Source organism: Bacillus sp. AFS018417 (assembly GCF_002560985.1).
Taxonomy (GTDB): domain Bacteria; phylum Bacillota; class Bacilli; order Bacillales; family Bacillaceae_G; genus Bacillus_A; species Bacillus_A rhizoplanae.
On the sequence record NZ_NTTM01000030.1, the window covers coordinates 1 to 115,343 of the forward strand.

The 115,343-nt window shown below is 36.6% G+C and carries 121 protein-coding genes, 3 other RNA genes and 3 riboswitches (1 of these 127 running past the window's edge); of the genes, 19 read left to right on the plus strand and 105 right to left on the minus strand.

Annotated elements, in window-relative coordinates; translation table 11 throughout:
- Positions 1-332: 332 nt before the first annotated feature.
- The 3 genes from CN326_RS12445 to CN326_RS12455 are packed head-to-tail and all read left to right on the plus strand — an operon-like array spanning position 333 to position 2,526.
- Complete coding sequence (locus CN326_RS12445) at positions 333-1,205, plus strand: aldose 1-epimerase family protein (RefSeq protein ID WP_098309336.1); 873 nt, start codon at positions 333-335, stop codon at positions 1,203-1,205.
- Between the two features lie 15 nt (positions 1,206-1,220).
- The gene (locus tag CN326_RS12450) at positions 1,221-1,616 is read left to right on the plus strand and encodes a reverse transcriptase-like protein (RefSeq protein ID WP_098309337.1); all 396 of its coding nucleotides are present in this window, start codon (positions 1,221-1,223) and stop codon (positions 1,614-1,616) included.
- A 4-nt stretch (positions 1,617-1,620) separates the two neighbouring features.
- Positions 1,621-2,526, plus strand: a complete 906-nt coding sequence (locus CN326_RS12455; RefSeq protein WP_141525041.1) for a DMT family transporter — start codon at positions 1,621-1,623, stop codon at positions 2,524-2,526.
- Between the two features lie 2 nt (positions 2,527-2,528).
- Here the strand turns inward: CN326_RS12455 and CN326_RS12460 are convergent, their stop codons facing one another.
- Positions 2,529-2,789 (minus strand): DUF6123 family protein, encoded by a 261-nt coding sequence (locus CN326_RS12460; RefSeq protein ID WP_098309339.1) that lies wholly within the window; start codon positions 2,787-2,789, stop codon positions 2,529-2,531.
- 327 nt (positions 2,790-3,116) lie between these two features.
- Here CN326_RS12460 and CN326_RS12465 point away from each other — a divergent pair, with 327 nt between their 5' ends.
- Positions 3,117-3,572: a MarR family winged helix-turn-helix transcriptional regulator gene (locus CN326_RS12465; RefSeq protein ID WP_098309340.1), complete on the plus strand. Its 456-nt coding sequence runs from the start codon at positions 3,117-3,119 to the stop codon at positions 3,570-3,572.
- Positions 3,573-3,753: 181 nt separating this feature from the next.
- Here CN326_RS12465 and CN326_RS12470 read toward each other — a convergent pair whose 3' ends face one another.
- The 6 genes from CN326_RS12470 to CN326_RS12495 form a co-directional block, all read right to left on the minus strand.
- Complete coding sequence (locus CN326_RS12470) at positions 3,754-3,894, minus strand: FbpB family small basic protein (RefSeq protein ID WP_098309341.1); 141 nt, start codon at positions 3,892-3,894, stop codon at positions 3,754-3,756.
- A gap of 417 nt (positions 3,895-4,311) precedes the next feature.
- Positions 4,312-5,178 carry a 5'-3' exonuclease gene (locus CN326_RS12475; RefSeq protein ID WP_098309342.1) on the minus strand — a complete coding sequence of 289 codons (867 nt, stop codon included), beginning with the start codon at positions 5,176-5,178 and terminating at the stop codon, positions 4,312-4,314.
- Positions 5,179-5,296: 118 nt separating this feature from the next.
- The gene (locus CN326_RS12480; protein ID WP_098309343.1) at positions 5,297-6,007 is read right to left on the minus strand and encodes a P-type ATPase actuator domain-containing protein; all 711 of its coding nucleotides are present in this window, start codon (positions 6,005-6,007) and stop codon (positions 5,297-5,299) included.
- Positions 6,008-6,318: 311 nt separating this feature from the next.
- A riboswitch (M-box (ykoK) riboswitch) is annotated at positions 6,319-6,484 on the minus strand.
- Positions 6,485-6,704: 220 nt separating this feature from the next.
- Positions 6,705-7,091 (minus strand): DUF350 domain-containing protein, encoded by a 387-nt coding sequence (locus tag CN326_RS12485; RefSeq protein WP_098309344.1) that lies wholly within the window; start codon positions 7,089-7,091, stop codon positions 6,705-6,707.
- On the minus strand, positions 7,088-8,320 hold the full coding sequence (locus tag CN326_RS12490; protein WP_098309345.1) for a glutathionylspermidine synthase family protein: 1,233 nt from the start codon (positions 8,318-8,320) through the stop codon (positions 7,088-7,090). The genes CN326_RS12485 and CN326_RS12490 overlap by 4 nt, the downstream gene beginning before the upstream one ends.
- Before the next feature lie 3 nt (positions 8,321-8,323).
- Positions 8,324-8,635: a hypothetical protein gene (locus CN326_RS12495; RefSeq protein WP_098309346.1), complete on the minus strand. Its 312-nt coding sequence runs from the start codon at positions 8,633-8,635 to the stop codon at positions 8,324-8,326.
- 82 nt (positions 8,636-8,717) lie between these two features.
- Between CN326_RS12495 and CN326_RS12500 the strand changes: the two genes are divergently transcribed.
- Positions 8,718-9,167: a hypothetical protein gene (locus tag CN326_RS12500; RefSeq protein WP_098309347.1), complete on the plus strand. Its 450-nt coding sequence runs from the start codon at positions 8,718-8,720 to the stop codon at positions 9,165-9,167.
- 208 nt (positions 9,168-9,375) lie between these two features.
- Here the strand turns inward: CN326_RS12500 and ssrS (CN326_RS12505) are convergent.
- From ssrS (CN326_RS12505) to CN326_RS12525, 5 genes are all read right to left on the minus strand, one after another.
- Positions 9,376-9,560, minus strand: a non-coding RNA gene (gene ssrS, locus CN326_RS12505) — 6S RNA.
- Between the two features lie 22 nt (positions 9,561-9,582).
- Positions 9,583-9,767, minus strand: a non-coding RNA gene (ssrS, locus tag CN326_RS12510) — 6S RNA.
- Positions 9,768-9,882: 115 nt separating this feature from the next.
- The gene (locus CN326_RS12515; protein ID WP_098309348.1) at positions 9,883-10,716 is read right to left on the minus strand and encodes a sulfurtransferase; all 834 of its coding nucleotides are present in this window, start codon (positions 10,714-10,716) and stop codon (positions 9,883-9,885) included.
- 2 nt (positions 10,717-10,718) lie between these two features.
- Positions 10,719-10,991, minus strand: coding sequence for a YpbS family protein (locus CN326_RS12520; RefSeq protein ID WP_098309349.1), 273 nt, complete (start codon positions 10,989-10,991; stop codon positions 10,719-10,721).
- Between the two features lie 12 nt (positions 10,992-11,003).
- On the minus strand, positions 11,004-11,465 hold the full coding sequence (locus tag CN326_RS12525) for a GNAT family N-acetyltransferase (protein ID WP_098309350.1): 462 nt from the start codon (positions 11,463-11,465) through the stop codon (positions 11,004-11,006).
- A gap of 72 nt (positions 11,466-11,537) precedes the next feature.
- Between CN326_RS12525 and CN326_RS12530 the strand changes: the two genes are divergently transcribed.
- Complete coding sequence (locus CN326_RS12530; protein ID WP_098309351.1) at positions 11,538-11,792, plus strand: DUF3931 domain-containing protein; 255 nt, start codon at positions 11,538-11,540, stop codon at positions 11,790-11,792.
- A 3-nt stretch (positions 11,793-11,795) separates the two neighbouring features.
- Here the strand turns inward: CN326_RS12530 and CN326_RS12535 are convergent, their stop codons facing one another.
- Positions 11,796-15,446, minus strand: coding sequence for a dynamin family protein (locus tag CN326_RS12535; protein ID WP_098309352.1), 3,651 nt, complete (start codon positions 15,444-15,446; stop codon positions 11,796-11,798).
- A gap of 495 nt (positions 15,447-15,941) precedes the next feature.
- Here CN326_RS12535 and CN326_RS12545 point away from each other — a divergent pair, with 495 nt between their 5' ends.
- Positions 15,942-17,111 carry a DUF418 domain-containing protein gene (locus CN326_RS12545; protein WP_098309354.1) on the plus strand — a complete coding sequence of 390 codons (1,170 nt, stop codon included), beginning with the start codon at positions 15,942-15,944 and terminating at the stop codon, positions 17,109-17,111.
- 14 nt (positions 17,112-17,125) lie between these two features.
- Here the strand turns inward: CN326_RS12545 and pbuX are convergent, their stop codons facing one another.
- Together pbuX and CN326_RS12555 are read right to left on the minus strand one after the other, a co-directional pair.
- Positions 17,126-18,448, minus strand: a complete 1,323-nt coding sequence (pbuX, locus tag CN326_RS12550) for a xanthine permease PbuX (RefSeq protein WP_098309355.1) — start codon at positions 18,446-18,448, stop codon at positions 17,126-17,128.
- A 1-nt stretch (position 18,449) separates the two neighbouring features.
- Entirely contained in the window at positions 18,450-19,043 is a 594-nt protein-coding gene (locus CN326_RS12555; RefSeq protein ID WP_098309356.1) for a xanthine phosphoribosyltransferase, read from the minus strand.
- A 108-nt stretch (positions 19,044-19,151) separates the two neighbouring features.
- Positions 19,152-19,253: riboswitch (purine riboswitch) on the minus strand.
- A gap of 373 nt (positions 19,254-19,626) precedes the next feature.
- Between CN326_RS12555 and CN326_RS12560 the strand changes: the two genes are divergently transcribed.
- Genes CN326_RS12560 through CN326_RS12570 form a run of 3 tightly spaced genes read left to right on the plus strand, consistent with a single transcriptional unit; the run spans position 19,627 to position 21,923 of the window.
- Complete coding sequence (locus CN326_RS12560) at positions 19,627-19,773, plus strand: cytochrome c oxidase subunit 2A (RefSeq protein ID WP_098309357.1); 147 nt, start codon at positions 19,627-19,629, stop codon at positions 19,771-19,773.
- A gap of 30 nt (positions 19,774-19,803) precedes the next feature.
- Positions 19,804-20,277 (plus strand): cytochrome c oxidase subunit II, encoded by a 474-nt coding sequence (locus CN326_RS12565; RefSeq protein ID WP_098309358.1) that lies wholly within the window; start codon positions 19,804-19,806, stop codon positions 20,275-20,277.
- A complete protein-coding gene (locus CN326_RS12570) occupies positions 20,274-21,923 on the plus strand; it encodes a b(o/a)3-type cytochrome-c oxidase subunit 1 (RefSeq protein ID WP_098309359.1) in 1,650 nt (549 codons plus the stop codon). The genes CN326_RS12565 and CN326_RS12570 overlap by 4 nt, the downstream gene beginning before the upstream one ends.
- A 439-nt stretch (positions 21,924-22,362) precedes the next feature.
- On the opposite strand, the gene CN326_RS12575 is transcribed toward CN326_RS12570, so the two are convergent.
- From CN326_RS12575 to CN326_RS12620, 10 genes are all read right to left on the minus strand, one after another.
- On the minus strand, positions 22,363-23,880 hold the full coding sequence (locus tag CN326_RS12575; protein ID WP_098309360.1) for a carboxypeptidase M32: 1,518 nt from the start codon (positions 23,878-23,880) through the stop codon (positions 22,363-22,365).
- 145 nt (positions 23,881-24,025) lie between these two features.
- Entirely contained in the window at positions 24,026-25,150 is a 1,125-nt protein-coding gene (tnpB, locus tag CN326_RS12580; RefSeq protein WP_098309361.1) for an IS200/IS605 family element RNA-guided endonuclease TnpB, read from the minus strand.
- A gap of 326 nt (positions 25,151-25,476) precedes the next feature.
- The gene (locus CN326_RS12585; protein ID WP_098309362.1) at positions 25,477-27,417 is read right to left on the minus strand and encodes an ATP-dependent DNA helicase; all 1,941 of its coding nucleotides are present in this window, start codon (positions 27,415-27,417) and stop codon (positions 25,477-25,479) included.
- 132 nt (positions 27,418-27,549) lie between these two features.
- On the minus strand, positions 27,550-27,735 hold the full coding sequence (locus CN326_RS12590; protein ID WP_098309363.1) for a DUF3921 family protein: 186 nt from the start codon (positions 27,733-27,735) through the stop codon (positions 27,550-27,552).
- A 63-nt stretch (positions 27,736-27,798) separates the two neighbouring features.
- Positions 27,799-28,935: a THUMP domain-containing class I SAM-dependent RNA methyltransferase gene (locus CN326_RS12595; protein ID WP_098309364.1), complete on the minus strand. Its 1,137-nt coding sequence runs from the start codon at positions 28,933-28,935 to the stop codon at positions 27,799-27,801.
- A 211-nt stretch (positions 28,936-29,146) separates the two neighbouring features.
- Positions 29,147-29,535: RNase P RNA component class B (gene rnpB / locus CN326_RS12600), an RNA gene on the minus strand.
- 87 nt (positions 29,536-29,622) lie between these two features.
- Positions 29,623-29,970: a cell division regulator GpsB gene (gene gpsB, locus CN326_RS12605; RefSeq protein WP_098309365.1), complete on the minus strand. Its 348-nt coding sequence runs from the start codon at positions 29,968-29,970 to the stop codon at positions 29,623-29,625.
- 70 nt (positions 29,971-30,040) lie between these two features.
- Positions 30,041-30,595: an SLOG family protein gene (locus CN326_RS12610; RefSeq protein WP_098309366.1), complete on the minus strand. Its 555-nt coding sequence runs from the start codon at positions 30,593-30,595 to the stop codon at positions 30,041-30,043.
- A 61-nt stretch (positions 30,596-30,656) separates the two neighbouring features.
- Positions 30,657-31,109: a CotD family spore coat protein gene (locus tag CN326_RS12615; protein WP_098309367.1), complete on the minus strand. Its 453-nt coding sequence runs from the start codon at positions 31,107-31,109 to the stop codon at positions 30,657-30,659.
- Between the two features lie 446 nt (positions 31,110-31,555).
- A complete protein-coding gene (locus CN326_RS12620; RefSeq protein ID WP_098309368.1) occupies positions 31,556-31,960 on the minus strand; it encodes a YppG family protein in 405 nt (134 codons plus the stop codon).
- A 292-nt stretch (positions 31,961-32,252) separates the two neighbouring features.
- Here CN326_RS12620 and CN326_RS12625 point away from each other — a divergent pair, with 292 nt between their 5' ends.
- On the plus strand, positions 32,253-32,462 hold the full coding sequence (locus CN326_RS12625) for a YppF family protein (protein ID WP_098309369.1): 210 nt from the start codon (positions 32,253-32,255) through the stop codon (positions 32,460-32,462).
- 180 nt (positions 32,463-32,642) lie between these two features.
- Here the strand turns inward: CN326_RS12625 and CN326_RS12635 are convergent, their stop codons facing one another.
- The 3 genes from CN326_RS12635 to CN326_RS12645 all read right to left on the minus strand — a co-directional run bounded on the left by CN326_RS12635 (position 32,643) and on the right by CN326_RS12645 (position 34,780).
- Positions 32,643-32,993, minus strand: a complete 351-nt coding sequence (locus tag CN326_RS12635; protein ID WP_098309371.1) for a YppE family protein — start codon at positions 32,991-32,993, stop codon at positions 32,643-32,645.
- Between the two features lie 13 nt (positions 32,994-33,006).
- Positions 33,007-33,249, minus strand: coding sequence for a hypothetical protein (locus CN326_RS12640; RefSeq protein WP_098309372.1), 243 nt, complete (start codon positions 33,247-33,249; stop codon positions 33,007-33,009).
- A gap of 529 nt (positions 33,250-33,778) precedes the next feature.
- Positions 33,779-34,780 (minus strand): DUF2515 domain-containing protein, encoded by a 1,002-nt coding sequence (locus CN326_RS12645; RefSeq protein WP_098309373.1) that lies wholly within the window; start codon positions 34,778-34,780, stop codon positions 33,779-33,781.
- 105 nt (positions 34,781-34,885) lie between these two features.
- Here CN326_RS12645 and recU point away from each other — a divergent pair, with 105 nt between their 5' ends.
- Entirely contained in the window at positions 34,886-35,488 is a 603-nt protein-coding gene (gene recU / locus CN326_RS12650) for a Holliday junction resolvase RecU (protein WP_098309374.1), read from the plus strand.
- Positions 35,489-35,553: 65 nt separating this feature from the next.
- Positions 35,554-38,169 carry a PBP1A family penicillin-binding protein gene (locus CN326_RS12655; protein ID WP_176524611.1) on the plus strand — a complete coding sequence of 872 codons (2,616 nt, stop codon included), beginning with the start codon at positions 35,554-35,556 and terminating at the stop codon, positions 38,167-38,169.
- 44 nt (positions 38,170-38,213) lie between these two features.
- Here CN326_RS12655 and CN326_RS12660 read toward each other — a convergent pair whose 3' ends face one another.
- From CN326_RS12660 to CN326_RS12745, 17 genes are all read right to left on the minus strand, one after another.
- On the minus strand, positions 38,214-38,729 hold the full coding sequence (locus tag CN326_RS12660; protein ID WP_098309375.1) for a YpoC family protein: 516 nt from the start codon (positions 38,727-38,729) through the stop codon (positions 38,214-38,216).
- The gene (gene nth / locus CN326_RS12665; RefSeq protein WP_098309376.1) at positions 38,726-39,382 is read right to left on the minus strand and encodes an endonuclease III; all 657 of its coding nucleotides are present in this window, start codon (positions 39,380-39,382) and stop codon (positions 38,726-38,728) included. Before nth ends, CN326_RS12660 begins: the two co-directional genes overlap by 4 nt.
- 15 nt (positions 39,383-39,397) lie before the next feature.
- A complete protein-coding gene (dnaD, locus tag CN326_RS12670; protein ID WP_098309377.1) occupies positions 39,398-40,105 on the minus strand; it encodes a DNA replication protein DnaD in 708 nt (235 codons plus the stop codon).
- 144 nt (positions 40,106-40,249) lie between these two features.
- The gene (locus CN326_RS12675) at positions 40,250-41,434 is read right to left on the minus strand and encodes a pyridoxal phosphate-dependent aminotransferase (protein ID WP_098309378.1); all 1,185 of its coding nucleotides are present in this window, start codon (positions 41,432-41,434) and stop codon (positions 40,250-40,252) included.
- 18 nt (positions 41,435-41,452) lie between these two features.
- Complete coding sequence (locus CN326_RS12680) at positions 41,453-41,929, minus strand: cell wall elongation regulator TseB-like domain-containing protein (protein WP_098309379.1); 477 nt, start codon at positions 41,927-41,929, stop codon at positions 41,453-41,455.
- 7 nt (positions 41,930-41,936) lie between these two features.
- Positions 41,937-42,107: a YpmA family protein gene (locus CN326_RS12685; RefSeq protein ID WP_098309380.1), complete on the minus strand. Its 171-nt coding sequence runs from the start codon at positions 42,105-42,107 to the stop codon at positions 41,937-41,939.
- Between the two features lie 363 nt (positions 42,108-42,470).
- Positions 42,471-45,260 carry an ATP-dependent DNA helicase DinG gene (gene dinG, locus CN326_RS12690; protein WP_098309381.1) on the minus strand — a complete coding sequence of 930 codons (2,790 nt, stop codon included), beginning with the start codon at positions 45,258-45,260 and terminating at the stop codon, positions 42,471-42,473.
- A 160-nt stretch (positions 45,261-45,420) separates the two neighbouring features.
- Positions 45,421-45,804, minus strand: coding sequence for an aspartate 1-decarboxylase (panD, locus tag CN326_RS12695; RefSeq protein ID WP_098309382.1), 384 nt, complete (start codon positions 45,802-45,804; stop codon positions 45,421-45,423).
- A 12-nt stretch (positions 45,805-45,816) separates the two neighbouring features.
- Positions 45,817-46,665 (minus strand): pantoate--beta-alanine ligase, encoded by an 849-nt coding sequence (panC, locus tag CN326_RS12700; protein WP_098309383.1) that lies wholly within the window; start codon positions 46,663-46,665, stop codon positions 45,817-45,819.
- Positions 46,665-47,501, minus strand: a complete 837-nt coding sequence (gene panB, locus CN326_RS12705; RefSeq protein ID WP_098309384.1) for a 3-methyl-2-oxobutanoate hydroxymethyltransferase — start codon at positions 47,499-47,501, stop codon at positions 46,665-46,667. The genes panC and panB overlap by 1 nt, the downstream gene beginning before the upstream one ends.
- Positions 47,502-47,900: 399 nt before the next feature.
- Positions 47,901-48,881 carry a biotin--[acetyl-CoA-carboxylase] ligase gene (locus CN326_RS12715; protein ID WP_098309386.1) on the minus strand — a complete coding sequence of 327 codons (981 nt, stop codon included), beginning with the start codon at positions 48,879-48,881 and terminating at the stop codon, positions 47,901-47,903.
- Positions 48,866-50,059 carry a CCA tRNA nucleotidyltransferase gene (locus tag CN326_RS12720; protein WP_098309387.1) on the minus strand — a complete coding sequence of 398 codons (1,194 nt, stop codon included), beginning with the start codon at positions 50,057-50,059 and terminating at the stop codon, positions 48,866-48,868. Before CN326_RS12720 ends, CN326_RS12715 begins: the two co-directional genes overlap by 16 nt.
- The gene (gene bshA / locus CN326_RS12725) at positions 50,046-51,191 is read right to left on the minus strand and encodes an N-acetyl-alpha-D-glucosaminyl L-malate synthase BshA (protein ID WP_098309388.1); all 1,146 of its coding nucleotides are present in this window, start codon (positions 51,189-51,191) and stop codon (positions 50,046-50,048) included. Before bshA ends, CN326_RS12720 begins: the two co-directional genes overlap by 14 nt.
- Positions 51,188-51,892, minus strand: a complete 705-nt coding sequence (gene bshB1 / locus CN326_RS12730) for a bacillithiol biosynthesis deacetylase BshB1 (RefSeq protein ID WP_098309389.1) — start codon at positions 51,890-51,892, stop codon at positions 51,188-51,190. Before bshB1 ends, bshA begins: the two co-directional genes overlap by 4 nt.
- Before the next feature lie 10 nt (positions 51,893-51,902).
- Complete coding sequence (mgsA, locus tag CN326_RS12735) at positions 51,903-52,298, minus strand: methylglyoxal synthase (protein ID WP_098309390.1); 396 nt, start codon at positions 52,296-52,298, stop codon at positions 51,903-51,905.
- 14 nt (positions 52,299-52,312) lie between these two features.
- Positions 52,313-53,113 (minus strand): 4-hydroxy-tetrahydrodipicolinate reductase, encoded by an 801-nt coding sequence (gene dapB, locus CN326_RS12740; RefSeq protein ID WP_098309391.1) that lies wholly within the window; start codon positions 53,111-53,113, stop codon positions 52,313-52,315.
- Positions 53,110-53,454 carry a nucleotide pyrophosphohydrolase gene (locus CN326_RS12745; protein WP_098309392.1) on the minus strand — a complete coding sequence of 115 codons (345 nt, stop codon included), beginning with the start codon at positions 53,452-53,454 and terminating at the stop codon, positions 53,110-53,112. The genes dapB and CN326_RS12745 overlap by 4 nt, the downstream gene beginning before the upstream one ends.
- 270 nt (positions 53,455-53,724) lie before the next feature.
- Here CN326_RS12745 and CN326_RS12750 point away from each other — a divergent pair, with 270 nt between their 5' ends.
- Positions 53,725-54,606, plus strand: coding sequence for a YitT family protein (locus CN326_RS12750; protein WP_098309393.1), 882 nt, complete (start codon positions 53,725-53,727; stop codon positions 54,604-54,606).
- 187 nt (positions 54,607-54,793) lie between these two features.
- Here the strand turns inward: CN326_RS12750 and CN326_RS12755 are convergent, their stop codons facing one another.
- The 30 genes from CN326_RS12755 to CN326_RS12900 form a co-directional block, all read right to left on the minus strand.
- Complete coding sequence (locus CN326_RS12755) at positions 54,794-55,426, minus strand: uracil-DNA glycosylase (RefSeq protein WP_098309394.1); 633 nt, start codon at positions 55,424-55,426, stop codon at positions 54,794-54,796.
- A gap of 170 nt (positions 55,427-55,596) precedes the next feature.
- The gene (locus tag CN326_RS12760; protein ID WP_098309395.1) at positions 55,597-56,280 is read right to left on the minus strand and encodes a zinc metallopeptidase; all 684 of its coding nucleotides are present in this window, start codon (positions 56,278-56,280) and stop codon (positions 55,597-55,599) included.
- 122 nt (positions 56,281-56,402) lie between these two features.
- Positions 56,403-57,185: a sporulation protein YpjB gene (gene ypjB, locus CN326_RS12765; protein ID WP_098309396.1), complete on the minus strand. Its 783-nt coding sequence runs from the start codon at positions 57,183-57,185 to the stop codon at positions 56,403-56,405.
- A 72-nt stretch (positions 57,186-57,257) separates the two neighbouring features.
- Positions 57,258-57,875 carry a lipoprotein heptaprenylglyceryl N-acetyltransferase LhaT gene (gene lhaT, locus CN326_RS12770; RefSeq protein WP_176524615.1) on the minus strand — a complete coding sequence of 206 codons (618 nt, stop codon included), beginning with the start codon at positions 57,873-57,875 and terminating at the stop codon, positions 57,258-57,260.
- 251 nt (positions 57,876-58,126) lie between these two features.
- Positions 58,127-58,894 carry a menaquinol-cytochrome c reductase cytochrome b/c subunit gene (locus CN326_RS12775; protein WP_098309398.1) on the minus strand — a complete coding sequence of 256 codons (768 nt, stop codon included), beginning with the start codon at positions 58,892-58,894 and terminating at the stop codon, positions 58,127-58,129.
- A gap of 47 nt (positions 58,895-58,941) precedes the next feature.
- A complete protein-coding gene (gene qcrB / locus CN326_RS12780) occupies positions 58,942-59,616 on the minus strand; it encodes a menaquinol-cytochrome c reductase cytochrome b subunit (protein ID WP_098309399.1) in 675 nt (224 codons plus the stop codon).
- The gene (gene qcrA, locus CN326_RS12785) at positions 59,617-60,129 is read right to left on the minus strand and encodes a menaquinol-cytochrome c reductase iron-sulfur subunit (RefSeq protein WP_098309400.1); all 513 of its coding nucleotides are present in this window, start codon (positions 60,127-60,129) and stop codon (positions 59,617-59,619) included. It abuts the gene before it with no gap.
- 141 nt (positions 60,130-60,270) lie between these two features.
- Entirely contained in the window at positions 60,271-60,729 is a 459-nt protein-coding gene (locus tag CN326_RS12790) for a YpiF family protein (protein ID WP_098309401.1), read from the minus strand.
- Between the two features lie 599 nt (positions 60,730-61,328).
- On the minus strand, positions 61,329-61,865 hold the full coding sequence (locus tag CN326_RS12795) for a ReoY family proteolytic degradation factor (protein WP_098309402.1): 537 nt from the start codon (positions 61,863-61,865) through the stop codon (positions 61,329-61,331).
- Positions 61,866-61,937: 72 nt separating this feature from the next.
- A complete protein-coding gene (locus tag CN326_RS12800) occupies positions 61,938-63,200 on the minus strand; it encodes a tetratricopeptide repeat protein (protein WP_098309403.1) in 1,263 nt (420 codons plus the stop codon).
- Positions 63,201-63,309: 109 nt separating this feature from the next.
- Positions 63,310-64,593 (minus strand): 3-phosphoshikimate 1-carboxyvinyltransferase, encoded by a 1,284-nt coding sequence (gene aroA / locus CN326_RS12805; protein WP_098309404.1) that lies wholly within the window; start codon positions 64,591-64,593, stop codon positions 63,310-63,312.
- A gap of 210 nt (positions 64,594-64,803) precedes the next feature.
- Positions 64,804-65,916 (minus strand): histidinol-phosphate transaminase, encoded by a 1,113-nt coding sequence (hisC, locus tag CN326_RS12810; RefSeq protein ID WP_098309405.1) that lies wholly within the window; start codon positions 65,914-65,916, stop codon positions 64,804-64,806.
- A 14-nt stretch (positions 65,917-65,930) separates the two neighbouring features.
- The gene (gene aroH, locus CN326_RS12815; protein ID WP_098309406.1) at positions 65,931-66,293 is read right to left on the minus strand and encodes a chorismate mutase; all 363 of its coding nucleotides are present in this window, start codon (positions 66,291-66,293) and stop codon (positions 65,931-65,933) included.
- A complete protein-coding gene (gene aroB, locus CN326_RS12820) occupies positions 66,290-67,381 on the minus strand; it encodes a 3-dehydroquinate synthase (protein ID WP_098309407.1) in 1,092 nt (363 codons plus the stop codon). Before aroB ends, aroH begins: the two co-directional genes overlap by 4 nt.
- Positions 67,381-68,553: a chorismate synthase gene (aroC, locus tag CN326_RS12825; RefSeq protein WP_098309408.1), complete on the minus strand. Its 1,173-nt coding sequence runs from the start codon at positions 68,551-68,553 to the stop codon at positions 67,381-67,383. Before aroC ends, aroB begins: the two co-directional genes overlap by 1 nt.
- A 167-nt stretch (positions 68,554-68,720) precedes the next feature.
- On the minus strand, positions 68,721-69,167 hold the full coding sequence (gene ndk, locus CN326_RS12830; protein ID WP_098309409.1) for a nucleoside-diphosphate kinase: 447 nt from the start codon (positions 69,165-69,167) through the stop codon (positions 68,721-68,723).
- A 122-nt stretch (positions 69,168-69,289) separates the two neighbouring features.
- Complete coding sequence (hepT, locus tag CN326_RS12835) at positions 69,290-70,252, minus strand: heptaprenyl diphosphate synthase component II (RefSeq protein ID WP_098309410.1); 963 nt, start codon at positions 70,250-70,252, stop codon at positions 69,290-69,292.
- 178 nt (positions 70,253-70,430) lie between these two features.
- Positions 70,431-71,138 (minus strand): demethylmenaquinone methyltransferase, encoded by a 708-nt coding sequence (locus CN326_RS12840; RefSeq protein WP_098309411.1) that lies wholly within the window; start codon positions 71,136-71,138, stop codon positions 70,431-70,433.
- A 37-nt stretch (positions 71,139-71,175) separates the two neighbouring features.
- Positions 71,176-71,919, minus strand: a complete 744-nt coding sequence (locus CN326_RS12845) for a heptaprenyl diphosphate synthase component 1 (protein ID WP_098309412.1) — start codon at positions 71,917-71,919, stop codon at positions 71,176-71,178.
- Positions 71,920-72,238: 319 nt separating this feature from the next.
- Positions 72,239-72,808, minus strand: coding sequence for a GTP cyclohydrolase I FolE (gene folE, locus CN326_RS12850; protein WP_098309413.1), 570 nt, complete (start codon positions 72,806-72,808; stop codon positions 72,239-72,241).
- Between the two features lie 122 nt (positions 72,809-72,930).
- Positions 72,931-73,203 carry an HU family DNA-binding protein gene (locus CN326_RS12855; protein WP_001043860.1) on the minus strand — a complete coding sequence of 91 codons (273 nt, stop codon included), beginning with the start codon at positions 73,201-73,203 and terminating at the stop codon, positions 72,931-72,933.
- A gap of 288 nt (positions 73,204-73,491) precedes the next feature.
- Positions 73,492-74,970, minus strand: a complete 1,479-nt coding sequence (gene spoIVA, locus CN326_RS12860) for a stage IV sporulation protein A (RefSeq protein ID WP_098309414.1) — start codon at positions 74,968-74,970, stop codon at positions 73,492-73,494.
- Positions 74,971-75,161: 191 nt separating this feature from the next.
- Positions 75,162-75,872 carry a hypothetical protein gene (locus CN326_RS12865; RefSeq protein WP_098309415.1) on the minus strand — a complete coding sequence of 237 codons (711 nt, stop codon included), beginning with the start codon at positions 75,870-75,872 and terminating at the stop codon, positions 75,162-75,164.
- 21 nt (positions 75,873-75,893) lie between these two features.
- On the minus strand, positions 75,894-76,097 hold the full coding sequence (locus CN326_RS12870; RefSeq protein ID WP_098309416.1) for a DUF2768 domain-containing protein: 204 nt from the start codon (positions 76,095-76,097) through the stop codon (positions 75,894-75,896).
- A 277-nt stretch (positions 76,098-76,374) separates the two neighbouring features.
- Positions 76,375-76,626 carry a stage VI sporulation protein F gene (locus CN326_RS12875; RefSeq protein WP_141525043.1) on the minus strand — a complete coding sequence of 84 codons (252 nt, stop codon included), beginning with the start codon at positions 76,624-76,626 and terminating at the stop codon, positions 76,375-76,377.
- Between the two features lie 117 nt (positions 76,627-76,743).
- Positions 76,744-77,766, minus strand: a complete 1,023-nt coding sequence (locus tag CN326_RS12880) for an NAD(P)H-dependent glycerol-3-phosphate dehydrogenase (RefSeq protein ID WP_098309418.1) — start codon at positions 77,764-77,766, stop codon at positions 76,744-76,746.
- Positions 77,767-77,784: 18 nt separating this feature from the next.
- The gene (gene der / locus CN326_RS12885; RefSeq protein WP_098309419.1) at positions 77,785-79,095 is read right to left on the minus strand and encodes a ribosome biogenesis GTPase Der; all 1,311 of its coding nucleotides are present in this window, start codon (positions 79,093-79,095) and stop codon (positions 77,785-77,787) included.
- 120 nt (positions 79,096-79,215) lie between these two features.
- Positions 79,216-79,404, minus strand: a complete 189-nt coding sequence (locus tag CN326_RS12890; protein ID WP_098309420.1) for a capping complex subunit for YIEGIA — start codon at positions 79,402-79,404, stop codon at positions 79,216-79,218.
- Positions 79,401-80,294, minus strand: a complete 894-nt coding sequence (locus CN326_RS12895; protein ID WP_098309421.1) for a YIEGIA family protein — start codon at positions 80,292-80,294, stop codon at positions 79,401-79,403. The genes CN326_RS12890 and CN326_RS12895 overlap by 4 nt, the downstream gene beginning before the upstream one ends.
- Positions 80,295-80,297: 3 nt before the next feature.
- Positions 80,298-80,897 carry a YphA family membrane protein gene (locus tag CN326_RS12900; RefSeq protein WP_098309422.1) on the minus strand — a complete coding sequence of 200 codons (600 nt, stop codon included), beginning with the start codon at positions 80,895-80,897 and terminating at the stop codon, positions 80,298-80,300.
- A gap of 116 nt (positions 80,898-81,013) precedes the next feature.
- On the opposite strand from CN326_RS12900, the gene CN326_RS12905 reads away from it, so the two are divergent.
- On the plus strand, positions 81,014-81,148 hold the full coding sequence (locus tag CN326_RS12905) for a YpzI family protein (RefSeq protein ID WP_098309423.1): 135 nt from the start codon (positions 81,014-81,016) through the stop codon (positions 81,146-81,148).
- A gap of 388 nt (positions 81,149-81,536) precedes the next feature.
- Here the strand turns inward: CN326_RS12905 and fni are convergent, their stop codons facing one another.
- From fni to CN326_RS24630, 4 genes are all read right to left on the minus strand, one after another.
- Positions 81,537-82,586, minus strand: a complete 1,050-nt coding sequence (gene fni / locus CN326_RS12910; protein ID WP_098309424.1) for a type 2 isopentenyl-diphosphate Delta-isomerase — start codon at positions 82,584-82,586, stop codon at positions 81,537-81,539.
- A 12-nt stretch (positions 82,587-82,598) separates the two neighbouring features.
- Positions 82,599-83,747, minus strand: coding sequence for a 30S ribosomal protein S1 (rpsA, locus tag CN326_RS12915; protein ID WP_098309425.1), 1,149 nt, complete (start codon positions 83,745-83,747; stop codon positions 82,599-82,601).
- Between the two features lie 217 nt (positions 83,748-83,964).
- Entirely contained in the window at positions 83,965-84,642 is a 678-nt protein-coding gene (gene cmk / locus CN326_RS12920) for a (d)CMP kinase (RefSeq protein WP_098309577.1), read from the minus strand.
- A gap of 225 nt (positions 84,643-84,867) precedes the next feature.
- Positions 84,868-85,041, minus strand: a complete 174-nt coding sequence (locus CN326_RS24630; protein WP_098309426.1) for a DUF5359 family protein — start codon at positions 85,039-85,041, stop codon at positions 84,868-84,870.
- 281 nt (positions 85,042-85,322) lie between these two features.
- On the opposite strand from CN326_RS24630, the gene CN326_RS12930 reads away from it, so the two are divergent.
- Positions 85,323-86,294: an asparaginase gene (locus CN326_RS12930; protein WP_098309427.1), complete on the plus strand. Its 972-nt coding sequence runs from the start codon at positions 85,323-85,325 to the stop codon at positions 86,292-86,294.
- 99 nt (positions 86,295-86,393) lie between these two features.
- Here the strand turns inward: CN326_RS12930 and CN326_RS12935 are convergent, their stop codons facing one another.
- The 11 genes from CN326_RS12935 to CN326_RS12985 form a co-directional block, all read right to left on the minus strand.
- A complete protein-coding gene (locus CN326_RS12935; protein ID WP_098309428.1) occupies positions 86,394-87,374 on the minus strand; it encodes a YpdA family putative bacillithiol disulfide reductase in 981 nt (326 codons plus the stop codon).
- Between the two features lie 118 nt (positions 87,375-87,492).
- A complete protein-coding gene (locus tag CN326_RS12940) occupies positions 87,493-88,023 on the minus strand; it encodes a peptidoglycan recognition protein family protein (RefSeq protein WP_098309429.1) in 531 nt (176 codons plus the stop codon).
- Between the two features lie 79 nt (positions 88,024-88,102).
- Complete coding sequence (locus tag CN326_RS12945; protein WP_098309430.1) at positions 88,103-88,336, minus strand: DUF3961 domain-containing protein; 234 nt, start codon at positions 88,334-88,336, stop codon at positions 88,103-88,105.
- 286 nt (positions 88,337-88,622) lie between these two features.
- The gene (gene gudB / locus CN326_RS12950; protein ID WP_098309431.1) at positions 88,623-89,912 is read right to left on the minus strand and encodes an NAD-specific glutamate dehydrogenase; all 1,290 of its coding nucleotides are present in this window, start codon (positions 89,910-89,912) and stop codon (positions 88,623-88,625) included.
- A 243-nt stretch (positions 89,913-90,155) separates the two neighbouring features.
- The gene (locus CN326_RS12955) at positions 90,156-90,761 is read right to left on the minus strand and encodes a genetic competence negative regulator (RefSeq protein ID WP_098309432.1); all 606 of its coding nucleotides are present in this window, start codon (positions 90,759-90,761) and stop codon (positions 90,156-90,158) included.
- A gap of 77 nt (positions 90,762-90,838) precedes the next feature.
- Positions 90,839-91,738, minus strand: coding sequence for a MerR family transcriptional regulator (locus CN326_RS12960; RefSeq protein ID WP_098309433.1), 900 nt, complete (start codon positions 91,736-91,738; stop codon positions 90,839-90,841).
- 27 nt (positions 91,739-91,765) lie between these two features.
- Complete coding sequence (locus CN326_RS12965; protein WP_098309434.1) at positions 91,766-92,542, minus strand: metallophosphoesterase; 777 nt, start codon at positions 92,540-92,542, stop codon at positions 91,766-91,768.
- Between the two features lie 151 nt (positions 92,543-92,693).
- Positions 92,694-93,185, minus strand: a complete 492-nt coding sequence (locus tag CN326_RS12970; RefSeq protein ID WP_098309435.1) for a LysM peptidoglycan-binding domain-containing protein — start codon at positions 93,183-93,185, stop codon at positions 92,694-92,696.
- On the minus strand, positions 93,160-93,774 hold the full coding sequence (locus tag CN326_RS12975; protein ID WP_375337656.1) for a CPBP family intramembrane glutamic endopeptidase: 615 nt from the start codon (positions 93,772-93,774) through the stop codon (positions 93,160-93,162). Before CN326_RS12975 ends, CN326_RS12970 begins: the two co-directional genes overlap by 26 nt.
- Positions 93,771-95,297 (minus strand): RecQ family ATP-dependent DNA helicase, encoded by a 1,527-nt coding sequence (locus CN326_RS12980; RefSeq protein WP_141525045.1) that lies wholly within the window; start codon positions 95,295-95,297, stop codon positions 93,771-93,773. The genes CN326_RS12975 and CN326_RS12980 overlap by 4 nt, the downstream gene beginning before the upstream one ends.
- The gene (locus CN326_RS12985; protein ID WP_098309578.1) at positions 95,287-96,348 is read right to left on the minus strand and encodes a YpbB family protein; all 1,062 of its coding nucleotides are present in this window, start codon (positions 96,346-96,348) and stop codon (positions 95,287-95,289) included. The genes CN326_RS12980 and CN326_RS12985 overlap by 11 nt, the downstream gene beginning before the upstream one ends.
- Positions 96,349-96,581: 233 nt before the next feature.
- Between CN326_RS12985 and CN326_RS12990 the strand changes: the two genes are divergently transcribed.
- Positions 96,582-96,830 (plus strand): ferredoxin, encoded by a 249-nt coding sequence (locus CN326_RS12990; RefSeq protein WP_098309437.1) that lies wholly within the window; start codon positions 96,582-96,584, stop codon positions 96,828-96,830.
- A gap of 303 nt (positions 96,831-97,133) precedes the next feature.
- Here CN326_RS12990 and CN326_RS12995 read toward each other — a convergent pair whose 3' ends face one another.
- Positions 97,134-97,712, minus strand: a complete 579-nt coding sequence (locus tag CN326_RS12995) for an ECF transporter S component (RefSeq protein WP_098309438.1) — start codon at positions 97,710-97,712, stop codon at positions 97,134-97,136.
- Between the two features lie 166 nt (positions 97,713-97,878).
- Positions 97,879-98,015: riboswitch (FMN riboswitch) on the minus strand.
- Between the two features lie 363 nt (positions 98,016-98,378).
- On the opposite strand from CN326_RS12995, the gene CN326_RS13000 reads away from it, so the two are divergent.
- Complete coding sequence (locus tag CN326_RS13000) at positions 98,379-99,062, plus strand: hypothetical protein (RefSeq protein ID WP_098309439.1); 684 nt, start codon at positions 98,379-98,381, stop codon at positions 99,060-99,062.
- A gap of 32 nt (positions 99,063-99,094) precedes the next feature.
- On the opposite strand, the gene CN326_RS13005 is transcribed toward CN326_RS13000, so the two are convergent.
- The 13 genes from CN326_RS13005 to CN326_RS13065 all read right to left on the minus strand — a co-directional run bounded on the left by CN326_RS13005 (position 99,095) and on the right by CN326_RS13065 (position 112,208).
- Entirely contained in the window at positions 99,095-99,709 is a 615-nt protein-coding gene (locus CN326_RS13005) for a peptidoglycan DD-metalloendopeptidase family protein (protein ID WP_098309440.1), read from the minus strand.
- 86 nt (positions 99,710-99,795) lie between these two features.
- Entirely contained in the window at positions 99,796-100,377 is a 582-nt protein-coding gene (locus tag CN326_RS13010; RefSeq protein WP_098309441.1) for a cob(I)yrinic acid a,c-diamide adenosyltransferase, read from the minus strand.
- Between the two features lie 118 nt (positions 100,378-100,495).
- Positions 100,496-102,226: an ATP-binding protein gene (locus CN326_RS13015; RefSeq protein ID WP_301287781.1), complete on the minus strand. Its 1,731-nt coding sequence runs from the start codon at positions 102,224-102,226 to the stop codon at positions 100,496-100,498.
- A 32-nt stretch (positions 102,227-102,258) separates the two neighbouring features.
- Entirely contained in the window at positions 102,259-102,975 is a 717-nt protein-coding gene (gene resD, locus CN326_RS13020) for a DNA-binding response regulator ResD (RefSeq protein WP_098309443.1), read from the minus strand.
- Positions 102,976-103,629: 654 nt separating this feature from the next.
- Positions 103,630-104,787, minus strand: coding sequence for a c-type cytochrome biogenesis protein CcsB (ccsB, locus tag CN326_RS13025; protein WP_098309444.1), 1,158 nt, complete (start codon positions 104,785-104,787; stop codon positions 103,630-103,632).
- Positions 104,788-104,801: 14 nt separating this feature from the next.
- Positions 104,802-106,424, minus strand: a complete 1,623-nt coding sequence (gene resB, locus CN326_RS13030) for a cytochrome c biogenesis protein ResB (protein WP_098309445.1) — start codon at positions 106,422-106,424, stop codon at positions 104,802-104,804.
- Between the two features lie 152 nt (positions 106,425-106,576).
- The gene (gene resA, locus CN326_RS13035) at positions 106,577-107,098 is read right to left on the minus strand and encodes a thiol-disulfide oxidoreductase ResA (protein WP_098309446.1); all 522 of its coding nucleotides are present in this window, start codon (positions 107,096-107,098) and stop codon (positions 106,577-106,579) included.
- A gap of 120 nt (positions 107,099-107,218) precedes the next feature.
- Positions 107,219-107,947, minus strand: a complete 729-nt coding sequence (gene rluB, locus CN326_RS13040) for a 23S rRNA pseudouridine(2605) synthase RluB (RefSeq protein ID WP_098309447.1) — start codon at positions 107,945-107,947, stop codon at positions 107,219-107,221.
- A 290-nt stretch (positions 107,948-108,237) separates the two neighbouring features.
- Positions 108,238-108,768: a spore maturation protein SpmB gene (gene spmB, locus CN326_RS13045; RefSeq protein ID WP_098309448.1), complete on the minus strand. Its 531-nt coding sequence runs from the start codon at positions 108,766-108,768 to the stop codon at positions 108,238-108,240.
- Positions 108,765-109,361 (minus strand): nucleoside recognition domain-containing protein, encoded by a 597-nt coding sequence (locus CN326_RS13050; RefSeq protein ID WP_098309449.1) that lies wholly within the window; start codon positions 109,359-109,361, stop codon positions 108,765-108,767. Before CN326_RS13050 ends, spmB begins: the two co-directional genes overlap by 4 nt.
- Positions 109,354-110,475, minus strand: coding sequence for a D-alanyl-D-alanine carboxypeptidase family protein (locus CN326_RS13055; protein ID WP_098309450.1), 1,122 nt, complete (start codon positions 110,473-110,475; stop codon positions 109,354-109,356). Before CN326_RS13055 ends, CN326_RS13050 begins: the two co-directional genes overlap by 8 nt.
- Before the next feature lie 218 nt (positions 110,476-110,693).
- On the minus strand, positions 110,694-111,608 hold the full coding sequence (locus CN326_RS13060) for a superoxide dismutase (protein ID WP_098309451.1): 915 nt from the start codon (positions 111,606-111,608) through the stop codon (positions 110,694-110,696).
- A 108-nt stretch (positions 111,609-111,716) separates the two neighbouring features.
- Positions 111,717-112,208: a DUF3907 family protein gene (locus CN326_RS13065; RefSeq protein ID WP_098309452.1), complete on the minus strand. Its 492-nt coding sequence runs from the start codon at positions 112,206-112,208 to the stop codon at positions 111,717-111,719.
- Between the two features lie 471 nt (positions 112,209-112,679).
- Between CN326_RS13065 and mprF the strand changes: the two genes are divergently transcribed.
- Positions 112,680-115,256: a bifunctional lysylphosphatidylglycerol flippase/synthetase MprF gene (mprF, locus tag CN326_RS13070; RefSeq protein ID WP_098309453.1), complete on the plus strand. Its 2,577-nt coding sequence runs from the start codon at positions 112,680-112,682 to the stop codon at positions 115,254-115,256.
- Between the two features lie 5 nt (positions 115,257-115,261).
- On the opposite strand, the gene CN326_RS13075 is transcribed toward mprF, so the two are convergent.
- Positions 115,262-115,343, minus strand: partial view of a hypothetical protein gene (locus CN326_RS13075; RefSeq protein WP_098309454.1) — the final stretch only. It continues 689 nt past the right edge of the window; the window shows 82 of its 771 coding nt (coding positions 690-771); its start codon lies off the right edge, out of view; the stop codon is at positions 115,262-115,264.

The following is a 115,343-nucleotide window of genomic DNA, read 5'->3' on the forward strand; positions in this document are numbered from 1 at the left end:
AAACTTTAATCAGTGGGGGTTTTCTTCATCCCCCACTGATTATTAGTTGAACCAATCGGGCTTTTACGGGCAGTTTATCTCCCATCTAACTTCTTTAGAAAAGCGGCAGCGGCTCGTTCAGAATTGCAGGGCGTTGGAGCCCCCGACAGAGAGGCGCTTTTTGCCTCGTCCGAGGGGGCGAAACGACCGGAGATTCTAGCCGCTAGAGCTGGACAATGCTTTCACCGAATTTTGAGGTGGGAGTATTACTGCCCGTTAATGCGGGATAAACTATCCTTTTCTTTTTATAGGACGTATAATAAAAAACATGAAAGATTTAGGAGGGTTTGTTCATGACAGCAACGATTCAAAATGAAAAAATGATCGTTTCTATTTCTGAAAAAGGTGCAGAATTACAAAGCATTCGCTTAAAAGAAGATCGTACAGAATATATGTGGCAAGGGGATTCAAAGTATTGGGGACGACGTGCTCCCATTTTATTCCCAATCGTCGGAAGATTAGTAGATAATACATATTATGTTGATGGAAAATCTTATTCGTTAACACAGCATGGATTTGCTCGCGATCTAACATTTACAATAAAAGAACAAAGTGAATCAAAAATTACATACGTAGTAACGAGTAATGAAGAAACATTACAAAACTATCCGTTTGCATTTGAATTACTCGTTTCTTATGAATTACATGAAACATCTGTATACGTAACATATGAAGTAATCAATCCAAGCACAAAAGAAATGTATTTTTCAATTGGAGGACACCCTGGTTTTAATTGTCCTTTACTATCAAATGAATCTTTCACAGATTACTACTTATCTTTCAGCACTCTAGAGCACTTAGAAACAAGCGTATTAGAAGGACCATTTCTTTCTAAAAATAAACTCATAGTAGCAGAAGAAACAACCGAACTTCCACTTACATACGATTTATTTAAAAACGATGCGCTTATTTTTGAAAACATGAACAAAAACGAAATTGCCATCCGCTCTCACAAACATAATAAATTTATTAAAGTAGCATTTGAAGGATTTCCATTTGTGGGTGTGTGGACACCTGGAGACGGCGCACCGTTTCTATGTATTGAACCTTGGTATGGCATTGCTGATGAAGTAGAGCCCGTAAAAGACTTTACAGAAAAAAAAGGAATTCAAATGTTAAAAGCGAATGAAACATTTACATGCCGCTATAGCATTACAATCGGTTAATCGGAGGTTTTCAATTTGATTGAAGTGTACATTGATGGTGCATCAAAAGGAAACCCTGGTCCTTCTGGCGCTGGGGTTTTTATCAAAGGTATTCAACCGCCTGTGCAGCTTTCTGTTCCACTTGGAGTTATGAGCAATCATGAAGCTGAGTATCACGCATTACTTGCTGCATTAAAATATTGCACCGAACATAATTATAAAATTGTATCGTTTCGAACAGATTCTCAGCTTGTAGAACAAGCTGTTGAAAAACAATATGCGAAGAATCCCTTATATGCACCACTTTTAGAAGAAGCATTGCAAATGACCCAGCAATTTGATCTCTTTTTTATGAAGTGGATTCCAAGCAGTCAAAATAAAGTAGCAGATGAATTAGCGCGAAAAGCAATTTTAAAAAATGAACGGGGGTAGTGTATTGAGAAAAGAGTGGATTGCTCCTCTCGCATTGTTGTTCGTTGCCTTTATTTGGGGAGCTACGTTTGTTGTCGTTCAAAATGCTATGTCATTTGTCGGTCCATTTTCTTTTAATGCTGTACGGTTCTTATTAGCTGGACTTATTTTACTGGTTATTCAGCTCATTTCTATAAAAAAAATACCTATTAAACGCGCAAGGTATAGTAGCTCCGCTGGTATCATAGTCGGATTCTTTTTATTTATTGGTTACTTGTTACAAACATTCGGCTTATTATATACAACTTCTTCTAAAGCAGGATTTTTAACAGGGCTTAGTATTGTCATGGTACCTGTTTTATCGTTTATCTTTTTAAAGCAAAAAGCGAATATATTTATTGTACTCGGAATTACAGTAGCTACAATTGGATTGTTCTTATTAACAGCTGGAGATTCTTTTCAATTGAATATAGGAGACCTGCTTATCTTAGGTTGCGCTGTAGCATTTGCTGCTCACATACTTGTAAATGGATTCTTTTCAAAAAAGGTGTCTCCGCTATTATTAAGTACAACACAAATATTAGCAGTTGGACTCTTCTCTTCTATTTGTGCGTTTTTGTTTGAAGATTGGGAGAAATTATTTTCGCTATCATTATGGACGAATCGCTCATTTTTGTTTGCATTATTGCTAACATCGATATTTGCTACTTCTCTTGCATTCTTTATTCAGACAACAGCACAAAAGTACACGTCACCGACCCGCGTTGCCATTATTTTCGCAATGGAGCCAGTCTTTGCTGCAATCACAGGTGTTCTTGTTGCGAATGAACAATTGTCAGTATCAGCTATCATCGGATGCATTTGCATTTTCTTAGGAATGATCTTTGTGGAACTCCCAAATAAACAAAAAAAAGAAGCGCAGGCTGCATGAAGTTATGTTTGTAACTTCCGCATAAAAGCCACCGCGCTTTTTTTATCGGTAATTTTCTCTTCATTTAATCGTTCTAACAAAGCAATAAAGTAACTACCATCAAACTGTAATTGATGCTTAATCGTCGCTTCAATCGCCACATTCACAATTCTATCAGATGAACCTGTATATCCTTGACCAAACATAATAAATCCTTGTGCTTCCTCTGATAATTTAAATCCTTTTGTATGTAAGAATGAAAGGTAATCTTGAACTGTTTGCATGATGTCCCCACCTAATTTGAAAAATTCTCCACTCTCTATCATACATGTTTTCGAGCGTTATGAGAATGAATTTTCTTTGAAAACTGCTGTAGAATCTCCTGTTTTTCTGAAAAATAAAGTGAAACTTCTATTAGCGGTTTCCCCCACCAATGGTTAGTTGAACCAATCAAGTAGCTATCTTCTTCTAATCCCTCATAACCTTAAGGCGAGGGTATGACCGCCCGCGAATAGCAGGATAAAAAATAAAATTCGTTGATTATTCATTTTATTTAGTTTAATATTGAACTGTTTAAAAACGAACTAAATACATAGGAAGAAGGATTAACGATGGCGAATAACGATTTACATACAACCACAAAAATCATGCAATCATTTTTAGAGATTCAAAAAACAATTGTTTCATTCACCCAACAAAATGCTGCTAGCTTAGGATTGACGGTATCTCAAATGGGGATTTTAAACACTATTTATACAAAACCAGACCTTACTTTAAAAGCAGTAGCAGAAATGCTTTCTTTACCTAAAAGTACAGTAAGTGTAAGTGTAGAGGGACTCTTCCAGCTCGGATTGGTAGAAAGAGCACAATCTCAAGAAGATCGAAGAGAACTCAAATTAAACGTCACTTCTGAAGGAAAAGAAATCGCAAAAAAATCTATCGAAAATTCATCCTCTTATCGTGCAATGATGATTGCATTAGAAAAAATGCCACAAGAAGATATTCAAACTTTGTTACGTATTCATAGTCGTTTACTCACTCATTTACAAGAAATCGACCACAAATAAAGTTTTTTTAACATCCTTTCCAATAATAAGTTAGATAAACAAAGTCCTTTCAGATTATCACTGAAAGGACTTTCGAATTAGCAACACCTTAAGTTGCACTGCTTTCATTTGAATGTATATCCAAGATTTATAGATTAACTCTTTATTATGTGGATTTTCCTGATCAAAAACTTTCCTTTACTCAGTTACTCACCGCTCCATATGATACATGTCGTTTTTCAATTTTTTCTTCAATTTCTCTTATGTTCTCCTTATCATTCAATAATAATTGTTTATTTTCTATTAGTAATTGTTTAAAGGATTTTCTTATTTTTTTTCGCATACTTAATTTCCTCCTTGATTGATATGAAAAGTTTCATTTATATAAAAGATAATTAATTATCTGTATTGTGTAATAATAAAAGATTTGTGTGAAATCCATTTGAATTTTAAATGAAAACTATGTATATTTTTTCATGAGTCAATATGTGTATAGCTTTGCGATTGAAACATAACTCTTCCAACAGTTTGTTTACTACCTTTACAATCAATCTAAAAAAACTAGATATGGTAGAAACCATATCTAGTTGAAATGTTTTAAATATAAATAATAACGCCCAATCAAATGTATAGTTTGATTGGGCGTTATCTATATTCTAAAATAAATCCTTTTCAAGAACCACTTTTTATCCCGCTACTTTTTGGCGGGCTTTCCATCAGTGAGCGATGAAGAAAAACCCTCGCTGATAGAAGTTTCACTTTATAACATATTTACAAACATTTCAGGTCTGCCCCAATTCATTTGCTCACAAACGAATCGTATTTTCTCTATATCAATTGTGTGAAGAGCTTCTTCTAATTCGCAAGAAATTGGCACTTCACAATGAATTTGTGCAAGTTGTAATGACATATGCAAATTGTCTAAGTCATTTTCAATTTTTGTACGCTGTGTTTTCGTTAATAGTGTAATGTTTTCTAAAACAGCTGTAACTGTTCCGTGCTCTTGAATGAGCTTATATGCTGTCTTTTCACCAATGCCCTTTACTCCTGGATAATTGTCACTTGAATCACCCATAAATGCCTTTGCGTGAACAATTTGCCACGGCTGTACACCTTTTTCTTCGATAATTTTTTCAGGCGTGTAATATTCATAGTTTCCAATTCCTTTGCGAAGGAGCATAACTGTAATATTTGTATCAACAAGCTGCAGCAAATCTGTATCACCCGTTAAAATAAACACTTCTGCTTCATTTTGATACGCTTTTGCTAATGTTCCAATACAGTCATCAGCTTCATATCCTTTCATACCAATGACTGGAATAGATAAATGCGCAGTCATTTCTTGCACTAAATCGAATTGTGGAATTAATTCTTCTGGCGGTGCCCCGCGATTCGCCTTATAGTTTGAAAACGCTTCTGTTCGAAAAGTTGTACTCCCCATATCCCAGCACGTTACAATATGAGTCGGCTCAATTGTCCCAGACGCTGTTAATAAATGCTTCATATAACCATGAATCCCGTTTGTCGGAGTACCATCTTGTCTTTTCATAAATTGTCCGTAGACACTTGTTGCATAAAAAGCACGAAATAATAGTGCCATACCATCTACTAATAATACTTTTTTCATAATTCCTCTCCTAATGACAAAAATAAAAACCTCACGTCATGACGCAAGGTTATAAATAATCAATGATGATTGTACTTTTTATTATACAATGATTTACTCCATTTAGCATCTATAAAGATTACTTACAATATTGATGTAATAGTTCTACATACGTATTATTTCCAGTTGAAACAACAACTGCCTTTGCTGTTCCATTAACAATATGGGTGCTTTTGTAGCATAAATTCTCAAGATAAAGTGGATTGTAATCTTTTATGCGTTTTAACGGCATAAATCGCTTTTTTTCGATATGATAACAACTTTCATATTTTTCTACAAGCATTTCTTTTCCTGTTAAAGGAGATTCATTTACTAATAAATCTTTCGCGTAAATAATGCGGGCATCAGCTGGTACAGTATCACCTGCGGAAAGACAAATTACATCACCTGGAACCAATTCTTCTACAGGAATATTCATCATTTCAGAATCTGTATCTACTCCATTTGCTTTATCATTTACTACTCTTAAAACAGCAACTGTTTTTGATGTTGTTGCACTCGTTTGATTCGTTTCCTTTTCAAACAGACTTACTTTTTCAATCAACTTCATCATGATATAAGCCAGCATGATTTTTTTATTTGCATATCGTTCATTTTTCCCATATTGCGCGATACGTTTTTTTGCTTCTTTCACGGAAAGACCATTTCTTGTTGTTTTAAAATAAGCATATACCGATTTCACATCTCGAATCGCAACTTCCACTAACATTTCATTGTTTTTCTGTAAAATTTCTTTCCCTTTGTGAGTTACGTTGTCTATCATTCCATCTCGTTTATTTACATATAACATCGTCCGTCTCCTCCTTGGCGTACGCAGGAAGAAACTTATTGTTTCTCGACTTATCTATTTACAGATATAGGGGGAGGAACAATTCGCTTCCTACCTACATAACGCATTCTTTTTTTGAAATATATGGGTAACGGAACCGAGTCCGAAGCTGACATTGCTCCTCACCTCCTCATAAATTTTTTATTATGTATATTCTTACAAAATATAACCTTACTAAAAAGACCTTTACCCGGAAACGAGTAAAGGTCTGAACATACGCAAATAAGCGAAGTTTAATAAAACTACATTATAGTAGCTTATATTAAAAACAATCGCACCTCTCCCTCGCCGAGCTTTAGCACTGTATAGCATAGGTTCTTCACCAGCTACATTAAGAAAGACCTTAATTCGATCATTCCTGTTGACCCATTGGCGTCTCTCGACATTTTTGGGCAGTAGCATCTCTCTATACAGGAGCCTCACCTAACAGAGACATATTTAATTACATAGAAAATGTTACTCTTATTTAAAATAGATGTCAATACTTTGAATTCAAACTTTTCCTTATTACAATAAGTATTTCCTAGAAAGTGATTTAGGCCAGGAACACTCTTATTCTAATACTAATTGTTTAAGATTTTGTATGCTCTTTTTCTCAAGGTGACAAGCCTGAAGAAGATACACTTCAACATCTCCATGCTTTTCTACAACGTGTTTTTCAATATGTTAAACACCCAGCAATCACGATTCCGATGGAAATTGATAAAAACATAAGGAAAAGTCCGACGGCCTGGTTATCTTCTTCAATGCTTTGATTGATATTAAAACGCGGTGTGCACCATTCGGCTAAATAAAATACAACAATCTGCGCTAAAATCCCAATCGCTCCCCATAAAACCATATCCATAAGTGAAATAGAATGGGCAGCAGTCGAATACAAGACGATGGCAAGACCAAGAAGTCTCCCTCCAAGTGCATAGCTTGCTGCTCTATTCCCTTTAGCCATTAACGAAAATTCCTTCACTTTTGTTGTCAATTCCATAAGAAAAAGACCAATACATAAAAGGCCGAGTGAAACCACTAAATAAAGTAAAAAGTTCATCATTTATAATCCCCCTTTTTTATCCCTACAGGTAAATAATAAGATTCATTCCCCGTAATTTTTCCACCGGCCCGTATACCAATACTACTTGGTTTTCCAGCAATTAAAAACGATCCAAACACATACGACAACTCCTCGTTCCCTTTTTCAGTCTCAAGGGAAACAATCGGAAGCTTTATATACTTTTGAAATACAGGAAGTTCTTTTTTATACGTTTGATATGAATTTTGAATCACAATATTCGTGTCTTTGTCACGAATTATAACCGTGTTACCCTCTCTACCGAACGAAGGTTTTTGAACAAAAGAACTTTTTCCTAAAAATAAATCTGGTTCTAAGTAAGTAGGAAGCATATATTCCTTAATCCATTGTCGTTCCTCATTTGTATAAAAAACGCCTATCTCAGCTAATCCCCAAATCAGGCATTGAATCGATTTCGGCTGAAGTAGAAAGGATGAAACAGGATTTATAATAAAGAGCTTTCCTTCCTTTACAAGTTGCAGTAACTCAATCCCCACAAAATCACCGGTATTAGGATCCCGGTCCTCAACCAAATCTTCAATAGGATATGTTTGACGATACAAAATATCAATAGGCACACCGTCTCTGTCGACCAAAGCATCGTCAGTAATTCTGAGTTCTGACATTGACACCATTTTGTTTTTAACCTGACATAGCTGACTCAAATACGCAGTAGTATTCCAATCTTCTATATGTTCATGATGGGCTGTGAAGACAACGTTTGGCATTTCTATTCCTTTAGCAGCCTCCATTACAGCTTTTGTGATACCAGAAGAAAGAAGACGTTCCTGATTCTCGTTTGGGTCATGATAGTCTAATTCTTTGCATACCTGTCCATTCATTTGAAAGCATTCCATGATAAAAGTAGGGGTATCACTATTAAACTCAAGCATTTTGATACCACCATTCGTCAAAGCAAAATCAAACCGTGAAATAATAGATTCAGGAAACAGAGATTTCATTCTGATAAAAGGCAGACTTGAAGATGGAAAACCAAGTTCAAGAAGCTGAGCATCCGATAAGTTCCGAAGAAGGCTAGCAGTCTCAAAAAATACTTTTCCCATTCGTTCTGTTGCTAATTGCAAATGCCTCATAGTTTGTTCTGTTATTTCAAAAACATGAAAAAGGCTATACTCACTCCCGTATAAGTCAGACCAAAAATGTGGGAACCTTGAATAAAATTGACTTCGTTCCTTTATGTAAAACGACATGACTTAACCTCCGAATCCGCCCTTTGAACCGCTTCCAATTCCTCCTTTAAAATTAGAAGAAGCTTGATAGGACTTAAATTCAGATGAATTTTTGAAAGTTGATTTATTTTGATAATATTTACCACCGTAATAATAATGCCCATGATAACTTGAATGATTGTCATCACATCGCCACACGCCAAGTTCATCATCCCAATCCCAATCGGAACAGCTCTTATCATTTGGTTTTGGAGGGAGATCTTTTGTACAGCCAGCTAAAGTGCCGGTCATTAAAGATGTAAGAACACCTGTTACTAACCATTTGGTTTTTGTCACCTTCCCACACCCCTTTATATATTATATTTTTATTATAAAAGAATTCATGATAAATTAGAAGAAAAAGGAAGAGGGATTACGATTGCGGTTAGAATATCGACTCAATGATGAAGCTAAACAATATCCTGCCTTATGGAACTATGCGAATATTCCTATCTCTGAAACCGTCGCAAGGATGACTTGTGAGTATTTCATTAAAGAAGGAGATACGTATGTCGTAACAGCGACCGCGATGGATCCTGACGGAACTGCAGTATTATATGTCAAAAGAGAAAAATTCTTCGATGATTCTTCAGAAACCACATATTCCCATATAGGTTTTGAGATTAGAGAACTACAAGGAGCAAATTCGATTTTGATAGAAAGTAAAGATGTATGGAATCATGAGGAAATCTTAACGTATCTACATTCAGATATTTTGTACGTTCAAAGGGATGGAATATTGATGGAATTCACCTTAGACTCAAGGGAGATTGATGAAGACCGAAAGTGCTATGTTTATTATGGAGAATTTACAGGTGAATGCAGATAACATTGCACTCCCCCCACCTACCGCTTCGCGCTTGAGGTGGGGGATGAATCGCCAGATATGATAAAGTAAAGCTCTCATCAGTAGGAGTTTCATTTTATTTCTAATATTTTTTATTGTTTCCACACAACGAAACTTAAATGATTTCCAGCGTGCTGACAAAAAGGCTTCTCAAAACAAAAAAACTTACGTATAAAACGTAAGTTTTTTATATAGTCCCACATATGCCGTTCTCTTCTAGATGTCCATAAACCCGCTCTCGCAGGTGGATGCTCTCAAAAATGCTTTCATCTTCCTTCTTAAAAAGATGGCATGATGGCTACATTTAAATATTGAACTTCCGTATTACTCTCATTGGTTTAAGACATACACAAGCTACGTACATCGTAGGCATTTATTATTAATCATAAGGATAAATAGAACCCCCGCACGTGCCGTCCCTCGTAAATGTCCAAAAACCCGCTACTCGCAGGTGGATGTTCTCACAGTTACCGTTCATCTTCCTTCTCAAAGAAAGGCTTGATGTTGGCCTCTAAATATCGAACTTCCGTAAAACTAACATCGGTTTTAGACATAAATAAGTTACGCACACCGCAGGATGTTTTATTTATTTGTCGTTATCTTATCACATTGTTCGCAATGTGTAAAATATATTGTTATTAAAGTATTTCTTGCTTGTGATCCTATTGTAATACAAAACTTTTTGAGGTGCAATAGGCTACTGTTTTTCTTTCGCAATTGGATTTTCAGGATAAGAAATCCAATCACTCCAGCTGCCCGCATATAATTTTACACTTGTAAAACCAGCCATTTTTAACGCTAATACGTTCGGACATGCCGTTACACCTGATCCGCAATACACAATCGTTTCTTTCTTTTTATCAAGATCGATAAAACGCTCTTCTTGTGCGTCCTGTCCCTTAAAAGCACCAAAATCAGTTACGCCGTCTTTCCAAAAATAATTTTGTGCAGTTGGAATGTGACCGGCCACTTTATCAACTGGTTCTTCTAATCCTGCGTATCGCTTTGGTTCTCGCGAATCAATAAGTGTTATATTTGCCTGTTTATTAATTTTCTCTTGTAATTCTTCCATTGTTACGACAATATCATGCTGCAGAGTTGGAACAAACGTCTTAGGTGCAAAAACTGGTATATCATTCGTTACTTCGACCTTTTGCTCCTTCCATTCTGGGAAGCCACCATTTAACACATATACTTTGTCATGTCCAAGGTACGTTAAGAGCCACCAGAGACGAGAGGCCATTGCTCCTCCTTGACTATCATATGCCACAACTGTTGTATGTTCATCAATCCCAGCTTGTGAAAGTTTTTGTACAAACGCTTCTATATTTGGAAGCGGGTGACGTCCGCCATGTTGTGTAACCGGACTTGATAAATCTTTATCTAAATCAAAATAGAGTGCACCTGAAATATGTGCCTCATTATATTGCTCTCTTCCCCAATTCGGATTTGCTAAGTCAAAACGACAATCGATAATACGAACATGCTCATCTTGTATATGTTCATGTAACCATTCGACTGTAACGATCATACTTAACGACCTTCTTTCTCTTGTAAACGTTCTACGTACTCCATCACCATTTCTTCTGTCACAATCTTACGTTGCGGTGCAATACCGTTTTTTGCAAGCCCATTAATTTGTTTTGTTACCATATTAATTACATCAACAGAGAAAGGTTTCCCATTTGATGCAAGTGATACTGCTGCTTCAATTGCTGCTTCACGTTGCGCCTCTAATTGTAGAAATGCTTTCACCACTTCATTTTGTTTACGAGAATGTGCTGTAATTGCTGCATGTACTTCCATGTTCGCTTCCCCCTAGTATAAGTCCATCGTAAGCCGAATCATATCCCGGCATACAATGCCATTTTCTATAATCTCTTCTTCATAATGCTTCGAAAAGTAATCAAAATCAATAGAAAAAATACGAAATCCACATTTTTGATATAAAGCAAGCTGCGAAACGCTCGAATTACCTGTCCCTATTTCAAGCTTCCGCATGCCGTGTTCTTTTGCAGTTGTAATCGCATGCTGTAATAACTGCTTCCCGATGCCCTTACCCTGTTCTTGTTCACAAACTGCAATATTCATAATCTCCATCGTATTAGGGCGTGTTTCCATTAATATGTATGACCCTATCACATGTTCATCACGTTTAGCAACGTAAATCATTCCTCGTTGAAGATATGACTGTAACTGCCTTTCGCTCGGATCAGCAAGTAATAATAATGATATCGGTGCCTTATCTTCAGAAATACGCTCAACAATTAATTGTTCCATAAAAATTCTCTCATCTCCACCTGTTCTAAATACCCCTTGTCTTCCATAAGTAATACAAAGGAGGTCATCACTATGGACAACAATGAAAAGAAGTGCAATATAATCTCCATTGATGAGAAGAAAAAGAAAAATGGCACGTACTCCTATCCAAAGTTAGTGATAGAAGGAAAACCATATGAATTCACTTCCTTCGTCTTATGCGGCGAAACGCCAGATGGAAAACGTCTCGTCTTAACTCATATGGTTTCCTCAGATGAATTTGCAGGATTTGTAAAATCATTAGATGCTGTTCTACAAAAACGCATTGAACGTATCTTTTTCTCTTAATACTTATAGAACTTCTACTTCATGTTTTATTTTCATTAATTGTTTTTCCAATTCTTCTTTTCTCTTTTCGTATGCAGAAACATCAATTGTTTCCAATAACGCAAATAATAAACTTTCATAGTATTGCGCTGCGTCTTGCATCATGACTGTTTTCACAAGTTGCCATCCATGAAGCCATTCTTGTTTATAGTGATTAACAAATAGGTGCTGTTCTTCCATTACGTAATCTGCCACAAATGGTTCTAACGTTTGCTTCATTTCTTCTTGCATCAATGCTTTATCATTTTTTTCAAAGAAGCTTTTCTCACTTTTAAAATGGGATAATGCTTTTTTAAATTGTTTTGCTTCCATATTTGGAAATGGATTTTCATGCATAAGAACGCGATAGTCATATGTTGTATCTGTACGGATGACGAGCTGTTCATTCTTTGTAGCACATTGCACCGTTACTTCTTCTTGCACATGTTTCATCGTTTCATTCATCCATTTTTCAAGACGCAGCGACGTTGCACGCATTTCTTGCAATAAATCATGTTGTAAGAAGGCAATTAACTCCATCATGCACTCTTGTAATTTCTCTTTCACATTCCCTTGTGTTCGTAAAGAAGCTGGATTAATAAATTCTGTAAACACATCATTGTATCGTAAAAATAAGCGCTGTTTTACATAATATAGAAGCTCTTTCACTTCATTTTCCAATGCCATTTCTTCTGTTACAACACTATGCGAAGAGATCATATGAAGCAGTTCTTCACGTTCCGCTTCATATTTTTTTCGTTTTTGTTCTTTTTCTTCATTTCCTTGTGTTGCACTTTCAATCATATTTGTAAGAAGTTTATAACCGTTTTGAAGTGCTCCATTTAAAGAATGAACCGATACAAGCATTAAATCTCTCATGATAAACGAAGTGAACGCTTGTTCAAACGGTGCAAGACCAGAATGTCTTAAAATACCATACGTTTCTTTTGAAATATCTTTTCCTTGTTTTTCTTCTAATGCAAATAAGCTAGAAATCGCAAACAGACGTGGATTCCGAATCCCGTACTGCAACAATTGATCACTAATATACCCTTTTACTGTGTGTAATTCCTCTTCTGACTGTGCTAAATCCGCAGCATTAATTAAGAAGAACATTTTATCAAGTGCAAACGTATCTTTTACACGTCCAAGCTGAATTAAAAATTCTCGATCTGCTCGTGAAAACACGTGATTATAATACGTTACAAATAAAATTGCGTCTGCATTTTTTATATATTGGAATGCTACGTCTGTATGGCGTGCGTTAACAGAGTCTGCTCCTGGCGTATCAACAAGTGCAATGCCTTGTCTCGTTAATTCACAATCATAATAAAGCTCCATATATTCTACAAAGCATGACTTTTCTTCATTGGCCACATAATCAGCAAATTCAGCTAATGTTACGCGAGATTGCTCTCCTAAACGATGCCCTACTTCCGCATACCCATGCTGCACCGCTCGTAAAAAACTAAACGTTGTTTTTTGTCTGCCACTTGGCGCTGGATATTGCAGTACATCATCAATTTGTAAGAGTGCTTCTTCCAAAGATGTAATATCACGGTGAAATAACTTATAAACAGCCTTTAAGTCCTCAAAGAGCGCAGTTTCCGATTTGAACTGTACCACTACCGTACCATGCGGCTTCTCATCTGTTACCGGCAAAATTTGATTAATAGTTGCTGTTGTAGGATTCGGTGATACTGGTAATACTTTTTCTCCTAATAAGGCATTGGCAAAGGACGATTTCCCTGCACTAAATGCTCCAAATAACGCCACTGTAAATTGTTTCGTTTCAATGCGTGTTCTCTTTTCAACAATTTCGTCGTATACGTGCGTCAAAGCCGGAAGCTGTTTTAGAACAAATTCTGTTTCCTTTACATGTTCTAATACGCGCTGAATATTAACATTTCCTGTGCTTGCAACTTGATTTTCCGTATACGTAGATACAGCTTCTTGTTCTTGCAATTGAAATTTAGCATTTGTCACTCGTTGTGTTCGTTGTAAAATATCTTCTATTTCCATCGTTTCAGGCACAGAAACACAATCGTTCCATACATCATGCAAATATGTTTCATACTGATCGTACTGTTCCATATATTGACGTTTCATGTCATTCGCATGTTGCACCGCTTCGTATTGCTTTCGTTCTTTATCAATGCTTAGCAGCTCAGCTTTTCCTCTTTCTTGTAATATCGGTAAAGCTTTCGCAAATATAGATTGTGCCGCATTGTAATATCGTTTCTTTAATTCATTTGCAACATCTGCTGTATAATGTAATAAATAATCTCCTGTAAACCCTGCTCCTTGCTTAATTAGTTCCTCTAAAAGCGACGATTCAAAAGAAATATTCAAATCATATACTGCTTTTCCTAATTCTTCTGTAAATATCTCTTCTTGCTTTGTAAAAGAAACAATATATTCTTTTACATGAAAGTCTAATTGTGCTTCTACCGTCTTTTGCAGGGACTCATAAAACGCTTGTAAACGACGCTGCTTTTCTTGATCAGTTTTTGCTTTTGCAAATAATAAACCAACTTTAAATTTCGTCAATTTTGTTTCTAAGTATTGATTTGCTAAATCACGCATTTCAAATGGCATTAAATATGCATTATCTAATATATTATGCAGTCCTATGATAAATCTATTTTTCACTTCATCTTCTTTTGCATAAAATTCTTTTTCTTTTTCGGCAAGTTCTTCTAAAATCGACGTAACTTCTTCATACGATAATAGCGATGCCAATTCTTCACGAAGCGGCTCCAGCTGTTTCTCATACTGTGTTAACAAATAAGAAAGATGTTCTTGTTGTAAATAAGAAACTTCCTTTTCCATTCCACCTTTTACATAAGAACCGCGTTCTTTCATAATAGAAATAAGCAGATCCTCTAGCTTTTCCAATTCATTGTACGAATGTTGTTGCAATCGTAAAGACGTATAAAATATACCATCAACGTCAACATTCCAATTTGCAAATGACTGCATTACACTTTGCTGATACGCAGAAAAAGACAATTCATGTTCTTTATGCTTATCAATCTGGTTCACAACAAGATAAACCGTTTTATTACGTTGCTTTAATTCTTTGACAAACTGTAAATTCACTTCCGATTGCACATGATTATAATCCATCATATAAAAAATAATGTCGGCAAGATGCAGCGTAGATTCAGTCGCAAGTTGATGTGCATCATCAGTTGAATCAATACCAGGCGTATCAACAAGAACAACGCCTTCTGGGAGCGGTGCATCGCTCCGATAAATATGGATTCCAATCACTTCATCGCCATTTTTACAAAGCTGTTTTAATTCTTCTGCTGTATACATACCGTCATACTCGTATTTCTGTCCTGATTTTAATGTAACAACGACGCGAGCATGTCCTTTTTCTATCTTTACCACATTCGCACTCGTTGGAATCGGACTTGTTGGCAACAATTGATCTTTATATAAATAGTTCATCATTGTTGATTTTCCAGCAGAGAAATGTCCACAAAATGCAATCATAAGCTGCTCTTCTTTATATTTCTGTATAACTTCAAGCAACTTTTCACTATGTTCCATATCACCTTTTTTCTGCCACTCTTCATAAAAACAAACAAGCTTTTGTAAACTGTTTGTTTGCACTGTTTTTGTCATCCCCTCATGCCCCTTTGTTCCAAGATGTATCCACCTATTATATTACTAAATTTTCAGCATCTTCACAGTAAAAAAATAAAAAATCCCTTTCATTCTTTTTGAAAACGAAAGGGATTTCTATGTAATATAGTTCATTATTTAGTTGCTCCTACTCGATTTAACACATGTTTTGTTACAACTGCATATAAAACAACTGTTCCTGCTAAAAATGCATATACCATACAATCACACCTAACTTTCTTGATAATGATTATCAATTTTAAACACATTGTACCATTAGAGAGAATGATTATCAATATATATTTTAAAAATAAAAGCTCCTTTTCAAATAAAGGAGCTTTCATACTGCCTGTTCTAAAGGAGTAGTAGGATTGTTGTGCCCTCTTATTATAACTCACGGGAGAAATGTTAACAGTTAAAAAAATTGGAAATATATATCCCACCACTTTCCATACCGTATATACTAAAAGAAATATACAAAAAAGGAGAGGAAGTATGGCAAAGAGTATTTCACAAAATGAAAGAATTCATTCTATTGATATTATACGAGGGATTGCAATTTTTGGTATTTTCCTTGTAAACTGGCCTGTATTAGCTGGCATTGAATCGAGAGATCTAACAGGTGTTTACGAAGGATTGGATCGTTACATTCGACTGTTTTATGATCTGTTTGTCCAAACAAAATTTTACACAATTTTTTCCTTTTTGTTCGGCCTTGGTTTTTATATTTTTATGAAACGTGCTGAAGAGAAAGCATATCGTCCAAAATTACTATTTATACGTAGACTACTGATATTGTTATTGTTTGGATTTTTACATTATGTTTTGCTTTGGGACGGCGATATTTTACATAATTATGCAATAAGTGGATTTGTACTTCTTTTATTTTATAAAAGGCAACCAAAAACTTTACTAATCTGGTCCCTTATTTTATTAAGTATATGGGAATTTATTATGTTGCTTGCTAGCTCAGCGATGCTAGTCGTTCCGCTTGAAAAACTTGGAGATTTTTCTGCTCCGGTAGTTCCGTTGCTAAATTGGAGCTTGCAAGTGCAAGATCGTTTTACTGCTTTTTACTCTGAAGAAATCGGCTATTCTCTTATGATGCTACCGGAAACAGTTGGTCTCTTTTTACTTGGTCTATACGCCGGCAAAAAAGAAATCTTCCGCCGCGTAAAAGATATTGATACAAAGCTAAAGAAATGGCAAATCATTGCCTTCATCGCTACTTTGCCAACATGGTGGATTATGATTGTCTATTTCAATATGAACGATTCATACATGCCATTTAAAATGATTGGCTTTATTACGTTAAGCGGAAAAACATTATTCATTTTTTACATTCTCACACTTATGCGTCTATTGCAGCATGCAAAATGGCAAAAAATATTTCGTCCCTTCCAATATGTTGGCCGTATGGCATTAACAAATTATATTTCACAAACTATTGTAACTTTATTGGTATTCGGTTTATTATTTCAAGCAAATATCGTATTCCCACTATGGGGCGGCACACTCTTCTGTATCGGCTTCTATATTATTCAAATCTTTGTTAGCCGCTGGTGGCTATCTCGTTATCAGTATGGACCACTTGAATATATTTGGCGTCTTGGTACCTATGGAAAAAACATGCCTATGAAAAAACAAAGCAGTATCTCATCGTGAGATACTGCTTTGTTTTACGCTTTAGAAACAGCGCTTTGCATTGCAACTTGCTCTTCTTTTACCTTCGTTTGTTTTTGCGGAATCATATTAAACACAATATTTAAAAGCACTGCTGAGGCACTTCCTAATACAATTCCGTTATCTGTTAAAATGCGAACGCTCTCTGGAAGCTGCGAGAATAATGTTGGCACAACTGTTACACCAAGACCAATTCCAACAGAACACGCAACAATTAATAAGTTTTCCTGTTTTGCAAAGTTAACAGCGCTTAACATTTTAATACCATATGCCATAACCATTCCGAACATAGCAAGCATTGCACCGCCAAGTACTGGCGTTGGAATAATCGTTGTTAGCGCGGCAATCTTTGGAATAAATCCAAGTACAATAAGCATACCACCGCATGTGTAAATGACAACACGATTGCGCACACCTGTCAGTTGAACAAGACCCACATTTTGTGAATATGTCGTATACGGAAATGCGTTAAAAATACCACCTAACATCATTGCAATTCCTTCTGCACGATATCCTTTTGCCAATTCTTTTTCACCAATTTTTTTGTTACAAATATCCGATAGTGCAAAATAAACTCCTGTTGCTTCGACAATTCCTACACAAGCAACTAGAATCATTGTAATGATAGGTGTTAATTCGAATGTTGGTGTACCGAAGTAAAATGGCTGTACACCATGAAACCAATCAGCTTCCGCTACAGCTTGTAAACTTACCTTCCCCATTAATGCTGCAATTGCTGTACCAAATAATAATCCTAATAAGATAGAAATAGAGCGAATGAAACCATCAAAAAAACGGTACATGATGATGATAAATAACAATACTCCGAATGCTAATGCTAAATTGGGTAAACTACCAAAATCTTTGCTTCCTACACCACCAGCCATGTCATTAATCGCGACTGGAACTAATGTAACTCCAATAACTGTTACAACTGATCCAGTAACAACTGGTGGAAACAGTTTTACAAGCTTTCCAAACACACTAGAAAATAAAACAACAAATAGTCCTGCTGCAATAATAGAACCATACACAGCGGATACTCCATATTGCTTACCAATAGCAATCATCGGTCCAACTGCTGTAAAAGTGCAACCTAACACTACTGGAAGTCCAATACCGAAGAAACGATTCGTTAATGCTTGTAAAATTGTTGCAATGCCGCACATTAATAAGTCAATTGACACTAAATACGTAAGTTCACGCTGATTTAATCCAAGTCCGCCTCCAACAATGAGCGGAACGATAACTGCCCCGGCATACATTGCCAACATATGTTGAATACCGAGAGATGCAACCTTAAGAGGGTGTTGCTTCATCTTACTTCACCTCCGCTGCCGCATGTTCGACAAAACGAACTGTACCATTATCAAGCGATGCGATTTCTGCCAACGATTCTACGCGAACGCCGCTCTCACGTAATTTACTTCCTCCATCTTGAAATGCTTTTTCAATCACGATTCCGATACCCGCCACTGTTGCGCCTGCTTGCTGTACTAAGTTCATTAAACCAAGTGCTGCCTGACCGTTCGCTAAAAAGTCATCAATAATAAGGACGCGGTCGTCTTCATGTATATATTGTTTCGATATAGAGATTTCGTTCGTTTCTTGTTTTGTATAGGAATATACTTTTGCAATATACATATTATCTTGTAACGTTAACGATTTACGTTTTCTTGCAAAAACAACTGTTACACCAAATTCTAATGCAGCCATTACAGCTGGAGCAATTCCTGAAGACTCAATCGTCACGATTTTTGTAATTTTCTCGTCTTTAAAACGCTTTGCAAATTCTTTTCCGATTTCTTGCATAAGCACTGGATCAATTTGATGATTTAAAAATGCATCCACTTTTAACACATCATCTGACAATACTTTTCCTTCTCGCATAATTTTCTCTTGTAATAATTTCATGGTTTGTTCCCCCTCTTATGCAAATAAAAAACTCCAAAAGCAGCCTTCACCCAATACAAGTGAGGGACGTGCTTTTGGAGCTTTGCAAAAAAAGAATGCAACTATAGCAATATATTCGTCCTCACTCATAGTCGAAGCATTTACGGTACTTCGGTAGAAACTTGCAGGCCATATTCCTGCGATTATATGAGTGTTGCTAACTTATTTAATTTAATAAAAGGATTATAACGCACTTTTTTTACTTTGAAAAGCATTTTACGAAAAAACACGTACAAATTTAAAAAATATACAATTTTCGTTCGACTTTTTGAAACCTCTTTCATTTTGAAATCATACCTATTTTTTAAGAACTTCAAAACTACTTAGGTTGCTAGCATTGTGAACGAACCATCTACTTCACATTTTTTTCACAATTCCTCATTACAAAATCTGTAATACATCACGATTTATCAACTTTTCATCATAAGCATAGTTTTAATTGTATCAATGAACACTTTTTGAAAGCACCGCTGACAATGTGGAAATTATCAAAATATTTCGTATGATAAAAATGTAAGATTCACTTTCTCGGGGAGGGAGAAAAATGGGAGAACGTAAACTACAGCCAGTCGAAAACAAACAACAAAAGAAAAGTTCACTAAAAGGAACATTAATTTCTGTTTTTTTGCTCGGCTTCTTTTTAATCTTCACATGGTTTAGTGTATACCAAATTTTTTTAAATCGATTGTAATGTTATTGGTAAACAAAGGGGAGATGGGATATGCACTTGCATAAGTACGAAAAAATTTGGCTCATTTTCGGTATCGGTTCATTATTTGTATTTTTAGCTATAATTGGAGTAAGCGCGTTTTATATGGGAAACCAGCCGCCTAGCTGCTTAACGACAATCGACCCAGAAAAAGTAAATGCGACTGCTCCCTTTGATCATCCTGGTGTAAAACAAGTTGGTAAAGATCATTATCAAGTAACAATTGTCTCACAAGCATTTTCCTTTACACCAAATGTCATTAAGGTACCAAAAGGAGCCAAAGTTGACTTTGTTGTCGCAACGAAAGATGTTGTACATGGCTTTGAAATTGCAGGGACAAATGTGAATATGATGGTTGAGCCCGGCTATGTGAGCACAGCTTCTCAAGTGTTTCAAAAGGCTGGTGAGTATTTAATCGTATGTAATGAATATTGCGGGACAGGCCATCATATGATGAGCGCGAAAGTAGAGGTGACTGACAAATGATACATGTTCAGGATAAAATATACAAAAAAGACGCCAAACTTGCGATGGCTCATATACATGTTGCATTTATCGCTCTATTCTTAGGAGGATTATGTGGGCTACTGCAAGTACTTGTCCGATCTGGAAAATTTAATCTTCCAGCTGGAATTGGTTATTATCAAGTACTAACAACACATGGTGTGTTACTTGGCCTCGTATTAACAACATTTTTTATTATCGGCTTTTTGTTTGCCTGTATGAGCAAAACTGCTGGGACTCTTTCAAAAGGAGTACGAACAACAGGCTGGATTGGTTTTTGGCTTATGACGACTGGAACAACCATCACCGCTATTTTTATACTATTAAATAAAGCTACTGTTCTCTATACATTTTATGCTCCGTTAAAAGCTCACCCTGGATTTTACATCGGTCTTACCCTCGTTGTTGTCGGCAGTTGGTTTAGCGGCCTTGCGATGTTTGCTCATTATCGCACATGGAAAAAGCAAAATAAAGGAAAAGCTGGTCCATTACTTAGCTTCATGGCTGTTATTACAATGCTGCTTTGGCTCGTTGCCACTCTTGGCGTCGCTGCAACAGTACTTGTACAATTTATTCCTTGGAGCTTAGGCATCGTTGATAAAATTGATGTTCTTGTTAGCCGAACATTATTTTGGTACTTCGGTCATCCACTCGTATATTTCTGGCTTCTCCCTGCCTACATGGCATGGTATGTCATTATTCCAAAGATTATTGGCGGAAAAATTTTTAGTGATTCTCTCGCTCGTTTATCATTTATTTTATTCTTATTATTTTCCGTGCCGGTTGGATTTCACCATCAATTAACAGAACCAGGTATTGATCCTGGATGGAAATTTTTACAAGTCACCTTAACGTTCATGGTTATCATCCCATCATTAATGACAGCATTCTCTCTATTTGCATCATTTGAGCAATACGGCCGCTCAAAAGGAGCAACTGGACTATTTGGCTGGCTGCGTATGCTTCCATGGTCGGATGCTAGATTCTTTGCACCGTTCGTTGGAATGCTTATGTTCATTCCAGCCGGAGCAGGAGGACTTGTAAATGCAAGCCATCAATTAAATCAAGTTGTCCATAATACAATCTGGATAACAGGACACTTTCACTTAACATTAGCCACATCTGTTGTACTAACATTTTTCGGCATTGGCTATTGGCTTATCCCCCACTTAACAGGACGTGTTTTGACAAAAGAAATGAATCGCCTTGCGATGATTCAAACTTGTGTATGGGCACTTGGAATGTTCTTCATGTCTGCTGGGATGCACTTTGCTGGACTATTAGGAGCTCCGCGCCGCTCTTCTTTTTCCACATATGGAAATGCACCGCAAGCTATTGAATGGATACCGTATCAGATTGCACAAGCAGTCGGAGGAACAATCTTATTTGTCGGCATTATATTAGCAATCATTATCTTTTTAGATCTTGCTTTCTTTGCACCAAAAGGGCACACTGAATTTCCGGTTGGAGAAGTATCTGATGCGTCTGATCAACCACCAATTGTCTTTGAAAATTGGAAACTATGGCTTGGAATTACAGCACTACTTATTTTATTCGCATATACCATTCCATTTATGGATATGATTCAAAATGCGCCGCCAGGTTCGAAAGGTTTTAAATTCTGGTAATATAGCAAGCAGAGGTGCTTTTTTAGCTCCTCTGCTTTTTAATTCAATAATGGTACACGGTGAAGGAATTCTCATTACTTGCTGCGAATGTACTCTATAATATACGTGTATGGAGGAAGTGCAATGAGAAATAAGTATACAAGTTATTCCAAATTGAAACTTACATATCAATACAAATTTATCGATATCTATAGTAAATAAACTATTTACTATAGATATTATTGATGTGAAAAACGAAAAAATTATACTGATAATCTCTATTGATTTAAGCAAAGATACAATTGAAATAGAGGGAAACCTTGAAGATTTCCCCCCATAGTATCGAGGAAACTATATTTTCTTCAAAATCTACAGCTAACGATTGCACTAAAAATAATATTTCTAATCCCGATCAACTCTAAAAAGAACACGAGCTACAATAAATAGCTCGTGTTCTCTCTTATAATTCGTAAATTCCTTTATATTTTCTTTCCAAATAATCCGCTAAATAGTTCGCATTTAATCCTTCACCCGTTACATCTTGCAAAATTTCTAAAGGCTTTTTCATTTTTCCATATCGGTGAATATTTTTTGTTAACCATTCACGAATTGGTGCAACATTTCCTTCTTCTAATAGTTCATCAAAATTTGGAATATCTTCTAGCATCTTATGCTTGAACTGAGCTGCATACATGTAACCAAGCGCATATGATGGGAAGTATCCGAAATCTCCACCAGCCCAGTGTACATCTTGCAGTACACCTTGTGCGTCATTTTCCGGACGGATTCCTAGATAGTTCTCCATTTTTTCGTTCCAAACAGATGGTAAGTCTTTTACTTCTAATGTTCCATCAAATAATTCTTTTTCAATTTCATAACGAACCATCACATGAAGTGGGTACGTTAATTCATCCGCTTCGATACGAATGAAAGATGGTTTCGATTCATTAATTGCATCGTAAAATTCATCTACAGATAAACTATTAAATTGACCTTCTGTATATTGTTTTAATAGATCATAATTCTTTTTCCAGAACGACTTATTGCGACCAATAAAGTTCTCAAAGAATAAAGATTGTGATTCATGAATACCCATAGATGTGCCATCACAGAGCGGTGTACCTTCTAACTCTTTTGAAATATTTTGCTCATACACTGCATGACCGCATTCATGAACTGTTCCAAATACTGCCATACGGAAATCATTTTCATCATAGCGTGTTGTAATGCGGACATCACCACGATTTAATGTAATTGCAAATGGGTGTACTGTTTCGTCTAAGCGTCCTGCATCAAAATTATAATCCAATTGCTTTAATAGTTGTAAGCTAAATTGTTTTTGCTGCTCTTTGGAAAAATGTTTACTTAAAGCTTCCGTTTGCAACGTTTTATTTGCGTTAGCAATTTCTCCAACAAGCGGAACAATGCGCTCGCGTAATTGTCCAAATACGCGGTCTAATACTTCTACTGTTACACCAGGTTCGTACATATTTAATAATGTATTATACTTGTATGTTTCATAACCCCAATATGTAATAAACTTCTTTTTAAATTCAACAATTTTTTCTAAGTATGGACGAAACATCTCAAAATCAGATTTTTCGCGTGCTTCTTCCCACACACTTTCTGCTTTTGCCTGTATTTTTACAAATTCTTCATATTCATTCTTTGGAATTTTCTTATTTCGATCATATTCTTTTCGGCACTCTTCTACAGTTTTTCTTGTCACATCTGAGAGTTTTCCTTCTGCAATTAACTCTTCTAACCCTATTAAATAGGCCTCCATCTCTTTAGAAGTTGACATATCGAACACTTCTGCCGAAAGCATACCAATTACTTCAGAACGTTGATCTACACCGTTTTTGGGCGCACCTGTGCGTAAATCCCAAAATATAAGGTTCAGCGCTTCCTCATAATTCATCATTTTCTTTATAAAAGCTAGAAACTCTTTTTCAATTTCATATGTAACTGCCGTCATATTCAAGACCCTCCTTTTCCTACTTCACTTTAATTCAACACAAATACGCAAATTCCTCTTATATTTGAACTACCCCCACTTAACACCCTTACGGGTTGTTTGAAGTAGGAGATTCCTACGAACACCAAAGTATCCTTTGGTTATCTTAGTAGGCTAGCCCCGTAGTTCCTACGGTTAGAAGTCTTATGGCTTCGTTTTTAAGATTTTGTCCTGCGTTAATATCTCTATCGTGATGTACACCACAAGAAGGGCAATCCCACTCACGAAGGTTCAGATTTTTAACGTCTTTGTTTTGATAGCCACAACATGAACACAGTTGAGAACTAGCAAATGTTTTAGATACAGTAACTACTTCTTTTCCATACCACTTCGCTTTGTATTCCAACATTGTTCTGAATTGTGACCAAGATACTTCACTAATTGCTTTTGCTAACTTGTGATTTTTTAGCATGTTCGATACTTGCAAATCTTCCATACCAATGATGTCGTGGTTTTTGACAATTTCAGTAGAGATTTTTTGCAAGTAGTCTGCTCTTGCGTTGGTAATTCGTTCGTGAATACGAGCAACTTTGATACGTTGCTTATTCCAATTCGAAGAACCATTCACACGCTTGGAAAGGATACGCTGTGCGTTCGCTAATTTTTCTTCAAGCTTACGAAACCATTTTGGATTAGAGAATACTTCTCCTGTACTCAAAATAGCAAAGTCTTTTAATCCAACATCAACCCCAACAGCAGAACCTGTTTTTTCTAATGGTTGCACTTCTGTTTCAACAAGAATCGAAACAAAGTACTTCCCACTTGGATTGCGTCTAACGGTAGCGTTTAAAATACGTCCTTCTACTTCTCTTGATTTTGTAAAACGAACAAAGCCAAGTTTCGGTAATTTTATTTTGTTGCCTACAATCGCAATATTTCCGTTTGTGTGTTTTGTTGTATAGGCTTGAACCTTATTCTTTTTAGACTTAAAGCGAGGTGCATCATTTTGTTTTTTGAAAAAACGAGTGAACGCATCAGCAAGGCTCTTAAGTGTAGATTGCAAGGAAATGCTATCTACTTCTTTTAGCCATACGAATTCCTTTTTTAGTTGTGTTAGTTCCGCTGAACAAGAATTGTATGTCAATCCTTTTCCGGTTTCTTTGTATGTGTCATTCCAACGTGTCAAAAAGCGATTGAATACGAAGCGAGAACAACCAATCGTCTTAGCAATTAAGATTTCTTGTTCTTTGTTTGGATATATTCGGAATTTGTATGCCTTATTTATTATCATGTGATCCCCCCTTTTAATATACTAATTATACCGTTTTTTGGAGAGGTAATTTCAATAGAAAAGGTATCTGTTGTGCTCCGATTTCCAAAAGGATTATTGGAACGAGTAGACAAATACAAAGAAGAAAAGGGTTTCGGTACTCGTACCAAACTATTTTTCATTTATTACAAGTAGCACTCGAAAAGTCAGATAGTTAACGCGGCTTATGCCACACCCTATCTGAAGCCAATTCATCTCCCACCTACTCACTAGGCTATGCCCTTCACGTTCCTTGAGGTGGGAGTCTTCTTGGCTAAAACGATAAATAAGCTTGGCATACGCCAAGCTTATTGTAACATTTCCCCTTCTACTGGGAGAACTCGTTTAACAGCTTCTACTACTTTCTCATTCTCACCTTCTGATAAGAATAACGAAATATATCCTTTATCTTCGCTCGTACGAATTAAACGCCCAATTCCTTGACGAAGACGTAAAATCATATATGGAACGTCAACATCCCAAAACGGATCATTTACATGCTTGCGCTTCGCTTCAAATACAGGATCATTTGGAGGGAATGGAAGCGACCAAATAATAACGTGAGATAACGAAGAACCTGGAATATCTAAACCTTCCCATAAATGAACTGCACATAATACCGTTTCCTCTTCATTTTGGAAACGAGAAACAAGCTGACTAATCTCTTGATCTCCTTCATATAAAAACGGTACTGACATTTGTTCTTTCCCTACATATTCTTTAAATGCTATTAATTCTTGTTTTGTACGGAATAGAATCAATGTACGTCCATTTGTTTTTTGAATTTCTTCTAATGCGTACTGACATTTTCTTTCCCATTCGTTCGCTTTTGCATATGTCGGTAAATACACTTTCATCTGCTCTTCATATTCAAACGGAGAAGCAACTGAGAATGATAAATAATCTTTTACCCCTAAACTATTTGCAGTAAATGCAAATGAATTGTTTTCTGATAATGTCGCAGATGAGAAGATGTACGGAATTTTTTTGGAGAATACTTTTTCTTGCAGCACTTCTTCTACAGCACGCGGCATAATAACAAGCGTAAAGGCACCATCACCTTCTTCTCCCCACGTAATTACATTTTTCTCATGCATAAACAATCGTAATGAATGCTCTAATACATCTAAATGTTCGTCAACAATATTTAAATCATACGTGTTTACTGTGTACATTTCACTTTCAAAAACAAGCGCATCGCCAACTTCAGAAATTTTTGCATATAAGCGCTTTGCTTCTGTCGTTACTTTTTCTGTTAATTGAATTTCTAGACGATCAGAACCAGCAATTTCTTTCTTACTTTCTTTTAGCGCTTCAAAGAACTGTTCCGTTTGCCAAATAGTTTCTTCTACTAAATGAGCGAACTCTTCGCGAATATCATTTTGCAGTAATCTTGTTAAAAGCTGCTCCATCATTGTTTGTTTTAAACGATACGTAAGTGCTTTTTGCGCTGCATATTCTACAAGATGCCCTTCATCAAAAACAACGCAGCTACTTTCCGGTAACAACGGCATTTGTCCTTCACGTTTACGTGCATCATACGTCCAAATATGGTCCATATAGAAATCTTGCGAACAAATAATTAAATCTGCTGCTTTACGATAATGTTCACGAGATAATGTTTGTCCACAGCGATGACGAGACTCACACGTGAAACAATCCTGGAAATAGTCCCAAGATACTTTAGACCATTCTTCATCGTTTAATAACGGAAATTCTTTTCGATCGCCGTAATGAGTAAAGTTTTGCATTGTTCCATGATCAAATACGAATTGAGGCAATTCATAATATAAATCTTCAATCACTTCCGGAGCTCGTCCACTCATTACATCTTCAAGCTTACGTAAACATAGGTAATTCTCCATTGATTTTGCCAAACGTACATCGACAGATAGTCCTAATGCTTCTGATAATTTAGCAATGTCCCCTTCTTCTTTCACGAGCTGCTCAATCAACGTTTCATCCGCACAAGCAATAATAGCTGGCTTCCCTGTATAACGTGCATAACAAATCGCATAAAGAAGGTATACAATCGTCTTTCCTGTTCCAACACCCGCTTCAGCAAACATTACTTTCTTCTCTTGAAATGCTCGTTCTAATTGGAACGCCATAAAAATTTGCTCATCACGCTCTTCAAATCCCTTTTCTGGTAAAATGTCGTAAAATACGTCTCCAATCCACTCATTTAACTTGTCGAAAAAATTATCTTGTTTCCCCACTTCAAATGGCAGCTTTTGCTTCGTAAACATCGTATTCCTCCAACTACATAATTTCTATATAAAAAGACAGAGCAACCGCTCATAAAAAGAGCAGTTGCTGTTTTCTTGTTGCTTACATAACAAACGAGCGAAAAAAGTTTTCCTAATTGCAGGAAAACTTTTCTACTCTATCAATGATTTTAAATACTGTTTATCAATTAATGTTTCATGTGATAAAGCTGATAAATATTCTTCACGTGCTCTTTGTAATTCATGATCCGCTACGCCGTGAAGGTTTACCTCTTTTTCTAATTCATCATACGTTCGATGAATAGCTTTTTGAATCATAGAAAATTGCAAACCATCCATTAGCGCTTCCTCCTTTAGATTATCGCATAATAGCAAGTATATGCGTTCTAAAGAAGTTTTATACTAATCACGCGGCGGGCGTTTGCCAAAATACTGATAGTAATCAGTGCGAATAAATCCATTAAATAATTTTCGTTTCTTTGATGCATCTTTGCCGTACCATTTCTCAAACTCTGGATGGCTTGTTAATATATATAAAGACCAAGTATCCAGCGGTCGGAATGCTTGTCCCATCTCTGCATACATTTTTTCAACAAGAGGCTTTTCACTTAAACGCTCTCCGTATGGAGGATTCGTCACAACATAACCATATTCCTCTTTTGTTGTAAAATCTTTTACTTGCATTTGCTTAAATGTAATAAGATCACCAAGCCCTACTTCATCAGCATTATCCTGGGCAACTTGTACCATGCGATGATCAATATCTGATCCGATAATTTGAAGAGGTTGATCATAATTTGCTAAGTCTTCCACTTCTTGACGAGCTTCATCCCAATTTTGTTTACCAATCCAACCCCATCCATCAGAAGCAAAATCACGGTTAAAGCCTGGAGCAATATTTTGACCAATTAATGCGGCTTCAAGTGGAATCGTTCCAGAACCGCAAAAAGGATCTACAAACGGGCGATCTGGCTTCCAGTTGGTTAACATAATTAATGAAGCTGCCAATGTTTCTTTTAACGGTGCTTCCCCTTGTCCAACGCGGTATCCACGCTTATGAAGCCCAACACCACTTGCATCAATTGTCAACGTTGCTACATCTTTTAATAGCGCAACTTCGATACGAAATAGCGGGCCATTCTCTTCAAACCATGTTGTGCGTCTATATGTACTTTTTAATTTTTCAACGACTGCTTTTTTTACGATACTTTGACAATCAGGTACACTAAATAGTGTAGATTTAATCGATTTACCGATAACAGGGAATTCTCCATTTTCCGGAATATAATCCCCCCAATTTAGCGCCTTTGTTTTTTCAAATAATTCATCAAATGTTGTTGCCTTAAATTCACCAACTTTAATTTTTACACGATCCGCTGTACGGAGCCATAAATTACTGCGACAAATAGCTTTTTCGTCCGCTTCAAATGTTACTTTCCCATTATCTACCTGGCATTCATAACCGAGATTGCGAACTTCTCTTGCAACAAGTGCTTCAATTCCCATTGCAGCAGTTGCAATTAAAGTAACTTTTCCCATTTCCATTCTCCTCATATATATAATCAAACACTCATTGACAGTAACTGTTCTCTGCTAATCAGTTAAAATCATAACATTTTATTTCACTTCAATTGTATTAAATTTGTAAAACTTTCTTTACCATTTTAACTCACATTCCAAAAATTCATACAAATAAAAAGCCCTCCTCTTACAAAGGAGAGCTGAACAAACTCATGATTGGTTCATAACGTTCTGTAAGCCATGTTCTGTACCTTTGTACTGCAAACGGCCCACGCCTCGTACTCCGGTGGCAATCATCTATCTACAGAGCAATTGCATCTGTCTTTTCCCATCGTTCATTTCCTTAGGAAAAGTTCCCCTACCAATATTTGGGTTTCTCGCTCGTGGGGTTTACCTCGTTCCACTCCCATCATTTCTTCTGGGACTTCGTCACTGTGGCACTTTAAAGGTAGTCAAACCATATCCAATGGACTTAGGTTTTTTCCCTGCCGTTAATCCAGCTTTACGCCAGAATACCCTAGCTTATGACTTCGCTAGGCACGAACACTACGACCATCTCAGGTCGTGCGAGCATGGACTTTCCTCTACAACAAAGCGTTGCAGCGATTACCCAAACGTTATGACATGAATTAGTATAGTGGAAACATAAATATTTTGCAACGTTTTTTGCATGTAAATTGCTACAAGTTTATTTAGATGCTTCCATTATTCGTACAATTTACTTCCAAACACAGCTTTTTCCAAATTCGACAGACGTTTTAAAATATCTGTATTCGTATTATTGTAAACTGGTTGCGGAGTAGGAACAGGAGCTGGAGTTGGCGCTGGCTGAGATTGTACTTGTTGTGCCATTGCTTTTTGTTGCTCCAATTCTTGCTTTAAACGTGAATTTTGTTGCTGTAATTGTTCAATTTCTTTATGGAATGCTTCATAATCCTTAATAATCATGTCTAAAAATTTATCTACTTCTTCTTGTTGATAGCCTCGCATTCCCGTTTTAAACTCTTTTTCTAAAATATCTTTCGCTGTTAACTTAATTTTATCAGAAATCATTTAGGTCACCTCAAGTCTTTACCAAAACTTTCATTAAGTAAATTTTTTCAGAAACAGTCCGTTTTGTCAATCATATATCCTTATTCCACTGTTCTTCTTCTATTATATCTTGTAAATCAGAAAAAAGTATAAAATAACATTGATAATTTTGGGATTCTTCCTTTTTTTTCGCTGCTTCTACGATGTATTTAGGACTTCCTGGTTTCTCTTCATCATACATAGCAAGTAATGCATCACTTTTTTCAATGAAAAATTGATTTTTTAGCCGGAATTGTTCTGGGCTTTCATATTTCCGCTTCGTTATACTATCAACGTGATCTGCTTGTGAGAGAATACATTCATAATACTCCCGATTGTTTTCCTTCCAATTTTCTTCCTGATCTAAAAAAGGGGTAAATACAGCTAATTTCAAATCTGGATATTCCAATTGCAAATCAAATACAACTTCGGCTGTCCATAGTTCTACCCCTAATTGTCCACTAATTATAACCCATTCTAATCCTTCTTCTAACAAAGGAAGCAGCCTTTGTTGTATCGCTTTTTTTATGTAAGAAATTCCAGGATGGTCATTTGAAAAAATCCCTAATTCAAATGGCTTATATCCTGTAACAGCTACAACTTTCATATGAAACGCCCCTTCTCTTTTCAAAAAAAGAACTAGCAATTTGCTAGTTCTAGCATAACACTTACTTTTTAAACATGCCACCAACATTTGGGCTTGGTGGTAACATTGCTGGACTTACACTTGGGCCAACATTTGGGCCTGGCGGTAACATTGCTGGACTTACATTTGGACCAACATTCGGGCCAAGTGGCGATACTTGAGAACCACCTGGGCCAAACCCACCAAATCCACCAACAAACACTGGATCAGCAGGGGATATAACATTTGCAGCAGAGTGTGTTTGTGGGAAATAATGCTGAGATTGCACTACCTGATGATGAACGTGTTTTATATGTGTTGGGTGAATATGAGGGACCACCGTTTTTGAGCATGTGTGTGTTACACAACATTTTGTCGGATGCACAATAGGAGGTGTTGTTGTAATTGGTGCCACAGCTCCCCCAAAAGGTGCCACTGCTCCCCCNNCTCCCCCGAAAGGTGCTGCTCCCCCGAAGCAAGGATGACAATGATACATAGTTTTCTCTCCTCTCACAGTTTGAAAATGAGCTTACACTTTACAATATGAGAAAAGAGTAAAAGCCGTTTGTTACAAATACCTATTTCTATATCGGAAATTTGTCTATAAAAATTGTTTAAAGTTTGTAAAAATAAAAACAATTAATGTAATCATGACAAAAAACAAAAGTAAAATAACCTTGTTCACATTCGTCCTCTCCATACATCATATTTTAACGCTACCGTCATTGTAAAATGGATAGGAGGTCCGAACAACTCTTTTTTATGACATTTCGCATGTAAAATTTGGGTTTTCATTGAGCCACATATATCATCAATACTTTAGAAAATCCTTCTTCAATTCTTTACACATATTGCCCTATATAAAAGATAAAAAAACTACCCTTATAAGCTCGACTCGTTCAACTAACCTTTCATGGGAAAAGCACCCGTGAAAGGTTAGTTTCACTTTATAAAAAAGCCTCCTACCTGTTTGACAATACCAGTAATTTGATTCATTGCATTCATCATTTGACCCGCAGTACCCATCATTTTATTAATGTCATAATTTCCATCGGCTGTTTTAAATTGCGATATTAAACTAGAAAATTGACTTGGCTGTTGCTTTGCATAATTTTGTTTATTCATCATCGGATATGGCGTATGTGGATGAAAAGAAGATTGAATAGGTTGTTTCGGTGGATAAAACATTGGCTGATTCATTGGTTGATTCATTGGTTGATTCATTTGTGGAAGTTGAAAAGGTTGAAAATAATTTGTTTGATTCATATAGTAAGGCATAAAAGGATACATATTATAACGTAAGTATGGATCTTGTTCAATCTGATACATGCTGGACTGTTGAAACATACATTCTCCCTCCTCTAACAGTTTTCTATGTAGTTAGAATATGAAATCATAAAAAAAATGTGTAATCATCCTATAAGTTGAAAATTCCTGCGTTGACTAACTTTTTCATTGGCCATTACTAGTCGATCCCCATTTTTCCAAATCATTACCATGAAAGGTAAAAGACAACCGATAGTTGATAAAGTAATACAAATTATACCTTGCGCAAAATTTAAATTTTCAAAAAAATAAAAAAGTAAGCGTTTGTATGCTACCATTATATAGAAAAGATTCTTATGGGGGAGGAATCAGCATGGTATTAGGGGATTTAAAACAAGATTTTTTTGAAAAAAAGGGATATGAACCTGAGGATTTGAATGAGTTACTTGATTTTGCAAGACATTCTTATCTACAAGGAAAAATTTGCTTATCACAGTATAGAAGTGTAACACGTGAACTAGAAACAATTGGAGCTACAAAACCAGCTTACGAAACAGAAAAGAATATCGTGACAGAAGTATAAAGTGAAACTTCCATCAGTGGGGGTTTTCTTCATCCTCCACTGATGGTTAGTTGAACCAATCGGGCTTTTACGGGCAGTTGTCCCCCCACATATCTTCTTCGTTTCTCTCTGCATCTTGAGGTGGGGTCTTACTGCCCGTAAATAGCGGGATAAAAAATAAGAGGGGATTCTCCCCTCTTATCACTTACATTGTTCTAAAATATTTTGTAATGTATAATGAATCGCCTGATGTGTTTCATAAAAACGCTTCCCATTCATTTTCTGTGCAAAACACTGTAAAGAATTGCTTTGTAAATTTGTACATACTTGTTCAATTTGCTGTACATGTATATATTTAGGCTTTACTTGATACAACCACTCAAGCGCAAGTTGTTTCCATTCTTCTAATCCTTTATCTACTAAAGACACGAATGGCTTTATATCATGATAAAAGTCAAACTCAAGTTCTTCACTTTCTCTTTTTTTTATAATCGTTTCATCGTTATATTCAATTATTTTTTTGGTCACTTCAATCAATGTTACATATTCCACTATTTCCACCTACTTATATACTAACTGCCACTACTTGAAACGCTTGTACCCAACTACCTTTCTCTTCATGCTGCAATAATTTTGCTTCCATATGCTTTATATGCATTTCCATTATCTCTTCTTTATTAACTACAAATTCTCTTTTTTCCTTAAGCGCATGATTAACTCTAAGTGCCATGTTCATTTCAAGCAAATCAAGAGTATTTAACATCTGATCCATTTTTTTCATTACATCCTCTTTCTGAACCATTTTCATCTTTAAAACGCCTCCCTCTTTGCCTTCCGTTTGTCATGTTAATTCGACAGCTCCTTTTCCGCTCCTGCATGCTTGACAAAACTAGTTTTAATTCGGCAAAGAAAGTGATTTTTTGTATGAAGTTTATGAAAGTGGCAACAATACGAAAGGGAGGTGTTGACAATGGCTAAAAGCAAAAATGAAAACAAGAAAAAACAAACTCAAAGCAAACAAAATAAACCAGAAACAGGAAATCCAAAATTGGATGGACCAAATTTCCCTGCTACATAAAGTAAAACTTCCATCAATGGGCGCTTTTCCCATTGATGGTTAGTTGAACCAATCGGGCTCTTACGGTTGGTTTGACTTCCTCTCCGCTCTCACTTCTTACTAACCGTTTGAGCGGGATAAAGTGAAACTTCTTTTCATGGAAACGATTCTCTTCCATGAAAAGTCAGTTGAGCCAATCGGGCTCTTACAGCTTGTTTAACTTTCTTCCCGCTTTTCATGAAGCGGGATTTTTTTATTATATCATGAATAATGACTTCTGTTAAAAAAGGTCATTAAGTGAAGCAAACAAGTGTAATTGCTTCTGTTTGTGTAAAAACCATTCTGTAATATCAATGTCTATTTTCGGTTCTTCAAACAAAAACAATTCCTCTATATTCATTCCTGAATGAAACCAATCTTTCTCAGCATCACGATGATGGGAGATGACAGAAAATACATCGCGAAGCTGAGGAGTATCTTGTTCCTTAAAAGTAGGGAAGTATTGTTCATAATCTAACCTCGCCCCCGTATGAACTGTTTGAGAAGAAAATGTATAAAACGAATCCTTATAAGTTGGATGAAATAATAACCATGCTAATCGTTTCCCTAACTCAATTCTCTTTATCAGTGTTTCAAACTGACGTACGGAGAAACCATATAATTTCCCATTTACTGTTGGAAATATCACTGCACTAAAATGAAACAATTCCTGAAATTTGAATAATAATGTTTGGAATACATGCTTTTGATAAAAAGGATGCTCAATTACCGGCTTTTGGATGATATGTTGTTCATTAATAATGAGAGCCGTCATAAGTCGATCCTCATTTTTTTGGTTCCAAAAATAATTCCATTCTACTTCCATAAATATCGATACAGAAAATATTTGCAACAAATGAAACAGAGGTTTTTGCATTTGTTTACTATATCCATACAATAGCAGCTGAGGATATGCATCTAAAAAAATAAGCCAATTTGCACGTTCATATGTAAGAAATAACTGTTTACGTATCTCTTTGGATAAAACTTTTGGATAATATTTTCCTTCTAAATCTGTCATATTCCAGCCTGCATTTCGAGATACCATACTGGCTAAAAATGACCAACGAATTTCTTTATTGCGTTCATAATATTCTTTATAAGCATGCGTGCGCGAAATATTATCAACATTAGCAAGGAGAGTTTGTTGTACAATACGATGCACGAGATCTTGCTCTTCCTTTGTATAGGAAGTAATCTTCCTTTTTTGTCTTATTTTTTCATATTCGCTTTGTGCAAACATAATGTTCTCACCTCTTCTCTGTATTCAAAAAAATCGCCTATTTTTCATTTTTTTTGATATAATCACCTTTGTAAGTGATTCTATGCAAGTTGGAGTGGACAAACCATGACCATTCGTTACCCAAACGGAAGAAAGTATAATGAAACGCAGCAAACTCATACTGTGCCTACAAGTAAACATACTTATAGTAATAGAGGTATGTCACTTGAAGAGGAACTAAACGAAACAAATCAGTACTATTTAACGCACAATATTGCTTGCGTCCATAAAAAGCCCACCCCTCTTCAAATTGTAAAAGTCGATTATCCGAAGCGAAGTGCTGCTGTGATTAAAGAAGCGTACTTTAAGCAACCTTCTACAACCGACTACAACGGTGTATACAAAGGTAAGTACATTGACTTTGAAGCGAAAGAAACTAAAAATAAAACAAGTTTTCCCTTACAAAACTTCCATCTTCACCAAATTAAACATATGAAGCAAGTATTAGCTCATGGTGGTATTGCATTTGTTATTATTAAATTTACGCTTTTCGATGAATTTTATTTACTAGAAGCAAAACATATCATTACATTTTGGAATCGACAAGAAGCTGGTGGACGTAAATCAATTACAAAGCAAGAAATGGAAGAGCATGGATACTTATTATCGTGCGGTTATCACCCCCGCATTGATTATATTCATACACTAGACACACTTTATTTTTCGTGATAGAGTCAACAATAAGGCTCATTTTTCGACTTTTGGGGAGGAAATGAAAGGTAGGAGAAAGTATAATGTCAGAAAATTATCGTTCTCGTGAAGAACGAAAACACGCTAAAAAACAGAAACAAGAACAGCCTAAAAAAGCGAAACCAAAGAAAAAAGGTTCTTTTCTACGGAAATTTCTAATCACTTGCTTAATAATCGGCATTGTGGCACTAGTAGCTGGGGTTTCTGCTTTCTTTATTATAATAAAGGATGCTCCAAAATTAGATAAAGCGAAACTTGAAGTTCCATTATCAACAAAATTTTATGATAAAGACGGAAATTTCGTATATGAATATGGCGCTGAAAAGCGAACAAAGGTCACATATGATCAAATTCCAAAAGTAGTAGAAGATGCCTTCCTAGCTACAGAAGATTCACGTTTTTATGAGCACCATGGAATTGATTTTAGGCGTACTGCAAAAGCAATTTTCTCAAACTTGACTAGTGACTCCGGTACTCAAGGTGGTAGCACAATTACACAGCAAGTTATTAAAAACTATTACCTAACACCGGAACAAACAATAAAACGTAAAGTACAAGAATGGTATTTAGCTTACAAGTTAGAGCAACAATATTCAAAACATGAAATTCTAGAAATGTACTTAAACAAAATTAACTTAGGTAACCGTTCTTACGGTATTGCAACAGCTGCAAAAAATTATTATGGAAAAGAATTAAAAGATTTAACATTACCTGAGGCAGCGATGCTTGCAGGATTACCACAAGGTCCTAGTATTTATGATCCGACAAAACCAGAAAACGTGAAGGCCGCAACAGAACGACGCGATACAGTATTATATTTAATGAACCGACATGGCTATATCACGAAGAAAGAAATGGACGATGCGAAGAAAATTCCAGTAACGGAAGGTCTTCAACCGTCTCAAGAAGCAACACAAATGCCTTATCAAGGATTCTTAGATGCCGCTGTAAAAGAAATCGAATCGCAAATTAAAGATGTCAACATTGGTTCTGATGGTCTTTCAATTTATACAACATTAGATCCAAAAGCACAGGACTATGCAGATAAAATGATGAACACAGAAGAAATTATTAACTATCCGGATGAAAAATTCCAGGGTGCATTCGTATTCATGGATACGAACTCAGGCGAGGTTCGTGCAATTGGTAGCGGACGCGGTGAAAATAAAGCAACATTTAAAGGACATAACATGGCTATTGACTCAGAACGCCAAGTAGGTTCTACAATGAAGCCAGTTTTTGATTACGGCCCTGCTATTGAATATAAGCAATGGTCAACGTATCATCAAGTTGACGATTCGCCATATAAATATTCATCAGGACAAGAGGTTCGAAATTTTGATAACGGCCACAAAGGTCCAATGTCAATGCGCGATGCATTAGCACAGTCCCGTAACGTGCCTGCTGTGAAAACTGCTAAAGAAGTTGGTATAGGTAAAGCACAAACTTTCGCTGAAGGACTTGGTTTTACATTTGGAGCAGATGGTGCCCAAGAATCAACAGCAATTGGTAGTAATGAAGCTTCTCCTCTTACAGTTGCAGGAGCATATGCCTCATTCGGAGACGGTGGTGTATATCATAAACCACACTTTGTAACAAAAGTTGTGTATCCTGATGGCAAAGAAGTGAACTTTACACCAAAAGGGAAACGAGTAATGAAAGATTACACAGCATATATGACTACAGATATGCTTCGTAGTGTTGTGGATTCTGGTACTGGTACAAAAGCAAATGTTAGCTCACTAGATGTTGCTGGTAAAACAGGGACAACAAACTATACTGCAAAAGAACTACGCGATAATGATTTCCCTGCTTCCGGAAGTCCTGATAGTTGGTTTGCAGGCTATACACCACAATATACGATGGCTGTATGGACTGGGTATAATAAACGAAACGAAGGCTATGTTGACAAAAATTCATCAGCGATCGCACAGCGTATGTTTAAAGCGATGATGAGTGAATTTGGAACTGATGACTCTCGTTTTGAAATGCCAAGTAGTGTAGAACGCATAAATGATGAACTTTATGTGAAAGGTGCTAAAAAAGATAATATTAAAAAGATTGACGTAAGTGCCCCAGGTGGTTTACAGGCTGCATATGATCAATCTTCTAATAGCATCCAACTAAAATGGGCTGGTTCATCTGATACAGATGTATCCTACTCTGTAAGCTACAAAGGCAGTGATGGTTCCAGCGGAAGTCCAGACATAAGTGGTACAAGCGCAACAATTAGCGGCGTACAACCTGGTGCTACCTATACCATTTCTCTCGTTGCGACAAAAGGTAATAGCTCTAGTGCTCCGGTAACAGCGACGGTAGTAGTACCTGGTGATGATGCTAAGAAAAAAGCTGAAGATGATGCTGCTAAGAAAAAGGCTGAAGAAGATGCCGCTAAGAAAGCTGAACAGGATAAGGATAAGCAAAATCAAAACAACGGAAATACCGCACCAGGTGGCGGAAATACCACACCAGGTGGCGGAAATACCACACCGGGTGACGGAAATACCACACCAGGTGGCGGAAATACCACACCAGGTGGTGGAAATACCACACCGGGTGACGGAAATACCACACCAGGTGGCGGAAATACCACACCGGGTGACGGAAATCATCCGAATCCACCAGCAGAAGGTGGAAATCCAAATAAACCGACTCAATAATAACGATAACAAGCTACACACTAATAAAAAAGAAGCCATCTTCTCTACCGAGAAGATGGCTTCTTTTGCATAATGAGTACTTTTACATATAACTTTTCCAATTCTTCATATAACTGTGTCAGCTGAATAAAAGAATGATAATGATCTGGCTGTTTCATAATAAATAAAAAACGTTCCATAAAGTTAACTGGTTTTTTTTCTAATCTTTCTATTTGTTCATTCATATCCTGTAAACTGAAAACAGGTGTTCTATTCATCCAGTGTAAAATAGATAAAAGATGTCCTGCAAATCGTACCATCGGATCTTTTGCTTCTTTTTTGTTTCGATTTCGAAATAATATAGAAATCTCTTCTTTTTGTTCTTTCCATAAGTTTAATACAGTAGAAATACTCATTTCTATCTCATTCCATGGCTTATATCGCTGCTCGATATCAAAGAGAAAGCACGTCTCTTTTAAAAGCTCTCCAAATGATTTTTCTACATTGTATTCAATGACAGTCTCTTCCTCAAAGAAAGGACTACACCGAAAATCATTTGGTACTTCAAGTACTTGCTTCATTTCTTCTCCTTCTCTCTCATGCGTTTCTTACCTTCACGACATAGCTCTAACAATCTGCATTCTTCGCACTGGGGACGCTGCGCCTTGCAGTGATAACGCCCAAAAAAGATCATACGATGATGTGTTACGCCCCACTCTTCCATCGGTACTTTCTTCATTAATGTCTTTTCTACTTCTAATACAGAATCTTTCCATTTGCAAAAGGCAAGTCGTTTACTAACGCGCTCTACATGCGTATCAACAGCAATGGCCGGAATACCAAATGCAACGGAGACAACAACATTTGCAGTTTTTCGTCCTACACCTGGTAACTTCGTTAACTCGTCTCTATCTTGCGGCACCTCTCCACCATACTCATCAATAAGCATACGGCATAGCTTTTGAATATTTTTCGCCTTATTCCGATACAAACCAATAGAACGAATATCCTGCTGCAATTCTTCTAAAGACACGCTTAAATAATCCTCTGGTGTTTTATATTTTTGAAATAGATTTTTTGTTACTTTATTTACAAGAACATCTGTACACTGCGCAGATAGCGCTACCGCAATAACAAGTTCAAATGCGTTGTCATGATTAAGTTCACAATGCGCTTCTGGGTACATCTCTCCCATTACATCAAGGCAATGTCTAATTTGTGTTTTATTTAGCATTTTTTCCTCCTACCATTATTGCTCTAGCCAATTATAAAACGGCACTTTCCCTGTATACTTCGTTTCTTGCCGTGATACTTGCTGATTTCGTTGTTGATTTTCTCTAAATTTCCGTCCTTGGTTCTGTGCTTGATCAACCGTTTTAATTCCATTCTTCTTCCATTCAAACAATATGCGATCGATATAACGAAAGTTCAATTTTCCACTCATAACAGCTTCGCGAAGAGCAGTTTGGATTAAAAGTGGATCGTGATGATCCTGATCTTGCCACATTGCTAACGTCTCGCACTCAAATGGAGATAATGGCCTTCCAAATTCATGCTCAAACACTGTATATAAATTGATTTGTAATTGTTTTTGTTCTCGCTCTTCCTCTTCAATATTTTCACTCATTAAAAAATGTAATATCTTTTCCCAAAGAGGCTGTAACGAGTAGCTTTCGCAAATCATTGCTGCGGATTTACGTCCTCCTTCTAGCGCTAAAAAGCCTTTTTGAATTAACGCTTGAATAATCTCCATACACTTTGTTTGTGTAATGGTCATCCGCTCTGCAATTTCTCCTGGTGTTGGGAAAGAGTTTCCCGACTCTAAAAATGTATGGACATGCAACAGTACCATGAACTCTACTTCATTTAAACCGAGTTTTTTATAATGCATCATTAATAATTTTGGAATCGCAATGCTGCCTTGTTCAAACCACTCTAACATGATTTTCTTCTTCATAATCAAACACCTCGCTTTCTAGTATAACACACCTTTTCACATTTCTTTTTGGCACAATTCGTCAAAAAAACCTCCCTATATGAAAGGGAGGTACGATTTGAACTGTCTAAGGCAATTGCAAAGATAGAAATAAAAGAGCTACTCTTATTTCATTTTGTTTTTCATAAATGTATCAATACGTTCTAACGCTTTCTCTAATTGTTCAAGTGAAGTTGCGTATGATAAACGAACGTTATTTGGTGCTCCGAATCCTGTTCCTGGAATGAGGGCAACTTTTTCTTCTTCTAATAATGCTTTTGCCCATTCATCAACTGTTTCAAAACCAGCTAATGCTACTGCTTCTTTCACATTCGGGAACAGATAGAACGCTCCTTGCGGTTTAATGCAAGAGAACCCAGGAATTTGAATCAGTTTCTCATAAACGATATTTAATCGTTCTTCAAATGCACTGCGCATCATTTCTACAGGTTGTTGATCTCCAGCATAAGCAGCAATCGCTCCGTACTGCGCAATTGAAGTAGGGTTTGATGTACTGTGACTCGCTAAGTTCGTCATCGCTTTAATAAGTTCTTTATTACCTGCTGCGTAGCCAATGCGCCATCCTGTCATTGAATGCGATTTTGATACACCGTTAATAATAAGAGTCTGTTCTTTTAATTCATTAGAAATCTCAGCAATTGATGTATACTCTGCATCACCATAAATTAATTTCTCATAAATTTCATCAGAAACAATTAAAATGTCATGCTCTAAGCATACTTGTCCAAGCTGCTGCAACTCTTCTTTGCTATAAATCATCCCTGTTGGATTGCTAGGCGAGTTAATAATTACGGCTTTCGTTTTTTCTGTAATCACTTGACGCAATTGCTCTGGTGTGATTTTATAATTATTTTCTTCTAACCCCTCTACATATACTGGTTCACCACCTGCAAGCTTTACTTGCTCTGGATAACTTACCCAATACGGAGTTGGAATAATAACTTCATCACCTTCATCAAGTAATACTTGAAACAGCGTATATAAAGCATGCTTTGCACCGTTACATACAATAACTTGAGATGGTTCATAAGATATGCCTTGGTCACGCTCAAACTTTTTGATAATTTCTTGTTTCAGCGTAGCTAATCCACCTGTTGGTGTATATTTCGTATAACCTTCTAACATTGCTTTATGAGCAGCATCCATAATATGCTCTGGCGTATTAAAGTCAGGCTCTCCTGCTCCTAATGCTATCACATCATGTCCTTCTGCTTTTAACGCTTGTGCCTTTGCTGTAATTTCTAACGTTGTAGATGGTGTTAGAGCAGCTACTCGCTTTGCTAATTTCATCCTGAGTTCCCCCTGCACTTATTTTTCAATGCTGTATCGTTTTAAAAACTTACCATCTTCGAATGCAAGATAATAGTAAGTATAACGATTTTCATCATCAATATATGTAATTTCCCATAATGGAACATTGTTTTCGGCGCCTAATTTTGCTTTCACAAATTGCTTCGGCTTTCGCTCTTTGGCAACAATTTGCAAAGCATCTTTTTCAGAAATACCTTCACTTGCTTTTCGCACCAAAATATCTCCTTTTTTCTCAGGCACCCAAACGATATATTGTTCTCCTTTTTCATTCACACCTTGTACAACTTCATATGGAGCTTGACCGTTATAATAATCGACTTTTGTTACTTTAGTAAGTTTTGCTTTTTCTTTTGCAATCTCAACTGTTTTCGATTCTTTCGGAACTTTTTTCTCCATCGTTGTATTATAAATGTGTACCCCATATAAAACGACTGCAACGATTACAATAAAAATTGTCAAAATCCACTTTTTCATTGTATCACTACGTTCTGTAAATCGTAAATATTGCTGTCTCTTTTTCTTTTTCGTCTAATGCTAATCCGAACATCAGATCTTTTTCTTTTAATGTTCGATTTAAACTATCAACAATCTTGTATAAATCAGACGTGTATCCAAGACGCGTCGTTGATAGTACTTCAATTTTCTTCTCCATAAAAACTCCTCCGTTACACAAAATTTCTAATTATAGAAGAACGCATTGCGGTTATAATAAGAGTACATTCTTTATAAACCCTGCTTCATCACCCATCTATTATAGCAGGACATGTTCTTCAAAAAAAGGTTTGAAGTCGAAAACCATCGTATTTCTATACTTAATGTAAGAAAAAATAAAATTTCCTCCTACCCACATGTAACGCCTGAAGCAAATTTGCTTTAGGCGTTAATTTTTATCATGCTATTCGCAAGCAGTAAGCCCCCTCAACATTCCGAGCAACCAAGGAAAATAGATGAAGGATAACTGCTAATCCATGAGTGAGGGATGGAGAATCCCTTCACTCATAGGAGCTTCACCTTATTATTCCATTTTTTCTATTAAATCCTCTAACGGTCCTTCGTACAATGGAATACTCGGTATAGATTGAACAAATCGTTTCCCATAAAAAGATGAGGTGAGACGACGATCTAACACAAATACTGTTCCTGTATCCGTCATTGTACGGATAAGGCGTCCAAAACCTTGTTTAAAACGAAGGATTGCTTGTGGCAAAGCAATCTTTGTAAATGCATCTTCTCCTTTTTCTTTTAGCCGTTCACTTTTCGCTTGCATCATTGGCTGATGCGGTGATGTGAACGGAAGACGAACAATTACAAGACAGCTTAACGCCTCTCCTGGTATATCAATTCCTTCCCAAAAACTGCTTGTTCCTAATAAAATAGATTTTTCAAACTCCTGGAACTTTCGAATCATTCGAGTACGGCTACGATTATGAACACTTTGTGTTAACAAAAGAAATTCTTCCAGCGCCTCTTCCTTTTTCAATACTTCAAATGTCTGTTTTAGCATTTCATATGATGTAAATAACACAAGCATTCGACCATTTGTAGCTTTAGCAATTTTCATAATATGTTCAGACACTGCTCTTACATACTCTTCTTCACTTACATGTTTAATATGCGGAACATCTGTTGAAACCATTAATTTTACTTGCTCTTCATAACGAAATGGTGATGGAATTGTTAATGTATTTGGTGTAAAATCCACTAATCCAAGCTCTTCTTCTATATAATCAAACGTATCATTTACAGTTAAAGTGGCTGAAGTAAAAATAACGCTCCGTTTACGTGTTAAAAATTGATCTGCAAATAAATCGCTTATATCAACTGGCTGTGCATATAGGATAGTCGAATGAATTGTTCCTTTCGTTTCAGCTTCCATCCATGTCACATGACCCGTATCTTCTAAAATAAGTTTCCGTAAAGAATGGGTCATCTTAGAAAGTACCTCTATAAGATGTACAAACTCTCCCGTAATCATATGCATTTCCCATTCATTTTGCTTTTGTAGCATCTCGCCTTGTTTTTCTAATAACGTCAGCAATATGCCTAGCTGATGCACAAAACGGTCCGTTAATTCAACAATACTGCGCCAAAGCTTTCCTCTTTCTTTCTTTACATCATAACGGTACATAAGCGGCATATTTCCAGGTGCGTGTTCTTGCTTTGTTTTTTGAAATATAAATGTACGCAGCATTTGGAAGAGCTCATCTGCGTCAAACTTAATTTCTTTCAACGTACGACTAATCGTTTGAAACTCAGAACGAACAGCAATTTGTGACTGCTTCATCATATCGTACACTTTGGCTAACACATCAGATGTTTCTAACGTACCAAAACGCGATAAAATAAGTTGAAAATACATACAAGAAAATTGCTCTCCTAACGCTCTACTTGCCGTTTCTTCCAGATGATGAGCTTCATCAAAAATAATATGTTCACATGATGCAAGTAATGATTCTTCACTTACGAAATCTTGGAACAATAAGGTATGATTTGTGATTACAACATCAGCAAATAATGCTTTATTTTTTGCACGCTGATAAAAACAGCGGCTAAACCACGCATTTTTCATGCTATTTGAATTATGAACATCACTGCAAATACGCTCCCATAGTAGCTTTCCTCCAGCTGGAATATTTAACTCATCTCGATCTCCTAATTCTGTATCAAGAAGCCATACTAAAATTTTCGCTTTCGTTAATGCATCATCGTAATGATTGTCCACTTCGCCCAGTGCCTGCTCAAATTTATGTAAACACAAATAATGCTTCCTTCCTTTTAACATCGCTACTTCAAATGGGAACGGAAGTATTTTTTTCAACAATGGAATTTCCTTCGCTAAAATTTGTTGCTGCAACTGTACAGTTTGTGTACTAATAACTACTGGCTGTTCTTTTTCTTTCGCATAAAAAATACTTGGAAGTAAATACGCTAGTGTTTTCCCCGTACCTGTTCCCGCTTCAATTAGCGAAAATCTGGAATCCCTAAGCGCTTCATAAATCTCATTTATCATCATCTGCTGTCCTTCTCTTTTTTCAAAAGACGGCATTACTTCAGCTAAGCGCTGCATCGCTTCTGTTAAAAAAGAAGAAAAATCAGCAATATTCTCCTCACCTACTTGCAATGTATAATTGCGTTTGCAAAGAGCAATATTTCGGTGTATATCATATTTTTTCTCGTCATCTGTTCCATGTATCATTTTATTCAAAATACATGCAGACATAATGTCACCAATATTACTTTGGAACATATCGCTTAATTCATATAACGATTGCAATGTAACGAGTGGTAAACTTTCCATTTTAGAAAGTAATTGTAAAAATATCTCTGCTGTCACCATCGCATCACTATCAGCACGATGAGGCTGATCATGGTCAAAACCATATCTTTTTGCTAAATCACGCAATTTATAACTATCAGCTGTCGGCAATAAAATATGTGCCAGTTCAACTGTATCAATTTTCGGACATGTTACTTCTGAGAATCCAGCTTGCCGTAATTCTTCTTTCAAAAAATTCCAATCAAAATGAACGTTATGCGCAACGAAGTACGCACCTTGTAATAGTTCAATAATCATCGGCGCTACATCTCGGAACAACGGGGCTTGTCTCACAAGTGTTTCATCAATTCCCGTCAATTCTGTAATAAATGGTGGAATGTCCCGTTCAGGATTTATAAAAGAAGAGAAAATTTCAAGAATTTCTCCATCCTCTACAACAACTGCTGCAATTTGAGTAATTTTATCTTTCCCGTCTTTCCAGGCATTCCCTGTCGTTTCTAAATCGACTACGACATAACGCTTACTCATCTATGACACCTCAATTTCTTACCTTTCAAACAACAAAAATTTCTATAGTGTTACTATACCACGTTTTCACTCATCTTAATGGAAAGATACGAAAAATGAAATGATTTTGCTTTCGTACAAGAAAAGCTATCCCTTTCGCAGAGATAGCTTTTCTTATACATTATAAAATTGTGCCTGCTTTTTCCGCTCCAAGCATTTCCACAATTTGATTATTGTCATCTAAAACAGCAATTTTCGGAACATGCGTTAGTACTTTTTCTTCTGAAACTAGCCCGTAGCAAATGATAATGACTTTATCGCCCGGCTGAACGAGTCGAGCAGCTGCGCCGTTTAAACAGATTACCCCTGTGCCGCGTTCTCCTTTTATAACATATGTTTCTAAACGAGCACCGTTATTATTGTTTACAATTTGCACTTTCTCATTTTCAACAATACCAACTGCATCCATTAAATCCTCATCAATTGTAATACTTCCTACATAATTTAAATTTGCTTCTGTTACCGTACCTCGGTGTAACTTCGCTCTCATCATTGTGCGAAACATAGTTGCTCCTCCTTATTCAACCGTAAATGTAATATTATCAATTAATCGTGCATTTTCAAACTTTACAGCTATTGCAATAATCATACGCCCGCTTACTTTCTCAACCTCAGTTAAATTCGGATACGCATATAGATCAGCATAATCGACAACACCATGTGTGTTCGTTTCAATATATTCTTTAATAAAGTTCGTAATATTTTTTGGGTTACGCTCCCCTTTAGCAACTCGTTCTTTCGCCATGCATAAGCTTTTATATAAATGCGGTGCTTCTTGGCGTTCTCTCTCTGATAAATAAATGTTGCGAGAGCTACGTGCTAAGCCATCTTCTTCGCGTACAATCTCAACTGGCACAATTGTAACAGGAATATTATAATCATCCACAAATCCCTCAATAACTGCTACTTGCTGTGCATCTTTCATACCAAAATACGCACGATTTGGCATTGTAATATTGAAAAGCTTCATCAATACAGTTACAACTCCAGCAAAATGACCTGGTCGCTGCTTTCCGCACAAAACATCCGTACGCTTCACAACTTCAATATTCGTTGTTCGCTGCGCTGGATACATTTCTTCGACACTTGGATAAAATAAATAATCCACTTCTACTTCACGCGCTAAGCGCTCATCACGCTCGATATCACGCGGATAACGATCTAAATCTTCATTCGGACCAAATTGCAACGGATTTACAAATATACTTAACATAACAATATCATTTTCTTTTTTCGCTTGTCTCAGTAATGTTAAATGTCCTTCATGCAAATAGCCCATCGTTGGAACGAATCCAACTTTTTGCCCACTTGCACGAAGCTCACCCGCGATTTGCTGCATCTCTTGCACTGTCGTAATAATATGCATTATTGTTTTCCTCCGTATAACGCTAAGCATTCTTCTTCTTTCATCGTAAACGAATGTTCTTTCTCTGGAAATTGTCTTTCCTTTACTTCATGAACATATTGTCCAATCCCTCTTACTATCTCTTCTTGCACAGATGTGTACTGCTTCACAAATTTCGGAACGCGTTTTACACCATACGTAATAAGATCGTGATATACGAGAACTTGACCATCCGTTCCATTACCAGCGCCGATACCGATGGTTGGAATTGATAATTGTTTTGTTACAAGTTCCGCTAATTGCATCGGTACACACTCTAATACAAGCGCAATTGCTCCCGCTTCTTCGCATTTTTTAGCGTCTTCTAACAACTTCTTCGCGCTTTCTGCATCTTTTCCTTGCACTTTATAGCCACCTAGCACACCGACAGATTGCGGTGTTAATCCAAGATGGGCTACAACCGGAATGCCTGCATTCGTAAGGAAACGAATGATTGATACAACTTCATCTGCTCCTTCGACTTTTACTGCATGTGCACCGCTTTCTTGTACAATACGGCGTGCGTTATGCATTGTTTCTTGCAGTGAAACGTGATAAGACATAAATGGCATATCTGTTACAACAAATGTATTTTTCGCGCCGCGGCGCACTGCTTTCGTATGATGAATCATATCATCAACTGTTACTGGAATTGTTGAGTCATAGCCAAGCACAACCATGCCAAGCGAGTCACCAACTAAAATCATGTCAACTTCTGCTTCTTCAGCAAACTTTGCTGATGGATAGTCATATGCAGTTACCATCGCAATCGGCTCACTTTGTTCTTTCATTTTCAAAAAATCCGTTACAGTTTTCAAAAACTTCTCCTCCTTTACCTGGAGAGAGGAGATGGCCGGATGAAAAAACATATAAAAAACCCTTCTAACCACAAAAAGGCAGAAGGGTAGTATCATTCGGCAAAATTCATCCCTCTGTCCCAGTCCTATTTTGGATCAAGGCAGAATCCACATTTTTATTTTGATTTTCCTAAACAGCGGTGCAGTTCACATTGATACTGCCCATATTCGACCTTATTATAACAAATAGCAAAACATAATTGCTATACTTTTCTAAAAAAGAAAATCATTTTTCACATACAATAGCCCTTCGCTTCTTTTTAAGCAAAGGGCTATATATTGATGCTAATCTAATGAGCAATGATACTTCGTTTTTCATAAGCAGCAAAGAAAAGAAGTGCAAACTAGCTGCTAAACGTTTTACTTTACTTCAATATCAGCGGAATGAATATGATGTACGATGCCTTCATGATCTTCAAGTATAAGGACACCATCAGCCGTAATTCCTTTTGCAATTCCCGTAATTGTATTTGTCATCGTCCGCGCTGTAATTTCTTTTCCAATACTCACAGCGTAACTTTCCCACAGAAGCTTAATAACTGAAAAACCACGATCTAAATACTCTTTATATAGCTTTTCCATCTGTAAGAAGATTTGCTGCATAAGTTCAGCTCGTACTATAGTTTTTTCGGCTTCGAGTGCTAAGGAAGTAGCAATATGCTGGATATCTTCCGCAAAATGCTCTTGTTTTTGATTGACATTAATACCAATTCCAATAATAACAGCATTAATTTTATCAGGATCTGCCTGCATTTCTGTTAAAATGCCCACTACTTTCTTCCCATTAATTAAAATATCATTCGGCCATTTAATGCCAACGGAAAGACTTGTGCATTTTTCAATTGCCTGCGCTACGCTAACAGCAGCTAACAATGTTAATTGCGGTGCTTGATGAATCGGAACTGTTGGGCGTAAAATAATGCTCATCCAAATCCCTGTCCCTTTTGGTGAGTACCACTTTCTGCTTAATCGGCCACGACCTGCTGTTTGCTCCTCTGCAACAACAACGGTTCCTTCAGCCGCTCCTTCATAAGCAAGACGAGCTGCAATTTGCTGTGTAGATGTTACCGACTCTTCAAAGTATACCGTTCTGCCTAAAAACTCTGTTTGTAAACCAAGCTGAATTTCATTTGCCGTTACTTTGTCCGGTTTACTTGCAATGCGATAACCTAAGCGTCGTACAGCTTCTAGCTTATATCCTTCTTCCCTAAGGGATTCCATATGTTTCCATACAGCTGTTCTTGAGCATCCAAGCTTCTCGCTAATCGTTTGTCCTGATAGAAATTCACCATTAGCTTCAGAAAAGATTTGCAATAACTGTTTTCTTATAGCAGATTGCATCTATGCAGCCACTCCTTTATACACTCTTTCTCATTTTTTAATCTTCCGTATACGACTTCTTCTTCAATTTTTTGCAATGCATTAGCAACCCACGGTCCTGCCTGTTCCTTTGACCATGATAATAAATCGTTGCCACTGACTTGCAATTGCTGACGATTATGAATTGGTAAATCTTCATATACCTTTTCCATACTCTCAACATTCAAATTTGAATATGTATTCATGACGGCTTCGTATACACGCTCTGCCATAAGAGCAATATCTTTCCCTGCTTTATATAATAAAAATACATTCCACCCTTGTTTTTCTCGTGCTCTCACATATAATAAAACGGATACAATATCTTTTATTTTTTTATTCGAGAATTTCCATTGTCGTAAAAAAACAGATGGATGTTCTTCTCTAATGCAATATAAAAAGAACGCCCACGCCTCAGTGTCATTTTTGAAAAAGCTCCAATCACACTCTGCCGATTTTGAAATAAAGTCTCCGCACATTTGTAAATAAGGTAAATGCTCATATAATTTCGTTTCTACTAACAGCTGAAGTGCTTTTGCGCAATATGTACCGACAAGTAATTTTTCAAATTCGACTGTAATTCTCTCAATTGCTATATGTTCAAGTAAATGTCCATACTTTATAATGGCTTGTTTTGTTCCTGCTTCTAATGTAAATCCAAGTGTACTAACAAAGCGAATACCGCGCATCATACGAAGAGCATCTTCTTGAAAACGATCTGCTGCATTTCCTACAGTTGCAATTTCCTTTTTAGCAATGGCTTGTTGTCCGCCAAATAAATCAACTATTTCTCCGGTCTCCGTCATAGCAATTGCATTCATTGTAAAATCACGACGCTGCAAATCTTCGTCTAACGAACGAACAAATTGAACACTGCTCGGGCGACGAAAATCTTCGTAGTCTCCCTCTGTTCGAAATGTCGTTACTTCATATGGAACATCTTCTTGTACAACAATGACCGTACCGTGTTCAATTCCAACAGGCACGTGGCGCGGGAATAGACGCATTACATCTTCGGGCAAAGCTGATGTTGCAATATCGATATCACCAATTGGTCTTCCAATTATATAATCGCGCACGCTCCCACCTACAAAATACGCTTCAAAGCCATTTTGCGTTAACGTATTAATAATTGGAACCGCTCGTTTAAATCGTTTCATGTTTGTCATCCCTTAATATGTCATAATAAATTGCCTCATATTGTGAAACAACCTTTTCTGAGCCAAATTGTTCATACGCCACTTGCATGGAACGTTTGGCCATTTTAGCATGTAATGTATCATCTTGAAGAAGCTGTATTGCTTGCTGCGCAGCTCCCTCTACATCTCCTAATTCACATATATATCCCGTTTCTCCATGTTGAATGACTTCAGGAATACCACCAATACGCGTACCGATACAAGGGACACCGCACGCCATTGCTTCAAGCAATACAAGTCCAAAGCTTTCTTTCTCTGATAGCAGCAGCATTACATCACTCATCGCCAGAAGCTCAGCTACATTATCTTGTTTCCCTAAAAATAGGACACGATCTTCAATTCCTAAATTTTTCACGAGCTGCACAATCGTACAAAATTCAGGACCATCACCAACAAGCAATAGTTTTACTTTTGCTTGTTTTACAATGAGAGCGAATGATTGTACCACATCCTGAACACGCTTTACTTTTCGAAAGTTCGAAATATGAATTAATACTTTTTCTTCTTTTTGTATGCCATATTCTTTTCTTAACTGGGACATATCTCTTTGAAAGTACACGCGTTCATCAATAAAATTATAAACCGTTTTAATTTCTTTTTGCGTGTTTACTAATTCATATGTTTCTTCAATAAGTGAATGGGATACAGCCGTCACAACATCTGATTGTTCAATTCCAAACCGAATTAGATTATTTAAGGAAGGATCCGACCCTAATACAGTAATGTCTGTTCCATGTAATGTTGTTACAATTTTAATGTTTTCTCCAATCATTTGCTTTGCCAAATATGCGCAAATCGCATGCGGAATTGCATAATGTACATGCAATACATCTAACTTTTCTCTATGCGCTACTTCTGCCATTTTACTTGCTAATGCCAAGTCATACGGCGGGTATTGAAAAACAGAGTATTGATTAACTGTTACTTCATGAAAATAAATATTTGGATATACTTTATTTAAACGAAATGGCAATCCTGATGTAATAAAATGAATTTCATGTCCTCGCTCTGCTAACAACTTTCCTAATTCCGTTCCAACCACTCCAGAACCACCAACAGAAGGATAACAAGTAATCCCTATTTTTAATTTCATTTTACTCCTCCTATTAAATCTTCATCTAATAGAAGTGGCCTTTTGCTCATAAACCCTTCTGCATATGTCACGCCAACTTCTTTTCCAAACATTTTTTCACGCGCTACAACCGTTTCTACATACCCTTCTGTCAACGGGGTTTTTACACCGTTTGTTCCTTTTGTAAATTGACTTTCATATGCTTCTAGCGCAGCAATCTTATCAGAAATATATGAGCTAATATCAATACAAAAATCCGGTTTATGAAAGCCATTAATCATGTAAAAATAGAGTGATTGAACGCGATGCGGCGGAAGATCCGGCATATATTTACGAATTCCCGCTGAAAAGATCGCTTCTTCTACAAGTTTTGCACAGTTTGCATGATCTGGATGACGATCTTCATAAAATGGTACGAAGACAAGCTTCGGTTTATATGTACGGATAATTTTCACAATCTCTTGAATATACTCTTCTTTCATATACAGGCCGCGGTCTGGCATCGCTAGATTCATACGCTTCTGTACACCAAGTCTGCTAGCTGCTTCTAACGCTTCCTGTTTTCTCAGTTCTACCGTTCCATTAGAAGAAAGATCCGCCTCTGTTAAATCACAAATTCCAACTTCATACCCTTGTTTTGTATATTTCACGATCGTACCCGCCATACCGATTTCCACGTCATCGGCATGGGCACCAAAAGCTAATATATGTAATCCTTTCATGTCGTTCCCCTCATTTTCGTAGCTTTCGATAATCTAAATCGCCCCGCTCTACTGCATGCATTAAAAGCTCTGCACTTGCCATATTGGTTGCAAGTGGAATTGAGTATACATCACATAAGCGAAGAAGCGCATTCACATCCGGTTCATGTGGCTGCGATGTCAATGGATCACGGAAGAAGATCACCATATCCAAGTCATTTTTTGCAATCATTGCACCAATTTCTTGATCGCCCCCAAGCGGACCAGATTGATATCTTGTCACAGACATACCTGTCGCCTCCATAATTCGAAGACCTGTTGTTCCTGTTGCAAATAACATATGTTTTTCTAAAATAGGTTGGTATGCATACGCAAACGAGACCATATCATTTTTCTTTTTATCATGGGCAATTAAGGCAATCTTCATCTTTATTTTCCCCTTTAGTCAATAATATTTTCTAAACCATATACGAGATGATCTAATTGCATTACTGTTTCAATAGAAAGTTTTACTCCTGACATAAATGATGCACGGTTAAAAGAATCGTGACGAATCGTTAACATTTGTCCATCCCCGCCAAACAGTACTTCCTGGTGTGCAATCAATCCTGGTAACCGTACGCTATGAATATGAATACCATCAACATTTGCCCCGCGTGCACCTTCTAGTTGTTCTGTTTCATTTGGATGCCCTTGTTGTTTCGGTTCACGATTTTGGCGAATTAAATCTACTGTTTTCACAGCTGTACCAGACGGAGCATCTAATTTTTGATCATGATGCAATTCAATGATTTCAACATCTTGGAAATATTTCGCTGCCATTTGAGAGAACTTCATCATTAAAATAGCTCCAACTGCAAAGTTTGGCGCAATAATTGTACCAACTTGTTTCTCTTTTGTTGTTTCTATCAATTTTTGCAGCTCTTCTTCTGTAAAGCCTGTTGTTCCGATAACAGAACGGATACCTCGCTCTACCGCAAGTGTTACGTGTTTCTTTCCGATTTCTGGTGTTGTTAAATCAAGCAAAACATCTGCTTCCACTTCATCTAAACAAGTATGTAAATCCGTATAAATCGGAGCATCTATATTAGGTAATCCAGCAATGTCAGAAATTTTCTTGCCACCGTGTTTGTAATCAATAGCAGCAACTAAATTGAAATGTGGTGTTCTCTCCATAAGAAGTACTGCTTCTTGCCCCATGCGTCCTCGTGGCCCTGCAATAATTACTTTAATCTCATTCATTCCTTCTTCTCTCCCTCTTCAATACGTGTCCAGCGATCTTTATCACGTGTATTAAATTTTTCCATAACTATATTATGAGCTGCTTCTAAATCAATGTTTAAGCTATTTGCCATACAGATCATAACAAATAATACATCACCAAGCTCTTCTTCAATTGTCCGTTCTTTTTCGGTGCTTTTTTTTGGCTTTTCACCATAATAATGATTAATTTCCCTCGCAAGCTCTCCCACCTCTTCTGTTAAACGAGCTAGCATAGCAAGTGGACTAAAATATCCTTCTTTAAATTGACTAATATATGCATCTACTTCCTTTTGCATATCTTTCATTGTTTTTTGTTCCATGTTATTCACCTCAAATCCTTCATTTATCATGTTAGCCAATTCATGACGATTTGACAAATATTATCGCATGTTATCGCTTATTTGCCACGTTTTTAAGACTACACTATGAAAACTCCCGTTCCACTTCGGATCTTGAAGTGGTAGTTTCCCATGTGTCACCTTTACTAGATGCTTAACACGCGTGAAGTTTTCTTGCCAATTTTTCAATAAATTACGTATACTATCCTTAAGACCAAGATAAGGTGATGACTACATACTAGGGGGATTTGCATGAAATTAAACTTAAAAATCCAAAATATTCTTTTTATTCTAATTGGTTCTGCTATTTTCTCATTTGGCATCGTTAACTTTAATATTGAAAATCATTTAGCAGAAGGTGGTTTTACTGGAATTACACTGCTTCTTTATTCCCTATTTTCACTAGATCCGTCTTATACAAACTTAATTTTAAATATACCAATCTTTTTTATAGGTTGGAAAATGCTCGGTCGTACGACATTTTTGTATACATTAATAGGGACATTTAGTGTTTCGTTATTTCTCTGGATTTTTCAGCGTTATGATATATTTAATTTACATTTAAACTTACAAAATGATATGATGTTAGCCGCTTTGTTTGCTGGCTTATTTATTGGTGTTGGGTTAGGAATTATTTTCAAGTATGGCGGCACAACAGGTGGAGTCGATATTATTGCACGGCTAGCTCATAAATATATCGGCTGGAGTATGGGGAAAACTATGTTTATGTTTGATGCCGTTGTCATTACCTTATCAATTCTTACATATTTAACATACCAACAAGGAATGTATACATTAGTTGCCGTGTTTATCGGAGCAAAGGTTATTGATTTTATGCAAGAAGGTGCATACGCTGCCAAAGGAGCAACAATTATATCTGAGAAAAATGATGAAATTGCTGCACAAATTTTATCAGAAATGGATCGCGGAGCAACTTTCTTAAAAGGAATGGGTACATACACAAAAATTGAACGAAATGTTTTATATTGCGTTGTTGCTAAAAATGAAATTGTAAAACTTAAAAGTATTATCACATCTGTTGATCCACACGCTTTCGTTGCTGTAAGTGATGTGCATGATGTTGTTGGCGAAGGGTTTACGCTTGATGAAAATAAGAATCCGTTACACAATTAACTATACATGTTCTTAAAAACAACTTAAAAACCCCTTTCTTTTTAGGGGAGGACGAGAGTCTCTGGCCGTGCATAGAAGCGGTCAGGGCTTTTTTCTGCCACATACGAGGTTTTAAAACAAAGAGAGAAAGCGAGTGCAGGTCCTGTTGTATTCTGCATAGCAGCGACTTAGATGTCGAAACATTAAACTAAATATACTCCCTCAACTTTTCTAAATCCTCATGAATCAAATCCAATAAACTGCGATTATAAAAAATTGAAGCAGGATGAAATGTCGGAAAAATTGTATAGGCTTTCTCTGTCCAAGTATACGTTGCGTCATTAAAATCTGCTAGTCGCCGAACAGGTTGCGTAAACACTTGACCGTGTATCTCTGACACTTTTTTGTCTGAACCAACTAAACGTTTGAGCGCAATATTTCCTAGTGTAACAATAATAGGTGCATGAATATGCTCAATTTCATAATCCAAAATTGGAGCGTGGGCAAGTATTTCCTGCTGATTCGGCGTACGATTATATTTACGCTTCACTATTTCTCCGCTTCGCTCTCGTTTCTCCCCCCATTTATATGGACGACTACGTACTGCACTAGTAATGTATACTTCTTCTCTTGTCACACCAACCCTCTTTAGAAAATCCATGAGCTGATTACCAGCTCTTCCGCTAAAAGGTATCCCATTATGAATTTCTGTTTCGCCCGGTGCTTCTCCTACAAGCATCATCTTGGGATTTTGTGGTCCTTGTCCATATACAAAACCTTCAACAGGATAGGGGGCCATTCTCTCTTTCGCTTGCTTCACTAATAACTCTGGAAATTCCATGTTTATCACCTCTGCTTGTTACACTTTTATCCAGCTATTCTTGGGGTAAACAGCTAACTCTTCATTTATTCTTACACAAACTTCTCAAATTACATACGTTTATTAATGAAAGACATAACAGAAACTTCGATAATTATGACAACAAAAAAGACTATCAAAACTGATAGTCTTTAATCATCATTACGCTGCATACCTGTATAAATTAATAAAAGACGAAGCAGTTCAAATACTGCAACTGCCGCTGCTGCGACATACGTAAGAGCTGCTGCATTTAATACTTTACGAGCTTGGCCATATTCGTCCGTTGATACAATGCTAAGCGCTTCAATTTGCTTCATTGCACGTTTTGATGCATCAAATTCAACTGGCAATGTAATAAGTTGGAATAACACACCCGCTGCCATTAGGATAATTCCTAATAACAATAAATTTGACATACGTGCAAACATACCGATCATAATGAAAATCCACGACATATTTGAACCAAAATTTGCAACAGGAACAAGCGAATGACGGAAACGCATAAAGCTATAATCTTTTGCATCTTGAATCGCATGCCCAACTTCATGTGCAGCTACCGCTGTCCCAGCAACAGAATGTCCATAATAATTGTCTGTTGATAAACGAACTGTTTTCGATCTTGGATCGTAGTGGTCAGATAAATGCCCTGGCGTTTCTTCTACCGCTACATTGTACAAACCATTCTCATCTAAAATTCTACGAGCCACTTCCGCACCTGTCATACCAGAAGTTGAATACACTTGTGAGTATTTACTATATGCGCTGCGTACTCGAGACTGTGCATACAACGGTATGATCATGATGATAGCAAAGTAAATTAAGTAAAAACCCATCATGAACCTCCAATAAAGTTATGTCATATTAGTAATACCCATTCTATTTTCTTCCCGTAACATTGTCAACAAAGAAACCTTACAACAGAGGTTCAATATTTCACTTTGTTTGAAAAACAATCTTATCTATTCTTCGAATGCATTGCACTTTTTTGTTTTTCTTTTTCCCCTTTATATTTTCTCCAACCAACATACGTTAATGTAAAAATGATAATACCTCCTGTTACAGTCATAAACCATATAAGCGAAGAATCTACCTCGTCCTTTTTCGCCATGCGAAAAATTTTATTTAAATCATCTTTTATAATTCCCACTTGTGTTTGACCACTCTTATTTTGGATCATCATATAACGAAATTCATCTAAATATGACAAATGAGAATTCACACGTTGCAATTGTTTTTCCGGCAAGGCAATCATTAAACTGGGATAAATAATATCAAATTCATGCAAAAATACATTTAACGATTGTTGAAAACGATCATGTTCTCCTTTTTGCATTGCGTTTTCGATTTGTCCAAATGCACTCATTACATTTTCTTCCCGCTCCATCCAAAGCGGCTGATATTTCGATACTTCTGCATCTAACACGAGACGAAGTGCTAGCACATTATCTATCTTTATTTGTTTACTTATTTCTTGTCCTTCTAAAGATTTCAATGCTTTCTCATAAGCAAGCGAAATAACACGAATATGCTCAGGTTCTATTTTCTTTGTTTGATTGACCGTTAAAAACTGCTGTGAAAAATGCGTCAATATTTGCGTCGCTTTGTCGTATTCTTCTTGCTTTACAAACTGCAACGAGTCATCTAATAATCCATTTAGTTCATTCCAATTAGCTGCATATATACGAACAGGAAACAATATAAACATAAACGCTATGATTCCAGCTAATACTCTTTTCATTCTTGTCCCCCCTATAGCTTCTAATACAAAATATGTAGAGTGGGACAAGAATAGAACAGAGAGATTCATTTACTACAGTGAAAACTGAAGACGACGCTCCCGCATGCAAAGGTAGTATGTAATTCCTAAAGCTATTATACTGAGCCAAAATGTGAAATAACCAATTGGTTGATAGTACTTATCTAACACACCATACTGCGGCATTTGTCTAAATACATAATCAATGATGTCATTATGCAGCGTCCAAATAGCTGCAACTACAAAATGCCAACGCTTTATGCGGTAAAACGGAGCATACAGTAAACCTTGGATAGCCATTGCACCATGAGACACAATCAGCATATATCCTGACCACCCAATATCTCCTTGTACAATAAGCAACAATATGTTCATTCCAACAGCCCATACACCGTATTTAAATAAAGTTACAATTGCCAGAGCCTCCATCAATCCCCAGTTTTTCCTTTGAAGAAAAGCGATTAATACAAATACAAAAAACAAACTAGCTGTTGGACTATCTGGAACAAATGGCAAAAATATAAGAGGCGTTTCAATTAACTGATATTGATACCATATGTATCCATATATCGTTCCAAAAATGTTTACAATGAGTAAAAGCCATAAAAAGGTGCGTTCTCTCAATATCGAATATAAAAATGTCACGTTTTGATCCCTCAACTTTCTTAACATACAGTTATATTATAGCAAATTTCCCTATATACAGTGCAATTTCTATAGGTGGATATCTTACAGTCTATGAATAGCAGGATACATCAGTGGCATCCCTCACTGATGGTTAGTTTAACCAATCGGGCTTTTACGGGCAGTTATCCCCCTCATATCTTCCTCGCTTCTCTCTCAATCTTGAGGTGGGGGTCTTACTTCACGTTAATGCGGGATAAACTAGAAAAACTGACTGCAAAATTGCAGTCAGCATTCGTTTACTTTTTATTATATTTCTCGATAAATTCTGTTACTTTCTTCAACTCTTCATCTGTGCCTTTAAAGACACCTTTTGGCATTGCACCTTTTCCCTCTTTTGCGATTTTCGCAATTTCCTCCGGCTTTAATGTCAAGTTTTGCAGTGCAGGTGCAGCCGCTCCCCCTTGTAAGTTATCACCGTGACATGTTAAACATGTATTTTTTTGCATAATTTTATAACCGTCATCATTTTTATCAACTTGTACCGTTTTTACAATCGCACCTTGTCTTTTCGCAGCTGCCCAGTCATGTGTTGCAACAGATTGCCACGTTAAGAAAACGATGGATGCTAATGCTAAAAGCATAAAACCTGTTGCGGCCGGGCGTTTAAATGGACCGCGTTCCGGTCCTCGATCAAGAAACGGAGCAAGTAATAACGCGCCAAATGCGATACCTGGCATAATAAATGCTCCTATGACAGTATATGGACCAGATGCATAAGAATACTTTAACAATTGATACAGAAATAAGAAGTACCAGTCTGGAAGTGGGATATACCCTGTATCTGTAGGATCTGCAATTCTTTCAAGTGGTGATGGATGTGCCACTGTCAAACAAAGATAGCCAATTAAAAAGACTGCACCAACCATCCACTCTTTTAATAAAAAGTTTGGCCAAAATGCTTCTGTTTTCCCTGGATATTCGGAGTAATCTTTCGGAATATTCGGTTTTCTAACAGCAGGTACTCGCGAATCTCCGACAAACTTCATCCCTTTGCCACGATGCATAATCTCCCTCCTTTAATTATGTTCTTCCCTTATAATCTAGTAACATCTTATAGCGGACCGGAAATACCTTGTTTGCGAATCATGATGAAGTGAACTGCCATTAATCCGAGAAGTGCGGCTGGCAAGAAGAATACGTGAATAGCAAAGAAGCGAGTTAGTGTTTGGGCACCGACAATTTCGGAGTGGCCGGCAAGCAACGTTTTTAAATAAGATCCAATAAGCGGTGTTTGCTCCGCGATTTGAAGCCCTACTTTTGTTGCAAATAATGCTTTCATATCCCATGGTAATAAATATCCTGTAAAACCTAATCCTAGCATAACAAAGAAAATAAGTACTCCAACAATCCAGTTTAATTCACGAGGCTTTTTATAAGCACCTTGGAAGAAAACTCGAAGTGTATGTAAAAACATCATAACGATAACAAGACTTGCACCCCAGTGATGCATACCGCGAACAATTTGTCCATATGCCACTTCATTTTGTAAGTAATAGACAGATTCCCACGCATTTTTAATATCTGGTACATAGTACATTGTTAAAAACATACCTGACAAAATTTGAATAACTGTAACAAAAAACGTAAGTCCTCCAAAACAGTACACGAAAGCTGAAAAGTGATGCGCTGGATTTACATGTTCCGGTACTTCATGATCGGCAATATCGCGCCATAAAGGGGTAATATCTAACCGTTCATCTACCCAATCGTAAATTTTATTTAACATCTATTTCGCACCCCCTCTTGGCTTCGCTTTACCTAAATAAAGCGTTCCATCTTTCACCTGTGATTGAAACACATCAAGCGGAGCAAGAGGCGGTGTTCCTTTTACATTTATACCATCTTTTGTATAACGTCCTCCATGGCACGGACAATAGAATTGATTTGGATGTGACTTGTCCGAATTCCAGTTCACCGTACACCCTAAATGTTTACAAATTGGAGAGAATGCTACAATGTCTCCGCTTTCATCTTTGTGAACCCACGCTGACTTTGGTTCTTCTGATTTATACCAGCCGTCAACTTGTTTTACTTTAAAGTCGAAACGCTTCGGTTCAGTCGTAATATCCTTTACCTGTGCAACTGCAACCATCTCTCCCCCTGCTTCTTTCCTTAAAACTGGATCAAGCGCAAAGCGCGTCATTGGCATTAGAATACCAGCTGCCATAAATCCCCCTACACCTGTAAGAGTGTAGTTTAAAAACTGTCTTCTTGACACCTTGTGTTCTTTCTCACTCACGAAAATTTCCCCCCTCTATCAGAAATTGTCCCCCGTGAAAAACTAATATATAAGATAAAAAACTAGGACACTATCATGATATAATACCCTACTACATTGGTCAATATCATACTAATCACAATTATTAAAACTATCAATTTATTATTTATTTTCCCACTTTTCAGTTAATTTTTCCATAACATTTTTTATTTGTGCTTGAATTATTTCTCTTTTCGCTTGATCACTAAGCTGTTCTAGCGGTAGTGCTGGTAAACAAAATAGTTTTTCTGTCAATTCATGTTCACTTTCTTTCCAAGAAAAATCACTTGTGATCAACGCAATATGCCGCAAACCTTGTTCTTTCAAATAGTTCGTCCATTCTTGCAGACGATGCTTCTCACTTACATATGCCCCTTCTACATATGTAAATGGGGGTAATAAAAATACTCTACCTTTATACTCCCTCTCTAACTCTCTTGTTAAAGCAGAAATAAATTCTCCTTCTACAGCAGCCTCTTTCATTCCCTTTTCAAGCGAAATTGAAAGAAGTGGTATAATTCCTGTATCAATATATTCTCTAGCTTGTTCGTATTGCAATACATCTGCTACAGCCCATTTCACACTTAATAGCCCCCTTTTCCCCTTATTCCCACTCTAATGGACAGTATGACCTTCCCCCCCCATACTACTTACCCATAAGAGCTTAATTAATTTAAATTATTTCTGAAAGAAGTCTCCATCTTCAAGCGCGTGAAGGGCAATAGCCCAGCGGTAAGATGGGGATGAAATCCGGTTAGGCACAGCCTAAAGTAACTCTTGGCAAATACACGCATGTTTTGCCCATCCATATAAGGATGTAGTTTCCCTTCGCCAATGTTTGTAGGTGTTGGCAGCTTCTTACGAAAGAGGGCCCTACCTTCCCAATCAGAACTGTTACAGAGCCACCATAGAGCCAAGAACTAGGGAATCATTCTTGGGTATGCAGCCTATGAACGGAGTCCACATAGGACTAAGGCTAGACAACCAAAGCTTTTTACAAGCCCTCACTTCAAAACGCATTAACATTTAAGTGGTCGGTAGTTGACCCAATCATAAAGAAAGTTTCACTCTATTTCTATTAAACCATACAGATAAAGGTAAAAAAAGAAAAACCATCTATAAAAGATGGTTTTTCTTCGTAATAGTCTAAAAATTTTCATAATTACTTTTCACAGATAAGTTTATAAGCATTTTAACTCGTCTGTTAACTTGCGGAACGTTTCTTCATCATGAGTATCAAGCGCTTCGTCAATTAATTTCAAAAGTCGTTCTTTTCGAAACGAATATACGCTTTCTTCTAAAAATCGCTCTGCTAATAAACGATCTTTTTCATTTACTTCGATATTCTTCGGTAAATATGGATTTTCTTCTAGCACTGCCACATAATTCGCATTTTGGAAAGATGATTTAAAATTGAGCTGAATATAAATATCTTCATCTCTGTTTAAGCGAATATCATGAAATGATTTTTCCGCATCAGTCGTCATTACATTTTGTTTATAAAAATGAAACGGTAAATCTTTCACGCAATTCGCTGACATTACCAACCCACGCGGACAATATTTCGCATGCTCTACAAAATGCACCTTATCCATTAATTGGTCATGACTCATTAAATAATTTAAAATCCAAACACATTCTCGCTGTTTCAGTTGATAATTATTTAAAAACCATTTTACAAAATCTTTCTTTTCATTCACAGAAACAGGGGTATTCATAGCGCTTGATCCCTCCTCTGTCCTTCTTTTTTCTTTTTACATTCAAGAAGTAGTATTCAGTTTCCTTCCAACTTATGAAAAATCCTCTAAATTATATAATAATTCTTCAATATGAGTTTGTGTCGGATCTAGCTGTAATAAACGTGTAAATACTTCTTTCGCCTCTTTTCGCAATCCCTCTTCTAACAAGAAGTAACCGTACTCCTCCAAGAAATCTGGATGATTCTTAAAAGAAGTATATGCGCTTTGGTAATGTTTTAATGCTTCCGAATACAATTCTAATTGTTTTTTCGCATGTGCAATATCCCAAAGTAATTGCGTGTCCGTTTCCCCATTATCAATGGCTTTTTCTACAACAGCAATCACCTCTTCATACCTTTCTTCTTCCTTTAAGATGTATGAATACTTTAAGGTAGCCCCTAAATGCGACGGATCAAGCTCTAATGCTTTCTTAAGCGAATCTTCTGCTTCATTTCTTTCCCCTAGCTTCGCTGCAACATTAGCAAGCTCTACATAAAATGGTATCGATAGTTCGTCAATTTTTATTCCTTCTTGAAGCGTTTCATAGCTTTCTTGAAGCATACCTTCTTTTTCGTAGCATTTCGCCAAATACATATATAAAGATGCATATTCTGGATCTAACTCTTTTAATTCTTCCCATACACTGATTGCTCTTTGGTACTGTTCTCCTTGATACAACGTAAACGCAAATCCAAATAAAGAATGAATATCCTTCTGCTCCTCTAAACCTTCCTCATAATAAGAAATTGCTTCAGTCCATTGCCCAAGTGCGCTTAAATTTTCAGCCAATCGAAGCGGAACAACAACACCGCCCATCACTTTATGTTCTGGAAGTAATGATTCATAATATGGAATTGCTTTACTATCTTCTCCTTTACTGCTATACAATTCCCCAAGCCCGAAAGCAATTACCGGCTCATCTGGCATCATCGTTTTCGCTTTTAATAATTTTTGCTCTGCTACTTCGTCAAAACCTTGCATTTGATATAAATCAGATGCAAGGAGGAGAGATTGAACATATAATTCATCATTCTCTTGAATGTCGTGAAGTACTTCAATTGCTTCATCTTCTTTGTCTACATCAATATATAACTCTGCTAAAAATAACGTGAATTCACTTTCTTCTGGGTATAGCAACCGTAAATCTTCTACTATTTCTAGCGCCTGATCTACAAACCCTAGTGTATAATAATAACGAGCAACTTCATACTTTTCTTCATCCGTACCTTGTTTTACTTGCTCTGCTAATAGTTGTAATCCTTTCTCTGTTTCTCCGCTTTCAATATATGTAACAGCTTGTTCAAACTTTTGCATAACTAGCTCCTTTATATAAATACTTATGTAAATTCCATAATAAACAACTGTTTCCGTGTAAGCAACAGTGTGAAGAAGAAAAGAACCTTCTCAAAAAGAAAAGATTCTTTTAGTTTTGCAGCATATGTAACTGTTCAAAGAAGTTCGGATATGACACAGCTACTGCCTCGCTATTTTCAATCATAACTTCTCCATCTGCTATACACGATGCAATCCCTAACATCATACCAATACGATGATCACCATGACTATTTACCACGTTTCCATCTAATTGCGTTTTACCATGCACAATCATACCATCTTCTGTTGCTTCAATATGTGCTCCTAGTTTTTTCAATTCATTTACAACTGTATCAATACGATTCGTTTCTTTTACTTTTAATTCTTCCGCATTTTTAATCACAGTTGTCCCTTCTGCTTGCGTTGCTAACAGTGCTAAAATTGGAATTTCATCAATTAATTTTGGGATGAGCGCACCGCTAATTTCTATTCCTCTTAATTGTGAGGTTTCAATTGTAATATCACCGCTTGGCTCAAATTCTTCATTGCGAATATTCTCTATTGACAAACTCGCACCCATTTGTGATAACACATCAAGAATTCCAGTTCTTGTCGGATTCAACCCAACGTTTTTTAATACAACTTTACTATTTGGTACAATTGCACCTGCAACTAAGAAAAAGGCAGCTGAAGAGATATCTCCTGGCACCTCAATATTCGCCGCAGAAAGCTTTTGTCCACCTTCTAATGAGACAGTTAATCCATCAACAGTAACACAGCACCCAAATGCACGTAACATACGCTCTGTATGATCACGAGACTGTAATGGTTCTGTCACAGTTGTCACACCTTCTCCTTGTAGCCCTGCAAGTAAAACAGCTGATTTCACCTGTGCACTTGCCACGGGAGAACGATAATGTATGCCTTTTATATTTCCCCCTCGAATAGAAAGAGGCGTATATTGTCCATCTTCTCTTCCATCAATTTTAGCACCCATTTGACGAAGAGGTTCTGTAACACGTTTCATCGGACGCTTTCCAATTGAAGAATCTCCGATAACTGTACAATGAAACGATGCATTTGCTAGTATGCCAAGCATTAACCGAATTGTCGTTCCTGAGTTTCCAACATCTAATACTTCCGTCGGTTCTACTAGTCTTTGTAATCCTTTTCCATATACAGTGACATCGTTACCCTTTTGCTCAATCTTAATTCCTAACTTTTGAAAACAAGCAATCGTACTTAAACAATCTTCACCCTGAAGAAAATTTGTAATCTTCGTTGTTCCTTCTGCAATTGCCCCAAACATAACTGCGCGGTGCGAAATAGACTTATCTCCAGGAACAAAAATCGTTCCGTTTAATCCATTCTTAAGCTTTGTTAATCGGTTCACCTCTATCACCTCTATTTAATGTTCACGTATGTATTCTTTCTTTATCTCGCTATTTTTGGACAGTAAGAGCCCGATTGGTAAAATTCCCCCATTAGTGAGAGATGAAAAAAATTCAATGACGGTAGTTTCACTTTATTGTACTTCTTTCCTTCTTCTTTACGCAAATAGGATGAAAAGAAACGACTCCTAATAATGGAGCCGTTTCTTTTCTTATAAATATGTCTCTTCTTTTTTCAAATTCTCTTCTACAAGTTCAGTAAGCACCGCAATAATCTCCGCGTTCTCTTCTTTCGTTCCAACTGTAATCCGAATACCGTTCGGTAAACCAAGTGGACCACCGGAACGAACGATGTATCCTTTTTGTAGTAGCCTTTCAAATACTTCATCTCCTGGAAGACCAAGCTCTAAAAAGATAAAATTCGCCTGTGATGGATAATAAAACACTTGATACTTCTCACAAAAATCATAATATTGCTGTAATCCTTTATTATTCACGTTCACACACTCTTGTAAAAACGCTTGATCTTCTACCGCAGCTTGCGCAACTACTTGTGCAATTGATGACGTATTAAATGGTAATCTTGCTACCTCTAACGAACACATTAAGCTTTCATTTCCTACCGCATAACCAATACGAAATGATGCTAATCCGTATGCTTTTGAAAATGTACGTAATACCATAAGATTTTCATACTTCTCTAGAAGTGGTAATGTTTGCGGATAATCTTTAGCCCCAGCATACTCATAGTATGCTTCATCCATAATAACAAGTGTTGTTTTCGGAACTGCCTCTAAGAATGAAAGTAACCGCTCCATTGAAACGTACGTTCCTGTTGGATTATTAGGATTACAAATCCATACGATACGTGTATGCTCATCAACTTGTGCAAGCATTGCCTCTAAATCATGTGTCCCCTCTTTTAAAGGTACTTCACGTACTTCTGCTTTTTCAATTACTGCATGATGACGATATTGTGAAAATGTCGGCTTTGCCATGACAACATTTGTTCCTTCTTGTAACAGAGAACGGCTAATCATTTGAATCACTTCATCTAAGCCGCTACCAAATAAAATTTGTTCCTTTTTTACATGAAGGTGATCTGCTAATTTTTCACGAAGAGCATACGCTGCACCGTCTGGATAGAGCGCATATTGCCCATCTAACGATGCCAAAGCTTCAGCTACACGTTTTGAACATCCAAATGGATTTTCATTTGATGCTAGCTTTACAATTTTAGATAACCCATATTGTCTCTTTACTTCTTCAATATTTCTACCTGGCACATACGCTTTTAACGACAATAATTGCTCTTTTACTTTCACTGGAATTCCCCCTATTATTTTTGTAAATCGGGCCTTAGCTGCACCGCTTTTTCTAAATAGATATGATGAATTTCATGCTGTAGTTTATTGGTCATAACCGTCATCATAACGCGAATACATTTCTCAAGAGCATTTGGCACTTCTATTTCTTGCATGCACATGACCGGTACATAAGACCAACCCTCAATACGCCTTAATGCAGCTGCCGGAAAACATGCATTTATATCTGCTGTTGTGGAAATTAATACAGATACAATATCAACAGGAGAAACGCTATTATTGCTTGCCATTTCTTTCACTAAACGCTCTGTTGCAGTCAATATTTCCTCTATTTCATTACAATTGACTGTAGTTGCGCCGCGAATCGCGCGAATCAAATAGACTCCTCCTCTCTTAGAAATGCTTCTAAAGCCGTTCGGACGGTCTCATCTGAAATAGATACGACATCCACTACCCCAATCTCCTGCATAACGACCATACGAATTGTTCCACCATTCGCTTTTTTATCTTGTTTCATCACTTGAACGAGGCGATTCACATCAAGTTTACTTGGCATGCTCGGATAGCCATATGCAGCAAACCACCGTTTAATCTCCTTATATTGAAGGTCTTTTTCATATATTTGTTCACTTAAAAAGATGGCAAATAACATGCCGATTGCAACACCATCACCATGTGTTATGTTTCCATATCCCATCTCTTTTTCCAGAGCATGTCCAAGTGTATGCCCAAAATTTAAGTGAGCACGAACACCTTTTTCAGTTTCATCCTCTGCAACAATTTTTGCTTTTACTGGAATCGCACGCTGCAGTGTATAAATTAACTTATCATCTCTTAAATCAGTTAACATTTTCACTTCTTCGCGCAGCCAATGATATAATTCTATATCTCCGATAAACGAATGTTTAATTACTTCTGCAAAACCAGAGCGCCATTCTTTTTCTGGAAGAGAATTTAAAAACGGAGTATGGTAAATAACCGCCTCTGGCTGATGAAATGCACCAATCATATTTTTCCCAAGCGGATGATTGATTGCAACCTTACCTCCAACTGCACTATCATGCGCAAGTAACGTTGTTGGTACCTGTACAAAGCGAATACCTCTCATAAACGTCGCCGCAACAAATCCCGCTAAATCTCCAATCATTCCACCGCCAAGTGCAATAATAAGCGAATGGCGATCTAAACCTTTTTCAAGCGCAAACGTTTGAACCGCATAATAATTTTCAAACGATTTTTCCTTTTCACCACTCGGAATCACAAATGAAAATACATCTTTTTCTAATTGCAAAGTATCTTTCACTTCATCTAGATGAAATGAAGCTACCGTTTCATCAGAAATCAGTAGAATACTTGAAACGGCTGGTTTCATATTTTCTATAATCTTTGATAATTGTAACAATGCCTGGGCTCCAACATACACATTATATTGTTTGGAACCTGTTTGAATTTGTATTGTCCTCATCAAAATTCCCTCGCATATTCGTTATATTTCTCAATATTTTTACGAATTAAATCAATGCGATCCGTCCCAAATTGTTCAATCACGGCTGTAGCCAGTTCCCAAGCTACAACAGCTTCCGCTACAACACTTGCTGCTGGTACAGCACAGCTATCAGAACGCTCAATACTTGCTTGAAACGCTTCTTTCGTATCAATATCAATACTTTGCAGCGGTTTATATAAAGTTGGAATTGGTTTCATGACTCCGCGAACAACAACTGGCATACCTGTCGTCATACCGCCCTCTAATCCACCTGCATTGTTTGTACGTCTCGTATATCCATTAACTTTATCCCATAAAATCTCGTCATGAACAAGACTTCCTGGCTTACGAGCTGCCTCAAAACCAATCCCAATTTCCACACCTTTAAATGCATTAATACTCATAATTGCAGCTGCAAGTTTTGCGTCTAATTTACGATCATAATGGACATAACTTCCAACACCAACTGGCATACCCTCTACAACAACTTCGACGATTCCTCCGATAGAATCTCCGTTTGTTTTTGCATCATCAATTGCTTGCATCATTTTCTGCGCTGCTTCTTCATCTAAACAACGAACAGGAGATGCCTCTGTAATCGTTTGTAACTCTTCAATAGAGTTATACGACTGCTTCTCCGCTTTCACTCCTCCAATTTCAATTACATGCCCTGCTACTTTTATACCCAGTTCTTCTAAAATGCGCTTTGCAACAGCTCCAGCAGCTACACGAACCGTTGTTTCTCTAGCTGAAGAACGCTCTAATACATTGCGCATATCACGATGACCATATTTAATCGCACCATTTAAATCTGCATGTCCTGGACGAGGTCGTGTAATTTGTCGTTTCATCTCTTTTGATTCTTCCTCTGTTAACGGCTCTGCTCCCATAATTTTTGTCCAATGTGTAAAATCACGATTTTCGACAACGAGCGTAATTGGTGCACCAATTGTATATCCATGACGCACACCACTTAAAATTTGAACTTGATCTTTTTCAATTTGCATGCGGCGTCCACGGCCATGCCCTTTTTGTCTTCTTACCAATTCTGTATTAATATCATCCGCTACTAAAGGTAAACCTGCCGGAATCCCCTCTAATATTGTCGTTAGTTGTGGTCCGTGAGATTCACCAGCTGTTATATATCGCATCGGTTACTCCCCTTTACTTCAGTATTTATGTAACACTATATCATAACCTCTATTGATTCGTAACTAATATGAAACAAAAAAGCGCAAGAAGGAATTCAGACATCCTTTCTTGCGCTTTTTCACTATAATCATTATTTTTAAAGCGTTTACAAATTATTTCGAAATAATTAGTAAATCCACTCATTCATTGATCTAGAATACTCAACTAGCTCTTCTTTGTTAAAGAAAATACCAATTTCACGTTCTGCACTTTCAAGAGAATCTGAACCGTGAATAATGTTTTTTGCAACAGTTAGTCCGAAGTCACCGCGAATTGTACCAGGTGCAGCTTCATTTGGTCTTGTTTTCCCCATCATGTTACGAGCTGTCTCAACAACACCTTCACCTTGCCATACCATTGCAAAAACAGGTCCAGATGTAATGAAATCTACTAATTCACCGAAGAAAGGTCTCTCTTTATGTTCAGCATAATGCTGTCCAGCAATCTCTGGTGTTATTTGCATAAGCTTAGCACCAACTAATTGAAAACCCTTTCTTTCAAATCTAGCAACAATCTCCCCAATGACTGCACGCTGTACACCATCTGGTTTTACCATTAAAAACGTTTTTTCCATAATAAATCTCTCCACTTCATATTATGTATGTAATTGTATATCCCCAAACACATAGTATCACCGTTATCAAAATTGTGCAACAGTTTTGAAATGGAGAGATTATTATTTTCCTCGAAAAACATTTAAAATTTACGTTTCCCTATATACTTTGCAACATTTTGCAACGCCAGTTTCGCCTGTCCACGAGGCAACGGCTTAATAACTTCTAATGCTTTATGTAAATATCTTTCACTAAATGCAAAGGCTTGATCAATTGCATTACTATTTTTGACCGCTTCAATAATTTCTTTCATTTCATTTGAAGGCGTATTTTCATTAACTTGAACAATTCTCTCGCGAAGTTTAGGATCTTCCATCGCATATAAAGCAGGAAGTGTAATATTACCTTGTAATAAATCTCCGCCCGCAGGTTTTCCAAGCTTTTCTTCTGTTGACACAAAATCTAAAATATCATCAATAATTTGATATGACATACCAACAAAGTAACCATACCAAAACAAACGATTGACTGTATCACGACATGCACCAGATGCAATTGCCCCTAATTGACAACTCGCAGCAATTAAAAGTGCTGTTTTTCGTTTAATACGGCGTAAATATGTTCGTAAATTTTGTCCAAAATCATACTTATCTTTAATTTGTTCAATTTCTCCTTTGCACACTTCAAGAATTGTATATGATAATGCTTTATGCACTTCTGGACTTTCTAAATTTGTAATGCATTCTAGAGACTTTGCAAATAAATAATCACCTGTATACATTGCAATACGATCACCCCAGTTTGCATTTACAGTCGCACTCCCTCTTCTCAAAAGAGCAGCATCAATTACATCATCATGCACAAGAGAAGCCATATGAATAAGCTCTAATGCAACGGCAACATGTTTAATTACATCGAGCTTATAATCTCCAAATTTCCCCGCAAGCAGAACGAAAACAGGTCGGATTCGTTTTCCACCGGCCTCAATCAGTTGCAACGCAGCTTCTTCAAGCAATTGTTGCTCAGAAGCAACAACTACTTTTAGTTGTTTCTCAATTTTATCAATATCCGATCGTAAAAAAGAATACATAAGTTGTAACTTCATATCGTTCACCTTAACCTAAAACTTCTTTTCTATTTTTATCCCGCTTTAACGGGAAGTAAGACTCCTACCTCAAGATTATGAGGAAACAAAAAATAGAGATAGGCAGGAGAGAACCGCCTGTTTGAGCCCGATTGGCGATACCTTTCCATTAACAGTTCCTACTAATGATAATTTCACTTTATTCCGGCTTATAACCTAAGTGCATTGCTGCTACTCCAAAAGTAAACGGCTTTACTCTTACTTGTTCTAGTCCAGCTTTTTCAAACATACGAGCCAATTCTTTCATTCCTGGAAATGTGCTTGCTGATTCTTGTAACCACGAATATTCTTTAAAACTTTTAGCAAATAGCTTTCCGAATAAAGGCATAATGTATTTAAAATATAAAAGATAACCTTGTCGAATTCCAAACATTGTCGGCTGTGATGTTTCTAAGCAAATAACCTTCCCACCCGGTTTTACAACACGAGTCATCTCTTTTAACACTTGCATATAATCTGGAACATTTCGGAGTCCAAATCCAATTGTGACATAATCAAACGTATTATCCTCAAAAGGTAGTTCCATGGCGTTACCATGAATTAATTCTACTTGATCCAATTGTAAAGCTTCCACTTTCTCTTTTCCAACCGAAAGCATATTTTTACTAAAATCTAATCCATATACTTTTCCATTTGAACCGACCGCATCAGCAAGCGCAATTGTCCAGTCAGCCGTTCCACAACATACATCAAGCGCTGTGCTGCTAGGTTGAACATCCATAATTCGCATCGTTTCTTTGCGCCATGCTTTATGTCTTTGAAAGCTAATAACTGAATTCATTACATCGTATTTATTGTATATCTTCTCAAATACGTCATGTACTCTTTCTTCTTTTGATTGTTGCATGCTTTTACCCTTCTTCCAACTGTAAAATTCAAAATACTCAAGTCGCCTCTTTTAATGTGGAAAAAAATGTTTCAATCCCTGTATCATCTTGCATCAAAGTATCAATTTGACTTCGTATCTTTTTTATCGATTCGTTGTATACGTTTTCCACTTTCGTTTTATCATCAGAAGATAAAATCTTTTGAAATGCCGTAAATACTGGCGACGATTCTTTCTTCAAGAATATTTGATACTCAGTTTGCAAACGAGCTATTGCAAATATATTGTTAATTGTTGACTTTACATGTTTCACTTGAAAATGATCACACGTTTTTTGTAAAAGAGCCGATTCAATTATTCCTACACTGCTTAACATTTCTTCTATCGTTTCATATGTTTGCTGATATAACATAATTTTGTGTTCATTAATCTCTTTAATACCTTCTGCCAACGCACGAATCAATACGATATCATGATTCATTGAAAGTAAATAATAATATAGCCCACTATAATAATCCCCTGCTAATACTGTTAGTTGGCGCCGCTTATGAGACCCATCCGTCTCCTCTTTACTTGATACTTTCTCATGTGTATCTAAAGCAATTTGTACAAGCATAATGGTTACTACGTAATGTTCAATTTGCTCTCTATGTAAGTTTGCACTTTTTAAAATGGAATATAAGAACGCTAATTTTTTTTCATCAACAACTGGTTCTTCAATGTATTTTATAAAATAAGGATGGCGTAGTTTTTTATATAGCTGCTCCTTTATATCCGTAAACCCTCCGTAGATGTTACCCACAAAAATCACCCTTGTTTTCTAATTCATAAAACTTATTATAACACATTCATTCATTTTTCTATAAAGAAAACTTGACGAAACGAAACAAAGTAAGAATTGAGCTCTATTCACCCTTATCCTGGCCGTTAGATTGGCATAAAGTGAAACTTCCATCAGTAGTTTTTTTCATCCCCAACTGATGGTTAGTTGAACCAATCGGGCACACGCCAGCAGTTATCCTCCACCTATCTTCCTCGCTTCTCTCTGAATCTTGAGATGAGGGGTCTTACTGCCCACGAATAGCAGGATAAAAAAAGAAAAGCAGTTTCCTGCTTTCCTACTAATTCGTCTTAATAAAAGATAGAATCTCCGCACGTGCTGGTGCGTCTGTTTCTAACACACCACGCACTGCAGTTGTTACAGTTTTTGCACCAGGTTTTTTCACACCGCGCATTGTCATGCACATATGCTCTGCTTCTACAACAACCATTACACCATGCGGCTCCAACACTTCCATAATAGAATCTGCTACTGTTGATGTAATTCGTTCTTGTAATTGTGGTCGACGCGCAACTGTATCTACTGTACGTGCCAATTTACTTAACCCTGTTACTTTTCCACCTCGTGGAATATATGCAACATGAGCAACGCCATAAAACGGAACGAGATGATGCTCACACATAGAAAAGAACGGAATATCTTTTACCAATACAAGTTCTTCATGATCTTCACCAAACACTTTATGTAAATGTTCTTTTGGATCTTCATGCATACCAGAAAATACTTCTGCATACATCTTCGCAACACGTTTTGGTGTATCTAATACTCCCTCACGATTTGGATCGTCCCCAATTGCTTCTAAAATAAGACGTACTGCATGTTCGATCTGTTCTAAGTTTACATTTGCCATCCGCTTGCCCTCCCGAATAAAACCTAAAAATACTACGAACACATTCTAGCATATATATGTTTTTAAAAGCAAAAAGAAGAGTTTCCGATAAGGAAACTCTTCTTCCCCGTAATATGTAAGGATTATTTAACCGCATCTTTTAGCGCTTTACCAGGTTTGAATGCAGGTACTTTGCTTGCCGCGATTTCAATTTCCTCACCAGTTTGTGGGTTGCGTCCTTTACGAGCCGCACGCTCACGAACTTCGAAGTTACCAAATCCGATAAGTTGTACTTTATCACCTTGCTTTAAAGCTTCTAAGATGGAATCAAAAACAGCGTCAACTGCTTTTGTTGCGTCCTTTTTAGAAAGGGAACTTGCTTCTGCAACAGCATTGATTAAATCTGTCTTGTTCATGCCATTCACCTCCTCCCAAAGATACGACTGTATAATGATCATAAAATGAGTCTTACCTTCATTTGTAGGCAATTTTTACAAATTCTATACTACAAAGATGTAGATAAAATCATTATCAAGGCCTATATTATACGATTCTCCTTTATAATTCAATATTTTTAAAGAAAATGTTACCACGAAAATGTGAAAAACTGATGAAACTTGACAATCAACTATAAAGTATTAGATAATGACATTTTGTTTTTCTATGAAAAACAAAAAAAGACTCCCCAATAAGGAGTCTTTCAATTATAAAATAATTGCTATTAAGCCGCCAGATCCTTCATTTATAATTCGTTCTAGCGTTTCTTTTAATTTATAACGAGCATTTTCTGGCATTAATGATAATTTTGCCTGAATCCCTTCTCGAACGATAGAGCTAAGTGATCGCCCAAAAATGTCCGAATTCCAAATTGAAAGTGGGTCATCTTCAAAATCTTGCATTAAATAGCGAACAAGCTCTTCACTTTGCTTTTCTGTTCCAATAATTGGTTCAAATGTTGATTCCACATCAACCTTAATCATATGAATAGATGGGGCAACAGCTTTTAATTTCACACCAAAGCGCGATCCATGTCGAATAATTTCCGGCTCATCTAAGCTCATATCTGCTAGTGCCGGTGCTGCAACACCGTATCCTGTTTGTTTTACCATTTTTAGTGCATCTGCAACTTGATCATATTCCGTTTTCGCATGAGCAAAATCAAGCATTAACTTTAATAAATGATCTCTACCACGAATTTCAACGCCTACCACTTCTTTTAAAATTTGATCGTACAATTCATCTGGTGCATATAAGTCTATCTCAGCAACACCTTGCCCCATATCAATTCCTGCAAGACTTGCACGATCAATAAATTCATATTGACTAAATTGCCATACAACGCGGTCAACATCACGAAGACGCTTAATATCTTTTACTGTTTCTTGGACAGCCTCTTGATAGCTTTGACGAAGCCAGTGGTTGTCATTTAACACCATTACCCAACTCGGAAGATTTACATTCACTTCTAAAACCGGGAACTCGTATAGTGCCTCGCGCAGTACATTATATACATCCCCTTCTCTTAACCCTTCTACGCTCATTGCTAACACTGGAATATCATATTCTTCTACTAAACTTTGACGAAGTTGTTCTGTATCAGGATGATATGGCTGTACTGTATTAATAATCATAATGAAAGGTTTTCCTACTTCTTTTAATTCATTTACGACCCGGCCTTCCGCTTCAATGTAATCACGGCGGGGGATTTCTCCAATTGTTCCATCGGTTGTAATAACTACACCGATTGTAGAATGTTCTTGAATTACTTTCCGTGTCCCAATTTCTGCTGCTTCATGAAATGGAATCGGTTCTTCATACCATGGTGTATTAATCATACGTGGTCCATTTTCGTCTTCATATCCTTTCGCTCCTGGGACAGTATAACCTACACAATCTACTAAGCGGATATTCACATCGAGTCCATCATCAACATGGATAGAAACCGCTTGGTTTGGAACAAATTTGGGCTCTGTTGTCATTATTGTACGTCCTGCTGCACTTTGCGGCAGTTCGTCTTGTGCGCGCTGACGATCCGAATCGTTTTCGATATTAGGAATAACGACTAGCTCCATAAACTTCTTAATAAAAGTAGATTTTCCCGTTCGAACAGCTCCTACAACCCCTAGATAAATATCACCGCCTGTACGCTCAGCGATATCTTTAAAAATATCAACCTTTTCCAAGTGATTCCCTCCCTCAACATTTTTGGGAATAAATCATGATTATTCTTGTAGTTTGGACTGTACAGCATATGATTTTGTCCCAATTTCATATGATTATTTAAAAAGAACTTTTTGTATACGATGCAAATGTTTCAAGAAGTAAAAAACCCTTCTTCTAGAACTTATTCGTTAGAAGAAAGGTTCATGACTTATCACTTAAAAAAAATTGGTTCTTTGTTCTTTACTGTATACGGTAAGGAATACACCGGTACAAATGGAGTATGTTTCACAAGCAACTGGCGAATATCTTCTCCTTCTTTCACTTCATCACCATATTTTTGTAGCATGTCGTATAAGTCAACGCGATAATCAATATATACTTCACCTTTCTCATCAATAACAAAAGGTAGATTTTTACCAGAATATGGACTTTCCACTTGAGGAATTTCTTTATATCCCATTTTTTTATAATCAAGCTCATACACACCATCTGTAATTATTTTTTTAAACGGTGGATATTTATGCTCATCACGATAGATTTGTAGTTTCAACTTTAAATTTTGAATCTGTTCAGCCGTTCGAACATCAATTAATTTCACAGTTGGATTTGTTTCTACATCAACTAATACATACTGATAAATGCCTCCGCTTTCAAAAGCATTTCCAGGTGGTTCTTGCATAAGCCCAGGCGTAATCTTTTGAAAATCAATTGGATATTTTTGATAGATTGGTGTATTCATATCGCGTGTTTTAATAGGCAATATATTACCATTTTGTTCTCTATATGTATTAACTGCTGTTTGCACCGCTTGTAATTGATCTTCATATGGTACTACATTTTGTTGTACCTTTTCTTTCGGATATAGACACCCAGATAGCATGCTGGTGCAACACAATACGAAAATTATTAGTGTTTTCTTCATCAGAACTCCGTCCTTTAGTTTCTATTGTTCAATTGGCCCACTAAATACAACAAGAAAAATAATAAGTCCAGATACAATCATACATGCATATGCAAACAAAGCTGTAAACCCTTTCAAAAACGTATTCTTTATTTTATGGCGACTTAACAAAATGAAAATAACAGCAATAAACATGAGAGCCATCGCTCCCAAAGAAAACCACATCTTTATAAGTCCAACAGACATATATACACCCCTTTATTTTAGATTATTTTCCTACTATTTTAACAAATTATAACTTTTAAACAAATAGAAACAATCTATTTATTCCATTCAAACTGAAAATAAGACGAAACTTCGCTACTGAAGGACTAACGGTATACATTCACATATAATGAAACCAATAAAAAACCGAAGCGAACGAGACTTCTTCGCTTCGGTTGACCAAATACTCCCACAAACAGCTCATATTCATTCCTTCATCATATCGTATGCAATATATATAACAATGGTTTCTCGTACTTTATTTTTTAAACATTTTACTTAATGAGCTAAAATCGGTTGGCATGTTATTATTAATAATCGCATTTACAATTTGATCTTCTTTCTCTTTTGATACATCTCTTCCTGCCATCGTTGCAACTTGATGAATTAACTGACGTAACACTTGCTCATCTCGCAAATTTGCATTTTGGACAGAAGAAGCTAATTTAAAAATATCATCTTTATTTACTTTCGATTCCTTTTCAATATTGTTGAATAAATTATTATCCACCTTGTTCACCCTCTCTTGTAATCTACACTTCATCGTATGCAGAAAAAAAAGAATGGTGAAAAGACCCAAAATAAGAAAAAGCTGTACAAATGTATCTTTACACTTGTACAGCTTTTCTTACAACAAATCTGGAATTTCTTCTACTTCGTGTTTACGCACACGCCCCATCAGCGTTCCTACAGCATCTTTTACATTTTTCTCATTAAATAATACATCATATAAGACAGCTGTAATTGGCATTTCTACACTCATTTTTTTTGCCATCTCATGTGCAGCTTTTGTTGTCCGCACACCTTCAACAACCATCCCCATATTATCTAACACTTCGTTTAACGAGCAACCTTTACCAAGCAAGTTACCAGCACGCCAATTTCGGCTATGGACACTCGTACACGTTACAATTAAATCTCCCATACCTGTCAAGCCAGCAAACGTTAAGGGATTACCACCCATTTTACGACCCAAACGAGCAATTTCTGTTAAACCACGCGTCATAAGTGCCGCCTTTGCATTATCACCTAAACCAAGTCCATCAGTAATACCAGCAGCAAGGGCAATAATATTTTTTAACGCTCCGCCAAGTTCAACTCCAACAATATCCGGGTTTGTATATACGCGGAAATAGCTATTCATAAATAAGTCCTGAACTTCTTCCGCTGCTTCCATACGCTTTGCAGCTGATGTAACTGTTGTAGCTTGACGCAATCCAACTTCTTCTGCATGACTCGGTCCCGATAAGACAACAACATCTCGAATGAGATGTGCCGGAATTTCTTCTTCAATCACTTCCGAAATACGCTTTGAAGTTCCTGGTTCAATTCCTTTACTCGCATGAATCCATGTAATTGGCTGCGAAACAAGTTCTTTCATATTTTGCAATACTTCTCTGTATGCTTTTGTAGGTACAACGAGAAGTACTGTATCTACCCCCGCTAATGCTTCTTCTAAGGAAGAATAGGCAACGATACTGGCTGGCAATGTAATCCCCGGTAGATAACGACTATTTTCATGTTTTTCATTAATTTCATTCATGAGTTCTACTCGGTTTCCCCAAAGACGTACATCATGGCCGTTGTCAGCTAATACCATTGCTAACGCCGTTCCCCAGCTACCTGCTCCTACTACTGTGATTTTTTTCATAAAATCACACCCTCTCCATTAGTCTCGTGCTCTTGCAATAACTTTAATCGGCGTTCCTACGAAACCAAACGCATCACGCAGACGATTTTTCAAGAAACGCTCATATGAGAAGTGCAGTAACTCTGGATCATTTACGAATACAACAAATGTCGGTGGTTTCACCGCGACTTGTGTTGCGTAGAAGATTTTCAAACGTTGTCCATTATGTGTTGGTGTTGGATTCATTGCAACAGCATCCATAATTACGTCGTTTAATACGTTTGTTTGTACACGAATACTATGACTTGCATTTACCTCATTAATAACAGGAAGCAATGTATGTGTACGTTTTCTCGTTTTTGCAGATAAAAATACGATTGGTGCATAATCTAAAAATTGGAAGTGGGCACGAATATTCTCTTCGAATTCCTTCATCGTTTTCTCATCTTTTTCAACCGCATCCCATTTATTTACAACGATAATAACAGCACGACCTGAATCATGCGCATATCCAGCGATTTTTTTATCTTGTTCAATAATTCCTTCTTCACCATCTAAAACAACTAAAACAACGTCAGAGCGTTCAATTGCTCGAAGTGCGCGAAGTACACTATATTTTTCAGTACTTTCATATACTTTTCCTTTTTTACGCATTCCTGCAGTATCAATGATAACGTAATCTTGTCCATCTTTACTGTACGGAGTATCAACTGCATCACGTGTTGTACCTGCTACATTACTAACGATTACACGCTCTTGACCAAGCAATGCATTTACCATTGATGATTTCCCAACATTCGGACGACCAATTAAACAGAATTTAATTGTTTCATCATCGTATGCTTCTTCTTCAATTTTCGGGAAATGTTTTGCTGCTTCATCTAATAAGTCCCCTAGCCCTAAACCATGTGTACCAGAAATCGGAAATGGTTCTCCAAATCCTAACGCATAAAAATCATAAATATCGCTGCGCATCTCTGGGTTATCTATTTTGTTGACCGCTAATACAACCGGCTTTTTAGAACGATATAAAATCTTTGCAACCTCTTCATCCGCAGCTGTTACACCGTCGCGACCATTCGTCATAAAAATAATAACATCAGCTTCATCAATCGCAACTTCTGCTTGTTGACGAATTTGTGTCAAAAATGGCTCGTCCCCAATATCAATTCCACCTGTATCAATAATGTTAAACTCATGATTTAACCATTCTCCTGCACTATAAATACGATCTCGTGTTACACCAGGAATATCTTCTACAATCGACACTCTTTCCCCAACAATTCTATTGAAAATAGTAGATTTTCCAACGTTTGGGCGTCCTACTATTGCCACTACCGGTTTTGGCATATACTTTCATCCTTTCTATTTGCTTCTGTTATTATGTAAAAAACCCTTCTTTGTGCAAGAAGGGATTTGCATTCCAGAATATTTCTCTTTATATCAAAACATCTCATATTATAGCACATTTCAAGAATGTTTCACAATAATATATAGGTTCTCTTGTAAGCGGTGTGCAATTCCATCTAAAATCGCTTCTAAATTATTAGCAACAAATTCCATTTCTTCCACTGTCTCACATACAAATAATGGAGCGCCGCCAGCGAATTTTTCTGGAATTGTTGTAATGACAGCAAGAATACATTTTTCTAATATCACCCTTTATCTCCCCTTCCGTTAGGAGCCTCAGAAGCCATATGAACAGCACTTTCTAACGTCGGAACATTTCCAATGACTTGAATAGCTTTCTTCACATCTTGATCTTGCGGCAAAACAAACACGCCTATTCTTCCATCATTTAAATCTCGTTTTGCAAGCGGTACAAGTGCTGGTGTTCCAGAATCTCGATAAACACCAAGCGAAACAGACACTTCATGTAAAATGGCTTGCCTTTGACCTAAATTCGCTAATGTTATTCGTGCATCAATAGACTTCGGTTTCAAAATAAACCCCATGCCATACTTCATAATTTCTTTTTGTCTCGCTGGTAAACCAATATTCATAATATAAATATTATCTACATAAAGACCAGCGCCTTCAAAATGTGGTGGCACATGTTCAATTTCAACAAGATCATGCAGACGTTTACCGGACATTAACATTTTCGCAACAAAGAAACTTATTATTCCAGCAAAAATACCGGCATACCAAGATTTAAACCCTAAATACGCAAAGCTGGTTACAAAAGATGTTAACATCGCTAAATAGTTACGGCTCTCAAACACAAGTGCAATTCCTTCAATATATGTATTCCCCCGCGGGACAAGCTCATATCCATCTAATTGCTGCAGTGTATTACGCTCCATATTACGCACATCACGAAACTGCGATGCCGCTAATGTCAAAAATGTAATAGCGGAGAAATCTTTCTTCATAATAGATGGGATCGCAACTGCCCCAAGAGCAGACGCAGTAATTCCCATTGCAATATGAATAATCTTGCCATGCAAGCGAGTTGGATACTGCCTTGTATCAGTTTGAAGCATTAAAATTCGTGTAACTGTCCCCACAATTACCCCAAGTAAAATCGCTGATGTATATGAATTCATAAACTACCCTTGCCCCTCCTTCACTTGTTTTTGCTTAAATTGCCCTGTGTATGTCATTATTTTTCCAACGCTATATAGAAGGCTAAAGAACATTGTGGACACAGCAACCATATTAAAAAACTGCAAGCTACCGAGTTGATACGGAAAATTGAAGCTCTTTAAGACAAAAGCTACAAACAACTCACCTTGCAAAGCCCCTACATATAATCCCCATATACGTAATAGACGGTCTCGATGCAATAAAATAGATATATAAACGAGAATACCACTCAGCATCCATGTACGATTTATGACAATCCAAATCGGATCGTATAATTCTATTAAAGAAAAACTTGTATATAGCATTGCGATTATAAGCGCACAAAGTAAAGTATAGATTTTTTTCCATACTGAATATGCTGCGATTCCAACAAATGAAATTCCGCCCAGCAAAAGAGCATTTACTGAGATTGTGAAAGAAGAAATTGAAATCACTGTTTGCGAACAACTAATAAATAATAAAATGGCAGCACTAACACAAAGTCTAAACGTATCTTTTTTCAAAAAAAACGTTGCAATAATCCATCCCATCCACGCTAAAAAATAAAAATAACTTCCTTCCACGTTATCACCTCCTATTATTTCCATTATGGGGATTTTTCATGAAAAATAATCCTGTTCTACAGCTGCATATTTTTAAAAATAACAGCAACACTTTGTACTAAGGAGGTGGGGACACTATGGGTAAAGATCGTCAAGAAAAAAAATTGAAACAATCGCGACGTGTGGAATCTGATCGCAGTCAGTCACTACAATATCCGGGCGCAACAGGATTCGATACACCGGAGCAAGCGCGAAAACAAAATCAACATTAAAACAAAAACAGCCAACGTGTCGTTGGCTGTTACTTTGTTACTCGGTATTAATAAGCAGTAAGATTTCTGCCTCGAAATTCCAAGATGTATCTTAATAAACAAAAAAACAACCGAACGGTTGATTTTTTCCTTGCTCTATCAAACAATAAAATGAAACTCCCATCAGTGGATGTTTTCTTCATCCCCCACTGATGGAAAGCCCGCTCAATCGGGCTTTTATGGACAGTAAGACCCCCACGCCTCAAAGATAGGTGGGGGTCTTACTATCCGTTAATGCGGGATAAAAAACCAATTAACAGAGCTGACTACCAGTGCAGAATGCAACAAATACAGCGTTAAGGATTCACTTTAGTTTTACTTCGCCAAAAACCCCCTAGATAGAGTTCGTTCAGCGCTTGCTATATATTGTTGTATCAATCCCACGCTGGATAAGCCAATGGTATGTATCACCATTAATAACAATCGGCACTCGTTGAAGCTCAGCGATTGTTCGCGCCCCCAGCGCTGTCATTATAAACTGCAAATCTCTATGTAGTAATTCTATTTCTTCCATTAATTTCTCAATACCTTCATTTATCAGTATTCGTAAAAAATGGCCAGCAAACGCCGCAGCCGATGCTCCTAATGCTAATGCTTTCGCTACATCAAGTGCTGTTTGAATACCACCCGATGCAATAATAGAGAGGTTTTTTTGTATAGAGGATGCTTCAATTAAAGACGAAACAGTCGGAATGCCCCACTCATTGAAATAAGGAAGCACTCTCTGCCTTCTTTCATTTTCAACCGCAGCAAAGTTTGTGCCGCCATAACCGCCAATATCTATAATAGAAACACCAACATTGGCTAAATTCTCTACCGTTTCTTTACTCATACCAAAACCAACTTCTTTTACTATAACAGGAACAGAAGAATATTTTACAATTTGTTCAATTCTCTCTAGTGCACCTGTAAAATCTCTATCGCCTTCTGGCATTGTCAACTCTTGAATGACGTTCAAATGAATTTGCAATGCGTTTGCTTCAAGCATATCAACAGCTCGCTGTGCTTGTTCTACTGTTGCTTCGCTTCCTAAGTTTGCAATAACAATTCCATTCGGATTCGTTTTTCTCACAATTTTATAAGATTCAGCTTCTTGAGGATCTTTTAACGCTGCCATTTGCGAACCGACAGCCATCGCAAGCTGATGCTGATGCGCTGCCCAGGCTAGTTGTTCGTTAATATGTAGTGTGTGCTCTCCGCCCCCACCAGTCATCGCATTGATAAAAATCGGCGAACTTAAAGAAAGTTCGCCGATTCCTGTTTGAAATGATATACTTTCATAACTTATATTTGGTAAGCTTTGATGAACAAAGACAATGTCACGAAAGCCATGTGTACGAGACTGTCCGGTAGAAAGAGCATACTCAATATGTTCTAATTTACGCTTTGCTCTTACCACACATATCCCTCATTATTTCTTTAATTTTTTTAGCTGTTCTCCAATAATATCACTTAATTGGAATGTAGCAGAATCAGAAGATGGTTCATATTTACTGTAATCTTCTGTTACATTATTTTCTTCAAGCGCTTCTTTTATACTTAAGGAAATACGTTTTTCTTCTGAATGAACTTCTAACACCTTTACTTTTACGTCTTGTCCGATTTCTAATACTTCATTCGGATTTTTCACATGACGATTTGCAATTTGCGAAACATGTACAAGCCCTTCTACACCAGGAAGAATCTCAACGAATGCCCCGAAAGTAACAAGACGTTTTACTTTCCCATCTAATATATCGCCTGCTTTAACTTGATTTGCAACATTTCCCCAAGGTCCTGGCTGTGCTGCTTTAATAGATAAAGAAATACGCTGTGTATCAGCATCAACAGATAAAACTTTTACTTTTACAGTTTCTCCCTGTGATAGTACATCAGATGGTTGTTCTACACGATCGTGAGAGATTTGTGAAATATGAACTAAACCATCCACACCACCAACATTTACAAATGCTCCAAAATCAGTTAAACGTTGTACTGTTCCTTCTACAATATCACCTTCTTTTAAAGAAGAAACAGCTGCTTTTTTCTTCGTTTCCAACTCTTGTTCTACAACTGCCTTATGAGAAAGAATAACACGATTTTTCTCACGATCTAATTCTACAATTTTTACTGCTAATGTTTTCCCTTTATAATCAGTAAAATCTTCGACGTAATGCACTTCTACAAGTGAAGCAGGAATAAAACCACGCACACCAAGGTCAACTACTAGACCTCCGTTAACGATATCTTTGATTGTTACATCAAATACTTCACCTGATGTAAATTTCCCTTGTAATACTTCCCATGCTTTTTCTGCATCTACAGCACGTTTAGATAACACCAGATCATCATCTTCTAATTTAATTACTTTTAATTCAAGAGTTTGTTCTACTTCTACAACATCGCCCGCTTTTTCAATATGGACATTCGCCAATTCACTAATTGGAATGACACCATCAGTTTTGTACCCAACATTCACAAATACTTGCTTTTCTTCGACTTTTGTTACTTTACCTGTAACAATGTCACCTACTTGTAATGCCTTTGTGTCGACAACTTCTTCATTCATTTTTTCTACCATGGAAATACCTCCCTACTGAAATGGCAAAGCATCTTTATGTATATACGAAATGGAAACAATAGCTTCCATTTGCATGTATGTAAAATATTTAGAAAATACCCTCTTTTACTAACTTCTAACAAATCGACGGATTTGTCAAGGAAATTGTCTCATTAATTAACAGGAAGAATCGTATGTTTCAAGAAACAAAAATAAGGAAAGAGGCTAACCTCTTCCCTTATTCTGCGAACGTTACCGATACAATATCCATAATCTTTTGAACTACTTCTTCAATAGATAAAGATGTTGTATCTAATTCAACTGCATCCTCGGCTTTCTTTAACGGAGACACTTCACGTTCAGAATCTAATTTATCACGGCGCGCAATTTCTTCTTTTAGTTGTTCTAAATTAGATGGAAATCCTTTTTGAGTATTTTCTAAATGTCTTCTCTCTGCTCGTTCCTCAACAGAAGCTAACATGAAAATTTTCACTTCCGCATTCGGCAATACGTGCGTTCCAATATCGCGGCCATCCATAACAACGCCGCCTTTTTCTGCTAACCCTTGCTGACGACGTACCATTTCTTCACGAACGAGACGATGTCTTGCCACAATTGATACACGATTTGTTACTTCTGGTGTGCGAATCACTTCTGACACATCTTGTCCATTTAAAAAAACAAGTTGTACATTTTCTCTATGTTGAAATTTAATATCTATATTTTTTATGACTTCCATTAACTTTTCTTCATTTTCAATATCAACACTTTGCTGCAGCGCCGCATACGTTACTGCGCGATACATTGCACCCGTATCAATATAAACATAAGAAAGTTTTTTAGCAACAATTTTGGCAACCGTACTTTTCCCTGCAGCTGCAGGGCCATCAATTGCAATCGAAATTCGTTTATCCATTGTAACACCCCATTTTTCACTTATAAAAACAGAAGGAAAAGCAGGTACGTCCCCCCCTGCTTCTCTCATGATTGTTTCACTTTGCATTAACAGGCAGTAAGAGCCTGATTAATTAAATTACGATCGACGTGGAGAAAAATTCTCCTACTAATAATCGTTTCACTTTATTCCGTTTCAAGTCCTCAACTATTGTAGCATAATCCTTCTTAGAAGCAAATGAAAAAGCTATTGATTAACCTCTAAAATATTCGTCATAACCCCTTTTGTTACTCCTTCATAATATACAACTTTTGATACATATTTCGCTATATGCTCTTGGGTTAAAAGTAATTGGACAATACATAGACAAAGACATTGTCCAATAAGTAAACGAATTAAAATCTTCTCTATTTTCTTCAAACTCCACATCTCCTTTTACTTATTACCTCGCTACTTTTTGTCAGTAAAACTCCCGCTTCAAGATTCTGAGGAAACAAAGCAGATAGATTGTAAATAACTGTTGGCATGCGTCCGATTGGTTCAACTAACCTACAGTGAGGATGAAGCCCCCACTGTTGGAAGTTTCACTTTATTTTCATTGTGATAATCTCTTATAAGTTTTATACTTTTTCATTGTCGAATCCAGTTAAATCATGTTATGTTCTTAATGTATTTTCATTGATTGGAGAGGGGTAAAGGCATTGAAAAAAATTCTTGTTTTACACACAGGTGGAACAATTGCGATGGAAGAAGATAAAGAAACTGGGGTTGTTCAACCTGGCGCGCAAAATCCACTTTTAAAATTCATTCCAAATTTAGAAGAAGATATCGATTTAATTGTTGAAGATGTCTTTCATCTTCCATCTCCTCACATGACACCAAATGAAATGCTGCAATTGCAAGTCATGATTGATGAGAAGGTTAAGAACGATAACGTGCAAGGAATTGTTATTACACACGGAACAGACACGTTGGAAGAAACAGCTTATTTCCTTGACTTAACTGTACAAGCTGATGTACCAATTGTTGTGACAGGAGCAATGCGCTCAAGTAATGAGTTAGGTGCTGATGGTTTATATAACTTTTTGTCAGCTGTTAAAGTTGCTAGTAGTGAAGAAGCAAAAGGAAAAGGTGTCCTTGTTGTATTAAACGATGAAATTCACTGTGCAACGAATGTAACAAAAACACATACAAGTAACGTAGCAACATTCCAAAGTCCGCAATATGGTCCAGTTGGAATGGTAACGAAGCGCGGCGTTGTCTTTCACCAAGCATTAGTGCATCACGAAAAATATGCCGTTACACAAATTACAAAAAATGTTGTCGTATTAAAGGCATATGCAGGTATGGACGATACATTATTAGCTGCAATTGAACAGCTACCGGTTGATGGAATTATCATCGAAGCACTTGGACAAGGCAACTTACCGCCACGCACACTTCCTGCACTGCAACGTTTAATAGATAAAGATATTCCAGTTGTTCTTGTTTCTCGCTGCTTCAACGGTATTGTTCAAGATGTATATTCTTATGAGGGCGGCGGCAAACAATTGAAAAACATGGGCGTTATCTTCACATATGGTTTAAATGCTCAAAAAGCACGTATTAAGCTGCTTGTTGGGCTAGAAGTAACAAAAGAACAAATAGAGATTCAAGCTATGTTTAAACATTAATATACGATTGTAACAAAAAAACACCTCCTTAATTCGCATTCCTAAAGCTACGAATTAGACGGAGGTGTTTTTCATTTGTCACCATTCATTAATAAATTTTTATTGTTCTCGCTCTGCAATGGTTTTCGCAATTGCATCTCCATGAAATCTACCATTTTCTATAAAAATTTCATTCGCATTATTACCAGCAGCAATTACACCAGCAATAAAAATCCCTTCCACATTCGTTTCCATCGTTTCCTCTTTATACAGTGGTCTTCCTGTTTCAGAATCAATTTCTACGCCCATTTTCGTTAAAAAACCATGATCTGGATGATAGCCTGTCATGGCAAAGACATAATCATTTGAAATTGTATACTCTTCGTTTCCTACTGTATACGTGGCTGTATGTTCTGTAATTTCTTTTACATGTGCACCAAATTCCATTTTTATCGTACCTTGACGAACTAACGCTTCAAATTCTGGCAAAATCCATGGTTTAATACTTGGAGAATATACTTGTCCTCGATATAAAACCGTCACACGCGCTCCGCATTTTACAAGTTCTAATGCCGCATCTACACTTGAGTTCTTTCCTCCGATTACCACAACATCACGATCAAAATACGGATGACCTTCTTTGAAATAATGCGCAACCTTTTCTAACTCTTCTCCCGGAACATTCATATAATTAGGGTTATCATAATACCCAGTTGCAATAATAATGTATTTTGCTTTATATTTCTCTTGTTTCCCGTCATTCTTTACTGTTTGAACAAGAAAAAAATCCTCTTCTTGCTGTACTTTTTCCACTCGTTCAAAAGCGTTTACACGTACATGCTTCCGTTTCACTACTTCTCGATAATATGCTAATGCTTGATTCCGAACAGGCTTACGGTTTTCTGTAATAAAAGCAACTCCACCAATCTCTAGTTTTTCACTAGAAGAAAAAAATGTTTGGTGTGTTGGATAATTATAAATTGCATTAACAATATTTCCTTTTTCAATGACAAGTGGATTAATCCCGACATTTTGCATTGCAATCGCTGCTGCTAATCCGCATGGTCCGCCTCCGATAATAATCGCTGTTTCTTTTTGCATGTAAAACTCATCTCCTAGTCTTCTGCTCTCTATTCAAATAAAAAAATTACAAAACAAGAAAAAACCTACTTTCAGCAGTAGGCACCTATCTTTATTGTATTCATTTTTCATATATTTGTCATCTATACGATACGTACATGCGATAGACGTCCGCTAAAAATTGTCGAAAAGGTATACCTTGATTATTTAATACATGTTCCGGATCAATTTTACGAGCAGGATCAAGCTTTTTATGCGAGACAATAGCTTTCTTTGGATTTAAACCAAATTTGTGACACAAATACGCATGATACCAAGTAAAACGTGTATATGCATCCCAAAAATTTATATTCCCACCGTAGCAAAGTTCAACACCGATCGCTGCGCTGTTAGCATTGTGACCAAATATTTCATTATCTGTCGGAACGTTGTACCGAACATGGTAGGCTACCTCATTGATTGGAATAATCTCTAATATAGTTTTATCATCAATAAATGTATGAGCTGAAGCTTTTGGTTGCACTTCATTAAAATAATCTCGATTCCCAACCGCATTGCTGCCGGGATTTCCAGTATCATGACTGACAATAAAACGAACTTTTGAAAGTCGAATTCCAGATCGAGAACCTCCGTGTTTAATATAATTTCGCTGTATAGGAAACTTCGCCATTCACATCATCTCCGCTCTTATAAAATTACCTTCCTAATCTTATATGTATTCAGACGATGTGTCTCTAACGCAAACATTATTATGAAAGCAGAAAATCCATCATATTCGAAGCAAATATCATAAACAATAACACACTTACTGCCACCGTATAAAAACCATAAAACCAAATTTCATCTTGCTTCGTTTCTAACCCAAAAAAACAATTCACTGTATGTAGGAAGGAAGAGCGTTTCACATGCTTTTTGCGTAAATTTTCAACTCGTTCCATTACATGTGTTGGCATCATAAAACGTTGTTCTGCAGTCGTTTTCATTAGAATCTCTCCTTTATAATTAGTGAATACTTTCCATCAGTGAGTACTGAACAAACTCCTTACCAATGGAATTTTCACTTTATTTCCGTTTTTCTATCTAAGGAGAGTATAGCACAAATGTTCTGTTAGAACAAGTGTTCTTTTTTGTTTTTTACTAATTCATATAACTCATAAGCCATACAACTAATGCCCATGCAACTGCAATAACCGACCCAACAATATTATTACAAAAAAAAACCGCAACTCCCTTTACAGGAAATTGCGGTTTGCATAATCAATAAGCGGTTTATACCCAACCTCTGAAGCGGCTTGCTTCTGCCATTTTACGAACACCAACCATATAAGCTGCTAAACGCATATTCACTTTGCGAACTTGCGCCGTTTCGTAAATAGAATTAAATGAGCTTACCATTACTTTTTCTAAACGAGCTTCTACTTCTTCTTCTGTCCAATAGTAACCTTGGTTATTTTGTACCCATTCAAAGTAAGAAACTGTTACGCCACCAGCACTCGCTAATACGTCTGGAACAAGTAAAATACCACGTTCTGTTAAAATTTTTGTTGCTTCTAACGTTGTAGGGCCATTCGCTGCCTCTACAACAATTTTCGCTTTAATATCCGCTGCATTTTCTTCTGTAATTTGATTTTCAATTGCAGCTGGTACTAGAATATCACATTCTAGTTCTAATAATTCTTTATTTGAAATTGTATTATTAAACAATTTCGTTACTGTACCAAAGCTATCGCGACGGTCTAATAAGTAATCAATATCTAAGCCGTTTGGATCATGAAGTGCACCGTAAGCATCGGAAATCGCAATTACTTTTGCTCCCGCATCGTGCATAAACTTCGCTAAGAAACTACCTGCATTTCCGAAGCCTTGTACAACAACTCGTGCACCTTTAATGTCAATACCACGTTTTTTCGCCGCTTCACCAATACAGATTGTTACGCCTTTTGCAGTTGCTGTCTCACGGCCATGAGACCCACCTAATACAAGCGGCTTACCTGTAATAAATCCAGGTGAGTTAAATTCGTCAATACGGCTATATTCATCCATCATCCATGCCATAATTTGTGAATTTGTAAATACATCTGGAGCTGGAATATCTTTCGTTGGACCTACGATTTGGCTAATTGCTCTTACATAGCCACGGCTTAATCTTTCTAGCTCACGGAAAGACATTTCACGTGGGTCACAAATGATACCACCTTTACCTCCACCATACGGCAGATCAACAATACCACATTTTAAACTCATCCAAATCGAAAGTGCCTTTACTTCGTTTTCCGTTACATTTGGATGGAAGCGGATACCGCCTTTTGTTGGACCAACAGCATCATTATGCTGAGCACGATATCCTGTAAATATTTTAACAGTTCCATCATCCATACGAACTGGAATCTTTACTGTCATCATACGAATCGGTTCTTTAAGTAACTCATATACCTCGTTTGGATAACCCAATTTCTCTAGGGCTTCTTTAATAACAATTTGTGTCGAATTCAACAGTTCGAAGTGTTGTTCTCTTTGTTGTGTTTGTGTTTGTGTTTGAGCTCCCTTTTCGGCTACCATAGTAAGTAAACCCCCTGTAATTTCACTTGTTTAGTAAACCTTCATTGCCTAGTATACACTCTTAAAATAGGAATGCAAGAGAAAACGCTAACAAATATATACAAACCTTTTTATTTTTTGCAAACGTTTTCAATATCATTATAGTCTTTTTATTCTTTTTAGAAAAGCGAAATACGTTAAAAACTAATATTTTTTATATAATGATTAAATATTTCACATAAAGAAAAACCTCAACTGTATCACTTAGCTGAGGTTTTCTTTTGTGATAAAATACTTATATATTTGCTCAATTGCTTCATTCGCCATAAGTTCTTTTCCATATTCCATCATTCGATAAATTGTAATTGTAGAAGAGTTACCAAACTCTGCTAAAATGGCAATCATATCTTCTTTCAATAACATAGTAGAATCTTCTTCTAACCAGAGATAAAAACGATTTTGCCACGCATAAAGCTTTCCACCTGTTACTCCAAGATTATATAAACGACCCGCTAATGCAATTACATCCTCCAATGAAGCAAATTCGTATAGTATATGTTCGCTCTCATCAAGAGTAACTTGCATTTCAATATATTCATCTTGAAATTCTTCTTCCGTATCTGACTCTTGATTTTCTTTCGTAACAATAACAACCATACCTTGTGCTTGCAACGAAAACACCTCTACCGCAATTGGACCATCCGCTTCAAAGCCGAGCTCTTTATTCGCTTCTTGCATCATATCTCGAAACAGTTGTTGTACTTTCGGCGCATTTTTCCATAAATCTTCTTTTGTAAGTCCACGTTCTGACAAATCGTCGAACGTCAGAAAGATTTTAATTTTATTGTAATTTAAACGTTCCAACCTCATCCCGTAACCTCCTTACGCAACCGTTGCATCTAATTTTTATTATATGAAACAGAAAATAGATGGTTCTTTCCGAACAACTATTCTGACATTTTTAACCATTCATCCCATTCTTCTTTCGTATCCCCAACAAACCAGTTACGAGTCTCTTCGTTTTCTTCATCAGAAGTAAACTCAAAGGCAAAACCGCTAAGCCCAACACAAAGGTTTGCATATTGTTCATGTAATCTCTTTGCAAGCTGAACACTTGTCATTACATTTTCTTTTATTGTACAAGAAATAAACAAGATTTTAGGATTTACTTGTTTGATTACATCATCAATATCAGCTTCTTCTATGCCTGTCCCAATATAGATTACTGGATAACCTTTTCGACGCAAATATGTTGTAAAAATAAATAATCCAAGTTCACATAATTCCCCTGGAGCGCATATAGAAAGCACCTTTGGTAGTCCTGTATTAATGGGCATACTATGATGCATCATTCCGATACGCGAGCGTAAAAACGAAGTCGCATACCGTTCTTCTGCACTTGTTATTTTTTCATTCAAGCGCATATCTTTTAACCTTACAAGCAATTTTATTAACACATCTGCAATTACTTTATCTATAGAAAAAATACTAAAAGCTTCATCCAGTAACTCGAGAGCTTGCATTTCATCAAATTTTAACAAAGAATAAAGGATATCGTCTACTAAAAGTTCTACTTTATTATATTCTATTTCTGATAAATTGTGATTTTGTAATTGATTATTTTCTAATAAACTAACCGCTTGTCCAATGGTAAACCCTTGATTCACTTTGTTAATAAGCCACTTTAATATTTGAACATGTTCTTCTGTATATAATCGGTGTCCAGCATTATTACGCTTCGGTGCAATGATTTGATACCGTCTTTCCCAAGCTCGCAATGTTCCTGGATGTATACCGAGCATATTTGACACCACTTTAATATTATATTTACCTATTGAACTTGGCATATCTCTTCCCACCTTAAAAAAACAACGTCAATCTTTTCTTTGTAATGTAATCAAATGTGTTTGTGCAGGAGCACGAAAACGCAATGGTACAAGTGTTGTTCCATAACCATTACTTACAAACAAAGTCGTATGTGGATATTCATAAATTCCACCTTTCAAAAAACGTGTAAAATGAAATAACCGAATTTGTCCACCATGCGTGTGACCACTTAATACACAGGAGATATTTTCCGTTCCATTTAATTTATATACGATATCAGGATTATGACTCACAAGGATACGAAATCCCTCTTCTTCACAATCTGCTAGTGCTAAATCTAAACGATCACGTTTCAAACTTACATCGTCAACACCTAGTAACCATATCTTTTCTCCAAACTCTGATTCAAATAAGATCCCTGTATTGTCTAAAATTTTCACTCCATTTTGAAGAAGCAACGCGTCTAATTCGTGAAAATCAATTTCATAGTCATTATTCCCCCAAACAAAATACACTTGTCCCATTTCATTTAACCGTTTAATATTATCAACTACTCGTGTTAGCGGTACCCCTTGTTCAGCTAAATCTCCACCTATAATAACGAGATCTACTTTCCCTTTCACTTGCTGTATTAAAGTTTGAGAAATCGTTCTTCTGTGAATATCCGAAATAAAAAAAATTCGTACTTCTCCAAAACTAATTGGAAACTCCGCAAACGATACGGTGTGTTCTAACAATGTATCACGCATCGCTTCTCTATACATCATAACAAAGCAAACAATCACAACGCATAATATGAAACAACCTAGTAATCCCCATGTCATACACTTTCCTCATCTTTCCTCTTAACAAAATCTAACCACATAATAACACATCACCCCAGCAAGTGAAGAAAAACCCTCTACTTCTGTAGAAGGTTTTTCTTCATCTCGTCATTCGCGGGCAGTAAGGTCTCCCGCTGACGGAAGGTTCACTTTATTTTTTCGGTTCTGGTTCTGACTTCTTCGGAATTTTTAACACTTGCCCTGGTTCTAAGTCTTCTGCTACTTCATTATATTTCTTTATAATCGCTATCCCATCTTCATTCGGAAAATATTTCTTTGCAATATCTTCGAGCGTTTCTCCCTCTTGTACTGTATGAAACTGAAATGTCTCTGATGGTGATGACTTTGATTCATTATCGGTTTTCTTTTTTGAATCAAAAAAAATAACTTCAAATGCACTTTTTTCAGAATTGGCACTCGATTCCGCCGCTTGCTTCTCCTCCATGTAACGCTCTGTATACCATAAAATACTTATTGGAAGAAGAATAAATAATAATGTTAAAATCCGAACAAAAAAGTGCTTTATTTTAAATTTTGATTTTTTCTTGTCTTTATGGACTTCACTACGAGGCGGTAAACCCTCTCCTTCTTTTTCCGTTGACTCTTTCATGTTCTCTTCAAACTCTGTTGTCTGCTTCGCCATATCGGTCACCACCATCTTCCGTTTGCTTTCTTAATTGCAATCCCATTATGAAATCGACTAAAAAATGCGCAAAAATCGTGATCAGTAAATTACCAGTCCATTGAAATACAAAACCAAATACACTACTAATCATCAATACAAAACAAAATAAAAACGGCTTAGTAATATAACGAATATGTAAAACTGCAAATACAACACTCGCAAAAATTAAGCCAAAATACGTTTGTATCACGCCACGAAATAAAAACTCTTCTGCTATTCCAATTAAAAGGGTAACAGCGAACACGCGGAAAACAGACATTCCTTGAAACATACGATCATTAATCCCGCCATCATCAAACCACGATTCAGGAAAAAAATGCATCGCAATATAATCAAATAAAACAATCACACAAGCTACTCCGCCACCTATTAGAAAAATAGATGAAAAATCCCATTTCCACAAAGCTAGAAATGCGTCCATACTCGGAAATAATATATACGCTAACAAGATTCCAATACATATAATGATCGCTTGCGTAATATATAAATTAAGTCGGATTTCTTTTAGACTCATGTCTTCAATACTTGTCTTGCGTATATCCATCATTCCTCCATTCTGAATCCGAAGAGCAATTGTAACTCTGTTTCCCAATTATAGTCGAAAACAGGTTGCCTTGCTTGTCTTTTTTTATAATCTTCTATATGAATCCCGCAATAGTCACAGCAATTTTCCGGCTGCGTTTCCTTTACATATCCAAACTGGGAAAGAATCGCTTCTCTTTTACAATCCGTTCGTCGCATCCATTCTTTCATCGTTTCTAGTTGACCGTATTTATTATAAAGCCGAGTTTTCACTTCTGCAATTAACTTCCGCTCCGCTTCATTTGACAAGGATTCAATCATCAATTCTCTACGTTGTATGATTTTCATCTTTTCAAAATGATACCGAATAAATCGCCAATGTTGTTCACTCAATCCTGCTGTATTGTAGCAAATTTCTTCTACACCTTCTAACGGTAATACTTGGGCTTGAAACATTGTTTCTCGTAATAAAGAAAATAAAAAGCGTATTTGTTGTTCATTTGGTAATTCTTCTTCAATAATGGAGATTGGCAACTCATGATCAAGGGGACTACATAACAAAATGGCAATGCTTGGCTTTCCATCTCTACCTGCCCGTCCAATCTCTTGCAAATAAGACTCTATATTTGTCGGATAATGAAAATGAATAATATAGCGTGTGTTTTGCTTATTTACTCCCATACCAAATGCACTTGTACACACAACGAGCTGGAGTTGATCATTCATAAATTGTTGCTGAATTAACATCCGTTCTTCATGTTCCATTCCACCATGATAATGCGCAACATCTTCAATCCCTTCACTTCTTAAATACGCTGCAAGACGTTCAGTCCAAGCTCTACTCGAACAATAAATAATGCCAGGACTTTGTAAATATTTCACATGAGATAACAGCACTTCTTTTTTCTCTTGAATGGTTTGTACAAATTCTACTTTCATAGCAATATTAGGGCGATCAATCGAATATAAATGCTGCCTCACATCTTTCAAATTTAAACTTTCAATAATATCTTGTAATACTTCTTTCGTAGCAGTAGCTGTTAAAGCAAGAACCTTAGGATAGCCCATCGATGCAATAACTTGATCTAGCTTTTTATAATCTGTTCGAAAATCATATCCCCATTGAGAAATACAATGTGCTTCGTCCACAACAAATAAAGAGATATGAATTTTCCTTAATTCTTTTAGCAACACATCTGATTGCAGCATTTCAGGAGACACGAATACAAATTTATAGGAATGCAACCGCCGCATAGCTTCTTTTTTCTCTGCCATTGTTCGAAAGCTGTTAAAAGCAATAACTTGATTTTTCACAATGTATTTTAACTGTGTAACTTGATCTTCCATTAATGACAATAGCGGTGAAACAATGAGTACCGTTCCATCTTGTATAAATCCTGGAAGCTGATAACAGAGCGATTTCCCCCCTCCAGTTGGCAGCATCGCTACAACAGAATTTCCATTTAATAAGTCTGCAATAACTTCCTTTTGTCCTGGCCGAAATGTCCGGTACCCAAACCACTGATATAAAATATCTTCAAGTTTCATGTAATCCCCCTACTCGCGCTAATACAAGACGAATTTCAAAATAGGAAACATGCTCTCCAGCAGCTTGTTTCAAGACTCGCAGCTTCCGCGTTTGTAACTTCTCAATCATTTTCTGTATTTGTTTCATTTTTTCTTTTTCTACAAATTGCTCCACCTGAAATTCTTTTTCACGCAATGCAATTTCCACAATATGATCCTCAATTGTCGCCACTTTTAATTTTCTTATCCTAGCAATTTCCTCCATAGTTCGTCCTTGCTTCCATAGTTGATATGTTTTTTGTGTTGATATACTAAATAAATCTGCTTTTTCATTCGGATACGCAATAATTTGTGCCAATAACGGAAAATTCTGCTGATGATTTTGTACATGTTGAATGATGAAATGAGTCGTTCCCCAAAATAAAAGATATACTCGAAACGCATCTTGCTTCATCATATTTCCAAGTTGATCTGTTGTATAACCAATACGATGGTATCCTGTTAGACGATATACGAAAATGGTTGCTTCTAGAGAGGTAACATACACTAATATTGAATTTATTTCTTTATATAACTGTTCCGCTAATTGTCCTCTTGAAACAGGAGAGTTCATAATAAATTGTTTTACCCACATCGTGATTTCTGTATCTTGCTGAATTGGAAGGAATTTCACATATTTTTGTTGCAAATTAGATACAGTTTGCACAATTAAGGATAACCTTTTCCAAAAGCTCTCTCCAAGTTCGCCGTATTGCAAACCGTGTAAATATTTCGGGAAAGAAAAGAATTTTTCCCATTCGTTTACTTGTTTCTCTCCCATTTCAGATAAAATGTAAGTATTTTCATGCACACATGTAATAAGTTGCTTGTTTAATAATGCTTCAATCTGTTTATCATAATCATGACGTCTTAAAGATTTATATACACTAAACAAAAAGGAAAGATGAAACATATTCCCATCTTGCAATGTTTGTGAAGAACGTTTCCCTTTTAAAAGGTGATAAATAGAAGAAACCGTTCGTTCACCTTTTAATTGTTTCAAACAGTATAGTACGGTATATTGTAGCTGCAACGCTTCTTCCACCCTTTCAGTCTACTTCTACTTTCATTGTAACAAAATGCATCTTATTTAGATATTTTTAAAATTTTATGTACAACTATAGAAATTAGTTGACACACTCAATTGATAAGAATTATCATTATAATTTTATATTGAAAAGTTTCAAAAACCGTTTTACAATAAGGTTATAATTTTTCATCAGTGTTCTTATATACATATACATATTATTTAGGGGGTATACAAAAATGGCAAAATATACAATCGTTGACAAAGATACTTGCATTGCATGCGGAGCTTGCGGAGCAGCTGCACCGGACATTTATGATTACGATGATGAAGGCATTGCATTCGTAACACTTGACGATAACCAAGGTATCGTTGAAATTCCAGATGTATTAATCGATGATATGATGGATGCATTCGAAGGTTGTCCAACTGACTCTATTAAAGTGGCAGAGGAAGCATTCGACGGTGACGCATTAAAATTTGAATAGTCTTATTGTTGACTTCAAAAAATACCCCTCAAATAATGAGGGGTATTTTTTTTACACTTTATTTTCTTCTATGAAGCACAACTTTCACTAGTCACTCATCCTAAATTTAGTGGTCAGCCCCATCAAACAGACTCTTACTACTCCTTACGCGAGATAAAGTGAAACTTCCATCAGTGGTTTTTTTCATCCCCTACCTATCTCCTTCGAGTTCCTCACAATCTTGAAGCGGAGGGCTTACTGCCTGTTAATGCGGGATAAAAAACATCAGCAGAAAAAACTTCCACTGATGCAAAACCTTCTATATTATGCATTTTTCATTTTCGCAAATACCCATACTTTTAATCGAGAAAATAAAGGAACAAAAATAATTGTTACTATAATTCCTTTAATTATATTAAAAGGTAAAATTCCCGCTACAATTATTTGACGCATTGCATCGTTAGACATAGCAGGTTGACCTAAGAACCAAGTGTAAGCTGGAAAAATGATGAAATAATTTAATACACTCATAATTACTGTCATCATAATTGTTCCGAACATTAATCCTATTGTTAAACTTTTTACTGTGCGATGTTTACGGAATAAAAGAGATGCCGGAAGAATAAAGAGACATCCAGCAACAAAATTCGCCACTTCTCCTACAGGTACGCCCGTTAAATCGCCTTGAATACCATAATACAGGACATTTTTTATCCCTTCTACAATTACACCTGAAATTGGTCCAAAAGTAATGGCTGCAATTAATGCTGGGACATCACTAAAATCAATTTGCAAAAACGGTGGCAGCCCTGGAAGTGGAAAATCCAGCATCATTAATAAATACGCAATGCTGCTTAGCATCGCAACGCTCATCATTTGTACTACACTCTTCTGTTGTTTCATGTTTCTCTCTCCTTTTCCATCGATCATCTCATGGAAAGTGGAAAGGCTCTGCTATGCCTAAATATATTCCTGCATGAAAAAACCCTTCGCGTCCGAAACGCAAAGGGAGAAATTTTAGGCACATCAAACAGACGTTCAAACATGTATCTTTTTTGAACGCTCGAACCTCCATCTTCTCCCATCCAGACTGTACTGTCGGCTTTGGAATCGCACCAAATCCTGCCTTAACGGCTCGCGGGCTTAGAACAAAAATACACGTTCATCACCGCCGGTCGGGATTTTCACCCTGCCCCGAAGATAGACCGATATTCTATTTTCCTCATCATTATACAACAATTTTAAAACAATGTGAATGAAAATGCTTCTTTTTCACTCACATTGTACAACACCTTCCTATACTTAGCAGTCCCCCACCTCAAGATGCAGAGAAAAGCGAAGAAGATAGGCCGGGGATAAAGAAAACTTCCACTGAGGGAAATTTTCTTTATCCAGTCACATCCTCATAATTGCATGCTATTCTAACAATAAGTAAATAATACGACAAAAAGGAACAAATTTTCGTGTTTGTTCTTTTTTGTCCACAATTCTCTAGCCATTTATACGTGAAAGTGATAAGATATGATATTGTTAAGAAAAACAGCATTTTCTTACAATGGAGGAAATGTCATGAGTAAAGAAAAGAAACAGCCTATTCGAGAAATTATGAAAAAAAATCTTCGCAAAGAATACTTTTATTTAAAAAAGGAATTGCTGTTCTATTGTCCTCTTGACTCAGGTAACTTTTCAAGAGATACATATTATGTTGCTTTTGATGAAGATGGCATTAGTGTATATCAATATGATAAAAATTCAGACAGTAAACTAAAACTTCGCGAACGACATCCATGGAAAAGCTGGAGAAAAGTCAAAATTGATCATTATTTAACAAAAACTCATTTTGTCTTTCAAGGAGAACGAAATTGGATTCTTTCTCTTTTTCATCAAGGAAAAAAGGCAGAAAAAATCATTCAAACTTATACATCCTTAGAAACAGAAATTGTTTCCAGATCATTTTTAAAAAAACTGCCTGGTTATCGATCTAATACAACATTGAACGTGTATATTGGGAGTATTTGCTATACTGTACTTATTGCATTTTTATTAAAATTGATTCTCCCATCTCAAATTCAAATTGCTTTGTATTCGCTGTCTCTCGGCTGTATGCTGCTCGGTCTTCTTTGTTTCGTTATCGGTCTTATTGAACCTACTCTTGTCTTATTTAGAACAGAAGAAAAAACACGAGCTAAAGTGTTTTATTATTATAGCTATTTAATAATTGCTGGATTTGCATGTATCTTTATTTTTTGGTAACAAGTAAAAGAGCTAGTCTTCCTAGCTCTTTTTCAATTAATATGTAATTTTTGTGACGGATAAATAGTATCTTTTTGCAAATAATTTTTCACTTTTAATTCTTCAACAGTTGTACCGAACTTCCTAGCAATACTGACCAATGTATCACCTTTTTGCACGACATATACAGAAGCAGATGCTACCGTATTAGGCTTTTCTTGAATCATTTGCAGCGGATTTACTGCATTTGTTTTCGCTATCGTCCAAGCCCCTTTATGAATTTCTAAATGTAAGTGAGCACCATTCGATTGTCCTGTATTTCCTACTTGACCAATTTTTTGCCCTTTTAAAACTGCATCTCCCTCTCTCACAAGTCGTTTATTCATATGAGCATATACAGCTTCATAATCTTCATGTTTAATAAACACAACATGCCCGTAACTATCAGAAAAATAAGATCTTGTTACAACACCATCTTGCATAGCTGCTATTGAAGTGCCGATCGGTGCAGCAATATCAATCCCAAAATGTTTTCCATTTCTCGTTCCAAAATAATCGCTAATTCTCCCCTCTACCGGCCATGCCCACCGCTTTTCTTCAGCAGCACCTTCTGTTTGTGCTATAAAAAAAACACAAAAGAAAAGCAAAATGATTTTTAAAGCTTTCATTATAAATCCTCCGTTTTCTAAATAACAATCACACTTTCTCTATTTTGGTTGATTATAGCAAAAAGTATACCAAAAAAAGAAAGAGCCTATTTCTCTTTCTTCTCCTCCTTATCTCGAAATACAATCGCGCTTCTTTCATATTCTATATCTTTCACATTAGAACGAGCATTCACAACTCTTGCAACTGCAAATAAATAATCCGATAAGCGATTTACGTATTGCAAAACATATTCATTAATCTCATCTTGTTTCTTTAAAGCAACAATACAACGTTCTGCTCTTCGTGTAACAGTACGAGCAATGTGAATAATAGCCGCCCCTTGACTTCCTCCTGGTAAAATAAAGCGCTCAAGCGGCGGTGCTTCTTGTATATATACATCAATCCTTTCCTCTAGAAAAGTAATGATGTCTTCTGTTACTTTATACGGAATTTTTCTCTTCACAATCGCTAAATCCCCGCCACAATCAAACAACTCATGCTGAATTTTTTCAAGTTCTTGATAAATATCTTGAAACAATTCCCCCTCTAGCAATGTCATCGCATGTCCAATAAACGAATTCGCCTCATCAATTGTTCCATATGCCTCTACACGCAAATTGTCTTTATCTACGCGTCCTCCAATAAGACTTGTTTGTCCCTTATCTCCTGTTTTTGTATATAGCTTCATGTTTTCCCTCCTTATTTCTCTTTTTCATTCTTCTCTTATACTAACATTCCTTTTCTTTTTCAAAAAAAAAGCTTATCAAAAAGATAAGCTTAAAAATTCGCATATAATTTCATCATACTTATGTTGGCAAATATACAGAGAATGTCGTCCCCTTATCTACTACACTCGACACTGTAATCTTACCATCATGTCCTCGCACAATATTTTTTGCAATCGCAAGTCCTAACCCTGTACCACCTGTTTTCCCACGTGTACGAGCCTTATCCGCTTTATAAAAACGTTCAAATAAGAATGGAATATCATCCTCTGGAATACCAACCCCAGAATCTTCAACTTCGAATACAATTCCATTATTTTTCTCATCGATAATAAGCGATACTCTACCACCCGCATTTGTATGTCTTAAAGCATTATCAATTAAATTTGTTAACACTTGTTCCATACGATCTGGATCAAAAGAATGCTGCTCTATGGAAGTGCGAAAATCAACTACTAACTGCACTTCTTTTTCCTTTGCTATCCCTTGGAATTTTCGTGCAATCTTTTCAACAAATGGAACAATATCTACTTCTGATATATGTAATTCTACGTGACCGCTCTCCATTCGAGCTAAATCTAACAATTCATTCACAAGACGACCTAAGCGTACAGATTCATCATAGATAATTTGCACAAATTCATGCACTTCTTCTTTCGTTTGAACAATGTCATCTAAAATTGCTTCACTATATCCTTGCAGCATAACCATTGGTGTACGTAATTCATGCGATACGTTTGCAATAAAATCTTTACGCATTTTTTCAAGACGGCGTTCTTCCGTCATATCACGAAGTACCGCAACAGCACCGCGAATCTTCGTCTGATTGTACAGCGGTGTCATCAGTACAACATAATTACCTTTTTCTAAATTAACTTCTATAACTTGTTGCTGTTCACTTTCTACAACGAGATGAAACAGTTCAACAAGCTCCGATGGCAAACTCACACTTAACTCTATCTCTTTTTCTTCATACCATACTTGTAAGAAACGTTCTGCTGGCGGATTAATTACAACAACTTCTCCTTCTTGATTTAACGTAATAACACCATCAGCCATACTACTTAAAATACTAGAAAGCTGTTCTTTCTCTTGTTGCAGCGCATTAATATTAAACTTCAATTGTTTTCCCATTTGATTTAAAGCTGTTGCAAGTTCACCAATCTCATCTTGCGAAACCGCTGGTACCTTCGCATCAAATTTCCCGCGTGCTACTTCAAAAGCTACTTCGCGCATTTTACGAAGTGGGGCTGTAATTCGAGTTGATAAGAAAAAGGCAAAGAACGTTGTTAAAATAATCGCAATCCCCGCAGATAAAAAGATAAAATCCGTCGATTTTTCTATTCCTTGTTTTGGTACTTGTAACGATTGATATACAAAGACCGCACCATCTTTTGACGACTTTAACGGAACACCGACAATCATAATATCATTGTCAGGATTTTTCTTATTGTTTTCATCTGGGACGGTCTTAATTTTTTGTACCTTTTTACGTTCTGTAAATACCGCTTGTAACTCTTTGTCATTTTTCAAATCAGTTAGTGTTAGCGTTGCCAATCCTTGTTGTGCCGGAGAAGCAGATATTTCATTATTATCTTTCACAATAATAATACGCGAAAGGGGGTCAGCGAATTTATATGCGATATGTTCTATCGTCTGCTCATCCGTCCCCTCTTCTATTAATTCAGAAACACTCGTTGCAACATTCGTAAGCCTTGTTTCTCCCATTGTTACATAATAATTATCAAAAAACTGCGAAAGTAAAATGGCAACAAAACCAAGCACGAAGGAAACAAGGAGTAGAATCGTCATCCATAATTTCCCTACTACACTTTTCCAAAGCATTAATCGTTCACAACCTCAAACTTGTAACCAACACCCCATACAGTTACAATCATTTTCGCTGCATCTGCTGACTTTTTACTTAACTTCTCACGCAGGCGCTTTACATGTGTATCAACCGTGCGTAAATCACCGAAAAATTCATACTGCCATACTTCTTTTAATAACTGCTCTCGGTCAAATACTTTATCAGGTGCCTTCGCTAAAAATAGTAATAATTCATATTCTTTTGGTGTTAAATTCACTTCTTCTCCATCAGCTGTAACACGATGTGCGTCATTATCAATTGTGAGATGAGGAAATACAATAACATCTTTTGTTGTCGTATCTTGCGTAAAGAATGTCGTTGTTACTGAGCGACGTAAAACAGCTTTTACACGTAGCACAACCTCGCGTGGGCTAAACGGTTTTACAATATAATCATCTGTACCAACTTCAAATCCTTGTACGCGATTCACTTCTTCTCCCTTTGCCGTTAGCATAATAATCGGTGTGGCTTTTTTCTCACGAATATCTTTACACACTTCAATGCCATCTTTTCCAGGCATCATAATATCTAAAAGAATTAGATCATAATCATTTTGCAACGCTTTTTCTAACGCCGTCTCACCGTTGTCAGCCTCATCAATAATGTACTGCTCTCTCTCTAAATACATTTTTAACAAACGACGAATACGATCTTCATCATCTACAATTAAAATCTTTAATTCATTTTCCATCGCAACCCGCTGTACATGTAAATGTCACAACGGTTCACACCTACCTTTCTCCAATAAAGTAAAACTTTCCTCAAATTTGGTTTCCACTGAGGGTTCGTTGAACTACTCAAGTGCATATTAGTAGTTATCTCCCACTTGCCTTCTATTCCTCTGAATCTAGTGAGGGGGATATCCTAATTACTAATTAGAACAGAATAGAGCCCTAAACTTACCCTTATCTCATTTTCATAGACAAAACCTTTCATGATTGAAAGTTCACCTTTGCATTATGTTTCACAAAAACAATAAAATTTGTTCATAGTTTTTCCAAAAATATGTATGTTTCCTGAACAATATAATTTGTCCTCGACATCATTTTACAAAATTCTCTTATACTTTGTCATGTTTTTCTCAAAAAAGAAAAGAAATTGACAAAAATAAAATAGGAAAGTGACGGTTACCTTCCTATTTTATCCCGCATTAATGGGCAGTAAGCCCTCCACCTCAAGATTGTGAAGAATCCGAAGAAGATAGGTGGGGGGTAACTGCCCGTAAAAGCCCGATTGGTGAGAGCTTTCCATCAGTGGGAGATGAAAAAACTCTCCACTGATGGAAGTTTCACTTTATCCTGCAATAATGAATCGTACGACTTGACTCGTTGAACTTCAATTATTGTTATGCATATGAATGCAGGCCTGCAATTACTAAGTTTACCACAACAAAGTTAAACATAATAATTGCAAATCCGATTACTGCAAGCCATGCTGATTTTTCACCGTGCCACCCTTTAGACAAGCGTAAATGTAAAAAGGCTGCATAAAAGAGCCAGGTAATGAGTGCCCAAACCTCTTTTGGATCCCATCCCCAAAAACGTGTCCATGCAATTTGCGCCCAAATCATCGCAAAGATTAATGCACCTAACGTAAAGACTGGGAATCCAATTGCAACAGAGCGATATCCAATTTCATCAAGCAAATCACTATCCACTTTTTGTACTACTGGTTGAATCGCCGCTGCCACTCGTTTACGTAAAATCAATCTTAATAAGATATACAGTCCTGTTCCTATAAATATCGACCAAATCACTGTATTTAATTTTTTCGCATTAATAATAGCAGGTGTTTCTATAACAGGCTCAAGTTTGTCAGTTGTGACTAACTTTCCTTCATGAGGTCCTACTAAAGCAGGTAGATTGTACACCATTTCTGCTTGCCGCTCATTTTTATCAATCCATTGGAATTTCGCTTCATACTTTACACTTGAAAAAGCAGTTGTCGCTGCTATAAATCCAATTACACAAACAAGCGAAAAAATAACTGCTTCCAGCCAAAATGTTTGCTTACTTTTTTTTGACTGATCCACATTTTTCAGTAAATATATAACCCCCGCAATAAAACTAATTGCTAAAATAGCTTGGCCAGCAGCTGCTGTTGTTACATGAATCTGTAGCCAGTAACTTTTTAATGAAGGGATAAGCGGTGTAATTTCCCTCGGAAACATACTTGCATAGGCAATGAGTAAAATAGCAACTGGAAGTGCAAATAAACCAAGGATGCTTGTCTTATATATAAAATACATAATAATAAATGCACCAACCATCATCATGCCGAAAAATGTCCCAAATTCAAAAAAATTACTAACTGGTGCATGTCCTGATGCAATCCATCTCGTAACAAAGTATACCGATTGCGCAGCAAAACCTAGAATAGTAATACTTATCCCAATGTTTGCCCACTTCCGCCCTTTTTCTTTAATCGCACCTCCAAAAAACAACGTTGCAATTAAATACAATACGAAAGCAGCAAATAAGAAATTACTACTTATTTCTACCATACTCTCTCCCCACCTTAACTAATTTTCTTCTCATTGACTTTATCATTTGGCTGTGGAATGCTTGTCCCTTCTAAGACTTTTTCTATCTCTTTTCGCAAACCATACCAATTTTTATTTGTATGCCCAGCAATCCACCATTCATTGTTAACACGTTGTATCCAAATGCGTCGATGATTCCAATACATACCTTGAATAACACCGACCATGAAAATAAAGCCTCCCAGAGCTATAATCCAAAGTGTCAAATCTTTTCGTACAGTAAGCGCTGTAACGTTACGCGTTTCTACACCTGCAAAAGACATTTTGTATAAATTGTTTCCTTCTGGCTCTATATTTTGTCGAATTCCAACAAAGCTCACTTCTCCCTTTGGTGTTTCGGGTGTAAACATTTTAAAAACAAACGCTGGATTATTAGGTAGCTTCGTTTTTGTATTCGGTTTTCCACTTTCATCAAAGTAAAAATCCGGAAAATAACTTAACAACTGCAGAGAGTATCCATTTCCTAAATCGTATGTTTCTTTTGGATTTGCTAGGTCAACTGTAATTGGGCCCCATTTTTGGCCACTTTCTTTCTTTTGTAAAGCAAAAGACATTTTACTAAATTCGCCCTCTTTAAAATCTACTTGATAAAGAGCATAATGATCAAATTTAAGAGGTTCATTCACTCGAATGTTATACTCTTCCACTTTCTCAAGCTTTGGCTTTTGACCAGCAATATTTTTTCCAACCGCTTTATATAATACGGCATTTGTTTGATAGTTTTTCGGAATTACCTTATTCCCAACTCGATCAATCGCATCATCAAAGACTTCATTTTCTTTTCCTTTATCATAGACTTCTTTAATGAATTTTTCATTCTTCAAATAATACTTTCCGTCTGTTCCTGGGATTTCTTTCATTTCACCTTCACGAAGCCAAAGCGATTCATCTACATACATACCAGGGACAAAACGCAGCATCGTTCCAAATAAGAAAATAATAAGACCAATATGATTTACATATGGACCCCAACGAGAAAAACGTCCTTTTTCTGCTAGAATGTTATCATTTTCCACTCGCACATTGTATTTTCTCTTTTTCAAGTTTTCCTTAACACATTCAATTTCTTCTTTTGTTGCTAGTGCTACTCCGTATAATCGCTGCCTCTTTAAAAAACTCGGATGCCTTGTTACTCCTTGTTTTTTCAGCGCTTTATACAAAGGAACAACTCGGTCTAAACTACATATAACGAGAGAAATCCCGATAGATGCAATTAACATCATATACCACCAAGAGCTATATAGATTGTCAAATCCTAATTGGTAATACAATTTTCCAAGAAAACCATACTGCTGTTCATAGTATTCCCCCGGCGTGACATTTGGTGGGAGATACATTTCTTGTGGAAAAATCGTCCCCACTCCAGATGCGATAAGTGTAATAACAATGAGCCATACTCCAACTTTTACGGAAGAGAAAAAACTCCAAATTTTATCCACAACTGTTTTTGTATGTGTAAGAGACCGCCGTGCACTTCCTTCATATCGCATATCTAATAATTTCGTATCTTTCTCATCTTCAAAAGGCTTTCCGCAAGCTTCGCAAAAGATTGTACCAATTGGGTTTACATGACCGCAAACACACTTTATTTGTTCCAAATCCCTCACCGCCGTTTCTTTTCTCTATGTATCTATGTTTCATAACACTTTCACTGAATAATCAGAATTTTATTGTTAGGTACTGAAATTACAAACAGCACCTCAATTGATCAATACTACCTGTACAAATATATTTTCTATACATTTCTCATTTATGGAGTAATTTTCTTTAAATATTCTTCCATTTGTTCTTTAGATTGTGTACCTGTAATTTTTTCGACAATCTTTCCGTCCTTATCAATTAAAAACGTTGTTGGTAACGGTCCTACATCATATGTATTTAAAATTTCTTGTCCTTTATCAATCGCTACTGGAAATTTCAGTCCATATTGATTCACAAAGTTTTTCACAGCAAGTTCTGTTTCATCTGCATCTAATGCCACTATTTCGACACCTTTTTCTTTATATTTCGGATATAATTCATTCATATATGGCATTTCTTTCTCACAAGGTCCACACCATGTTCCCCAGAAATTTAAGAAAACACCTTTTCCTTTTAAATCTTTTAACGTAATTTTGTTACCTTCTAAATCAGTAGCAACAAAGTTTGGCGCTTCCTTTCCAACTTGCGCTTTCTCCTTATCAACAAAAAAGTTTTGATATAACGTAAACCCTACTGCCCCTCCTAATATGAGCAAAATGATTACACGAAATAACAGCCTATTTTTCTTCACGGTGTCTCTCCTCTCTTAACGAAATAAATAAGTTTAGCACATACTAAACTTTTCTATGTATTCACTTCTATCAGTAAAGATTTCTTTACTGATAGAAGCTTTTATTCCTGTTACTAAATACTATCTTGGTTTCGTTGAAGCAAGAGCACGAAGTTGTTTTACTTCATGAGGAGATAATTCTCTTGCATCTCCTGGGCGTAAATTACCTAACTCTAAAAAGGCATAACGCTCACGCTTTAATTTCATCACTTTACATCCAACTGCTTCAAACATTCTACGCACTTGGCGATTTCTTCCTTCATGAATTGTCAATTGTACAATTGCAACCTCTTTACGTTTATCCCAAGAAAGGATTTTCACATGCGCAGGCGCTGTTTTCCCTTCTTCAAGCATAACACCTTTTTCTAACATACGGATTTTTTCACCAGTTAACTGGCCCTTTACCTTTGCCACATATGTTTTTTCAACTTTATATTTTGGATGCATTAAAATGTTCGCAAAGTCTCCGTCATTTGTCATCAATATTAAACCAGATGTATCATAATCTAATCGACCAATTGGAAAAAGGCGCTGTGGAATTTCTGGAAAGAAATCTGTGACCACTTTTCTTCCTTTATCATCTGTTACACTCGAAATAACACCAGTTGGTTTATATAATAAAAAGTAAGCAGGTGTTTCTTTTTCAAGAGGAATGTTGTTTACTTCAACTTTATCTTGCGCACTCACTTTCGTTCCTAGTTCGGTCACGACTTTTCCGTTAACCTTAACTTTCCCTTGTTGAATAAGTTCCTCTGCTTTTCTTCTTGATGCGATACCTGCTTGTGCTATTACCTTTTGTAATCGTTCCATTTCGTTTCTTCACCTCAAATTTATCTTACCTTCATTAGAAGGACTTGGCAACTGTCTAACCTAGTAGACAATGCCCATTACTTACCATAAACAACATTGCCAACTTTGTAAGCTAATAAAGGAGTGCGGTATGATTCTCTTCTTTATTATGGTCCACTTCCTTCCATTTGCTTACGGCAAATGTTCACGTTTTTGTCAAAAACAATCCATAAAAAAGCCACTATTAAGCGCATTCTTAATAGTGGCTGTATTCGTATTATAGTCCAATTTGAATGAAAAATGAATCATTATTACTGAAACATAAGTGAAACAAATACAATTGAACACACGATACCAATTAAATCAGCAAATAAACCAACTTTTAATGCATCACCCATTTTCCGAATCCCAACCGCCCCAAAATAAACTGTTAAAATATAAAAAGTCGTATCTGTACTTCCCTGCATCGTGGAAGCAAGTCTCCCAATAAACGAATCTGGTCCGTATGTGGCAATTAAGTCCGTTGTAATACTTAACCCTGCTGATCCAGAAATAGGACGAATAAGTGCAAGCGGAACAATTTCTGCTGGCACATGAATCATATCTAGCATTGGTTTTATCACATGAATCATTGCATCTAGCGCTCCTGAAGCTCGAAAAATGGCAATAGAAACGAGCATACCAACCATAAATGGTAAAATGGATACAGCAATTTGAATCCCTTCTTTTCCCCCTTCTACAAACGACTCATATGTCGGTACTTTTTTTACCGTCCCATATAATAGAATAAATCCAATCACGCATGGAATCACCCATAGAGAAATCATATTGACGATACTCATTTTTTCTTCCCCTTTCTACTTCTTCTTCGGTAAAAATAACGATCAATCCAAATGGCACCAATCATAGATAGCACTTGAGCGATAAAGGTTGCCCCTACAATTTCAGTAGGGTTTGCAGAATGATATGTCATCCGAATTGAAATAACCGTAGTGGGAATAAGCGTGATAGCCGATGTATTTAAGGCAAGAAATGTTATCATAGAACGACTCGCAAAGTCTTTTCCCCCATTTAACTCTTTTAAATGTTCCATTGCTTTAATCCCAAGTGGTGTAGCTGCATTTCCTAAACCGAAAAAGTTTGCCCACATATTGGATAAAATAAAACCCATCGCTGGATGATCCTTCGGAACTTCTGGAAACAATTTTTTTACAAGAGGCATACACAATGCAACAAGCTTCTTTAATAGTCCCGCTTCTTCTGCAATTTTCATTAAACCAAGCCAAAAAACAAGAACACTAATCAGTCCAATACAAATAGTTACAGCACTTTTTGAACCTTCAAAAACCGCTTTATTCACTTCTTCCATCGTTCCATTAAACATTGCATACACAATACCAATTAACGCCATCGCAGCCCAGACAAGATTAACCATCTGTTTTCACACCTAACATTTGTGAAAATACTTCTTTAAAATCACTCCAAAACAAACCTGTTGTCACAATAAGCTTTCGTTTACTATAAAATAAATTACGCTCCCCAATTTCTTCTCCATTTAGATAAGCAATGGCGCGACCTACTTTCTCTCCATCTGTTACCTTGGCTGTTTTATCAAATTCAATTTGTAATGTGACCTTTTTTAACTCCTCTTTTGTTAGCGGCACTAACAAATCATTTTTCGTATATACATGATTTTTATACTTTTTGTCTTGAATTTCAGAAAGTACTCCCTTTTTTAGTACTGTAGTTGATATATACTGTTTAAAGCCTTCATTAAATAAATACATATGATCGTCCCAATCACTCGAAGCCTGCAATGTTACAACAATCAAATCTAGCCCATCTTTTGATGCAGTTGTTACAAGTGTTCGTCCTGCCTTTTTCGTAAAGCCAGTTTTTCCTCCTGTTGCATACTCGTACATAGATGTAACAAGCTTATGTTTATTTTTCCATGGATAATCCCACGCTTGCGACTGATACGTTTTCGTTCCAAAAATTTTACGAAATGTCTCATTGTTCATGGCGTACCGTGTTAACTGTGCCATATCATATGCTGAAGAATAATGTGTCCCATCCCCATCTAAACCGTGCGGGTTAGAAAAATGTGTATCCTTCATTCCAATTTGTGCGGCCTTTTCATTCATTAAATAGACAAACCCATCCGTACTTCCACCAATATATTCTGCAATTGCCTGAGCTGCATCATTTCCAGAACGTAACATTAAACCGTATACTAAATCCTCTAACGTTACTTTCTGCCCTGGCTTTAAATAAATAGCCGATCCTTCCACACGAACAGCCGTATTGCTAATTGATACCTTTTCTTTCATTTTCCCTGATTCAGCTGCCAAAAGCGCGGTCATAATTTTTGTAATACTTGCAATTTTTTCGGATTCATGCTCTAACTTTCCATATAGTACACGCCCCGAATGCTGCTCCATCAACACGGCATTACGAGCACTAACATTATTCATTTGTGCATATGTATCATTGGGTAACATACTTACACATATCATAATAAGTGCTATCACAATCCATCTTCCTCGCATATATTCACGTCCTTTTCGGCACTTTTTGTACAAGTGTATGCTTGGACCTTTAAAATATGAATGGAAGTTGAGGTAGGGGACTTACTGCCAGCAAATAGCGGGATAAAGTGAAACCTCCATCAGTGGGATTTTTTTATCCCCCACTTATCTTCCTCGCTTCTCTCTAAATCTTGAGGTGGGGGTTTTACTACCCACAAAAAAGACGCATCACGATGCGTCTAATATGATATCCACTGAAGTTCTTTTACACTTTCAAATCTTTTCTCTACATCACCCCAGTTGACAATATTCCACCAATTCTTAATATATTCTTCCTTTCGGTTTTGATATTGTAAATAATATGCATGCTCCCATACATCAAGTACTAATAGAGGGATCGTATCCCATTGCGTAAATAATTGATGAAGTGTACTTTGTAAAATTTCTAATCGCCCGGAACGAGGTGCCCAAACGAGAATCGCCCATCCAGAACCTTCCACCTTTGCTGCTGCTTCTGTAAAATGTTTTTGAAAACGTAAAAAGCTCCCGAAATCTTTTTCAATTTGCCTCGATAAGTCTCCATGTGGGCTACCACCACCATCTTTTTTCATATTGTTCCAAAAAATAGTGTGTAAGTAATGTCCGGAACCATGGAAAGCAGCTTCTCTCTCCCAATGCTTTATTAAATCAAATTGATTTGTTTTTCGTGCTTCTGCCATCATTTTCTCTGCTTTATTCAATCCTTCTACATAACTACGATGATGCTTATCATGATGAAGCATCATAATTTCCCTTGAAATATACGGTTCAAGTGCATTATACGGATATGGAAGTGGCGGAAGAGTATGTCCCCCAATCGGTACAGAAGTTTCTACATAATTTCTTTCGTATAATACATATTGTTCTGAATCAGACATTAACGCCTCTTGTAAGTAGTGTTGAATATGTTCAACATCATCACTAATTTCATAAACAAACTCCGCATCATAATCATATTCATTTTCTTTAATACGATCTAATAACATTTGAATTTTATATGCAAGCATATGGACATCATACACTTCCGTTGCCCGGTTATCTAATACGTGGAGAACACTTTCGCACCAACTTTCAACTTCATGAAAGTAATCGGTAAACACTTCTTGCTGACTCATATGTCACCTCCATCAATGCTATCCTTTTTAAATGTATTCGAAAGTATGAGCGTATATGACGTTTCAAAAAGCAAAAGAAGCTAGGAATCACCTAGCTTCTTTCGGTAGTTAATATTTTTGTATCATTTTCGTTTGATAGTCTGTCTCATAATATTCTAGTTCTTCACGCAACATTTGAAATTTCCCTTCTAACTCTTGCATCATTCGTTCAATAGAAAAAGGAGGTTGTTTTTGAAAGGCAATTGAATTCTTCCCTGTATAAGCTGATCGGCTATTTTCATACCAATAATCATTTTTCGGTGAAAAAAACTCTGCAATCACTTGATGATAGATTTTATATAACGTTCTTTGCGCTGCATTTTTTCGAAACGGCTCATTATTCATTACTACGCAGCAAGCATCTAACCCTTCTTCACAAAATACAAGTAAACGTCGAATTGAAGCTAACAATCCAGCAAAATACTGTTCATCGCCTTCAGGTGTTTCTTCTAATAATAAAGGTAATGTGTGATTATTTACATATTTTGTGATCACTTCAATTACTTCTTCCAAAAAAACAGTTACTTGCCGCGTTTGATTTTCAACCATTAAATTCGACATGCTAGTTTCTCCCCTCACCATTTTAACGGATTTTCGAAAATTGCTTATGCTGCTATTATTGTTTCTTCATCAAAATATACGCGATATTCTTCTATCGTATTAATATGAAAACGCTCTAGCTGTTTCTATTTTTATCACATAAGCTAGCGCAACATATATGTTTTGATTTTCGATTTTAAAAAGCAGATTTCCTTCAAAAGGAGTAAATTCTTGCAAAATTTCTTCAAAATAAAGTGAAACTTCCATCAGTGGGGGTCTTACTGCCCGTTAATGCGGGATAAAACATGAAGCTTCTTTTCTTTTCTGCTCTATCTTATATATTAATTCTTAAATGTAAAAAAATTTTGTAATATGCTAAATTACATTTTTTAGTTTATAGCTTTTGTAACTGAATTTTCCTTTTTATTTTCACTGAAGTTTGTCATAATAAAAATATTGCCTCAGTTTTCTTATATAAGGAGAGTTGTCTTTATGTCGTTTTCATGGAAACGTATGCTACAAATCGGAAAATTTATTTTCCCCTTTGTCATACTAACAATTGTGTTTTTTCAAGCACGAAAAGAACTATCAGGTATCTCATTTCGAGAAGCAGTTGAAACGATTAAAAACATTCCATCTGGTGGTTTTTTCTTAGCCGTTACACTTGGCGCATTGGCTATTGCTACAATGTTCTTTTATGACTTTGTAATGCTGCGGCATTTGCAAGCTGATATACCAGTTAAAAAGATTTTCCGCATTTCTTGGATTGCTAATACATTAAATGGATTTATAGGATTTGGTGGTCTTATGGGGGCAGGTATACGTACAATGTTATATCGTCCTTATGTACAGGAGAACGGTAAACTTCTTAAAAGTATCGCTTGGATGACAACGGCTTTTATTAATGGGTTAGCATTACTATCCTTTCTTGGCCTCATCGGCGTATTAGATACAAGATTTATTTTACAAGAAAAACCTTGGCTATGGCCAGTTCTCATCTTTTTCGCCCTTTTTGTCCCATTATACATAGGTGTTTCAAAAATAAAAAATCGCAAGCGAAAAACAGAAGAAGCAGAACAAGTAGAACAAAATCCAACTGTCCTCTATTCACTTGTTTCATTATTAGAATGGGTATCGGCAAGTATTGTTATGTATGTCATCTTACTTCTATTTGGGATTGAAGTAGATTTCCGTCAATTTCTCGGTGTATATGTCATTGCAGCCCTGGCTGGCGTTGTTAGCCTTGTACCAGGAGGACTTGGCTCCTTTGACCTTGTTTTCTTAACAGGACTAGAACAGTATGGATTTGATACAAGCGTATTGCTTCCTGCTATGTTATTATATCGCTTTGTATATTATATTTTACCATTTGGACTCGGATTGGTTTTTGCAGCGATTGAAATGACAGGAGCTGCTCTAAAGAAATTTGAAGATAAACCATTTATTGCACCTGCCCTCGAAACAACTGGAGTCCTTTGGACGTTACAACGTGATTTTCTAAGAAAGCTCGGTTCTTGGGCATCTGCTGCGTTAACAAGCTTTGCAGGAATCATGGTGATTTTCTCCACTATCTTTCCAACAAGTATTGAACGCGCCCATGTACTTCATATTTTAGTCCCTAAATACCTAGTACAGATTTCTTTTAGTTTATCGCTAACATTTGGTATTTTGCTCGTTATTTTATCAAGCGGCATTTATCATGGAACGAAGCGATCCTACTATATGACGATTGCAACCCTAATCGGAGCCGCGATTTTTAATACATTAAAAGGAATTGATTTAGAAGAAACCTTTATCTTACTCATTGTACTCGCTGTACTATATATGATTCGTAAACGATTTATACGTGAAAAAGTGGAGGTTTTATTCTCAGATGTAGTAAAAGTATTCCTTTTTTTACTTATTACATTGTATCTATACAAAAACTTAGGGGTACTATTTGCGGAAGCAAAGGAAGTGTTTAAACCTGATTTTGTTGTTCGTAATATTAAACAAGTACAACGAAGTGCATTTGCCGCAGCCTTTTTTGTACCAAGCTTTTTACTAATTGGTTCCATTATCGCAAATCGCTATCGAAGTAAATTTCCCGGGCAACCTTTCAATCCGAAACGGCTGCAACATTTTTTAGATGAACATGGTGGGAACGTGTTAAGCCATCTTGGTTTTTTAGGAGATAAGCAGTTCTTTTTCAGTAGCGATGGCAAAGCGATGATTCAGTTTTCTCCTACAGGTAAACGTCTTATTGTACTCGGGGATCCAATCGGACAGCAATCTTCTTTTCGTAAAGTATTAGAAGAATTTCTAACAGAAGCGGATCGTTTCGGATATATTTGCGTATTTTATCAAATTGAAAGTAAATGGATGAGTTTATATCATGATTTCGGTTACAACTTCTTCAAACTGGGTGAAGAAGCGGTTGTCGATTTAAACACTTTTACAATATCCGGAAAAAAAAGAGCTGGATTGCGTGCAACTTTTAATCGTTTCGAACGAGAAGGTTATACCTTTGCGATTCACCAACCTCCATTTGCAGATGAATTGTATGATGAACTCAAAAAAGTATCAGATGCATGGCTTGGTGGAAAAAAGGAAAAAGGCTTCTCTCTTGGCTATTTAGATCGTGATTATGTGAACCGTGCGCCGGTTGCAACACTTTCTGATGCTGATGGTCAAATCATTGCCTTCACAACATTGATGCCTGTATATCAAGATGGTGAGTTATCTGTTGATTTAATGCGTTATTACCCTAATGCACCAGGTGGAATTATGGATGCTATTTTCATTCATTTATTCCAATGGGCAAAAGAAAATGGCTATCACTGCTTTAATATCGGAATGGCTCCCCTTTCTAACGTTGGGTTATCGGCACAATCATTTTGGTCAGAGCGCGTCGCAGCAGCCATTTTCAACAATGTTCGCTATACATATAGCTTTAGCGGCCTGAGACATTTCAAAGAGAAATATAAACCAGCATGGAGCGGGAAGTATTTAGCATTTCGGAAAAATCATTCATTGCCAATTACGATGCTCGCTGTAACAAAATTAATCGGAAAACGAAAAGACAGCTAAACTTCTTAGCTGTCTTTTCGTTTCTGAACTTGTAATACAAACTGCTCCTCATATTTCTCTCCGTTTATATAAAAAGTACCCCATATT

Bases quoted from the DNA above. Each gene is read 5' to 3' on its own strand.
- CN326_RS12445 (WP_098309336.1), top strand. From the start codon at position 333: ATGACAGCAACGATTCAAAATGAAAAAATGATCGTTTCTATTTCTGAA.
- CN326_RS12460 (WP_098309339.1), bottom strand. From the start codon at position 2,789: ATGCAAACAGTTCAAGATTACCTTTCATTCTTACATACAAAAGGATTT.
- CN326_RS12465 (WP_098309340.1), top strand. From the start codon at position 3,117: ATGGCGAATAACGATTTACATACAACCACAAAAATCATGCAATCATTT.
- CN326_RS12470 (WP_098309341.1), bottom strand. From the start codon at position 3,894: ATGCGAAAAAAAATAAGAAAATCCTTTAAACAATTACTAATAGAAAAT.
- CN326_RS12475 (WP_098309342.1), bottom strand. From the start codon at position 5,178: ATGAAAAAAGTATTATTAGTAGATGGTATGGCACTATTATTTCGTGCT.
- CN326_RS12480 (WP_098309343.1), bottom strand. From the start codon at position 6,007: ATGTTATATGTAAATAAACGAGATGGAATGATAGACAACGTAACTCAC.
- CN326_RS12485 (WP_098309344.1), bottom strand. From the start codon at position 7,091: ATGATGAACTTTTTACTTTATTTAGTGGTTTCACTCGGCCTTTTATGT.
- CN326_RS12490 (WP_098309345.1), bottom strand. From the start codon at position 8,320: ATGTCGTTTTACATAAAGGAACGAAGTCAATTTTATTCAAGGTTCCCA.
- CN326_RS12515 (WP_098309348.1), bottom strand. From the start codon at position 10,716: ATGATCGTTACAGTCGAATGGTTACATGAACATATACAAGATGAGCAT.
- CN326_RS12520 (WP_098309349.1), bottom strand. From the start codon at position 10,991: ATGGAAGTACATGCAGCAATTACAGCACATTCTCGTAAACAAAATGAA.
- CN326_RS12525 (WP_098309350.1), bottom strand. From the start codon at position 11,465: ATGGAACAATTAATTGTTGAGCGTATTTCTGAAGATAAGGCACCGATA.
- CN326_RS12530 (WP_098309351.1), top strand. From the start codon at position 11,538: ATGGACAACAATGAAAAGAAGTGCAATATAATCTCCATTGATGAGAAG.
- CN326_RS12535 (WP_098309352.1), bottom strand. From the start codon at position 15,446: ATGACAAAAACAGTGCAAACAAACAGTTTACAAAAGCTTGTTTGTTTT.
- CN326_RS12545 (WP_098309354.1), top strand. From the start codon at position 15,942: ATGGCAAAGAGTATTTCACAAAATGAAAGAATTCATTCTATTGATATT.
- pbuX (WP_098309355.1), bottom strand. From the start codon at position 18,448: ATGAAGCAACACCCTCTTAAGGTTGCATCTCTCGGTATTCAACATATG.
- CN326_RS12555 (WP_098309356.1), bottom strand. From the start codon at position 19,043: ATGAAATTATTACAAGAGAAAATTATGCGAGAAGGAAAAGTATTGTCA.
- CN326_RS12560 (WP_098309357.1), top strand. From the start codon at position 19,627: ATGGGAGAACGTAAACTACAGCCAGTCGAAAACAAACAACAAAAGAAA.
- CN326_RS12565 (WP_098309358.1), top strand. From the start codon at position 19,804: ATGCACTTGCATAAGTACGAAAAAATTTGGCTCATTTTCGGTATCGGT.
- CN326_RS12570 (WP_098309359.1), top strand. From the start codon at position 20,274: ATGATACATGTTCAGGATAAAATATACAAAAAAGACGCCAAACTTGCG.
- CN326_RS12575 (WP_098309360.1), bottom strand. From the start codon at position 23,880: ATGACGGCAGTTACATATGAAATTGAAAAAGAGTTTCTAGCTTTTATA.
- tnpB (WP_098309361.1), bottom strand. From the start codon at position 25,150: ATGATAATAAATAAGGCATACAAATTCCGAATATATCCAAACAAAGAA.
- CN326_RS12585 (WP_098309362.1), bottom strand. From the start codon at position 27,417: ATGTTTACGAAGCAAAAGCTGCCATTTGAAGTGGGGAAACAAGATAAT.
- CN326_RS12590 (WP_098309363.1), bottom strand. From the start codon at position 27,735: ATGGATGGTTTGCAATTTTCTATGATTCAAAAAGCTATTCATCGAACG.
- CN326_RS12595 (WP_098309364.1), bottom strand. From the start codon at position 28,935: ATGGGAAAAGTTACTTTAATTGCAACTGCTGCAATGGGAATTGAAGCA.
- gpsB (WP_098309365.1), bottom strand. From the start codon at position 29,970: ATGATTTCTGATAAAATTAAGTTAACAGCGAAAGATATTTTAGAAAAA.
- CN326_RS12610 (WP_098309366.1), bottom strand. From the start codon at position 30,595: ATGAAAGTTGTAGCTGTTACAGGATATAAGCCATTTGAATTAGGGATT.
- CN326_RS12620 (WP_098309368.1), bottom strand. From the start codon at position 31,960: ATGTTTCAACAGTCCAGCATGTATCAGATTGAACAAGATCCATACTTA.
- CN326_RS12625 (WP_098309369.1), top strand. From the start codon at position 32,253: ATGGTATTAGGGGATTTAAAACAAGATTTTTTTGAAAAAAAGGGATAT.
- CN326_RS12640 (WP_098309372.1), bottom strand. From the start codon at position 33,249: ATGAAAATGGTTCAGAAAGAGGATGTAATGAAAAAAATGGATCAGATG.
- CN326_RS12645 (WP_098309373.1), bottom strand. From the start codon at position 34,780: ATGTTTGCACAAAGCGAATATGAAAAAATAAGACAAAAAAGGAAGATT.
- recU (WP_098309374.1), top strand. From the start codon at position 34,886: ATGACCATTCGTTACCCAAACGGAAGAAAGTATAATGAAACGCAGCAA.
- CN326_RS12655 (WP_176524611.1), top strand. From the start codon at position 35,554: ATGTCAGAAAATTATCGTTCTCGTGAAGAACGAAAACACGCTAAAAAA.
- CN326_RS12660 (WP_098309375.1), bottom strand. From the start codon at position 38,729: ATGAAGCAAGTACTTGAAGTACCAAATGATTTTCGGTGTAGTCCTTTC.
- nth (WP_098309376.1), bottom strand. From the start codon at position 39,382: ATGCTAAATAAAACACAAATTAGACATTGCCTTGATGTAATGGGAGAG.
- dnaD (WP_098309377.1), bottom strand. From the start codon at position 40,105: ATGAAGAAGAAAATCATGTTAGAGTGGTTTGAACAAGGCAGCATTGCG.
- CN326_RS12675 (WP_098309378.1), bottom strand. From the start codon at position 41,434: ATGAAATTAGCAAAGCGAGTAGCTGCTCTAACACCATCTACAACGTTA.
- CN326_RS12680 (WP_098309379.1), bottom strand. From the start codon at position 41,929: ATGAAAAAGTGGATTTTGACAATTTTTATTGTAATCGTTGCAGTCGTT.
- CN326_RS12685 (WP_098309380.1), bottom strand. From the start codon at position 42,107: ATGGAGAAGAAAATTGAAGTACTATCAACGACGCGTCTTGGATACACG.
- dinG (WP_098309381.1), bottom strand. From the start codon at position 45,260: ATGAGTAAGCGTTATGTCGTAGTCGATTTAGAAACGACAGGGAATGCC.
- panD (WP_098309382.1), bottom strand. From the start codon at position 45,804: ATGTTTCGCACAATGATGAGAGCGAAGTTACACCGAGGTACGGTAACA.
- panC (WP_098309383.1), bottom strand. From the start codon at position 46,665: ATGCATATTATTACGACAGTGCAAGAGATGCAGCAAATCGCGGGTGAG.
- CN326_RS12715 (WP_098309386.1), bottom strand. From the start codon at position 48,881: ATGCAATCTGCTATAAGAAAACAGTTATTGCAAATCTTTTCTGAAGCT.
- CN326_RS12720 (WP_098309387.1), bottom strand. From the start codon at position 50,059: ATGAAACGATTTAAACGAGCGGTTCCAATTATTAATACGTTAACGCAA.
- bshA (WP_098309388.1), bottom strand. From the start codon at position 51,191: ATGAAATTAAAAATAGGGATTACTTGTTATCCTTCTGTTGGTGGTTCT.
- bshB1 (WP_098309389.1), bottom strand. From the start codon at position 51,892: ATGAAAGGATTACATATATTAGCTTTTGGTGCCCATGCCGATGACGTG.
- mgsA (WP_098309390.1), bottom strand. From the start codon at position 52,298: ATGAAGATTGCCTTAATTGCCCATGATAAAAAGAAAAATGATATGGTC.
- dapB (WP_098309391.1), bottom strand. From the start codon at position 53,113: ATGAATGAGATTAAAGTAATTATTGCAGGGCCACGAGGACGCATGGGG.
- CN326_RS12745 (WP_098309392.1), bottom strand. From the start codon at position 53,454: ATGGAACAAAAAACAATGAAAGATATGCAAAAGGAAGTAGATGCATAT.
- CN326_RS12750 (WP_098309393.1), top strand. From the start codon at position 53,725: ATGAAATTAAACTTAAAAATCCAAAATATTCTTTTTATTCTAATTGGT.
- CN326_RS12755 (WP_098309394.1), bottom strand. From the start codon at position 55,426: ATGGAATTTCCAGAGTTATTAGTGAAGCAAGCGAAAGAGAGAATGGCC.
- CN326_RS12760 (WP_098309395.1), bottom strand. From the start codon at position 56,280: ATGGGTTTTTACTTAATTTACTTTGCTATCATCATGATCATACCGTTG.
- ypjB (WP_098309396.1), bottom strand. From the start codon at position 57,185: ATGAAAAGAGTATTAGCTGGAATCATAGCGTTTATGTTTATATTGTTT.
- lhaT (WP_176524615.1), bottom strand. From the start codon at position 57,875: ATGTTAAGAAAGTTGAGGGATCAAAACGTGACATTTTTATATTCGATA.
- CN326_RS12775 (WP_098309398.1), bottom strand. From the start codon at position 58,894: ATGCATCGTGGCAAAGGGATGAAGTTTGTCGGAGATTCGCGAGTACCT.
- qcrB (WP_098309399.1), bottom strand. From the start codon at position 59,616: ATGTTAAATAAAATTTACGATTGGGTAGATGAACGGTTAGATATTACC.
- CN326_RS12795 (WP_098309402.1), bottom strand. From the start codon at position 61,865: ATGAATACCCCTGTTTCTGTGAATGAAAAGAAAGATTTTGTAAAATGG.
- CN326_RS12800 (WP_098309403.1), bottom strand. From the start codon at position 63,200: ATGCAAAAGTTTGAACAAGCTGTTACATATATTGAAAGCGGAGAAACA.
- aroB (WP_098309407.1), bottom strand. From the start codon at position 67,381: ATGAGGACAATACAAATTCAAACAGGTTCCAAACAATATAATGTGTAT.
- aroC (WP_098309408.1), bottom strand. From the start codon at position 68,553: ATGCGATATATAACAGCTGGTGAATCTCACGGACCACAACTAACGACA.
- ndk (WP_098309409.1), bottom strand. From the start codon at position 69,167: ATGGAAAAAACGTTTTTAATGGTAAAACCAGATGGTGTACAGCGTGCA.
- hepT (WP_098309410.1), bottom strand. From the start codon at position 70,252: ATGAAGTTACAACTTATGTATTCTTTTTTACGATCGGATATTGATAAA.
- CN326_RS12840 (WP_098309411.1), bottom strand. From the start codon at position 71,138: ATGCAACAATCAAAAGAAGAAAGAGTACATGACGTATTTGAGAAGATA.
- folE (WP_098309413.1), bottom strand. From the start codon at position 72,808: ATGGCAAATGTAAACTTAGAACAGATCGAACATGCAGTACGTCTTATT.
- CN326_RS12855 (WP_001043860.1), bottom strand. From the start codon at position 73,203: ATGAACAAGACAGATTTAATCAATGCTGTTGCAGAAGCAAGTTCCCTT.
- CN326_RS12865 (WP_098309415.1), bottom strand. From the start codon at position 75,872: ATGAAGAAAACACTAATAATTTTCGTATTGTGTTGCACCAGCATGCTA.
- CN326_RS12870 (WP_098309416.1), bottom strand. From the start codon at position 76,097: ATGTCTGTTGGACTTATAAAGATGTGGTTTTCTTTGGGAGCGATGGCT.
- CN326_RS12880 (WP_098309418.1), bottom strand. From the start codon at position 77,766: ATGAAAAAAATCACAGTAGTAGGAGCAGGTAGCTGGGGAACGGCGTTA.
- der (WP_098309419.1), bottom strand. From the start codon at position 79,095: ATGCCAAAACCGGTAGTGGCAATAGTAGGACGCCCAAACGTTGGAAAA.
- CN326_RS12895 (WP_098309421.1), bottom strand. From the start codon at position 80,294: ATGAATTCATATACATCAGCGATTTTACTTGGGGTAATTGTGGGGACA.
- CN326_RS12905 (WP_098309423.1), top strand. From the start codon at position 81,014: ATGGGTAAAGATCGTCAAGAAAAAAAATTGAAACAATCGCGACGTGTG.
- rpsA (WP_098309425.1), bottom strand. From the start codon at position 83,747: ATGGTAGAAAAAATGAATGAAGAAGTTGTCGACACAAAGGCATTACAA.
- cmk (WP_098309577.1), bottom strand. From the start codon at position 84,642: ATGGATAAACGAATTTCGATTGCAATTGATGGCCCTGCAGCTGCAGGG.
- CN326_RS12935 (WP_098309428.1), bottom strand. From the start codon at position 87,374: ATGCAAAAAGAAACAGCGATTATTATCGGAGGCGGACCATGCGGATTA.
- CN326_RS12940 (WP_098309429.1), bottom strand. From the start codon at position 88,023: ATGGCGAAGTTTCCTATACAGCGAAATTATATTAAACACGGAGGTTCT.
- CN326_RS12945 (WP_098309430.1), bottom strand. From the start codon at position 88,336: ATGAAAACGACTGCAGAACAACGTTTTATGATGCCAACACATGTAATG.
- gudB (WP_098309431.1), bottom strand. From the start codon at position 89,912: ATGGTAGCCGAAAAGGGAGCTCAAACACAAACACAAACACAACAAAGA.
- CN326_RS12955 (WP_098309432.1), bottom strand. From the start codon at position 90,761: ATGAGGTTGGAACGTTTAAATTACAATAAAATTAAAATCTTTCTGACG.
- CN326_RS12960 (WP_098309433.1), bottom strand. From the start codon at position 91,738: ATGCCAAGTTCAATAGGTAAATATAATATTAAAGTGGTGTCAAATATG.
- CN326_RS12965 (WP_098309434.1), bottom strand. From the start codon at position 92,542: ATGACATGGGGATTACTAGGTTGTTTCATATTATGCGTTGTGATTGTT.
- CN326_RS12970 (WP_098309435.1), bottom strand. From the start codon at position 93,185: ATGGCGAAGCAGACAACAGAGTTTGAAGAGAACATGAAAGAGTCAACG.
- CN326_RS12975 (WP_375337656.1), bottom strand. From the start codon at position 93,774: ATGATGGATATACGCAAGACAAGTATTGAAGACATGAGTCTAAAAGAA.
- CN326_RS12980 (WP_141525045.1), bottom strand. From the start codon at position 95,297: ATGAAACTTGAAGATATTTTATATCAGTGGTTTGGGTACCGGACATTT.
- CN326_RS12990 (WP_098309437.1), top strand. From the start codon at position 96,582: ATGGCAAAATATACAATCGTTGACAAAGATACTTGCATTGCATGCGGA.
- CN326_RS12995 (WP_098309438.1), bottom strand. From the start codon at position 97,712: ATGAAACAACAGAAGAGTGTAGTACAAATGATGAGCGTTGCGATGCTA.
- CN326_RS13000 (WP_098309439.1), top strand. From the start codon at position 98,379: ATGAGTAAAGAAAAGAAACAGCCTATTCGAGAAATTATGAAAAAAAAT.
- CN326_RS13005 (WP_098309440.1), bottom strand. From the start codon at position 99,709: ATGAAAGCTTTAAAAATCATTTTGCTTTTCTTTTGTGTTTTTTTTATA.
- CN326_RS13010 (WP_098309441.1), bottom strand. From the start codon at position 100,377: ATGAAGCTATATACAAAAACAGGAGATAAGGGACAAACAAGTCTTATT.
- CN326_RS13015 (WP_301287781.1), bottom strand. From the start codon at position 102,226: ATGACGATTCTACTCCTTGTTTCCTTCGTGCTTGGTTTTGTTGCCATT.
- resD (WP_098309443.1), bottom strand. From the start codon at position 102,975: ATGGAAAATGAATTAAAGATTTTAATTGTAGATGATGAAGATCGTATT.
- ccsB (WP_098309444.1), bottom strand. From the start codon at position 104,787: ATGGTAGAAATAAGTAGTAATTTCTTATTTGCTGCTTTCGTATTGTAT.
- rluB (WP_098309447.1), bottom strand. From the start codon at position 107,947: ATGGAACGATTACAAAAGGTAATAGCACAAGCAGGTATCGCATCAAGA.
- spmB (WP_098309448.1), bottom strand. From the start codon at position 108,768: ATGAGTATCGTCAATATGATTTCTCTATGGGTGATTCCATGCGTGATT.
- CN326_RS13050 (WP_098309449.1), bottom strand. From the start codon at position 109,361: ATGGTTAATCTTGTCTGGGCTGCGATGGCGTTAATTGGTATTGTGTAT.
- CN326_RS13055 (WP_098309450.1), bottom strand. From the start codon at position 110,475: ATGCGAGGAAGATGGATTGTGATAGCACTTATTATGATATGTGTAAGT.
- CN326_RS13060 (WP_098309451.1), bottom strand. From the start codon at position 111,608: ATGAGTCAGCAAGAAGTGTTTACCGATTACTTTCATGAAGTTGAAAGT.
- CN326_RS13065 (WP_098309452.1), bottom strand. From the start codon at position 112,208: ATGTCGAATTTAATGGTTGAAAATCAAACGCGGCAAGTAACTGTTTTT.
- mprF (WP_098309453.1), top strand. From the start codon at position 112,680: ATGTCGTTTTCATGGAAACGTATGCTACAAATCGGAAAATTTATTTTC.